Below are 112,261 nucleotides of genomic sequence, written 5' to 3' on the forward strand. Positions count from 1 at the left end.
TGGGTGATCCGGCTGAATCATTGCACGCTCCCGCGTGTCCCCTCATTTCGCCTCCGGGCTGATCGGGCCGGGACAGACACGCTCCCAGCGTGGCTGTCCCTCTCGCGGACGTCCTGTCCGCTCACCCGGCCCTGCGGCTCCATTCGGCAATGATTTTTACGCCCCCACCTCCTCTGCAAACTTGTAGGTATGTAAGGAAATAGTAGGGGCCTTCCCTGGGCTATCCTGTCCGCTTACCCAGCCTTGCGGCTTCGTTCGGCAATGATTTTTACGCCCCCACCTCCTCTGCAAGCCTTTAAGTATGTAAGGAAATGGTAGGGGTGATTCGTTTCGCTGAGCGTGCATCTGCTCAGCCTTGCGTCTCCGCTTGGAAGGGATTTTTACGCCCTCTTCTGCAAAATTTTTTAGGAGGTGAGGAAAGAGTAGATGGGAACTCTTTTTGCTGAACGTGCATCTGCTCAGCCCTGCGGCTCCGCCTGGCGGGGATGTTTACGCTCCCTCTGCAAACCTGCGGGTATGTAAGATGACTGGGGTAAAGGCTTTCCGTTGGTCGAGCCTTTCTTTTTCCCCTGCGCGGGGAATGGCAGAGGAAAAATATCAGTGAGAAAAATGACGGGCGGCGGGGTCAGGGGGCGGTATTGCCTTTTTGCAGCCAGAGGCCGTTGATGCCCTGGACGTAGTCGCCGGGGCGGGCGCGGTCTACCAGCTTCTGGCCGGCCAGACGGGCGACGCTCTCTGCCGGTACCCGGTTCTCCTCGGCGATCGCGCGGTAACGGTCGCGGCGCGCCTGGTTGATCCTGTCAGCCAGCGCGGCGGCTTCCGGGTCGGGCTTCACCACCGCCACATAACCGCTGAGCGTCTCCCCTAACCGCCCCTGCGTGCGGGCCTCGTCCAGCGTCAGGGCGTTGGCAACCGCGCTGATACCCAGCACGCTGAAGGCCAGCACCAGCCCCAATATCGTCTTGCGTATCCTCATCAATGCTCCTCAGAACAGATCGCTTTGGCTCTTCAGCAGATCTTCCACATCCTTGTCCACCTTGATGTGAATCTCATGCTCAATTTTAACATTCATGTTAATCGTGATGGGCTGCGACGGCGTCGCCAGCTCAATGCGCGGCACGCAGCCGGCCAGCAGCAGCAGGGGCAGCAGGCCGGTCAGCGCGCGCACGGGGGAAAACATCATGGTTGCGTCCTCGCAGGTTGGGAGAGCCTCTCAGAAAGCCACTCCTGCACATTGTCGCCAAAGCGCAAACTGCGCCACAGCTGGAATACGTTCTCCTGATGCTGATAGTTCAGGATGATATTGCGCCGCTGGGTCTCGCCCGGGCTGACGCCGTCAATCTTCGCCGCCAGCGTCAGCCCGCCCAGGTTGTCCAGGCTGACTTCGGCCGACGTGCGGCTGATCTCCAGATAGCGCAGCCAGTCTACCACCAGCCGGTTGGTCAGGTTGCCTTCCGCCAGTGCCTGCGCCATCTCCGGTGCCAGCCGCAGCGTCAGCAGGCCGTGGTTGCGTACCCAGCCCCCTTTCACCAGCCAGTGCGGGTTGTCCAGCCAGAGCGGCAGCTCCCCGTCCACCTTGCCGGACATGGCGAACTGCTTGGGCTTCAGCGCCGTGAACACCTCGCTTAAGTCCACCTGATCCAGCTTCAGCACCGCCGCCTGATGCTGCGGCAGCCGCAGCGCCGACAAACTCACATGGCCGCCCAGCATATCCACGCCGACGTTGCTCAGCGTCAGCGGCAGGTGCTCGCTGTAGGGATAATTCCCCTGCAGATCGGCGGTGATGTTCTTCATCGCCACCAGATTGCGCAACAGACCGATGCGCAGCGACACCGGCTGCTGTGCGCCAAACTGCCAGCGGTGGTTATCCAGCCGGTACGGCAGGATGAAATCCACCCCGCTCACCTCGCCATCCTTCAGCCAGGCACCGCCCTGCTGCACCACCCAGTGGCCGCCCGCCACCAGCCCCTGCTCCCGCGCGGCGGAGAACGCCGTCTGGGCGCGGAAACGCCCGTCGCGCAGCGTGATTTTCAGCGCCGGGTCCAGCAGCGGCTGGAAAGCGGTCAGCGGCTGATCCGGCCACCACCCTTCACCGCGCAGCCGCTCGCCGTCCCAGCGTCCGCGCAGGGCGATCGGCCCAATCGGCGGCGCGGCCAGGCTGCCGCGCCACAGGAAAGCCGCCGGTGACGTGCCCTTGACCTGCAACGCCAGCAACGTCGGCGGCAGATACCCGCCATTGCCCAGCCCGATGCGCTCTGCCGCCAGCGTCACTCCCCCTTTCAGCGCCTCCGGCTCCGCCCCGGACGGGCGCTGCCAGACCAGCGGTTCGCTCAGCGTCAGGCGCGGTTTGTCCACCGTCATCAGCCCGTAATGCAGCTGGTTAAACCCGGTGGACAGCGTTGACACCGTCAGCCGTGCGGCGTCCCAGCGCCCTTTGCCGGTCATGTCCCAGCGCGCCTGTAACGGCGGCAGGGTACCGTTGCCCCAGAAGTTGTACTGCCAGTGGCCGCGATCCGGCCAGAAATCCTGCGCTTTACCGTCGAGGTGCAGCTTCACTGCGCCCCAGTAGCGGTCAGTCAGCCGCACAATCGCCTGTAACGGGCCGTTGATGCCCGCAGGTGACAGGGTCACGCCCGCCAGCGGCCAGCGCGCCTCTTCCAGCCGCTGCTGATCCGCCAGGTTGCCCCACGCCCGCAGCAGCGCGCCGCTGCGCAAGGTCAGCGCCGGGCTGAGCAGCGGCCCGTGCAGCCAGGCCGGGAGCGACGCAGTAAACGACAGGCGTTCGGCGTTGGCCTGCCCGGTAAGCTGGAGGTGCAGGTCGCTCTCCGTCAGCCCGATGCTGCCCGGCCCGGCAGAGAGCACCACGTTGGCGCGGCCGTTGTGGCCGCGGGTCAGCATGTTCGCCCTGCCTTCCAGCGTGGCGCGGGTGAAGTGGCTGTCCCAGTCACGCAGGGTCAGGCTCAGCCCGCCTGCCAGCGGCTGGGAGGCATAGGGCCAGCGCCAGCGGCCGTCCCGGATTGCCAGGGACGTGGCGGAGAGTTGCCACGGCAGGCGCAACAGCGGCTCCGGGTCATCTTTTGCACCGGCCACCAGCGTGCCCTGCGCGCCCTGCCAGGCCAGCGTCACCGTCAGCGGGGCCGCGATGCCTGCCAGCGTCAGGTGCGCCTGAAGATCGCCCTGTTGCGGCAGGCTGCCCGCCGCCGCCGGCAGTGTCACCCGCCCGGCCAGCGTCAGCGGTTCGGCCATGCCCGCCAGCGTCACGGCGAATTGGGAGAGGGTGAGCTGCTGGCGGCGGTCGAGAGAGGCCGCCAGCGCCAGCGCGGGTGCGCCGGTGGCAGTGCGCCCGGCGCTGAGATAGTGGAGCTGCTGGCCCGCCGCGCCGCTGCTGAAGGTCAGCCGCCCGGCATAGGGCTGCCACGGGGCGAGGCTGAACTGGTTGATGGTCACGTCCAGCCCCGGCAGGCGCTGTTGCCACGCCGCCAGGGAGAGCGGCGCGCCGCCCGGCTTACCGGCGGGCAACCGGCTCAGGCAGGCGCTGTCGAGCGTCAGGCGGCCGGCGGTCAGCACCCAGCGCCGGTGGCGGAATTCAAGGCGGGCGCGGCTGCTGTCGGCCAGCCTGCATGCCCCGGCGGAGAAGGTCATCGGCGGCAGTTGCAGGCCGTGGCGGGTCAGGCGCAGCGGGCCTGCCAGCGTCAGCTGGGTGCCCTCAGGCAGCCAGAACCGGGCCACCGTCGGCAGCCAGCCCGGCAGCGTCAGCCAGCCGGTGCCGAGCGCCAGCACCACGCCCGGCAGGCCAATCCCCAGCGCTTTCCATCCTTTTCTCATTAACCGTCCTGTTTTTCCCAAAAACGCTGCAAGATACCATACTTAACGCTATTCATCCGCCACCGGTGGGCGCACCGCCCGCTGCCGGGGAAAAACCGGTGGCCTTACATGCCGTTACCGTTGGTGGCGGCCCTTGCCTTCTGTTACGTTGAACTCAGGCTTTTTACGGAGAACGATTATGAAAATGGCGATATACAGTACCAAACATTATGACCGTAAATATCTGGAACTGGTAAATCAGCAGTTTAATTTCGAATTAGAGTTTTTTGATTTCTTGCTGACCCCGGCCACTGCCAAAAACGCCGTCGGCTGCGACGCCGTCTGCCTGTTTGTGAACGACGACGGTGGCCGGGAGGTGCTGGAGGAGTTTGCGGCGCTGGGGGTGAAGATTCTGGCGCTGCGCTGCGCCGGGTTCAATAACGTCGATCTGGACGCCGCCAAAGAGCTGGGCATCCAGGTGGTGCGGGTGCCGGCCTATTCGCCCGAGGCGGTGGCCGAGCACACCGTGGGGCTGATGATGACCCTCAACCGCCGCATTCACCGCGCCTACCAGCGCACCCGCGATGCCAACTTCGCGCTGGATGGGCTGATCGGCTTCAATATGCATAACCGCACCGCCGGGGTGATCGGCACCGGCAAAATCGGCCTGGCGACCCTGCGCATCCTGAAGGGGTTCGGCATGAAGCTGCTGGCCTTTGACCCCTATCCGTCGCCGCAGGCGCTGGAGCTGGGCGCGGAGTATGTTGACCTGAACACCCTCTATGCCCGCTCAGACGTGATTACCCTGCACTGCCCGCTGACGCCGGAGAACCACCACCTGCTGAATGCCGAGGCGTTCCGTAAGATGAAAGACGGGGTGATGGTGATTAACACCAGCCGCGGCGGCCTGATTGACTCCACCGCCGCCATTGAGGCGCTGAAACAGCAGAAGATCGGCGCGCTGGGGATGGACGTCTATGAAAACGAGCGCGGCCTGTTCTTTGAGGACAAATCCAACGACGTGATCCAGGATGATGTCTTCCGCCGGTTATCCGCCTGCCACAATGTGCTGTTTACCGGCCACCAGGCGTTTCTGACGGAAGAGGCGCTGACCAGCATTGCCGAGGTGACGTTGCAGAACGTCAGCCAGCTCACCCGCGGCGAGCCCTGCCCCAACCTGCTGACGGCGTAAGGCCGTTGCCCGGCTGCTCAGCCGGCCGGGCAGGCCCCGCGCATCAGCGCCCACTCTTCGCACTGTTTGCCGTCAGGTAACTGGCACATGCCGATGGTGCTGCCGTCGAGCTGGCGCGCCAGTGCCAGCGTGCCGCCGACCAGCCCGCAGTTGGCCGAGGCCGGGTTAGCCCGGTTCAGGTTGTGGGAGGGGTTGACGCTGGTCGCCTGCTGTACCGGCTCATCCTCATAGCGTTCGTCGTCATCATGGCTGCTGCACGCGGCCAGTAAAAAAAGGCTGCCTGCAACCACTAACCCGGCGGTTAATTTCATCGGCCTGCTCCTGCTCGTCATCGGTAGGAAAAAAGGAATGGGCGACGGCGTTAAAAGAAGAGAGGGGCCTGCCCAGCGCTATTTTTAGCGTTAATTACGGGGCGAGTAAATATCGGAACGGGTAATACCGCGGAATAATTAAATTGCGCTGATGTATTAATTTGATTTATTGCCGGAAGCCGGGGGTTGCCGGAAAAAACGGCTATGCCGCAACATTTTTAAGATCAACCGGTTAGCAAAGCCGATGTGGCGGTAAGGAATGTCTGAAAACCGGTGCCGGCCAAGCAGGCCATTTTTTCGCGCAGCCTGCGCCGGGCGGGCATTGTGGTAACATTTTATGTCTGCCAACTAAGCCGCTGCCCCGCCACCGCTTCTTTTGCTGTTGCGGTTATTATCCTTTTTTATATAGTTTCCCGGCTAAGCAATTAGCATCCACTGTTTTTTTCAGTTAACGCTGACTGATTTTCTGCCGGCAAACCTAACCCTTTTGCCGGTTTTTTTTACCCCCGCCCCGCGGCTGCCCTTTCCCATCGATAAATTCCCGGCACAAATAGCGCGGCACTGAATATATTCCCCTTTTATTACCCCTGCCATCAGGCTGCCGGGTTTAGCGGCCTGCCGGCGCAACGCGCGCTGCCTGAAAGGGTTTTAGTGTGCCGGCGCTGTTGCCTGGCCGGGTGACAGGGGGTAAATTTAAAGTATGTTGTAATTAATAATAGGCGAACGAACCGATGCCCCGCCACTTTCCGGTACCGCAGCAAAAAACCCGCTGGCATTCGCGGCCGCAATCCGTACCATACAGCGCATTACTGACAGCAGGCTTCCCCTCTGCGGGGCTGGCGCGATAACAATGCAAGAGAACGACGTGGTTAATCAAAAAGAGCAATACAACCTCAATAAGCTGCAAAAGCGTTTGCGCCGCAATGTCGGCCAGGCGATTGCGGACTTCAATATGATTGAGGAAGGCGACCGCATCATGGTCTGCCTTTCCGGCGGCAAAGACAGCTACACCATGCTGGATATTCTGCTGAACCTGAAGCAAAGCGCGCCGATCAACTTCTCGCTGGTGGCGGTGAACCTCGACCAGAAGCAGCCCGGTTTCCCGGAGCATATTCTGCCCGCCTACCTCGATGAACTGGGCGTGGAGTATAAGATTGTCGAAGAGAATACCTACGGCATCGTCAAAGAGAAGATCCCGGAAGGCAAAACCACCTGCTCGCTCTGCTCCCGTCTGCGCCGCGGCATTCTTTACCGTACCGCCACCGAGCTGGGCTGCACCAAGATCGCGCTGGGCCACCACCGGGATGACATGCTGCAGACGCTGTTCCTCAACATGTTCTACGGCGGCAAGCTGAAAGGGATGCCGCCGAAGCTGATGAGCGATGACGGCAAACATGTGGTGATCCGCCCGCTGGCCTACTGCCGCGAGAAAGACATCGAACGCTTCTCCGAGGCGCGCGGGTTCCCGATCATCCCGTGCAACCTCTGCGGTTCCCAGCCGAACCTGCAGCGCGCGGTGATCAAAGAGATGCTACGTGACTGGGACAAAAAATACCCCGGCCGCATCGAAACCATGTTCAGCGCCATGCAGAACGTGGTGCCGTCGCACCTGGCGGACCACAACCTGTTTGATTTCCGCGCCATCCGCCACGGCAGCGCGGTGGTTGACGGCGGTGACCTCGCCTTTGACCGTGAAGAGCTGCCGTTGCAGCCGGTGGGCTGGCAGCCGGAAGAGAATGATGAGCCGGTCATGGCCGAACGCCTGAACGTGCTGGAAATCAAATAACCGCCTGTTCCGGCAAACAGAAAAGCGCACCCTGGTGCGCTTTTTTTTATGGCAGAAACCCCGGTGAGGGAAAGAGAGGGGCCGGAAAAGAGGCAAAAAAAAGCCGGTCTGAAGGACCGGCGGGTATGAATCAATATGTGCTATGCAGTAATTCTAAACATAAGAAATAAGACAATTATGGAGCGCAACGCCCATCGCTTGACGTTGCATTCACCTGCGACAGGGATAATGCGCCCTTTTGCCGTGAGAAATCTTGATTTCGCTCAATATCATCTGCATTTCCTGCCATAACGCAGAAGGCTAGAGCCATTTCCGGCGTTTCAGCCACCAGGCTACCCCGACCACCAGCACCACCAGCGACAGGCAGAACGTAGCGAAACCGTAGCGCCACTCCCCGCCGGGGATGCCGCCGAGGTTGACGCCGAACAGGCCGGTCAGGAAAGTGGTGGGCAAAAACACCATCGCCAGCAGCGACATGGTATAGGTGCGCCGGTTCATCGCATCCGCCAGCTGGCTGGCGATCTCATCGGTGAGCACCGCGGTACGGGCGATGCTGGCGTCGAGGTCGTCAAGGCCGCGCCCGAGGCGGTCGGCGATCTCCTGCATCCGGCGGCGGTCGTCCTCGCTCATCCACGGCAGGCGTTCACTCGCCAGCCGGGTAAAGACATCCCGCTGTGGGGCCATGTAGCGGCGTAAGACAATCAGCTGCTTGCGCAGCAGCGCCATCTGCCCGCGCTCGGGGATCTGCTGGTCCAGCAGCCCATCTTCCATGTCGATGATCTTGTCATGCAGATCCTCAATAAACTCGCTGGCGTGGGCCGTCAGGGCGTCACACAGCTCAATCAGCCAGGTGCCGCTGTTGACCGGGCCGCTGCCCTGTTGCAGATCGTTGAGCACATCGTCAATGGAATAGACCTTGCGGTGCCGGGTAGTGACGATCAGTTTGTCCGTGATGTAGACGCGGATGGTCACCAGCTGGTCAGGCCGTGAATTGGCGTTGAAGTTGATGGTGCGCAGGGTAATCAGGGTGCCGTCGCCCATGCGGCTGACGCGCGGGCGCATACTGTCACCGCCCAGCGCATCACGCACGGAATCCGGCAGCAGCGGCGTGGTGCTGAGCCACTCCCCGCTGGCGGGCAGCGCATAATCCAGGTGGATCCAGCAGGGTTTTTCACTGGTCACGTCACTGGATGGGTCGATGGCGGTGGCCCCGCCCTTGCCGTCCAGCTGGTAGGCATAGATCGCATCGGGGATCTGAAGTTGTTTGCCGCTGATTACATCCACTCGTTCACCTGCATCAAAAATCGTACCGGCGGCCTTGTGCCGCCGGTTTTTGCCCCATTCTAGCGTTAAGGGGTTGAGGATCAAGGCCATGGGCCGCTAAGAAGTATGACTGACTGTTTACGCGGCCTGCCCCCGGTCAGTGTTTGAGGAGATAGAGGGTGTGGCTGTAGGCCACGTCCTCCGGGTTGGTAATCGGGTAGCCTTTCACCCAGGGTTTAATCAGGCGGCCATTGGTGTATTGGTAGATCGGCGCAATCGGTGCCTGTTCCGCAATCATCTGCTCCGCCTGATTGTAGTCCGCATTGCGGGCGTTGGCGTCGGTCTGGCGGCTGGCGGCAGCCAGCAGCCGGTCATAGGCCGGGTCGCTGAATTTGGCGATGTTGCCGGTATGGCTGGACGTCAGCAGGCTGAGGAAGGTCGAGGCCTCGTTGTAATCACCCACCCAGGAGGCGCGCACCACGTCGAAATCGCCGCTGTTACGGCTGTCGATGTAGGCTTTCCACTCCTGGTTCACCAGTTTCACCTCCACGCCCAGCGTTTTCTTCCACATTGAGGCCACGGCGATGGCGATCTTCTGGTGGTTCTCTGAGCTGTTGTAGAGCAGCGAGAGGCGCAGCGGTTTGCCGGGGCCGTAGCCCGCCGCAGCCAGCAGCGCTTTGGCCTGCGCATCCAGCTCCGCCTGGCTGTGCTGCTGCGCCAGCACCGGGTCGGCATGGAAACCGGCAGTGACATCCGGCGTGAAGTGCCAGGCCGGTTTTTCGCCGGTGCCGAGCACCTTCTCCGCGATAATGCGGCGGTCAATGGCGTAGGAGAGCGCCCGGCGTACCCGGGCGTCGTTGGTCGGCGCGCGGCGGGTGTTGAAGGCGTAGTAGTAGGTGCCGAGCTGGTCAGGGGTATAGACCTGTCCCGGGATATCTTTCAGCAGCTTCTGATACATGTTTTTCGGGAAAGACTCAGTGATGTCGATGTCCCCCGCCAGGTAGCGCTTGGTGGCATTGGACTCCTGATTAATCGGCACCAGCGTCACTCTGGTCAGCACCGTGTGGGCGTGGTCCCAGTAGTGGGGGTTGGGCACCAGCACCAGCTTCTCATTGACCACCCGCTGTTGCAGCGTAAACGCGCCGTTGCCCACCAGGTTGCCGGTTTTGGTCCAGTCGTCACCATACTTCTCCACCGTGGCCTGGTGCACCGGGAACAGGCTGAAGTTCGCCAGCAGGCTGATGAAATAGGGCACCGGGCGGCTCAGCCGGATGCTCAGCGTGTGCGCATCCACCGCCGTCACCCCGAGCTTCTCCGGCGGCAGCGTACCGGCGATGATGGCGTCGGCGTTCTCCAGCCCTGCCAGCCCGGCAAACCAGGCTGACGGGGAGTGGTTGGCCGGGTTGACCAGCCGCCGCCAGCTATAGACGAAGTCTTGCGCGGTGACCGGGTCACCGTTTGACCAGCGCGCCGTTTTGCGCAGGGTCAGCGTCCAGTGCTGGTTATCCTGCGTCTCCCAGCGTTCCGCCACCCCCGGGATCACCTTGCCCTGGGCATCCTGGTTGACCAGCCCCTCGAACAGATCCCGCGCCACCTGCGCTTCCGGCAGGCCCACCGCTTTGATCGGGTCGAGCGACGCCGGTTCATCCTTGATATGGCGCACAATCTCCTGCTGTGCGGCCAGCGCAGTACCGGGCGGCACCACGGCCGCCCCGGCGGTGGGCAGCATTGCCGTCAACAGCGCCGCGGCGCTCAGGCGGACGTAAAGGTTACGGGTCGGCATCACTATCACTCCGTTTAATCAGCTGATTTGTCTGGTCTCTGTGTTGTATCACTCCTTGTTGTGCCGCAGAACACCTATTGCCCCGTTGAGGTCACGAAAACGTAACTTTTTCGCCCCGGCGTGCCGGTTCCGGGGGGTTGCCGTAAGAAAAGGCTGTTACCGGCGTGGAAACAGGCGTAAATAGGGAAGACACCCTTTCTGGAGAAATAACACCATGACGTCATTACGTTTGCGCAGTGAACGCGGGCCGCTGACGCCGGCCGGGGTGGAGTATGGCCGCTCGGCACTGGGCGCGCCGCTGCTCTGGTTCCCGGCCAGCCACAGTACCCCGGAGACCGGCCTGATCCTGGCGGGCACCCACGGCGATGAAACGGCGGCGGTGGTGGCGCTCTCGTGCGCCCTGCGCTCCCTGCTGCCGGAGCAGCAGCGCCACCATGTGATCCTGGCGGCCAACCCGGACGGCTGCCAGCTTGGGCTGTGTGCCAATGCCAACGGCGTGGATCTGAACCGAAATTTCCCGACAGAGAACTGGAAACCGGGGGAGACGCACTACCGCTGGAACAGCTATGCCACGGAGCGCGATGTGGTGCTGAGCAGCGGCAGCGCGCCCGGCTCCGAACCGGAGACGCAGGCGCTCTGCGCGCTGATTGAGACGCTGGCCCCGCGCTGGGTGGTGTCGCTGCATGAGCCGCTGGCCTGCATCGAAGACCCGGACAGCACCGCGCTGGCGGAGTGGCTCTCCCACGCCTTTGACCTGCCGATGGTCGCCAGCGTCGGCTACCCGACGCCCGGCTCTTTCGGCAACTGGTGTATTGAACGCGCCCTGCCCTGCATCACGGTGGAGCTGCCGCCCATCTCCGCCGACGAGGCGAGCGAGCGTTACCTCCCGGCGCTGATTGGCCTGCTGCGCCACGACTGAGGCTCAGGCGAGGTCGATGCTGCCGCAGTGAAAGGTCAGCGGCGGCTCTGCGTCGGTGGCGAGCCAGGTCGGCCCGTCGAGGTCCACAAAACGCGCCCCGGCCGCCAGCGGCAGCGCCGCCCGGATGGCGCGCGACGTACAGAGCATACAGCCGAGCATAATCTCCAGCCCCTGCGCACGGGCCGCCGCAGCCAGCTCCAGCGCGGCGGTCAGCCCGCCGGTTTTATCCAGTTTGATATTCACCAGCTGGTAGCGCCCGGCCAGCGCCGGCAAATCGTCCGTGGTGTGGCAGCTCTCATCGGCGCAGATCGGCAGCGGGTGGATGAAATTCGCCAGCGCCCCGTCTTTCCCGGCGGGCAGCGGCTGCTCCAGCATCAGCACCCCGAGGTCTGCCAGCAGCTGGCAGCGCGCGGCCAGCCCCTCCGGCTGCCAGGACTCGTTGGCATCCACAATCAGTGAGAGTTTCGGCACCGCCGCGCGGATCGCCACCAGCCGCTCGGCAATCAGGTGGTCGTCGAGCTTGATTTTCAGCAGGGTCGCGCCGCACTCCTGCAACGCCCGCGCCGCGCCCGCCATCTCCTCCGGCGAACCGAGGCTCACGGTCTGCGCCATGCTGATGGCCGGCAACGGCGCAATGCCGGTGCGCTGCCAGAGGCTCTCCCCCTGCCGGGCGCACTCCAGGCTCCAGAGCGCCGAATCCAGCGCGTTGCGCGCTGCCCCCGGCGGCAACAGCTGCTGCAACGCCTGCCGGTCTGCGCCGCGTTCAATCTCCGTGACCACCCCGGCGATCTGGGCCATCACCGAGGCGACGCTTTCGCCATAGCGCGGGTAAGGCGTGCATTCCCCCACCCCGTGCCACCCTTGCTGCTCAATTTCCACCACCACCACCTGCGCATCGTTACGGCTGCCGCGGGCGATCACAAAGGCCGTATGCAACGGCCAGCTTTCAGGGTAATAACGCAGGGTTCTCATAGCGGCTCCGGTCTCAACATCTTGTTTTAAGTATGGATAACAAATCAGGATAGACAATTTATTAGAAAAGTTTATATACCCAATGCCCAGGCGATGGCATACACTGAGGGCCGGTGTTAAATACTTGTAAAAGGATGGTAGCATGACACAAACAGTACATTTTCAGGGCAACCCGGTCCCCGTTTCCGGCAGCCTGCCGCAGCCGGGTGAACAGGCCAAAAGCTTTACGCTGGTCGCCAAGGATCTGTCCGATGTCGCACTGAGCAACTTTGCCGGGAAGCGCAAAGTGCTGAATATTTTCCCAAGCATTGATACCGGCGTCTGCGCGGCCTCAGTGCGCAAGTTCAACCAGCTGGCGAGCAGCCTGGACAATACCGTGGTGCTTTGCATCTCGTCTGACCTGCCGTTTGCCCAGTCCCGCTTCTGCGGTGCCGAGGGGCTGAGCAACGTGGTGACCCTCTCCACCCTGCGCGGCGAGAGCTTCAAACAGGCTTACGGCGTTGCCATCACCGAAGGCCCGCTGGGCGGGCTGACGGCGCGTGCCGTGGTGGTGCTGGATGAGGATGACCGCGTGATCTACAGCCAGCTGGTGGATGAGATCACCACCGAGCCGAACTACGATCAGGTGTTGTCTATCCTGCGCTAAGGGCCTGCTCTAAAAACCCGGCCTGAAAAAAAAGACAGAAGGGAAACCTTCTGTCTTTTTTATTACTCGTCTGCCGCGCCGGGCTTTTTGCCGCTCAGCCCATACTCGCGCAGCTTGTTGGCGATGGCGGTATGGGAGACGCCGAGCCGCTTCGCCAGCTTGCGGGTGCTGGGGTAAGAGCGGTAGAGCCGCGTCAGCACCGAGCGCTCAAAGCGTTTGCTGATGTCATCCAGCGAGCCGTTCAGCGCCTCTTCGGTGATCGCCAGATCGGTTTCAAACTCCGGCAGCGCAATATCCTGCGGCCGCAGCTCATGCCCCTCCAGCTGCGTCAGGGCGCGGTAGATGGCGTTCTTGAGCTGGCGCACGTTGCCCGGCCAGCCATAGTGCGTCAGGAAGCTGGCCAGCCCGGCCGCCAGTTTCGGCCGTGCCACCCCCTGTTCATCGGCAAAGCGCGCCACAAACAGCTCCGTCAGCGGCATGATGTCTGCCGGGCGCTCGCGCAGCGGCGGCAGGGTCAGCGTCAGCACGTTCAGCCGGTAGTAGAGGTCTTCGCGGAAAGCGCCGCGCTGCACCAGCTCCACCAGGTTCTTCTGCGTGGCGCAGATCACGCGCACATCCACATGCACCTCATGCTCCTCGCCCACCCGGCGGAAGGTGCCGTCATTCAGGAAACGCAGCAGCTTGATCTGCATCCGCGGGGACATCTCGCCAATCTCATCCAGCAGCACGGTGCCGCCGTTGGCCTGCTCGAAGAAGCCTTTTTTGCCTTCCAGCGCATTCGGGTACGCCCCGGCGGCGTAGCCAAACAGCTCGCTTTCGACCACGTCATCCGGCAGTGAGGCGCAGTTCAGGCCGAGGAACGGCTGCTTGCCGCGCGGGCTGCGCAGGTGGCAGGCGCGGGCCAGCAGATCTTTGCCGGTGCCGGTGTCGCCCATGATCAGCAGCGGCGCGTCGAGCATCGCCAGCTTGCGCGCCTGATCCAGCACCTGGCGCATCTTCGGGCTGACGGCGACAATATGGCCGAATTCGCTGTCATCGTTGACGGCCAGATCCTGCAACTGCCGCCCCATGCGGGCGGTGGATTTCAGCATCACCACCGCGCCGACGGCGGCATTGTGGCGGTTTTCGTCATCGAGGTAGATCGGCGTAATGTCCAGCAGGAAATCCTGGTTGCGGATCACCACCCGCTCCGCCTGCGGCTGGGCACGCTCCTGCTCCAGCCAGCGGCTGAAGTTGAAACCGCCGATCAGGCTGCCGGCGGTGTGGTTGCGGATTTTGTCCTCGTCCAGCCCGAACAGCGCCAGCGCCGCCGGGTTGGCCTGCTCTACTTTGCCGCGCATGTCGATGGAGAACACCGGTTCCGGCATCGACTCCAGCAGCGCACGCAGGGCGCGGTGTTCGCGCTCAGACGGCAGGTAAGAGACGGTGCGCACATCCGTGACACCGGCAATCCGGCGGATTTCCGCCATCAGGGCGCGGAAGGTGTCAAAGTCGAGCTGGGCGAAATTGAGGTAGATACGCCCGATCGGCGCAATCTCAATGCCCTGTAAATCAATGCTGCGCAATACCAGCAGGTCAAGCAGCTCCCGGGTCAGGCCCAGGCGATCTTCACAAAAGACTTCCAAACGCATCAGTTAACCTTTCAGCAGGTTGCGAATCACTTTTTGCATCATACTCCTTCGCCCCAGCGGGAAAAAGTTATCTGTCACAAAAAGTTGACACAATCTGCGATTTCTCTCGACAAACTCCTCTTCAGAAGCCTTTTTACGCTATTTCAGGCGGTAAGTTGAGCATAATCCGCTATGAAAAATGGCGGCAGAGAATTCAAGGCGCAGACTCTGCGGCGGTCAGCGGTACTTTCCAGCTGTCACGCCGGTGATACGCTGCACAACACTCTGCTCATCCGGGGCATAAACAGGCGGCCTGACCCCGGCGGCACGGCGGGTGATCATCGCCTGCCAATCTGCTACCATTCGGCCACTTTTTACTTCCAGACGACACCGACTATGAAGTTTATCTCGTTCAACATCAACGGGCTGCGCGCCCGCCCCCACCAGCTTGAAGCCCTGATCCAGCAGCACCAGCCGGATGTGATCGGCCTTCAGGAGACCAAAGTCCATGACGACATGTTTCCGCTGGACGAGGTGAGCCGCCACGGTTACCACGTGTTTTACCACGGCCAGAAAGGCCACTACGGCGTGGCGCTGCTGACGCGTGACGCCCCGCTGGCGGTGCGGCGCGGCTTCCCGACGGATGATGAAGAGGCGCAGCGCCGCATCATCATGGCCGATTTCCAGACCCCGAAAGGGGTGCTGACGGTGATCAACGGCTACTTCCCGCAGGGCGAGAGCCGCGACCACCCGACCAAATTCCCGGCCAAGGAGAAATTCTACCGCGACCTGCAAAGCTACCTGGAGCAGCAGCTGACGCGTGACAACCCGGTGCTGGTGATGGGCGACATGAACATCAGCCCCACCGACCTCGACATCGGCATCGGCGAGGAGAGCCGCAAGCGCTGGCTGCGCACCGGCAAATGCTCGTTCCTGCCGGAAGAGCGCGAATGGCTGGCACGCCTGCACGGCTGGGGGCTGGTGGACACCTTCCGCGCCGCCAACCCGGAAGTGAACGACCGCTTCTCCTGGTTCGATTACCGGTCACGCGGCTTTGATGAAAACCGCGGCCTGCGCATCGACCTGGTGCTGGCCAACGCGCCGCTGGCGGAATGCTGCACGGCCACCGGCATCGATTACGACATCCGCGCCATGGAGAAGCCCTCTGACCACGCCCCGGTCTGGGCCACCTTTGACCTCTGACTGCCCTTTTGCCCCGCAGCCGCGGGGCATGACCGGAGAACATCATGCATACCCTTGATGTGGTCGCCGCGATTATTGAGCGCGACGGCCTGATCCTGCTGGCGCAGCGGGATAACTCGCGCGATCAGGCCGGGCTGTGGGAGTTCCCCGGCGGCAAGGTTGAGGCGGGTGAGAGCCAGCCGCAGGCGCTGGCGCGTGAGCTGGCAGAAGAGCTGGGGATTGTGGCGGAGATTGGGGAGTACGTCGCCAGCCAGCGCTGGGCGCACGGCGGGCGGCTGATCCGCCTTCATGCCTGGCGGGTGCCGCAGTTCCGGGGCGACCTGCGCCCGACCTGCCACCAGGCGCTGGCCTGGGTGACGCCAGAGGCCGCCGCCGGTTACGCGCTGCCGCCGGCCGACCTGCCGCTGCTGGCCGCCTACCGGGCGCAGCGCGGCTGAGCATGGCAGGCCGCTGAAGATCGCGCGCAGCGGAGGTTGCGCGCGGTTTGCGGCTGAGAATTATTTCACCCGCAGCCAGATCAGGTCATTGGTGCCCACGACCTGCGGGTCGCGCGTACACTGCATGGTGCCGCCATCGACTTTCAGCAACGCCCCTTCTGAGTAGTTCTCATTCTGGTAGATGCAGCAGCGGCTGCAGGGCGGCGTGCGGCTGCTGCCTGCCCCGCCCCAGCCATCCAGCGAGACCATCGCGTCCACATTGTTGCCGGTCTGCGGTTCCGGCACCGGCTCGTGCATCCGGTGGGCCTGCGCCGGCAGCGCCAGCAGGGCACCGGCGACGATACAGAGCGCCAGGCAGTGGCGGCTGAAGTTTCTCATGTTCTCTCCTTGGGTTTGGCGGATTTCGCCGTCCGCCGCTTGCGCGCCTTCCCGGCGGACGGCGCCGGTGAGAGGCCGCGGAACGCCGGGGAGGCGCCGTTCTGTTTTGCCTGCTGGATCAGTTCCTGCAACGCAGACTCCAGCGGCTGCATAAACTCCTGGTAACGGCAGCTCTTCTCGCTGATTTTGGTCAGCGTCGCCTCCCAGTTGGCGGTCATGTCCGGCCGCGCGGCGATGTCCGGCAGCGAGTGGATCAGCGCCCGCCCGGTCTCCGTGGCGTGGATGTTGCGTCCCTTCTTGACCAGAAACGCGCGCTTGAACAGCAGCTCAATGATCCCGGCACGGGTCGCCTCGGTGCCCAGCCCGTCGGTGGCGCGCAGGATCTTCTTGAGGTTCTTGTCCTGCACAAAACGCGCGATGCCGGTCATGGCGGAGAGCAGGGTCGCGTCGGTGAACGGCCGCGGCGGCTGGGTCTGGCGCTCTACCACTTCGCCGCGCTCGCACAGCAGCGCATCCCCTTTTGCCACCACCGGCAGCGGGGTGCCCTCGTTCTCGTCGTCCCGCTCTTTCGCCCCCAGCAGCGCCCGCCAGCCCGCCTCGGCCAGGAAACGCGCCTTGGCGATAAAGTTGCCGCCCGCGATCTCCAGCTCAATCACGCATTTGCGGTAGACTGCATCGGGGCAGAACTGCATCAGGTACTGGCGCGCCACCAGGCTGTAGACCCGGCTCTCATCCTGGCTCAGCGACACGGCGCTGCTGCGCGCAGTCGGGATGATGGCGTGGTGAGCATCCACCTTTTTGTCATCCCAGCAGCGGTTGCGGCGGTTGCTGTCCACCGCCGGTTGCGGCAACAGCTCCGCCGCGTGGACGCCGATCGCTTTCAGTACCGCCTGGCGGCCGGAGAAGTGCTCCTCAGGCAGGTATCGGCAATCTGAGCGCGGGTACGTAATCAATTTGTGCGTTTCGTACAACCGCTGGCAGGCGTCAAGCACCGACTGGGCGCTCATGCCGAAGCGGCGCGCCGCCTCAATCTGCAGGGTGGAGAGCGAGAACGGCAGCGGCGCGGTCTCCGGCTCCCGTTTGTCGCTGTAGCCGGTGACGTTTGCCGGCTGGCCGCCGATGCGCTTCACCACATGCTCCGCCAGCGGCCGGTGCAGTAGCCGCCCCTCTTCATCCTGATAGGGTTCACAGGCATCACTGGGCTGCCACAGGGCGGTAAAGCGCTCGTCGGCCGGGGTCACCACATGGGCTTTGACCTCAAAGAAATCTTTCGGCACGAAATGCTCGATCTCTTCATCGCGCCGTACCACCAGCCCGAGCACCGGGGTCTGTACCCGGCCCACCGACAGCACGCCGTCATACCCGGCGTTGCGCCCCAGCAGCGTGTAGGCGCGGGTCATGTTGATGCCGTAGAGCCAGTCAGCGCGCGAGCGGGCCAGCGCCGAGACGCAGAGCGGCACGAACTCCTGGTTATCGCGCAGCCGCTCCACCGCCCGCGTCACCGCCTGCGGGTTGAGGTCGTTGATCAGGCAGCGGCGCACCGCCCGGCGCTTGTCCGGGGCCAGCGCCAGGTAGTCGAGCACTTCATCCACCAGCAGTTGCCCTTCGCGGTCCGGGTCACCGGCGTGGATCACTTCGTCCGCCTGTTTCAGCAGCCCTTTGATCACGTTGAGCTGCTTGCTCACCGAGGGGCGCGGCTGCAACAGCCACTTCTGCGGGATGATCGGCAAATCCGCCAGCGACCAGCGTGCGTAGCGGCCGTCATAGGCGTCAGGCTGCGCCTGCTCCAGCAGGTGGCCGACGCACCAGGTCACCACCTGATCGTTGCCGCAGGCGATATAGCCGTCACCGCGGCGGTGCGGCTTCGGCAGGACATCAGCAATGGCGCGCGCCAGGCTGGGTTTTTCAGCAATAAACAGCCGCATCAGGCACCTGCGGCTCGGCAGGATGAGGCCGGTAACGGCAGCATCAGGGCAGACGGGATCATTGAAGCTCCTTCAGGATCGATACTTTGCCGTTATGTTAACGGCTGTCAGGCGGGTTGGTAAGGGGCAAGCAGGACGTGCGGGAGAGGTCGCTCATTTCGCCAGCGGAAACCCCCGGTTATCGGAGTCGTTACCGCCGGCGACAGCGCGGGCAGGATCAGAAATAGCTGACGAACAGGCTGCTGTCCGGGGCGATCACCTGCGTGGCCGATTTCAGCTGCGGGGTGCCGAGGTAGAGGAACCCGACGATCTCATCCTCCTCCTCACAGCCAAAGGCGGCGCGCACGCCCTCATCTTCCGTCCAGGGGCCGGAGCGCCAGATGCCGTTGAAGCCCTGCGCCAGCGCGGCCATCTGCATCGCCTGCACGGCGCAGCCCGCGGAAACCACCTGTTCCCATTTCGGCACTTTCGGGCTCTCTTTACAGTGGGCCACCACGGTGATGATCATCGGCGCGCGGAACGGTGCCTGGGTCGCTTTCTCGATCCCTTTCTCATCCTGGTTGTCGGCCACGGCCGCGGCACGCAGCACCTGGCTGAAGCGGCTCAGGCCATCATTTTCCACAATCACGAAACGCCAGGGTTGCAGCGCCCCGTGGTCCGGCGCACGCAGCCCGGCTTTGATAATGTTCTCCAGCACTTCACCGGCCGGGGCCGGGGCCGCCAGCCGTGACGCCGAGCGGCGGTTCAACAGCAGATCTAAAGCATCCATGGGTTTCTCCTGATAACCATTTGCAGGGGTGTCACGTTAACATAGGTTATAAGCGTGTTACCACCGGTCACCGGTTTGCCCCACCGCTGCAACAGTCTGTGGCGATTTAAAGCTGACTTTTCTCCGGCGGGTCATTAGGATAGCAACACTTTTTCCCCTTTTTGGAGTTCCCATGCGCACATTGTGGCGAATTATCGCCGGTTTCTTCAGGTGGACCTGGCGCCTGCTCAATTTTATCCGGGAATGCATCCTGAACCTGTTCCTGCTGCTGCTGATTGTGGTGGCGGTGGGCATCTATTTCCAGCTCCAGCCGAAACCGGCGGAAACCACTGCCAAAGGCGCGCTGCTGGTTGACCTCAGCGGCACGGTGGTGGACAAGCCGTCCGTCAATAACAAGCTGCGCCAGTGGGGGCGTGAGCTGCTCGGCTCCAGCAGCAGCCGGTTGCAGGAGAACTCCCTGTTTGACCTGGTAGAGACGCTGCGCCGCGCCAAAACGGACAGCAACATCACCGGTATTGTGCTGTCACTGAACGATTTCACCGGCACTGACCAGACCTCGCTGAACTACATCGGCAAGGCGTTGCAGGAGTTCCGCGATGCCGGCAAGCCGATCTACGCCGTGGGCGACAGCTACAACCAGACGCAGTACTACCTGGCGAGCTACGCCACCAAAATCTTCCTGTCGCCGCAGGGCACCGTGGACCTGCACGGCTTTGCCACCAACACGCTCTACTATAAAACGCTGCTGGAGAAGCTGAAGGTCTCGACCCACATCTTCCGCGTCGGCACCTATAAATCCGCCGTGGAACCGATGATCCGTGATGACATGTCCCCCGCGGCGCGCGAGGCGGACAGCCGCTGGGTCGGTGGGCTGTGGCAGAACTACCTGAACACCGTGGCGGCCAACCGCCGCCTGACGCCGGAGCAGCTGTTCCCCGGCGCGCCAGGGGTCTTGCAGGGGTTACAGGCGGTCAACGGTGACACCGCTGACTACGCGCTGAAAAACAAACTGGTGGATGCGCTGGCGACCCGCCCGCAGGTGGAGGCCGAGCTGAGCAAAACCTTCGGCTGGAACAAGCAGGACAACGACTTCAACTCCGTCAGCATCTATGACTACACACCGGCCGCCAAACCGGCCAACCCGAACCCGCAGATTGCGGTGATCTTCGCCAACGGCGCGATCATTGACGGGCCGGAAGAGCCGGGCTCGGTCGGCGGTGACACCACGGCTGCGCAGATCCGCCAGGCGCGCCTCGATCCGAAAATCAAAGCGATTGTGTTGCGCGTCAACAGCCCCGGCGGCAGCGTCTCCGCCTCGGAGGTGATCCGTGAGGAGCTGGCGGCCGTGCGCGCGGCGGGCAAACCGGTGGTGGTGTCGATGGGCGGCATGGCCGCCTCGGGCGGCTACTGGATCTCGACCCCTGCCAACTACATCGTCGCCAGCCCCAGCACCCTCACCGGCTCTATCGGCATTTTCGGCGTGGTCAACACCTATGAGAACTCGCTGGACAGCATCGGCGTGCACACCGACGGCGTGGCGACCTCCCCGCTGGCTGACCTGGCGGTGACCAAGGCGCTGCCGCCGGAGTTCGCGCAGATGATGCAACTGAACATCGAGAACGGCTACCGCACCTTCCTGGGGCTGGTGGCGCAGTCACGCCACAAAACGCCGGAACAGATTGACCAGATCGCCCAGGGCCATGTCTGGCTCGGCCTGGATGCCAAAAACAACGGGCTGGTGGATGAGCTGGGCGATTTCGATGACGCGGTGAAGAAAGCCGCTGAACTGGCGAAACTGCCTGCCTGGCAGCTGAACTGGTTTGTGGAAGACCCCAGCGTCAGCGATCTGCTGTTCTCCCAGATGAGCGCCTCGGTGCAGGCGGCGCTGCCGGAGGCGTTGCAGGCGTGGATCCCTGCCCCGCTGACGCGGCTGGCAGAGGCGATGAAGGATCAGCCGGGCCTATCCGGCACCCTGAACGACCCGCAAAACCGTTATGCGCTCTGCCTGACCTGCGGCGAGGCGAAATAACCGTTTCCACTGCCGGAGCCCGGGCAACCGGGCTTTTTTTCACCGCCGGGCACCCTATACTTTGGTTCATTCCCGTAAGCGTAATAAAGATTACCCTATGAAAAAAAAATCGATCTACGTCGCCTATACCGGCGGCACCATCGGCATGCAGCGCTCTGAGCAGGGCTACATCCCGGTTTCCGGCCACCTGCAGCGCCTGCTGGCCACGATGCCGGAGTTCCACCGCCCGGAGATGCCGGATTTCACCATTCAGGAGTATGCGCCGCTGATGGACTCCTCCGATATGACGCCGGAAGACTGGCAGCATATCGCTGACGACATCCGCGCCCATTACGATGAGTATGACGGCTTCGTGATCCTGCACGGCACCGACACCATGGCGTTCACTGCCTCGGCCCTCTCCTTTATGCTGGAGAACCTCGACAAGCCGGTGATCGTCACCGGGTCGCAGATCCCGCTGGAGGCGCTGCGCTCCGACGGCCAGCCCAACCTGCTGAACTCGCTCTACCTGGCGGCCAACTACCCGGTGAAAGAGGTCTGCCTGTTCTTCAATAACAAACTCTACCGCGGCAACCGCACCACCAAGGCGCACGCGGACGGCTTCGACGCGTTCGCCTCGCCGAACCTGCCGCCGCTGCTGGAAGCGGGCATCCATATCCGCCGCCTGCCGACGCCGTCGCTGCCGGTGCCGACCTCCCCGCTGGTGGTACACCGCATCACGCCGCAGCCGGTGGGCGTGCTGACGCTCTACCCGGGCATCTCCAGCGAAGTGGTCGGCAACTTCCTGCGCCAGCCGGTAAAAGCGCTGATCCTGCGCTCTTACGGCGTCGGGAATGCGCCGCAGAAACCAGCCCTGCTGGAGGAGCTGCGCCAGGCCTCTGAGCGCGGCATCGTGGTGGTCAACCTGACCCAGTGCATCTCCGGCCGCGTCAATATGGGCGGCTACGCTACCGGCAATGCGCTGGCCCTGGCCGGGGTGATCAGCGGTTTTGATATGACGCTGGAAGCCGCGCTGACCAAGCTGCACTTCCTGCTGAGCCAGCCGCTGACCGCTGATGAAATCCGCCTGCAGATGCAGCAGAACCTGCGCGGCGAACTTACCGATACGCCGTAATTCCCCGCCGGGGCCGCGGCTGCCCCGGCCCTTTTCCGTGTACTGAATCACCAGGGAGCGCCCATGAGTACCGCACTGTTGCTGATTGACCTACAAAATGACTTCTGCCCCGGCGGCGCGCTGGCCGTTGCTGAAGGCGATCAGGTGATCGCCGTGGCGAACCAGGCCATTGCCGTCTGCCGCCGCCGCGGCTGGCCGGTGGTGGCGAGCCAGGACTGGCACCCGGCCGCCCACCGCAGTTTTGCCGTGAATTCCGGCCAGACGCCGGGCACGCTGGGTGAGCTGAACGGGCTGCCGCAGGTGTGGTGGCCGGTACACTGCGTGCAGGATCAGCCGGGCGCGGCGTTCCACCCGGATCTGGCGCTAGACGGCATCGATGAGGTGTTCCGCAAGGGGCAGAACCCGGACATCGACAGCTACAGCGCCTTTTTCGACAATGGCCGCCGCACCGAAACCGAACTCGACAGCTGGCTGAAGGGGCGCGGCATCACCTCGCTGGTGGTGATGGGGCTGGCCACGGATTACTGCGTGAAATACAGCGTGCTGGATGCGCTGGCGCTGGGTTACACCACCTCGGTGATCACGGAAGGGTGCCGCGGGGTAAACTTGCAGGACGATGACAGCCTGGCAGCCTTTGAGGAGATGCAGCAGCACGGCGCGCACCTGATTGCGCTGAAGACGTTTGAGATGGGTGCGCACTGAGCCGCCGGGCACGCTGTCACCCCACCCTGCCCGCGATCAAAAAAGCGCGCCCCTAAGGAGCGCGCTTTTTTATGTCAGCCCGTTTCAGCACCTGATTGGTTACTGGGGCTTCAGGGTCACCAGCGGGGAGGTGATGCCGAATTCCTGCTTCAGCTCCTGCTTGCTTTTCATCACCATCTGGCCCTGGGTGTTGATGGTCATATGCTGCGCGTCATGGTTATGGCGCGCCTGATAGAGCATGACCGCCTGTAAACTATGCGCTTTTTGCGCTTCCGTCAGCGCCACGCCGTCCGGCCATTTCCCCAGCTCTACCGCCTGAACCAGACGCTGGTAAATTTCCGGGGTCATTACCGCAATCAGCTCATCTATTTCCACAAGATTATTCCTCTTTTTGCCGCGCCAATGAATAATTTGCTGAATCGATTCCATTAGCCGAATCTATCAATTAACCTGCGGTTTTTTCGCCGTTTTCGCCGTCAATAAAGCTCAGTGAGGCAGAATTGACACAATAGCGCTCGCCGGTCGGCTGCGGGCCGTCCGGGAATACGTGGCCGAGGTGGGCGTCACACTGGGCACAGCGGATCTCAATCCGGTGCATATTGTGCGAATAATCATCAATGTATTTTATTGAATCATCCCGTACCGGCTCATAAAAACTGGGCCAGCCACAGCCGGAATCGTATTTGGAATCGGAGTAGAACAGCGGGGCATTGCAGCACAGGCAGTGGTAAATACCCTCGCGTTTATTATGCAGCAGTTTGCCGGTATAGGGGGCCTCGGTGCCGCGCTCCTGGGTGACGTAGCGCTGTATCTCGTTGAGTTGCACAGGATTTTCTGCCCGTTCAGTCTCTTTCGTCATGATGTGGGGTCTCGCGTTGGCGACGTTACAAAAGAAATAACGTTTAATAATAACAAAAAATTAACAACCATGCGGAATTTTTTGGCCTAAACTGGATGGCATAAGCGCCACGTCTTGCCATTGTGTGATACCGATCACATATATAGCAGCGGCGGGGTTTAGACAGGGGATCACCACCCCCATGTGACCAGAGAGACGGCTGAAAACGGAATGGGTAATAAGCGTGCAATTGGGGTTGGCAGCTTTGACTTATAGCAACAATTGACACGATTCCGCTTGACGCTTGATAAGGTTTTTGTAATTTTACAACCAACCTTTTATTCACTAACAAATAGCTGGTGGAATATATGACTATCAAAGTAGGTATCAACGGTTTTGGCCGTATCGGCCGCATTGTTTTCCGTGCTGCTCAAGAGCGTTCTGATGTTGAGATCGTCGCAATCAACGACCTGTTGGATGCAGAGTACATGGCTTACATGCTGAAGTATGACTCTACTCATGGTCGTTTCAACGGGACTGTTGACGTTAAAGACGGTCACCTGGTTGTGAACGGCAAAACCATTCGTTGTACCTCTGAAAAAGATCCGGCTAACCTGAAGTGGGACGAAGTCAACGTCGACGTGGTGGCTGAAGCGACCGGTATCTTCCTGACTGACGAAACCGCGCGTAAACACATCACTGCCGGTGCCAAGAAAGTCGTTCTGACCGGCCCGTCCAAAGACAACACCCCGATGTTCGTGATGGGCGTGAACCACAAGTCTTACGAAGGTCAGGACATCGTCTCCAACGCCTCCTGCACCACCAACTGCCTGGCACCGCTGGCAAAAGTGATCAACGACAACTTCGGTATCGTTGAAGCGCTGATGACCACCGTTCACGCGACCACCGCGACCCAGAAAACCGTTGACGGCCCGTCCCACAAAGACTGGCGCGGCGGCCGCGGCGCATCCCAGAACATCATCCCGTCCTCTACCGGCGCTGCTAAAGCAGTCGGTAAAGTGATCCCTGAGCTGAACGGCAAACTGACCGGTATGGCGTTCCGCGTACCGACCACCAACGTTTCCGTGGTTGACCTGACTGCCCGTCTGGAAAAACCGGCGACCTACCAGCAGATCTGTGACGCGATCAAAGCGGCTGCAGAAGGCGAGCTGAAAGGCGTTCTGGGTTACACCGAAGACGAAGTGGTTTCCACTGACTTCAACGGCGAAAAACTGACTTCCGTGTTCGACGCGAAAGCCGGTATCGCCCTGAATGACAACTTTGTGAAACTGGTTTCCTGGTACGACAACGAAACCGGCTACTCCAACAAAGTTCTGGACCTGATTGCCCACATCTCCAAATAAGTGCGCATCAGAGCAGAGTAAGAAAAGGCGACGCTGAGTCGCCTTTTTTATTGGGTGCAGTTTCTACACCGGGCATTTTTCCTGTTAAGAAGGCCACGATCATGAATCAGAACATTTTTACCCTTCCCGTTACACAGCAGATCACCCCTGCCCTGAGCGAGCGCCAGATCGGCCAGCTGCCGGTCATTGTGGTGGATCACCCGGCCTGTCGCGCCGCCATCACCTTACAGGGTGCGCACCTGCTGGCCTGGCAGCCGTCGGGCGAGCAGCCGGTCATCTGGCTCAGCGGCAATACCGCCTATGATCCGGGCACCGCTATCCGTGGCGGCGTACCGATCTGCTGGCCGTGGTTCGGCCCGGCGGGCACGCCGTCGCACGGTTTCGCACGGAATATCCCCTGGGAGTTAACCGATCATTCAGAAAATGAGGAAGGCGTCACTCTGACCTTCACCCTTACCGACAACCCGCAGACCCAGGCGCTCTGGCCGCACGCCTTTACCCTGGTAGCGCGCTTTACGCTGGGGGCGGAGTGCCATATTGAGCTGGCGTCCACCGGCGACTTTACCACCACCGCCGCGCTGCACAGCTACTTCCAGATTGGTGACATCGACACCATCGCCGTACGCGGGCTGGGCAGCCACTACGTGGATAAAGTGCTGGACGGTGCCGAAGGCGAGCATCAGGGTGACCTGGTATTTACCGGCCGCACCGACCGCGTCTACACCCAGCCGCAGGCGGTCAGCACCATCGTTGACCCGGCCCTGCAACGCGAGATTGAGGTGGAGCACCACCACCACAGCGATGTGATCGCCTGGAACCCGGGCGTGGCGCTCTCCACCAGCATGGGCGACATGACCGACGATGGCTACAAAACCATGGTCTGCGTCGAGACCGGCTGCGTCAGCACACCGCAGGTCAGCAAACCGGGTGCACCGGCGCGGCTGGCGACCACCCTGCGGGTACGCGCCCTGAACCGCGCATAACCTGTTTGCCTGCTTGAAAAAAAGGAGCCGTCCGGCTCCTTTTTTATGTTACCGCGACGATGTCACACAATATCCAGCGGCTGTTTGCGCGCCGGCGGCGGGAAGGCCTGGTCGAGCGCCAGCAGGTCATCATTGGAGAGGGTCAGGGTCAGCGCCCGCGCATTCTGTGCCACATGCTGCGGCTGCACCGCTTTAGGAATGGCGATCACCTGCCCGCTGCGGATCACCCAGGCCAGCGCGATTTCCGCATTGCTGACGCCATGCTCCGTCGCCAGCCGGGAGAGGGTCGGCTCTTCCAGCAGCTGATGGCGCAATTTACCGGCCTGCGCCAGCGGGCAGTAAGCCATCACCGGCACTGCATGCGCCCGGCACCACGGCAGTAAGTCATACTCAATCCCGCGGGAAGCAGCGTGGTACAGCACCTGATTGGTCTGGCACTGGTCACCGCCGGGCAGTTGCCATAACTCTTCCATGTCCGCGGTATCCAGATTTGAGACGCCCCAGCGCGCAATTTTGCCGCTGCGTTGCAGCTTCTCCATCGCCTCAATGGTCTCATCCAGCCCGAAGCCACCGCGCCAGTGCAACAGGTAGAGGTCGATCTGCTCCGTCGCCAGCCGTTGCAGGCTGTTTTCACAGGCGGTGATGGCCTTTTTCCCGCCCGCATGGTGCGGGTAGACTTTCGAGACCAGAAACACCTGGTCGCGCCGCCCGGCGATCGCTTCCCCCACCACCTGCTCTGCCCCGCCATCGGCATACATCTCTGCGGTGTCAATCAGCGTCATGCCCGCGTCCAGCCCCTGTTGCAGGGCGCGTACCTCGGCAGCACGCTGAGACGGGTTCTCGCCCATAAACCAGGTGCCCTGCCCGATGGCCGGCAGCCGGGTGCCGTCGGGAAGTAAAACGTGGTCGGCCATAGTCTCTCCTCCATTTTCCGCTTAACTGCCCGGCCACCGCCCGCGGCCGGGGAAACATGAAGCGTAGCAATAAAAAACGGGGCCTGCGCCCCGTTTGTGTCACTGCTGCCTCAGGGCATCAGAAGGTATAGGTTGCCCCGGCCCAGAGCACCCCGGTCCAGGATTTGTCGACCATCGGGCTCTCTTTCACCTCGTCTGAAAGGCGGACATAGCGCGCCATGGCAAAGGCGTTCCATTGCGGTGCAAACTGGTAGCTGGCGGCGAGTTCAGCATACGGCGCAACGCTGTCATCCGGGTGGTAGCTGTCGAGGCCGCTGCGGCGCGCTTCCGCATTGCTGACACCGTAGTAGTAGTTGTTCTGGTTTTTGCTGTTCCAGGTCACGCCCAGCGCCGGGGTCAGGCTCCAGTTATCCTGGTGCAGGCGGTAGAGGTAGGCGACGTCCCCCACCAGCCCGTTGCTGTTGTCCAGCACGTCGCCGGAGAACAGGGTACGGATGCTGCCCCACTCTGCGTTATAGGTGTAACCCAGCCCGGCCATCACGGTGCTGCGGCGCTTGTTCAGGCGCTTCATCTCGTCGTTGTCACTGTCACCCGGTGAGAAGTGCAGCGGCGAATAGAAGGCGTTCAGCGTGAGCTGGTGGGTATCATCTTTCCACAGGTAGTAGCCGGCCATCAGGCTGCGGAAGAAGAAATTCTCCCCTTCGTAGTTGATGACCGGCACCGGGGTGACGCGGTCCTGCTTGCTGCGGTAGGGGTCCGGGCTGACCAGCGCGCCTGCGCCGACGGAGAAGGTACCGGCTGTCGCCATCTGGCTGATCAAGAGGCCGGACATCAGGGGTAACAAGGCTAAACGGGAAATTTTCACACTTTATCCATTAATGTTGTCAATAAATCCTTGGGGATTCTAAGACAAACTGAATGAGTGTGCGAATGTATGATGCCACTAATGCCGTAATGGAGAAAAAAAGAGGGGAATTTCCGGCCTGAAACGGGGCAGAGGCGCTGTCATCAGGATGTCACCCGGCAGTTATAGGCTACCCCGTACCGGTAAACCGGTGACACAGAGAAAGGTTTGTGCGTGCAGCCCTTGTGCCGCTTGGCTTGCCCCCGGTCAAACGCAACGCTGACCTAAGGAGAATCCTAAACGCGGGGGTGGCAAACCGGGTGTGATGGGTGCCGCTAAACGCGCGTCCCGGCAAAAATTTACGCACTGGAGAATCTTTCACTTGGTCAGCGTATTTCCATAAATAAGGCGGTTATGCCGGAGCTATCCTCTGTGAACCTGACAAATTGCAGGTTTAGTGACCATTTTTTGCTGATTTAATCAGCAACCCGCCTACTTTCTCGCCAGAATCACCACTTGCTCTTTAGCCGATAGCCGTCCATAACAATAAGGTAAGAGTTTCATTATTTTACTCAAAAAAGAGAAGCTCTTAATTTTTGTTCCCAACCAAAACAACAGGACGGGCATCGCTATGAACATATTTGACCACTACCGTCAGCGCTATGAAGCTGCCAAGGACGAAGAGTTCACACTGCAGGAATTTCTTACTATCTGCCGGCAAGATCGCAGTGCTTATGCCAACGCGGCGGAACGCCTGCTCATGGCCATCGGTGAACCCGTCATGGTGGACACCGCGCTTGAGTCACGCTTATCCCGCCTGTTCTCCAACCGTGTGATCGCCCGCTATCCGGCCTTTGAAGAGTTCTACGGCATGGAAGAGGCGATTGAGCAGATCGTCTCTTACCTCAAACATGCCGCACAGGGCCTGGAAGAGAAGAAACAGATCCTCTACTTACTGGGGCCGGTGGGTGGCGGTAAATCGTCACTGGCTGAGCGCCTCAAAGCGTTGATGCAACGGGTTCCCATTTATGCGCTCAGCGCCAATGGCGAGCGCAGCCCGGTCAACGACCATCCCCTGTGCCTGTTCAACCCGCAGGAAGATGCCAATATTCTGGAAAAAGAGTACAACATCCCGACCCGCTACCTCGGCACCATCATGTCGCCGTGGGCCGCGAAGCGCCTGCATGAGTTTGGCGGCGATATTACCAAATTCAAAGTGGTGAAAGTCTGGCCCTCTATTCTGGAGCAGATCGCCATCGCCAAGACCGAGCCGGGTGATGAGAATAACCAGGACATCTCCGCGCTGGTGGGGAAAGTGGACATCCGCAAACTGGAAAACCACGCCCAGAACGACCCCGACGCCTACGGGTACTCCGGTGCGCTCTGCCGCGCCAACCAAGGCATCATGGAGTTCGTCGAGATGTTCAAAGCGCCGATCAAGGTGCTGCACCCGTTGCTGACCGCCACCCAGGAGGGGAACTACAACGGTACAGAGGGGATCTCTGCCCTGCCGTTCAACGGCATTATTCTGGCGCACTCCAATGAATCGGAGTGGGTGCAGTTCCGCAACAACAAGAACAACGAAGCCTTCCTCGACCGCGTCTACATCGTCAAGGTGCCTTACTGCCTGCGCGTGTCAGAAGAGATCAAGATCTACGACAAGCTGCTTAACCACAGTGAGCTGACCCACGCGCCTTGCGCGCCGGGCACCCTGGAGACGCTGGCGCGCTTCTCTATCCTGTCACGCCTGAAAGAGCCGGAAAACTCCAGCCTCTACTCCAAGATGCGCGTCTATGACGGCGAAAGCCTGAAAGACACCGATCCGAAAGCCAAGTCCTACCAGGAGTACCGCGACTACGCCGGGGTGGATGAGGGCATGAACGGTCTTTCGACCCGTTTCGCCTTTAAGATCCTCTCGCGGGTGTTCAACTTTGACCACGCGGAAGTGGCGGCCAACCCGGTGCACCTGTTCTATGTGCTGGAGCAGCAGATCGAGCGCGAGCAGTTCCCGCAGGATCAGTCCGAGAAGTATCTGGAGCACCTGAAAGGTTACCTGATCCCGAAATACGCGGAGTTCATCGGCAAAGAGATCCAGACGGCCTACCTCGAGTCCTACTCTGAGTACGGCCAGAACATCTTCGACCGCTACGTGACCTACGCCGACTTCTGGATTCAGGATCAGGAGTACCGCGACCCGGATACCGGCCAGCTGTTTGACCGTGAGTCGCTGAACGCGGAACTGGAGAAGATCGAGAAACCGGCCGGGATCAGTAACCCGAAAGACTTCCGTAATGAGATCGTCAACTTTGTGCTGCGCGCCCGCGCCAACAACAGCGGCCGCAACCCGAACTGGACCAGTTATGAGAAGTTACGCACGGTGATCGAGAAAAAAATGTTCTCCAACACCGAAGAGTTGCTGCCGGTAATCTCGTTCAACGCCAAAACCTCGACCGACGAGCAGAAAAAACACGACGACTTTGTCGACCGCATGATGGAGAAAGGCTATACGCGCAAACAGGTGCGCCTGCTGTGCGAATGGTATCTGCGGGTCAGGAAATCGTCATAACCGCAGCGCCGCTGCAACACCGCGGGCAGGGCAACGTCGTTTGGGGGAGATATGGGCTACTTTATTGACCGACGGCTGAACGGCAAGAACAAAAGCATGGTGAACCGCCAGCGCTTTTTACGCCGCTATAAGTCGCAAATCAAACAGTCGATTGCTGAAGCCATCAACAAGCGTTCGGTAACCGATGTGGAGAGTGGGGAGTCCGTCTCGATCCCCACGGATGATATCAACGAACCGATGTTCCACCAGGGGCGCGGCGGCCGCCGCCACCGTGTCCACCCGGGGAACGATCACTTTGTGCAGAATGACCGGATCGAGCGCCCGCAGGGAGGCGCGGGCGGCAGCGGCAGCGGCCAGGGCAATGCCAGCCAGGACGGCGAAGGCCAGGATGAGTTCGTGTTCCAGATCTCCAAAGATGAGTACCTCGATCTGCTGTTTGAGGATCTGGCGCTGCCGAACCTGAAGAAAAATCAGTACAAGCAGCTCAACGAATTCAAAACCCACCGCGCGGGCTTCACCTCGAACGGGGTGCCCGCCAACATCAGCGTGGTGCGATCGCTCCAGAACTCCCTGGCGCGCCGCACCGCCATGACGGCCGGCAAACGGCGTGAGCTGAAAGCGCTGGAGGCTGACCTCACCGAGCTGGAAAACCAGGAGCCGGTACAGCTGCTGGAGGAGGAGCGGCTGCGCAGGGAGATTGCGGAGCTGCGCCAGAAGATCGAGCGGGTGCCGTTTATCGACACCTTCGACCTGCGTTACAAGAACTACGAGAAACGGCCGGAGCCTTCCAGCCAGGCAGTGATGTTCTGCCTGATGGACGTCTCCGGGTCGATGGATCAGGCCACCAAGGATATGGCGAAACGCTTCTATATCCTGCTCTATCTGTTCCTGAGCCGGACCTATAAAAACGTGGATGTGGTCTACATCCGCCACCATACCCAGGCCAAAGAGGTGGATGAACAGGAGTTCTTCTACTCGCAGGAGACCGGCGGCACCATCGTCTCCAGCGCCCTGAAACTGATGGATGACGTGGTCAAAGAGCGCTACGACCCGGCACAGTGGAATATCTATGCGGCACAGGCCTCGGATGGGGACAACTGGGCCGACGACTCCCCGCTCTGCCATGAACTGCTGGCGAAAAAGATATTGCCGATGGTGCGTTATTACAGCTATATCGAAATAACCCGCCGCGCCCACCAGACGTTATGGCGGGAATATGAGGCGTTGCAGGCGAAGTTTGATAATTTTGCCATGCAGCATATCCGTGAACAGTCCGATATTTACCCGGTGTTCCGCGAATTGTTCCACCGCCAGACAGTCGATAATTAATTTTTTCCGCCCGGCCAACGGGTTACTGATTAAAAACCGGCGTACAGACGCCGGTTTTTTTATTATGCAGCCAGGGAAACCGGCGAAAAAAAACCGCCGGCAACGCGCGGCGGTTTTGCCCTGTTTCGCGGGGAATTACAGGCTGTAGACCAGCGACACGGTGGTGGTGGTGTCGGTTTTTTCCGGCGCGCTGGACGGCGGCTGGGTGTTATAGGTGACGTTATACGCCAGCTTCAGGCCGAAGGATTTGTTGATCGCCACATTCAGCGCCGTTTCGGAGTTGAAGGTGGTTTCGTCGTTCGCCAGCACGGAGAGCGCCTGGGTGAACTTGGCGTTGTCTGAGATCTGGTAGTCATAGGTCAGTGCGCCGTAGGCCAGGGCGCGGGTCTGGTTGCCGCCCTGCTGGAACTCATCATGGCGCACGCCCGGACCGGCTTCCATACGCAGGGTATGCACCGGGCCGTTCAGGATCTGGCGGCCGTAACCCAGGGTCGCGACGCTGCGGGAGCGGTAGCCGTTGTAACGGTCGCTCAGCCAGCTCGCCTGGCCGAACAGGTAGTTGTCAGCAGAGAGGTTGTAACGGGTACGGCCGCCGATCTGATACTTCTCCGAGGAGCGCTCATCATTGGAGGAGGCGTTGCGCGCCGAGCCCCAGAGGCTGTAGGCGGTTTCCGGGTGGAACCAGGTCATGGTGGTGTCCGCGCTCAGCACGGAGTTTTTGGTGTTGCCGGTCTGGGCGCTGTAGCCCGCCTGCACGTTGCCTTCAAAGCTCTTTTTCGCGGTGGAGGGATCGTCCAGCGCCGTAAAGAGTGTGTTGTCCGCAAAGCTGTTAACGCTGAACAGTGTGGCACCACACACTAAGGCGTAGCGTGGTAATGCACGTAAAACCCGACTGGCAATCATGTCTTCCCCAATAAATAACGGCAGTATCAAAATATAATCGCAGGCCCGGCCTGCGCGGCGCGTATTTTCAAATTTTCGCCCCGATAAAGTCAATGGCGGAATATAGCGCAGATTAGACCGAATAATCTAAGCCGCGGTTCTTTTTAGATTAATCTTAATTATGCCGCCCGCCTTACAGGAAATTTGACTTAATTTTTACACCTCCCGCTCTTGACTGGTTAAATAAGCACCACATTTTGCCGCGCTTATTTTCTGCGTTTGCTTTTTTGGCCAGGTTATTTCCCGGTGAGCCACCTGGAAGATCGCGGTTTTCCGCTGCGGCGGCGCGCACGGTGCAATGCCCCCACGATTTCTCTGAGAATCCCGGTTAAGCCGGGCTGATGGCCTATAGTTAATGGTTGCATCATCTGAAGGTCATCCGAAAGCGCACCGATAAGCGCCTTGCCCGAGAGGAGTATTGCTCAATGTCGAAAATGAAAGGTCATCAGACAACCCTGAAAACTGCGTCCCACCCCGCCCCGGCCACTGACGGCAACGCGGCGAAACCCGGCCTGGGGGATCTCGCCCCGGCAGATAACTCCCACCAGCCCTCCCCCACGCCGACCCCGCCGGGCCAGGAGCCGACCGCCCCCGGCAGCCTGAAAAGCCCGGATACTCACAACGCCAAGCTCGACGCGCTGGAGATCCACCGCAAACAAGGGGAGCAGCAGCCGCTGACCACCAACCACGGCACCAAAATTGCCAACGATCAGAACTCCCTGCGCGCCGGTGTGCGTGGCCCGACGCTGCTGGAAGATTTCATCATGCGGGAGAAGATCACCCATTTTGACCATGAGCGCATCCCGGAGCGCATCGTCCATGCGCGCGGCTCGGCGGCGCACGGCTACTTCCAGTGCTACCGGTCAATGAGTGACGTCACCAAAGCGGCCTTTTTGCAGGACCCGGCGAAACAGACCCCGGTCTATGTGCGCTTCTCTACGGTACAGGGCTCACGCGGCTCGGCGGACACCGTGCGCGACATCCGCGGCTTCGCCACCAAGTTTTACACCGACGAGGGCAACTACGACCTGGTCGGCAACAACACCCCGGTGTTCTTTATCCAGGACGCCCACAAATTCCCCGATTTCGTCCATGCGGTGAAACCGGAGCCGCACAACGAGATGCCGCAGGGTGCCAGCGCCCACGACACCTTCTGGGACTACGTCTCGCTCCAGCCGGAGACGCTGCACAACGTCTTCTGGGCGATGTCCGACCGCGGCATCCCACGCAGCTACCGCACCATGGAGGGGTTCGGCATCCACACCTTCCGTTTTATCAACGCCGAAGGGAAATCGACCTTTGTGCGTTTCCACTGGAAGCCGCTGGCGGGCAAGGCGTCGCTGCTGTGGGATGAGGCGCAGAAGCTGGCCGGGAAAGACAGTGATTTCCACCGCCGCGACCTGTGGGAGTCGATCGAGGCCGGGGATTACCCCGAGTATGAGCTGGGCGTGCAGCTGATCCCGGAAGAGGATGAGTTCAAGTTCGATTTTGACCTGCTGGACGCGACCAAACTGATCCCCGAGGCGCTGGTGCCGGTGGAGATCATCGGCAAGATGGTGCTGAACCGCAACCCGGACAACTTCCACGCCGAAACCGAACAGGTGGCCTTCCACCCCGGCCATGTGGTGCCGGGCATCGACTTCACCAACGACCCGCTGTTACAAGGGCGGCTCTTCTCCTACACCGACACCCAGATCAGCCGCCTGGGCGGGCCGAACTTCCATGAGATCCCGATTAACCGGCCGGTCTGCCCTTACCATAACTTCCAGCGTGACGGCATGCACCGGATGGACATCGACACCAACCCCGCCAGTTACGAACCGAACTCCATCAACAACAACTGGCCGCGCGAAACGCCCCCGGCCGCGTCGGGCGGCGGGTTTGAAAGCCACTATGAGCGCATTGACGGCCATAAAGTGCGCGAGCGCAGCGAATCCTTTGCCGATTACTACTCCCAGCCGCGCCTGTTCTGGCTGAGCCAGACGCCGGTGGAGCAGGAGCACATTATCGGGGCATTCTCGTTTGAGCTGAGCAAAGTGGGCCGCCGCTACATCCGTGAGCGGGTGGTGGATCTGCTGGCGCGGGTGGACATCAACCTCGCAGAGGAGGTGGGTGAAAACCTCGGCTTCCGCCTGCCGGATGACGCCAAAAAATACCCGCTGCCGCACAGCGTCAACGGCCTGCAAAAAGATGAGACCCTGAGCCTGTATGCCACCGGCGACGGTGTGCTGAAGGGCCGCTGTGTGGCGGTGATGCTGAGTGACGGCGTCCACGCCGCCGATGTGCTGGAGATCCTCCAGGCGCTGAAAGCGGAGGGCGTCCACCCGAAACTGCTGGCGCGCCACATGGGTGAGGTGCTGGCGGATGACGGCTCCTCGGTGCCGGTGGACGGCACCTTCAACAATACGCCGTCGGTGACGGTGGATGCGGTGCTGGTGCCGAACGGCAACATCGACTCGCTGCTGCTGGACGGCGACGCCCGCCACTTCCTGCTGGAGGCGTATAAGCATCTGAAGGTGATCGGCCTGAGCGGCGACGCCGCCCGCATCAAACCGCTGCTCGGCATCGATGACAGCGCCACCGAAGAGGGTATCGCCGAGGGGGCGAAAGCCGAAGGGGTCATGCTGCAAACCTTCCTGGATGCGCTGGAGCAGCACCGCATCTGGTCACGCAGCGACAAAGCGGCCGCCGTACCGGCCTGATGTTTTTCCGGGGAGGCGCGCCCTCCCCGCCTGTTTTCTTAAGGAGGAACCATGAGCGAACAAACCCTGCCCAAGCAGCACCAGGACCAGCAACCCGGCCGTGAGGCACCGATGGAGCCGAAGCCGCTCTATGACGACCCGGACTACCGCGCCGGCGGCAAGCTGAAGGAGAAAGTGGCGCTGGTCACCGGCGGCGACAGCGGCATCGGCCGTGCCGTGACCATCGCCTATGCCAAAGAGGGGGCGAAGGTGGCGATCGTCTACCTGGAAGAGGATGAGGACGCGCGCGAAACCCAGCGGCTGGCCGCCCAGTATGGCCCGGAGCCGCTGCTGATCCGCGGTGACCTGGGCGATCAGGCGTTTGCTACGGAGGCCGTGGAGCAGACCGCCGCCCACTTCGGCGGGCTGGACGTGCTGGTCAATATCGCCGGCGAGCAGCACCCGCAAGAGACGCCGGAAGAGATTAGCGCAGAACAGCTGGAGAAAACCTTTCGCACTAACTTTTTCTCGATGGTCTATCTGGTGCAGGCGGCACTTAAGCACCTGCCGGAAGACGGGGCGATCATCAACACCACCTCCATCACCGCCTACCGCGGCAACCCGACGCTGATCGACTACTCCTCCACCAAAGGGGCGATCACCGCCTTTACCCGCTCGCTCTCCACCAACCTGCTGGAGCGCGGCATCCGCGTTAATGCCGTGGCACCCGGCCCGATCTGGACGCCGCTTATCCCCTCGACGTTCGATGAGGATCACGTTTCGAAATTCGGCCTGGAGACACCGATGAAGCGCCCCGGCCAGCCCTCTGAACTGGCAGCGGCCTATGTCTACCTCGCCTGTAAAGACGCCTCTTACGTCAGCGGCCAGACCATCCATATCAACGGCGGCGTCGTGATTAACGGCTGACAAACGGTTCACGGCCGATCGCCGCAGGCATAAAAAAAGCCGGGCCACCCAGGTGCCCGGCTTTTTAATGTGCGCAGTTACGGGATGCGGTTTTTCAGGGCGTCGTTCTGTTTGTCCTCGTCGCGCTCGCGCTCGGCCAGCGCCTCAAAGGCGGTGGCGGTCGCCGGGTCAAACAGCGAGAGCGTCTCGATCTGGTTGAGCATAATCACCTTGCGGAAATAGAGCGCGGAGATCGGCTCTGAGTCCGGCAGGATGCCGTGCTGCTGGTAGTAGCTGGCGTAGTTGTGCTCCACCCGCATCTTCTGGGTCTCCGGGTCGCGGTAGCCGCTGACCATCGGGATCAGCACCACGTTGTCAGTGGAGCCGCTTTCGCAGCGCAGGGTATGCACCATGCCGATGTAGACGCGGCGCGAACGCAGCGTGACGAATACCATATCGCCCTGGTCCATACACTGATAGAGCAGCCCTTCCACGCCGTTGGAGCGGGTCAGCTGCTGGTAGAGGCTTTTGCGCCCTGCCGGGTCAAGCTGCATGCTGCGCGACCAGGAGGTGCAGGAGAGGCAGAGCATCACCGACACCGCCAGCATAATCACCACCGGCGCCTGGATGCCGAGGAAGCTCCACATGATAAAGTCACGTTGCAGCTGGAGATCGTGCCCGATGATCCACGGGAACTGGTTCATCAGCCCCGAGAAGCCCCACAGCAGCAGGTAGACGATGGCGATCACCAGCAGCCCCTGCAACACGAAGATGCAGCCGTACAGCGCCACCACAAAGTAGACGTCCCAGCCGAAGGTGCGTTTGAGTTTAAAACGTGAGGAGACATCGCGGGTGGTGTACCAGTAGCCGCACACCATCAAGACCATAAAAATTGCCGTTGCCATCAGTGCGCACCCTCCCCACAACCGGCGCGGGCCGGTGAGTCAGGTAGCGCGGGTAACACTCGCTGCATAGATCCTCCTTGTTGTCATGATCGGCCCCGTGGCGGGGCGGGCCGGCGTCGCACCCTGGGTATGACGCCGCAAACCGGCTGGGGTTGCGCCGGAATAGTCTGGAAATGGCCGCCCCAGACGGGTGTGACCCGGTTAAGCATAGTTAACACTCTGGATAAACGACCTATTTTCTGTACACGGCGCGTCCGTTTACCCGCTTCCCCTGCGATCGCGCCTTGTCCTTTCGCGCGCCGCGGGGTAGTTTTATTTCCGGGATAAATGATTTTATGCCTAGAATTAACAGAAACATCCGCAGTTAACCGGCATTCAGGAGGAGTGGTCATGGCATTGCAACAACAGATTATTGAAGCCCTCAAGGTAAAACCACAGATTGACGCGCAGGAGGAGATCCGCCGCAGCGTTGACTTCCTGAAAGAATATCTTCAGGCTAACCCGGCGCTGAGAACACTGGTGCTGGGCATCAGCGGCGGCCAGGACTCCACCCTGACCGGCAAACTCAGCCAGATGGCGATCACCGAACTGCGCGAAGAGACCGGGGACGAGAGCTATGAGTTCATCGGCGTGCGCCTGCCTTACGGCAACCAGGCCGATGAGGCGGACTGCCAGGACGCCCTCGCCTTTATCCAGCCGAACCGCGTGCTGACGGTCAACATCAAGGAGTCGGTGGTGGCCAGCGAAGCGGCCCTGCGCAACGCCGGGATTGAGCTGTCGGACTTTGTGAAAGGCAATGAGAAAGCGCGTGAGCGCATGAAGGCGCAATACAGCATCGCCGGCATGACCCGCGGGCTGGTGGTGGGCACCGACCACGCCGCCGAGGCGGTCACCGGTTTCTACACCAAGTACGGCGACGGCGGCACCGACATCAACCCGATCTTCCGCCTCAACAAGCGCCAGGGCAAGGCGCTGCTGGCGGCGCTGGGCTGCCCGGAGCACCTCTACAAGAAAGTGCCGACCGCCGACCTGGAAGAGGATCGCCCCGGCCTGCCGGATGAGGTGGCGCTGGGCGTCACTTATGAGATGATTGACGATTACCTGGAAGGCAAACAGGTTGACCCGAAGGTCGCGGAGATTATCGAACGCTGGTACACCCGTACCGAGCATAAACGTCAGCTGCCGGTCACGGTCTTTGACGATTTCTGGAAAACCACATAACACCACCGGCTCTGCCCCGCCCTGTGAACGACGCGCCGCCTGCCCTGCGGCGCGTTTCTTTTGCGGGCCGGGCACCGCCGTCATGAGGATATGACATTCACACTATGCAAAAATTTTTACTGCTTCTGCTCTCTATTGTTCTGCTTGGCCCGCTGGGCATCGATCTCTACCTGCCGACTATCCCGGCGATTGCCGCCGGGCTGGGCAGCCCGCAGGCGGTGATCCAGTCCACGATTTCGCTGTTTATCTTGGTGCTGGGTGCCGGGCAGCTGGTGGCCGGGCCGCTGGTGGATAACTATGGCCGTAAGCCGGTGGCGCTGGCGGGCATTATTCTCTATTTGCTGGGGGCGGTGCTGGCGGCGCTCTCCGTCAGCCCGGCGATGTTTATCGCCTCGCGGCTGGTGCAGGGGCTGGCGGTCTGCTGCACCGCCGTGGTGGCCTTCAGCGGCATCCGCGACCGGATGAACGGGGAAGAGGCCGCCCGCGCCTTCGGCTTCCTGAACGGCACGCTGAACATCGTTCCGGCGATGGCCCCGCTGCTCGGCGGGCTGCTGGCAGAGGCCTTTGGCTGGCGCGCGCCGTTCTGGTTCCTGGCGGGCTATGCCGCCGTGGTCTTTGCGGTGATCGCCACGCTGCTGCCGGAAACCCGCCCGGCCGACACCCAGCCGGTGCGCAGCCTGCCGTTGCGGCAGTATGGCGCGATCCTGCGTGACGCCCGTTTCCGTACGTTCAGCCTGGTGAATGCCGGGGCGATGGGCATGGCGCTGACTTACGTCTCCCTCGCCCCCACGGTGCTGATGGGCACCGGCGGGCTGTCGCCGCTGCACTTCTCGCTGGCCTTCGGTGCCAACGGCTTCTGGATCCTGTTTGTCAGCTTCTTTGCCAACCGGGTGATCCACAAACTCGGCCGCCCGGTCTGCCTGGCGGTGGGCAGCGGGCTGATGCTGCTGGGCGCGCTGGGGCTGCTGGCAGGCGTGCTGCTGTTGCCGCAGGCGGTGCAGCCGCAGTGGTGGGTCTATATGCTGCCGGTAGCCGCGGCCTGTGCCGGGCTGGCGTTTATGATGGGCCCGGCCACCAGCTACGCGCTGGAGCCGTACGGCAACGAGGCCGGGGTCGCCTCGGCGCTGGTCGGTTTTGTGCAGATGGCGGGCGGCTCGGTGCTTGGGCTGGCGGCGATGGCGCTGCCGCTCTCACCCAAGCTGTCGCTGGCGGTGATGATGCTGGCAGGCTGTTTGCTGGCGCTGCGTGCGCGCCTGCTGAGCAAGCAACTGCGCGGGACGCTGACCTCCCTGGACGTTAACGCCGCGACGAAAAAAACCTCGCCCGGCAACGATCTGTAACCCCCCCCCCACCCGGCGGGTGCCGTGCTACCCCTGGTAGCGGAACGGCACCCGCGCCGTCACCGCTGTCAGCAGTTCATACCCCAATGTCCCGGCGGCCGCGGCCACCTCATCCACCGGCAGTTGCGCCCCCCACAGCTCCACCGGGGTGCCGATCTGCGCCTCCGGGCAGGGGGTGAGATCCACGGCCAGCATATCCATCGACACCCGGCCCAGCGTGCGGGTCATCACCCCGCCCACACACACCGGCGTGCCGGTAGGCGCGTGGCGCGGGTAGCCGTCGGCGTAGCCGCAGGCCACCACGCCCATGCGCTGGGCACCGCTGGCCGTGTAGGTCGCGCCATAACCCACCCGGTCCCCGGCCTGTAACTGCTGGAGGCCGATGATCTCACTGGTCAGGCTCATGCCTGCGCGCAGCCCCACGGGGGCGATGTCCTGCGCCACACCGCTCGGCGATGCGCCATACAGAATAATACCCGGCCGCACCGCCGCATGGTGGGTGTGCGGGTGCCAGAGGGTGGCGGCGGAGTTGGCGAGGCAGCGCGGCAGCGCCACCTCCGCGCCCACCTGCTCAATTACGGCAACCTGTTCGTCGACCCCTTCCGGGCCGTCCGCCACCGCAAAATGGCTCATCAGCGTCAGCGCCCCCACCTGCGGCAGCGCCGCCAGCCGTTGCCGGGCGGCGGCGATCTGCGCCGGCGGGAACCCCAGGCGGTTCATGCCGCTGTTGAGTTTCAGGTAAACATCAATCGGCGCATCCAGTCGCGCCCGGGCCAGCGCCTCAATCTGCCAGGCGCTGTGCACGGCGGTAGTGAGCCGGTAGTGGTCCAGCAGCGGCAGATCGTTGGCGTGGAAAAACCCCTCCAGCAGCAAAACCGGCCCCTGCCAGCCCGCCTCGCGCAGGGTAATCGCCTCTTCGTAGTTGAGCAGCGCATAGCCGTCCGCCTGGTCAAACGCCTGCCACATCCGGCTGAGGCCGTGGCCGTAGGCATTGGCTTTGACCACCGCCCAGAGGTGGGCCGAGGGCGCGCGGCGGCGTACCACGGAGAGGTTGTGGCGCAGGGCATCAAGGTGCACGGTGGCAGTAATCGGACGTGGCATGGCAAAGCTCCCGGTTAACAGGGCGGGTTAAGAGAAAAGAAGATCCGGCGTGCGGGGCACACCCCGCACGGCATGGCGGCGGCTCAGCTCACCGGGTGGATGCGCGCCCGGCCGGGCGGGTTGCTGGGCGCAAAGCCCTGCTGGTAGCGCGCCACCGAGAGATCCTCGCACGGGATCGCCGGAGTGACGCCGGAGATAATGTCCGCCAGCAGCTGGCCGGAGCCGCAGGCCATGGTCCAGCCGAGCGTGCCGTGGCCGGTATTGAGGTAGAGGTTTTTCAGCGGCGTTTTGCCCACCACCGGCGTGCCGTCCGGCGTCATCGGCCGCAGGCCGGTCCAGAAGGTCGCCTGCTCGACGTTGCCGCCGTGCGGGTAGAGATCTTTCACCACCATCTCCAGGGTTTCGCGCCGTGCGCGCGCCAGCCCGGTATTAAAGCCGACAATCTCTGCCATGCCGCCGACGCGGATGCGGTTATCAAACCGGGTAATAGCGATTTTGTAGGTCTCATCCAGCACCGTGGAGTATGGCGCGCCGGCCGGGTCGGTGATCGGGATGGTGAGCGAATAGCCTTTCAGCGGGTAGACCGGGATCGACACCAGCCCGTCGAGCAGCGCCGTGGAGTAGGAGCCAAAGGCCACCACATAGCTGTCGGCGGTCAGGGTTTCATTGCCGCACTGCACGCCGCGCACCGTGTTGCCCTCCACCAGCAGGCGATCCACGCTGCGGTTAAACAGGAAGGTCACCCCCGCCTGCTTCGCCATCTCCGCCAGCTGCCGGGTAAAGAGCTGGCAGTCGCCGGTTTCATCGTTCGGCAGGCGCAGGCCGCCGGTGAGTTTGTGCGCCACCGTGGCCAGTGCCGGTTCCATGCTGGCGAGCTGGGCGGACTCCAGCAACTGGTAGGGCACCCCCGCTTCCTGCAACACCGCGATATCCTTGGCGGCGTTCTCATACTGCTGGGCGGTGCGGAACAGCTGCAGCGTGCCGCCCTGCCGCCCCTCGTAGCGGATGCCGGTATCCTGGCGCAGCGCCTTGAGGCAGTCGCGGCTGTACTCCGACAGGCGCACCATGCGGCCTTTGTTGGTCTGGTAGTGGCGCATGTCGCAGTTACGCAGCATCTGCCACATCCAGCGCAGCTGGAAGCTGCTGCCGTCCAGGCGGATGGCCAGCGGCGCATGGCGCTGGAACATCCACTTCACTGCCTTGAGCGGCACGCCGGGGGCTGCCCAGGGTGCGGCATACCCAGGGGAGATCTGGCCGGCGTTCCCGGCACTGGTCTCTTCCGCCGGGCCGGGCTGGCGATCGACCACCGTGACCTCATGCCCCGCCTTCGCCAGATACCAGGCGCTGGCCACGCCTACCACGCCACTTCCTAATACCAACACTCGCATAGCGCACCCCACCTCAACGCGTTAAAAGCACAATCTTCTGTTAACGTTAAATTAACTCAACAGAAATGACCTTCCAACAATATCCGCAATAGTCGTGATAATTTTCACAATTATTTATCCTTTATCCCCCCGGCTTTTTCAATAGGCCCAATCAAATAGCGATAAGATCCCGCGGAATGCCCATTCAGGCAGGAAAATGCCTGCTTTTTGACAGCAATGACAGCATTGCATTCACGCGGTGTATCCGCCTCCCCCGCTTTCGCTTTTGCCGCAGATCGTGCTGACCTGCGCGGCGTTAATCAGCGGGAAATCCTGTTGCCGGGGCCTCTTCCCGGCGGCAGCGCCCCGGCTGCTCTCTGACGCCCCCGGTCAAGGGCGGAGAATAGGCTCCGCCCCGGCCGGCTGCGGCCTCTTGCGGTAGCTGATGCCGCCTTAACGCCCTGCTTTTGCACGGCAATCCGCCTTTTCCTTGCGGGTTTCGCGGCCGGAGGCCTGCCCGATGCATAAAGTTTGAGCTACGATTGATAGGAGGCCGGAACGATCAGGCCTGACAACAATGAGGGTGCGCTGATGACGATGACGCAAGAGCAGATTAAACAGGAACGCCTGAGTGATGGCCCGGACTGGACATTCGAGCTGTTACAGACTTATCTGGAGCAGATTGACCGGGTCGCCAAACACTACCGGCTGGATACCTATCCGCATCAGATTGAGGTAATCACCTCCGAACAGATGATGGATGCCTACTCCAGTATCGGGATGCCCATCAACTATACCCACTGGTCGTTCGGCAAAAAATTCATCGAGACCGAACAGCGCTATAAACATGGCCAACAGGGGCTGGCGTATGAGATCGTGATTAACTCCGACCCGTGCATCGCCTACCTGATGGAAGAGAACACCATGACCATGCAGGCCCTGGTGATGGCCCACGCCTGCTACGGCCACAACTCCTTCTTCAAGAACAACTACCTGTTCCGCAGCTGGACCGACGCCAGCTCCATCGTCGATTACCTGCTGTTTGCCCGCCACTACATCACGGAGTGCGAAGAGCGTTACGGCGCGGTCGAGGTGGAGAAGCTGCTCGACTCCTGCCACGCGCTGATGAACTACGGCGTGGACCGCTATAAACGGCCGCAGAAGGTGTCGTTGCAGGAGGAGCGCGCCCGGCAGAAAAGCCGCGAGGAGTACCTGCAAAGCCAGGTGAACTCGCTGTGGAAAACCCTGCCGCGCCGCGAGCGCGAGGAGATCCCGGAAGTGGCGCGCCGCTTCCCCGCGGAGCCGCAGGAGAACCTGCTCTACTTTATGGAGAAGAACGCCCCGCTGCTGGAGCCGTGGCAACGTGAGGTGCTGCGCATCGTGCGCAAGATCAGCCAGTACTTCTACCCGCAGAAACAGACGCAGGTGATGAACGAAGGCTGGGCGACCTTCTGGCACTACACCATCCTCAACCATATGTATGACGAGGGGCTGGTCACGGAACGCTTTATGCTGGAGTTCCTGCACAGCCACACCAACGTGGTCTACCAGCCGCCCTACAACAGCCCCTACTACAGCGGCATTAACCCCTATGCGCTGGGCTTCGCCATGTTCCAGGACATCAAGCGCATCTGCCAGAACCCCACCGACGAGGATCGCTACTGGTTCCCGGACATCGCCGGGTCGGACTGGCTCGACACGCTGCACTTCGCCATGCGTGACTTCAAGGATGAGAGCTTTATCAGTCAGTTCCTTTCGCCGAAAGTGATGCGTGACTTCCGTCTGTTTACTGTGCTGGATGACGACCACAACAACTTCCTGGAGATCTCGGCGATCCACAACGAAGAGGGCTACCGCGCCATCCGCCAGGAGCTGTCGGCGCAGTATAACCTCAGCAACCATGAGCCGAATATCCAGGTCTGGAACGTCGACCTGCGCGGTGACCGCTCGCTGACGCTGCGCTACATCCCGCATGAGCGCGCGCCGCTGGACAAGAGCCGCCGTGAGGTGATGAAGCATATCCACCGCCTCTGGGGGTTTGACGTCTACATGGAGCAGAAAGCCGATGACGGCAGCATTGAGCTGCTGGAACGCTGCCCGCCGCGTACCACGCCGCTGTAACGCTGTCTCATCCCTGAAACACCGGCATAAAAAAAGGCACCCTGAGGGTGCCTTTTTCCTGCGCGGGCGCATGGCCCTAGCGGCGGGTTTCGGTGGTCAGCGTGCTGGGCATGGTGCCTTGCATACTGTGCCAGATCGCTCCGCTCTCTTTACCGTAGCTGCGCACGCACTCCATCACCTGATCGTAGAGTTTGTCTTTGCTCAGCTCCGCCAGCCGCGCATAGAACGCCAGCGCCAGTTTGCGCGCGTCCGGGTTGGAGAAGTAGTAGCGGCCGACGCGCATATAGAGCCCGCGCAGCCCGTTCAGGATCAGGCCGTAAATCGGGTTGCCGGAGGCGAACGCCAGGCCGCGGAAAATGCCGTAGTCCAGCTCGCTGAAGGCGTCAGCCTGATCGTCCACCGACCCGGCCTGCGCCAGGATCTCCAGCGCCTTCTCCGGGTGCTGGCGCACTGCGGTGCGGATAAAGATTGACGCGATGTTGGTGCGCACCGCCAGCAGGTTGTCGATCAGCTGCGGGACGCTGTCATGATCCAGCCGTGCCAACGTTTCCAGGATGTTCAGCCCCGAGGTTTCCCAGAAATTGTTCACCCGGGTCGGTTTGCCGTGCTGGATGGTCAGCCAGCCATCGCGGGCCAGCCGTTGCAGGACTTCACGCAGCGTGGTGCGGGTGACGCCGATCAACTCTGATAACTCACGCTCCGCGGGCAAAATAGAGCCAGGGGGGAAGCGATTATTCCAGATACTTTCGATAATGTACTCTTCCGCGAAACCGGCAGGACTTTGCGCCTTAATAACCATGTGTTTAACGTTCCGTAGCGACGAATGTAAGCCATAAAATTCAGCTCATCATACCAGACGTCGTAAACAGGATATAGCACCAAAAGCTAACATTCCGGCAACCTGCACCCTGATTGCCCGATTTTGTGCGGCCAGGCACGGCACACACCCGCGTTTGTTTTTTTACGCCATCGGCGGTTCGCACTTTCGTCTGTCTCCCCGGCTTTTTACGCATATTTGCTTTGGGGTGGCTGGCAGCGCGGCAGAATTGGTTTACACTGCCGCTCAGGCATTTACTGCAGGGATAATCACGATATGTTGCAATTTCTTAACCAATGCTCACGCGGGCGCGGTGCCTGGTTACTGCTGGCGCTGACGGCGCTGGCCCTGGAGCTGGCGGCGCTCTATTTTCAGCATGTGATGCTGCTGAAGCCGTGCGTCATGTGCATTTATGAACGCTGCGCCCTGCTGGGCGTCTTCTTCGCCGGCGTGGTGGGCGCGCTGGCCCCGGCCACGCCGCTGCGCTATGTGGCGATCCTCGGCTGGATTTACAGCGCCTGGGAGGGCGTGCGCCTCTCCTGGGAACACACCATGATCCAGCTCCACCCCTCCCCGTTCACCACCTGCGATTTTGCCGCCCGCTTCCCAGGCTGGCTGCCGCTGGACAAATGGGTGCCGGGGATGTTTGTGGCCACCGGTGACTGCGCGGAAAAGCAGTGGGAATTCCTGTCACTCGGCATGCCGCAATGGCTGGTGGTGATTTGCGGGGCTTACCTGCTGGTGGCGCTGCTGGTGCTGCTGGCCCAGTGGTTCCCGGCGCGCAAACGTGACTTGTTTGGCCGCTGAGCGCCAAAACCCGCGGTTAACGGCACCTCAGGGGTGCCGTTTTTTTTGCCCCGGCGGCCGGCGGCCGGCGGCGCAGCACAGCCGCGGCAAGGCGGCTATTAAATCAATAGGGTAAACCGATTTACTTCACAGGCAGGACTGTGAGATTCTATGCCCAGACAGCAAAAAAACGTGATGTCTGCACCACACCAGGTAATACAAAAAGAGCAGTAACATAAAAAATGACCCGCCTATGAGCGGGTTTTTATTTTGCTTTTCCCGCCTTGCCCCCTTTCTCCTGCCTTTCCCTGTAAAACACGTGGATTTTTCCTAAAAATATTTTATTTTCAAATAGTTATTGATTTAAATATCACTTCCGTTACTATTTCGCGGTGATTATTACCCCCCTTTGATAATCACGCTATAGGAGCCTCTTGTAGCGGAGAATTTCCGGCCCGCCCTCTGGGCGGGTTTTTTTTGAGACTTCTGCCAGTTTCAATCGCCCGGCAAGCTGACTACTATCAAGGGGTGGGCGCAGATCCACTTTAATGATCGGTACTATCCCTACGCCCGCTCTCCGTTGTGGGCTTTTTTTCGCCTGCCTTTTGCAGGGCTATTGCCCTGAATACTCCGCCTTAACGTAAATTACTCTCCTTGTCTGCAAAGCTTTATAAACAAAGAGTTAACAAACAAAAATAAACACCATTCTGCCGCAAATTTTCCTCACGCTTTTGCCTGCCCGCGCCGATACCAGCCTGTCACCTGTAAGGTTGACGCCATGAACTGTACGCAGGGCGGGTGTAGAAAGGATGCGTTTGTGTCCGGAAGGCGCCGCCCCCCTGCGGGTATCCCAGAGAGCAGACGCCGTAACCGGTAAGGATATGCTCTCTTTTTTGCGCTTTACTGAAATAGGTAACACCATGGGCACTATGCCGACACCCCACACCCGCTCTGACTTTTTCGGCTCGCTGCTGTCCGCAGGGCGAAGCCGTCCGGCCAGCGGGGTCTTTGATTGCGGCGCGTTACCCGCCTCACTCAGTACACTGGGCCTGCCCAATAAGGGCGGCCTGTTAATGACCTTCACCCCGCCGGGCGCGGATTTCGCCCGCGTCAATGCCGCCTGGCAGCGGCTGGCCTCCCCCAACCGCACCGTGCTGGCGCTCTCCTCCTATGGCGCGCTGGGCAACCAGCGGCAAGGCTCGACCTATTGCGACCAGAACAGCCGCCAGGGCAGCTGGCTGTGGCTGCCGCAGAGCCTGATCGCCCGCCATGAGGTGCACGTGGTGGATCTGCACGCCCGCCCCGGCACCACCGCCCAGCAACGGGTCACCGCCATCCGCAGCGAGCTGGATCGCCTGCGCGTTTCCATGCCGCTCTCGGCTGACCGGACGTTCGCGATGGTCTACTGCGACGGCCTCTCCGCCTCAGAAGGCTTCCTGATGCAGGCCTGGTACGCCTGCGGCCGCTTCCCTTGCCTGGCAATTGGCGGCTCGGCCGGGGGCTCGCTGGAGTTTGACGGTACTTATATCGGCACCGGCGGCGCCGTGTTGCAGGGCAAAGCGGTGATTGTGTTCTGCCAGATTGCTGCGGGGAAATCGTTCGCGCCGTTCAAAAGCCAGAACTTTGAGCCGACCACCCAGAGCTGGCTGGTGGCGCAGGCTGACCCGGTGGCGCGCACCCTCACCTCGGTGTTTGATGCCCACGGCCGCCCGCAGCCGATCATGGAGGCGCTGGCCGCCCATTTGCGCTGCGCGCCCCATCAGGTCAGCGAGCGTCTCACCGGGCTGACGTTTGCCGTGAAGGTCGACAATGAATATTTCATCCGTTCTGTCGCCACCTTCCAGCCGGACCACCTCACTTTCTTCTGCGATCTGGAGTTTGGTGACCGGCTCTACCTGCTGAAAGCCACGGATTTCAAAGCCACCACCCGGCGCGACTGGCAGGCGTTTGTCTCCCAGTACGGCAAACCCTCGGCCATGTTGCTTAACGACTGCATTTTGCGGCGGGTCGGTAACACCGCCGAGCTGCCGGGCGCGCGCTTTTTCGAGGGCGTGCCGGCGGCCGGGTTCTCCAGCTTTGGTGAGATCCTCGGGGTGCCGATCAACCAGACGCTCTCGGCGCTGGTGTTCTTCGATCATCAGGTCAATGCCATGACCCGCTTCCCGATTGAGTACGCCAACTATGCCGCGCACTACACCCAGCGCGCCCTGCGCCGCTGGGAGGCGCTGCACAGCATCCAGTCGAACGTGATTGGCCGGGTGGTGGAGTATCAGCACGGGCTGGCCCCGCTGATGACCACGCTGCCGCAGCTTGAGCACGCCACCGTCAGCCAGAGCGAAACGCTGTCCCTGGCGGAGAGCAGCATCCGCGCCATCAGTGAGGCGGCGATTGAGAGCCGGGAGGCGCAAGGCCGGCTGGAGAGCGGGCTGACGGAGCTGGAACAGATCTCCGCCGGGATCACCACCATTACCGGCGGCATCAGTACCATCGCGTTCCAGACCAACCTGCTGGCCCTGAACGCCGCCGTGGAAGCGGCGCGCGCCGGTGAAGCGGGCCGCGGCTTCGCGGTGGTGGCCGGGGAGGTGCGGCGGCTGGCGCAGTCGGCCAAAGAGCAGGCGGACGCCACCCGCAAACACATCAATGAAGCGGTGGTGACCATCTCCCGCATCCGTGCCGTGGCGACCACCACGGTCACCACCACGCAGGAGATGGCTGACCAGAGTATTTCCGCCGCTGACCGGATCGCGGCCATGAGTGCCGACACCGGCCAGGAGCGCAATAACATCTCAGCCAACCTGGGGCAGCTGAAAGCGCTGGCCGACGGCATGGATGCGATGGATGATGCCGTCACCCAACTGACCCAGCTGCAAAAACTGGCCTCTGGTTGACCGCCCTTTCCGGGGTTTCCTTCCAAAACCGCCTTCGGGCGGTTTTTTTATTGCCTGCGTATGACTGCCCCGCGGCGGTTTTATCCCTGACGATTTATGTCAGCATAACTCAATGATTTTATTCTTTTTTATTGCTGGCCGCATACTCTTAACCCGGATGTTTATCAAATCATATATTCGATTGAAACCATAAATATCAGGCATATACTGCCGGTCTACCCAACAAGAGGTATTAATTATGTTAAGAGATCACCTGCAATTACAAGAAAGCGACACCCTGGAGAAGATCGATTACGTACGCCTGGCGAACCAGGGCCAGGAGGAGATCACCGTTTATCAGATCACTGACCGGCACGGCGTCATCAAAGGCAAGGTGTCGGTGTTTGACAAGCTGAATACCCGTCGCTCCTACCCGGCAGACTGCCGGATTACCCAGCATGATGCACAGGGCCGCGTGGTGGTCGATACGTTAACGGCGTCGTGGTGAAACGGGGAAAAGTGCCGAGGTAAAAAGAAAGGTCATACAGCAGGCTGAACACCCCGCCCAGCGGGCGGGGTTCGCCGGTTGGCGCAGGCGTACGTCAGTTTTGCAGTTGGTAATCCAGCGTGATCTCAGCGCTGATCAACTGGGAAACCGGGCAACCCGCTTTGGCTTTATTGATGATTTTATCAAAGGTCTCTTTTTCGATACCCGGCAGTTTTACCGTGCTGGTCAACGCCACTTTAGTGATGGCATAGCCGCCGCCGACCTTATCCAGTGACACGTCAGCCGTGGTATCAATACTTTCCGGCGTATAGCCCTCCTCGCCCAGCATCAGCGACAGCGCCATTGAGAAGCAGGCGGAATGTGCCGCGCCGATCAGCTCTTCCGGGTTGGTCCCGGCTTTGCCCTCAAACCGGGTATTAAACCCGTAGGGCTGCTGGTTCAGCGCGCCGCTCTCGGTAGAGATGTACCCCTTACCCTGTTTGATATCGCCTTCCCAGTGTGCCTGACCTTTTTTATGAATTGTCATCGTTATCCTCCGGTATATGACAGACAGTATGTGTACATCAATGATAAGTATAGTTAATTGCCCGGAGGTTACCGGCAGGAAGGCAAAAAAAGGGCCGCGGCACCCGGTTTTCCCCGCGCAGGCCGCGGCTGGCCTGCTTTCAGCCAGGCCCGTGGGAATGCAACAAGATATAACGCGCGGGCTGCAGCGGCGTTTTTTCGCGGCTGTCATCTGTTTGTCATGCGCCACGCCTATTCTGCCGCAGCGCTATGGCGCCTCGTCTAATTATAAAATGATGATAGCAACCACCTGACCGGTCTTCGCGCCGGTTTTTTTTATGCCTGCCCGCGCCGGGCGTATAAAAAAGGCCACGCAACCGCGTGGCCTGAGGGCAGTAAAAGGGTGCCGTTATACCGGCTGGTCCGGCGGCAGTGAGGTGCCGATCTGCTCCTGCTGCGCACCGGAGCCCGGGCGGGCGTTGCCCAGCACCGGCTCGTCACCCAGCAGCTCCGGCTCCTGTTTGGCCGTAAACTGGCCGCGGCCGTCATACGAAGGCCCCTGGCTCCAGCGCCCTTCCGGCAGCGGTTTGTCCAGCGAGGTGTTGAGGCAGTAGTAAGAGTGCTCGGTCGCCTCCCCGTCCGGCGGGAAGCTGTTCGGGATCGGCAGCGACGCGCCGATGCCGCCCATCTCCTCAATCACCGCCAGCCACTGCTGCTGGTGCATGGTGTCGCGCGCAATCAGGAAGGAGAGGAAATCTTTCATCCCTTTGTCTTCCGTCAGGTTGTAGAGCCGGGTTGCCAGCACCCGCCCGGTCGCCTCGGCGGTGACGTTGGCCAGCATGTCCGCCGCCACATTGCCGGACGCGTAGATATGGCTCATATCAAACGCCATACCATTGGCGTTAACCGGCATCGCTGCCAGCCCGGAAGAGAGAATATGGCGTGGGTTCATCCCGCCTAGAATCGCGTTGACCACCGGGTCCTTGGCAGAGGCCTCCTGGTAGGAGAGCGGCGCGCCTTCAAGATTTAATGCGACAGCGTAACCGAGCATCTCGATATGCGCTAACTCCTCGGTTGCTGTCGAAATCAATAAATCTTTGATTCTGGCGTCGCCGCGGGCACCCATCGCCTGGAAGAAATATTGCATCGCCACACGGATTTCGCCTTCCACCCCGCCAATCGCCTGTTGCAACAGCATGGCAAACTCAGGATCTGGTTTTTCTACACGTACCGGATATTGCAGTTTCGATGAATGATGAAACATACCCACCTCCTCTCGTTGCGTTGATGAAATGCTGCACAACAAGCATGGGAGGGGTTATGAGAAAACGCAAAAAGAAAAGAGAAAGATTCTCATTTAGTTTAGATAGGTGCCTCTATCCCCTTATTATTCAAGGAGAAGTGGAGAAGCGAGGAAATTTCCCTGCCGGGTGGTCGCCAGGTGGGCGCTTCCCCAAAACGCGGCTGAGGGGAAGAAAGGTCGTTACCGCTAATGAATCATCCGGCGGCTCATTAACGGTAACTTCATGCCTGAATAGCGTGATATTACAACACGGCATTAAACAGAATAAAGGCACCCACACCCCAGGAAATAAGCGTGGTGATCCAGAATGCGGCGCCGCTTTCCCCGGCTACCCCCTTTACCACCTGGTAAATTACCGCAGAGGAGATAAGCCAGGAGACGATGGCTGTCACTAAAAAACTTGTCATAAGCCCTCCTGATAAGTAACCAACGCATTAATAGAGTAGCAATGCTAATGCACTCAGCAATATAAAAAACATCATTATTTCACCCTATTTATCCGTGATGTTTTACAGGCAAGCTCTTTTATCTTTTATGTTATAAAAAATAGCGGCAACCGCGAGGGAATAGATGAATTAGAGTGGTGATAAATGCGTTGTAAAAAAGGATGAGACACCCTGCTTCAGGTAGAGCCGGAAGAGAAAAAACCCGCCGCAGCGGGTTATCAGACACCGGCCCAGGACACGCTTATTTTTCTTCCTTAAGATGGTCACCTCTTTTTTTCGCCGTGGTCACCATGGTGAACGGATAAACATTTGGGGTTTTAGAGAGCATATAAATCAGCGTCTCTTGATTCTCCACCATTTGTTTCAGCAATTCGATATGCTGATTAGCCCTTACCGCCGCCCGGATCAGGTAAAAGACCACGCAAAAAATGGCAGCCCATGAAAGTAAACTCAAGAACCCATTTCCACTCATAATACCCCCTGCTTATATAAGACAACCTGATGATAGCAAGTGGGTGGGCTGATGCTATTGTTGGCGCATCACAGCATCACACTTTCCCTTTATGATATTTTTTATGGCTGCCCCGCCGCGCCCGGCCAGGGTTCAGAAACGAATCTGGACACTCAATACGGTGATCACCGGCAGAATCACCCCGGCCCTCAGGCCGATATAACGGTTAACGTCATATTTGACGCCATGATAGATATAGGGTGCAAAACCCAGCCCCGTTACCTTTTGAATATCGTGATAAGCCCCGGAATCCCCGCAATGGGAGAATGTTTTCGCAAAGAACTCGCCGGCATAGAGATAGATGCCCTCAAATGTCCACTGGTTGCGCGCTGCCCACTTTTTATCCACGCCGAGCAGCACGCAGCGGTCGCCTTCGCTGTTGATCATGGTACCGGCGTAGAGGCTGTAGTCTGAGTCGCTGTCCATCCGCCGTTCAACGGCAATCAGCTTGTTTTTGAAGAACTGCTCATAGCGGTCTGCGGGCGCAAACGCGTGGTACACAAAGGAAGCAGTATGAATAGAGTAGAGATCCAGATCGTCGGCCTGGGGGGCCGATAGCGGGCAAAACACAGCGGCTATGGCGATAAGCCCGGCAAGCGTGTATTTCATTGTCACGTCTTCCTTTCCCAGCAATAACGGTATGGTGATGCTGTTCATTCCGTGCCGGTTCAAGCCCCGGCCTCTGAATTACCAGCGCTTTTTCAGAATTCATGGCTAATTTCCATCGCTTAGCCCTACCCGTAATGCGCATACGATAATAGGGTGACGTTTTCTGGTTAACAAGCGGTTAATTTTCGTTTACCGAGGCAGGCCCCATAAAAAAGACTGCCGGGGCAGCCTTTTGCATCAGGGGGTGCAGAATCGCCAGGGAAAGAGGGGAGCATGTCTCCTCTCATTAATAAGGCAGCGAGATATAGTGGCGGCCCAGCGCCGAAAGTTCGCCGTCACCCTCAAATAAGCGCTGGAAATAGGGATCGGGATTTACCCGCCCGGTGAACCAGGCATAGCGGAAGACATCTTCCCGGCGTTCGCACAGTGCCACCATTTCGCTCATCTGGGTTTTCTGTTTCTCCAGCGAGTCAATTTGCGCCCCATCCTGCTGGCTATGGGCATTCGCAAACTCCGTTACCCAGAAGGGCTTGCCAAACCGGGCGAGCAGATCAAGCTGGCCCGCCAGCCCGTAGTCGTACCAGTGGAAGCCGAGGAAGTCGATCTGCGGTGCGTTGCCCTGATTGGCCGCCGCATAGGCGGCAATAAACGCATCCATCCAGTCAGCCGGGGCCTGATAACCCGGCATGGTGCCCCAGGTAAGTTGCGGCCCAACAATACTCACGCCGGCCTGCCGGGCGATATTCTCAAATCTGGGCCAGAGTCCGGCCGCGCGTTCCGGCTCTGTGTAAGCCTGCCCACCAATAGTTGGCTCATTCAGCACCAGCATATATTTTATGCCGGGGTTCGCCTTAAAAAAGCGTAATACCGAGGCTTCATGGAAATTTTCATTCCACAGCATCGGAATATAGTCCACGCCGCGGCCGGCAGAAAGGGAATACGGCAGGCCCGCATTGGGTGCCGCTCCCCAGTTGTAATACCAGGAGATGCCGTCTGCAATTGCATCGAGGTCGTTAACCGTTGAGAGATCGTAAGCAATGCCGCGCTTAATACTTTTAGACACCATAATCTGTCTCCTCCGGAAAATAGCCCGGGGTCATCGTCGCAAGGCGCGCTGATAATCTCCCCCAGGTGCCGTGAGATTATTTTTCCGGGGCGGAGGTAACCCCTACTCTTTTTTGATCTTTAATTATCACCTTCAGGTTCCGTCTGCGCCTCTGTTATCTCATCGTTATCATTTATTCTGATTAACGCTTTTCAATAAATTGCAGAGAAAATAAAAAAGGCCGCCATAAGGCCGCCTTTACTGATAAAACCCATTAATGCGCGGAATATATCCGCGCCCATGCAGGACAGCTTAACGCGCCCAGCTCGGTTTATTCAGGATATGATCCTGCCAGTCCACCACCTCGCTTTCACGCACGGCAATATTGCGCACGGAGATGCGCTCGCCATGCATGGCGGATTTGGAGCCGGTCAGCAGCGGGTGCCACGGCAGCAGCCCCTTGCCCTCGCCCACCAGGCGGTAAGCGCAGGTCGGCGGCAGCCAGTCGAAAGTGGTGAGGTTTTCACGCGTCAGTTTGATGCAATCTTCTTCCAGGGAGAAACGCCGGTCGTAGTTGCGGCACTGGCAGGATTTAATATTGAGCTGGTTGCACGCCACATTGGTGAAATAGATCTCGTCCGTGTCTTCATCAATCAGCTTGTGCAGGCAGCACTGCCCGCAGCCGTCACACAACGATTCCCATTCGTCATCCGACATCTCAGACAAGGTTTTTTGCTGCCAAAAGGGAAGTTGGGACATATGCGATACCTGATAAGTAAAAAGACGCAGCCTGTATAGACCTTTTACCCGGCAGATGCAAGTTTTCCGCCCGGCAACCGGGCGGAGGCGGGTCACAGCACGCGGGTGGTCAGCGCCTGGCCGTTCAGGGAGATCTCCAGCGTGTCGCCGTTGCGCATCGGCCCCACCCCTTCCGGCGTGCCGGTCAGGATAATGTCACCCGGGCGCAGGGTGAAGAATTTGCTCATGTAGCTGATAAGCGGCAGGATCGGGGTGATCATATCCGCGGTGGTGCCGTCCTGGCGGGTTTCGCCGTTTACCCTGAGCGTCAGCCGTGCCTGTTGCGGGTCACCAAATTCGGCAACCGGGATAAACCCGGACACCGGGCAGGAGCCGTCAAACCCTTTGGCTTTCTCCCACGGCTGACCCGCCTTCTTGAAGTCTGCCTGCAGATCGCGCAGCGTCAGATCCAGGGCGACGCCATAACCGGCGATGGCGTTGGCAACCCGCTCCTCACCGGCCTGCTTCAGCGGCGAACCGATCAGCACCGCCAGCTCCACTTCATGATGCACCGAACCAAAATCTCCGGGGATCGACAGCGGTTGCCGCAGGTCACACAACGCGGTTTCCGGTTTGATAAACAGCACCGGCTCGGCCGAGACCTGGTTACCCATCTCCTTGATATGTTTCGCATAGTTACTGCCAACACAGACGACTTTACTGACCGGGTAGTCCAGCAGGCAACCCTGCCAGTCACGATGTTGATACATGCCCTTCTCCTGCGTGAATGCGTTCATGATGAGGCCCGCACGGCAACTGTGCGGGCTGTTGCGGATTTACCCGGCCACCCCGTCAGCCATCATGCCGATGCTGATGGCGAAGTAGTACGAGCGGTTCCAGTGCATAATGGTGCGGAAATTATCGTACACCATAAACGCCCGGCCCTGCAGGTCATCCGGTGTGATAATCCAGGCGCGGGTCGCCGCGCCCGGCAACGCTTTCGCATCCGCCGGGGTGACGCCGAGCTGCTGCCACTGCGCCACGCTTTTGGCCTGGCTGGTTTTTGTTCCGGCCAGATCGGCACTGAAGCCCGCAGGCAGACGCACCTCCTGGCCCCAGCCTTCACCCGGCTTCCACCCTTCGGTGGCCAGGTAGTTGGCGGCCGAGGCGAACACATCCGCCGGGTTAGTCCAGATGTCGATGCGGCCGTCGCCGTCGCCGTCCGCCCCGTAATTCAGGAACGAGGTCGGCATAAACTGCGACTGCCCCATCGCCCCGGCCCAGGAGCCTTTCATCTGGTCCGCTGCAATGTGCCCCTGCTGGATAATTTTCAGCGCCGCCATCAGCTCTTTGGTAAAGAAGGCCTCACGCCGCCCCTCAAAGGCCAGGGTGGCGAGGGCGGAGATCACATCCTCTTTGCCCTGGATTTTGCCGAAACTGCTCTCCATGCCCCACAGCGCCACAATATATTGCGGCTGAACGCCGTAACGCTGCGCGGCCGCATCCACCTGCGCCTGGTGGTCACGGTACTGGGTTTTGCCCTGGGCAATTTTCCAGGCAGGCAGCACGCGGGTGAGGTAATCATCCAGCGTGACCTTCTTCTCTAACTGGTTGCGGTCAGATTTGATTACCCGGTCAACAAAATGGATGTTGGCAAAGGCGCTGCTGAGGGTCGCGTCACTGATGCCCTGCGCGCGCGCCTGCTGCTTCAGCTGCTCCACATAGGCCGGGAACTCAGCCGGGTCACGCCCCTGGGCCGCCAGCGTGGTCTGCCCTGCCGGTTTGGCGGACAGCATCCCGCCGCCGGGGGCCGCTGCCTGTGCCGCAGGCGGCGCGGGCGGCGCGGCCTGGTTCTTGCCGGCGCACCCTGCCAGGGCCAGCGCGCCAATCAGCGCGGCCACCGCTCTCTGTTTCATACCGTTCATCCTTTTATATCCACCAGATCCTTCAGGATAGACCAGCGCCGGCGTGGCGGAAATGCGCGGCGCAGAATCATTCAATGCGTCACCGTTCACATTTTCCGCAGAAATTACCCTGCAACCCGCCTGTTGCGCATTATTCCGGCTTATTATCCAGAGGCTGTTTCAATAATGATTCAACCGGCGGCGGGATCTGCAAATAATAGCCCTGACTGGTCAATGCCTCGCGGACTTTATCAATATCGGCATTGGCTAATTTTTGACGATTTGCCAGATTGACGGTCATCGCAAACTGGGGTTGGCCGAAACTTTTCAGCAACTCCTCCGGCACACGGGAGAAATCGTCTCTTTTTTCGATGTAAAGATAAGTTTGGTCGCGTTTTGAACTTCTATAAATCATGCAAAGCATTTTTTTAACTCTTTTTAATGGGGGCGGTGTCTTGCCTAGATATACCGGTGACTATAACATGCTTAGCGTACATCGGAATATCGCCCCCCGGGTGCTGTTCCGGGGATTTATGTTGCTGAAACTGAGTCAGGATAGATGTCACAATCGCCCATTGAGCTAAAAGGCAGCAGTTTTACCCTGTCGGTGGTTCACTTACACCATTCGCAACCTGAGGTTATTCGTCAGGCGCTACAGGATAAAGTCGATCAGGCCCCGGCTTTCCTCAAGGACGCCCCTGTGGTCATCAACGTGGCCTCCCTGAGCGGTGAGGTTAACTGGAGAGAGATTCAACAGGCTGTTGCTTCCGCAGGCCTTCGTGTTGTCGGCATCAGCGGATGTAAAGATGAGCGGTTAAAACGCGCCATCACGCGTGCCGGGCTGCCGTTGCTGAATGAAGGCAAGGGTCAGAAAGCCACCCCGCCCCCGGCCCCCGCGGTGCCGGAGAGTGTGCCGGCGGCCAAGACGCGCATCATCAACACCCCTGTCCGTTCCGGGCAACAGATTTATGCACGTAACAGCGATCTTATCGTCACCAGCAGCGTCAGCGCCGGGGCGGAACTTATCGCTGACGGTAATATCCATGTTTATGGAATGATGCGCGGCCGTGCGCTGGCAGGTGCCTCCGGCGACGCGCAATGCCAGATTTTCTGCACGCATCTGAGTGCTGAGCTCGTGTCGATTGCCGGGCAGTACTGGCTGAGTGACCAGATCCCGCCGGAATATGCCGGCCAGGCGGCGCGCCTCAGCCTGATAGAGAACGTGTTAACCATACAACCTTTAAACTAAGCCCTTTTACAAGGAATCTTTTCATGGCACGCATTATTGTTGTTACATCGGGTAAAGGGGGCGTTGGCAAGACTACATCAAGCGCGGCCATTGCTACCGGCTTAGCCCAGAAAGGGAAAAAGACCGTTGTCATCGACTTCGACATCGGGCTGCGTAATCTTGATTTGATCATGGGGTGTGAGCGCCGCGTGGTCTACGATTTTGTCAATGTTATCCAGGGCGATGCGACCCTGAACCAGGCGCTGATCAAAGACAAGCGCACCGAACAGCTCTACATCCTGCCCGCCTCACAGACCCGTGACAAAGATGCCCTGACCCGGGAAGGCGTGGAAAAAATCCTTAACGACCTGGTGGCAATGGATTTTGAGTTCATCATCTGTGACTCCCCGGCCGGGATCGAAACCGGTGCGCTGATGGCGCTCTACTTCGCCGATGAGGCGATCATCACCACCAACCCGGAAGTCTCCTCGGTGCGCGACTCCGACCGCATTCTGGGCATCCTCTCCTCCAAATCCCGCCGTGCCGAACAGGGCCAGGGGCCGATCAAGGAGCACCTGCTGCTGACGCGCTATAACCCGGGCCGGGTTAACCGCGGTGACATGCTGAGCATGGAAGATGTGCTGGAGATCCTGCGTATTCCGCTGGTGGGCGTGATTCCGGAAGATCAGTCGGTGCTGCGCGCCTCCAACCAGGGCGAGCCGGTAATCCTCGACCAGGAATCGGACGCCGGCAAAGCCTATGATGACACCGTGGCGCGCCTGCTGGGCGAGGAGCGTCCTTTCCGTTTCGTTGAAGAAGAGAAGAAGGGCTTCCTGAAACGCCTTTTTGGGGGATAAACCATGGCATTGTTAGACTTTTTTCTGTCCCGCAAAAAATCAACAGCCAATATAGCCAAGGAACGGCTGCAAATCATCGTCGCTGAACGCCGCCGCGGGGACTCTGAGCCCCCGTATTTGCCGGATCTGAAGCGCGATATTCTGGCGGTGATTTGCAAATATATCCAAATCGACCCCGAGATGCTTCACGTGCAGTTTGAACAGAAAGGGGACGATATTTCAGTTCTGGAACTTAACGTAACCTTACCGGATACAGAAGAACCGCCGAAATGATCGTCTCGGGTTAATCTCCCCCTGTGTCGGCACAGGGGGGATTGTTTTCTCCGTTACGCGTTTTTTATCACTGTACAGGCATCCAGTTAATAACGCGATAACGTTACAGCTTCCCTTAATAATGCGGCGGCACCCATTAAGACTTATCCCAAATACGCTGGCATCCTGCTGCGTTATTCTTAACTTTGCCGCCCATCTTTATTACGCCCTATTATCTTCCCGATCTTTTTTCAGCGGCCAAAACGTTTCCTTACCTTTCAGCCGGCTTATTATCAGAATTCGTTTAATACTGCGGTTAATTTTTCAGCCAATAAGGTGCCGCGCCAGCCGGACATTAATTCAGGCTGGTTATCGCCCTGCTTTAATCCCCAATGCCAATTCAGCAACTGGTTAATTTGCCGGCGCGAGGCGATCAGCTCAACGCTCAGGCCGCTGCTTTCACTGACTTCCTGAATCACCGCTTTCAGCTCTTTAAAGGCGCGCTTATAGCCCGGCTGGTCAATCAGGTTGGCGACCGGCGGCGGCAGCGCCTCTTCCGGCACGGCATTGCCCTCTTCTACCAGCGCCAGCAGCGTCCGGCCGTGGTAGCGGATCTCCGGGCCGCTCAGCCCCAGGGTGTCCAGCTCTGCCAGTGAGGTCGGCTGGTAACGCGCCACCTGCCACAGGTTCTCTTCCCGCACCACAAAGTTCACCGCCAGGTCACGCTGGCGTGCCTGTTGCAGCCGCCAGGCGGCCAGTTTTTGCAGGCAGGCGAGCTGGCGGGTGCGTAGTTGCCAGGCGTTGCCGATCTCACGGTAAGCCAGTTCCGGGGCCAGCACGTCGCTGCGGCGGCGGCAGAGTGCACGGCACTCATCCAGCGCCGCCTCCAGCCAGCCGGCTTCTTGCGCCTCCTGCTCCAGGCGAAGCGCCATCGGCAGCAGGTAGAACACATCCGCTGCCGCGTAATCACACTGGCGGCTGCTGAGCGGGCGCGCCAGCCAGTCGGTGCGTGATTCGCTCTTGTCCAGCTCCACCTCCATGTACTCTGCCACCAGCTTGGCAAAGCCGCAGGAGAGCGGGCGCCCGGTAAAGGCTGCCAGGATCTGGGTGTCAATCATTGGCGTCGGCAGTGCGTTGAAGGCGTTCAGGAACACCTCCAGATCTTCACTGCCGGCGTGCAGGAACTTGATCACCTGGTCATCCAGCAGCAGGTCGCGGAAGGGTTGCCACTCGGTAATGGTCAGCGGGTCAATCAGGGAGAGCCGCTCGCCGTCGAACAGCTGGATCAGCCCCAGTTGCGGGTAGTAAGTGCGGGTACGGACAAACTCTGTGTCCAGGGCGATGCGCGAATGCTGACGGGCGTGAAGGCACACTTCTTCCAGCTCAGGATTGGTGGTGATCAACTGATAATTCAAAACGTCACTCTCTTACGGCTAAAGGATGATACGTGACAACGCCGGCACAGGCCGGCGTTGTAAGATGGATGGCAAGCCCGGTCAGGCAGCGGCATCCTGCCGGGCTTTCAGATGTTCGTCGCGCAGGGCGCGACGCAGGATCTTGCCGACATTCGATTTCGGCAGCTCGTCACGGAACTCAATAATTCTCGGCACTTTATAGCCGGTCAGGTGGCGGCGGCAGTGGGCCTGCAGCTCCTCCTGCGTCAGGGACGGGTCTTTGCGGACCACACAGACTTTGACCGCTTCCCCCGAGGATTCGCTGGGCACGCCGATGGCCGCGGCCTCCAGCACTTTCGGGTGCTGCATCAGCACCTCTTCAATCTCATTCGGGTAAACATTAAACCCGGAAACCAGGATCATATCTTTTTTGCGATCCACAATCCGCAAAAAGCCCTGCTCGTCCACTGTAACGATATCGCCGGTCGAGAGCCAGCCCTCTTTCAGCACCTCCTCTGTGGCATCCGGCCGTTGCCAGTAGCCGGGCATCACCTGCGGCCCGCGGATCAGCAGTTCGCCCGGCTCGCCGGGGGGGACGTCGCGCCCCTGGTCATCCACCAGCCGGATATCGGTCGAGGGCACCGGCAGGCCGATGCTGCCGGTATAGTGTTGCGTATCATAGGGGTTACCGGTCACCAGCGGGGCGCACTCTGTCAGGCCGTAGCCCTCCAGCAGGTGCTTGCCGGTGAGCTGCTCCCACTTCTCCGCCACCGCCCGCTGCACCGCCATGCCGCCGCCCACTGAAAGGCGCAGGGTGGAAAAGTCCAGCGTGCGGAATTCCGCATTGTTGAGCAGCGCGTTATAAAGCGTATTGACGCCGGTCAGCGCGGTAAACGGGTATTTCGCCAGCTCTTTGACCAGCCCGCCGATGTCGCGCGGGTTGGTGATCAGCAGGTTGCTGCCGCCCAGTTCAATAAACAGCAAGCAGTTCACCGTCAGGGCAAAAATATGGTAAAGCGGCAGCGCCGTTACCACCAGTTCATGCCCGGCGCGCAGCAGCGGCGAATAGGCGGCTTTGGTCTGCTCCAGGTTGGCCTGCATATTGCGGTGGGTCAGCATCGCCCCTTTCGCCACCCCGGTGGTGCCGCCGGTATATTGCAGGAACGCCAGATCGTCGTTGGTGATGTCCGGTTTGATGTAGGTGAGGCCACGGCCGCGTTGCAGGGCGGTACGGAAAGAGACGGCATCCGGCAGGTGGTATTTCGGCACCAGCCGCTTGATATATTTCACCACGAAGTTGACCAGCGTGCCTTTGGCGGCCGAGAGCTGGTCGCCCAGCCGGGTGAGGATCACATGGCGCACCTGGGTGTTGTAGACCACTTTTTCCAGCGTGTGGGCAAAGTTGGAAACGATCACGATGGCACTGGCACCGCTGTCATTGAGCTGGTGCTCCAGCTCGCGCGGCGTATAGAGCGGGTTGACGTTGACCACCACCATCCCGGCCCGCAGCACACCAAACAGGGCGATGGGGTATTGCAGCAGGTTGGGCATCATCAGGGCGACGCGGTCACCCTTTTTCAGTTTCAGCTCATGTTGCAGGTACGCCGCAAAGGCCCGGCTGCGCTCCTCAAGTTTGCGGAAGGTCATCACCTCCCCCATATTGATAAATGCCGGCTGGTCGGCGTAGCGCAACGCCGCGTTTTCGAACATCTCAATCAATGAACCATAGCGATCCGGGTCAATCTCGGCCGGAACGTCAGAGGGATACCGTGTTAGCCAAACCTTTTCCAAGGTATTACTCCTGAATCATTATTTGTCGTCATGTTTGCCGATCTGAATCGTCGGTTTAACAATATTTTAACTCAGCTTACCAGTTAGTTTTTAAACAATTTCCAGGTTGCGAACCGGGTCACTAATTTGCTGAGGCCCCGACGGGGCAAAAAAATAAGGCGGCTTACGCCGCCTGAAATATCATGATTATTCAGTGACTACTGTCTGCACCTGGGCCGGTGCCGGGGAGTACCAGCCGCCGCCACCGTAGAAGCCCGGCCCCCAGCCGGGGCCGCCCCAGCCCGGGCCACCCCAGCCCCACGGGCCGGTTGGGCCGGGCGGCATGACTACCTGCTGTTGCAGCCGCCAGCGCTTGTAGCTGTTGGCGTTCATGACCACGAAGGTGTAGTCGGTCTCGCCGATTTTACCGCGCTCAGCGCCGGTAATCGGCCCCACTACCGTCACCAGTTGCCCGCGCAGGTCAACCGGGTCGACAAAGCCGTTGATGTACGCCACCAGCCGCCCGGTGGAGCGCTCGCCCAGTATCGGGCGGGCCACGGAATCAAGCGGCACGGCCGCAATCTCCAGCCGGGTACGGTTTTTCTCATTGCTCATATTGACCACGGAGCCGCCGAAGCGCGCCTCCTGCCCCACATAGAGCTGGGGCGCACTCTGAACGGCCGCCAGGTTCTGCTGCGGCGTGGCAGTGGTTCCTTTGATCACCTCCGGCACGGTGGCACACCCTGTCAGAGACAGGATGGCCGCGCTGAGGATGCCGGCAACAATATGGCGTTTCGCACCAATCCGGTGTTTCTCAACAATTCGGTTTTTCGCAATAACAGGGCTTTTCAAAGACGGCTTACGCATACCTGCTCTCCGGGTTGAATCTGACACTTTGACCACATCACCGGGTATAAGTTGCCGTGCCTTAGCGGCCGGGAAGTTTTTTCCAGGTCACTTCATTGCGCAGATAGACCGGTTCAGCCTGGTCGACCGCCACGGTACGCTTCGCAGACCAGGCATCCAGGGCCGGCGGCAGCATATCCTCAGCATGGGGCAGCAGCATGTCGCCATCGTTCAGCGTTAATAATGTGCCTGCCACCAGATCAGGATAGCTTGTCCAGCCGGTTCCGGCTGTGGCCCAGTGCCCGGAAAGCGATTGTGCGCGGGCCAGCACCTGTTCCGGCGTGAGCACCGCTTCACTCGCTTCGCCCTGCCAGCTGCCCTGTGCCGTGCGGCTGTACTCGCCCCAGTAGACCTCGCCCATGCGCGCGTCAATGGCGGTCAGCACGCGGGTGGCCCCGGTGCGGCGGAACGCGCCCTGCGCCATCGTCTGCAGGGTGGAGACGCCGATCATCGGCAGGTCTGCGCCCAGCGCCAGCCCCTGCGCAATGCCGATGCCGATGCGTACGCCGGTAAAGCTGCCCGGCCCGCGGCCAAAGGCCAGGGCATCAAGCTGGGAGAGGGTCAGCCCGGCCTCGGCCAGGATCTGCTCCACCAGCGGCAGGATACGCTGCGTGTGCTCGCGCGGGCAGAGTTCAAAATGGGCGAGGGTTTCGCCGTGGTTCCAGAGCGCGACGGAACAGGCTTCCGTGGCGGTATCAATGGCTAAAATTCGCGTGGACATGCCAACCTCAGGCAGGAAAGATGGGTTTTCATTAAGGGCGCGCATGATAGCACAGGGCAGCGGCTATTGCTGCCCCGCGCCCCGGCGCAGGAAGGCAGCGGCTTCACCCAGGTCACGGGTGCGCGGCGTCGGCGGCAGGCTGTTGAGGAAGACCGCGCCGTAAGGGCGCATCACCAGCCGGTTGTCGCAGATCACCAGCACGCCGCGGTCATCCGTGTCACGGATCAGGCGGCCTACCCCCTGTTTCAGGGTGATCACCGCTTCCGGCAACTGCACATCGGCGAACGGGTCACCGCCGCGCAGGCGGCAATCCTCAATCCGCGCCTTGAGCAGCGGGTCGTCCGGCGCAGTAAACGGCAGCTTGTCGATGATCACCAGCGACAGCGCATCCCCGCGCACATCCACCCCTTCCCAGAAACTGCTGGTGGCCACCAGCAGCGCATTGCCGGCGGCGATAAACTGCGCCAGCAACTGGCCTTTGCTGGTTTCGCCCTGCACCAGCACCGGCAGCGTCATGCTGGCACGAAACTCCTCCGCCAGTTGCCGCAGCATCTGGTGTGAGGTGCAGAGGAAGAAGCAGCGCCCGCCGTTGGCCTCAATCAGCGGTTTCAGCATCCGCGCCAACTGGCGGCCGCCGCCGGGCTGGTTTGGCTCCGGCAGGAAGCGCGGCACGCAGAGCAGCGCCTGCCGGGCGTAGTCGAACGGGCTGGCGAGCAGCAGGGATTTTGCGTTCTCCAGCCCCAGCCGGTCGGTAAAGTGCGCCAGTTTGTCATCCACCGACAGGGTCGCCGAGGTGAAAATCCAGCTGCCCGGTTTCTCTTTCATCACTTCGGTGAATTTGTCACTCACCGACAGCGGCGTCAGCGCCAGGATGAAATGGCGCGAGGTGCACTCGAACCAGTAACTGAAGCCCGGCAGCGCCGTCTCCTTCAGCCGTTTCAGCCGCGCGCGGTAGAGGGTGGCGCGCTCAAAGGCGGCATCCAGCAGCGCGGAGCGCCCCAGTGACAGCTTCACCACGTCGTAACAGAGCTCCAGCGCATCATCAAGCCGCACCAGTGACCGTTGCAGCTGCGCATCCTGCAACGCCTCGCGCAGGTTGCCGCGGTAGCCCGGTTCTCCCAGCGCCAGGCGGAAATCCTGCGCGCTCTGCGCCAGCCGGTCGGCGCTTTTCTGCAACTGCGCCGAGTCCCGCACTTCAGTGCGGTAGGCGATGGTGATGTCTTTCGCCAGGTCGAGCAGCTGGCGGCTGGAGAGCTGCTGGCCGAAATACTGGCTGGCGATGTCCGGGATCTGGTGCGCTTCGTCGAAGATCATCACATCCGCCGCCGGGATCAGTTCACCGAAACCGCCCTCTTTCACCACCATATCCGCCATAAACAGGTGGTGGTTCACCACCACCACGTCGGCGTCCATCGCCCGGCGGCGCGCCTTGACCACGAAACACTCTTTGTAGAGCGGGCAGTCGCTGCCGAGGCAGTTGTCATTGGTGCTGGTGACCAGCGGCCAGACCATACTGTCTTCCGCCACGCCGCTGCAGTTGCTGATGTCGCCGTCACTGGTTTCAGACGCCCAGCGCCGCAGCTGCACCAGTTCGGCCAGCGCCGAGTTGGCCAGCTCGCCGCCCGCCAGCGTCTGCTGTTCCAGCCGCTCGAGGCAGAGGTAGTTGGCGCGCCCTTTGAGCAGCGCCAGCTTGCCGGTGTAGTCCAGCGCTTTCGCCACTGTCGGCAGGTCACGGCTGTAGAGCTGGTCCTGCAGGGCTTTTGACCCGGTGGAGATGATCACTTTGCGGTTGGCGCGCAGGGCCGGGGCGAGGTAGGCGTAGGTCTTGCCGGTGCCGGTACCGGCCTCTACCACCAGCGGCTGCTGGGCGGCAATGGCACCGGCCACGGCGGCAGCCATCTGTTGCTGGGGTTCACGGGGTTTAAAACCAGGGATATGTTGCGCCAGGGCGCCATCAGGGGCGAAATCGTCGGTCACACTGCCTCTCAGCCGGAAAAAATCAGCGCTGATTATGCCAATCCTTCCCGCCCGCTACCACACCCATCTTTGCGCAGGCTGTGGTACGCTTAGGCCGCCGCCGGGATGTGACCCGGCATCCCCTTGATAAAACAGCCAAAGGAGCTGCCCATGACCATCGAGCGTTACCTGCCGGAACACCGGATGTCCGAAGCGACCATTTTCAACGACACTATCTACTACACCAGCGTGCCGGAAAACCTGGACGCGGATGCCGAAGCGCAAACCGCCAACGCGCTGGCGACCATCGACGCGGTGCTCACCACCCTGGGGTCGGACAAGAGCCGCATTCTGGACGCGACCATTTTCCTGGTGGAGAAGAGTGATTTCGCCGCCATGAACCGCGCCTGGGACGCCTGGGTCTCCCCCGGCAATGCGCCGGTGCGCTGCACGGTGCAGGCGGGGCTGATGAACCCCGGCTACAAAGTGGAGATCAAGGTGATCGCCGCGCGCTGAGCCACAGCCGTTACGCCGCCATAAAAAAAGCCATCCCAGAGGATGGCTTTTTACTAACAGTGCGTGGATCAGCTGCGGGCACCGGCTACCGCGTCACGGGCAAGTTCCGTGATGCGGCCATAGTCACCCTGCGCCAGCGCATCAGCCGGCACCAGCCAGGAGCCGCCGATGCAGAGCACGCTTTTCAGCGCCAGGTAGTCACGGTAGTTGTTTGGCGTGATGCCGCCGGTCGGGCAGAAACGCACCTGCGGGAACGGCCCGGCAATCGCCTGCAGCGCTTTCACGCCGCCGTTGGCTTCCGCCGGGAAAAACTTGAACTCACGCAGGCCATAATCCATCCCCAGCATCAGTTCAGACACGGTGCTGATCCCCGGGATAAGCGGGATCGGGCCGTCGGTGGCCGCCTTGAGCAGCGGTGCCGTCAGGCCGGGGCTGATGGCGAACTGCGCCCCGGCGCTGATCACCTCATCGAGCTGCTGCGGGTTAATCACCGTCCCGGCACCGATAATCGCCTCCGGCACCTCGCGGGCAATCGCCCGGATCGCTTCCAGGGCGCACTCGGTGCGCAGGGTCACTTCCAGCACCTTCACACCGCCCGCCACCAGCGCTTTCGCCAGCGGCACCGCATGCTCCAGCTCATTGATCACAATGACCGGAACCACCGGGCCTGAGGTGAGGATCTGTTCCGCGCTGACTTTCCAGTTTTTCATCCGTTTAACTCCATCTATGCCGTACCGGCATCGGTTGATATATGGCGCGCCCCTGCCACAGGGACCTGTCAGCACGCTGACAAGTGTCCGACCGCACCTTGTGCCATACAAACTTCCCTACTGCGCAATACTGGCCGGTGCCGCGGCACCGGGTACTGAATACTGTTGGTCAGGCCGTCCAGTAGACGTCCACCGGCGTCTGTTGCTGGTGCAGGATCGCCCGCACCGGCATCTCATTGACATCCTCACCCTGCATCGCCTGTTCATACAGCTCGCGTTTGGCCTCACCCACCAGATGCAGATAGATGTGGCGGCTGCTGAGCAGCACCGGCAGGCTCAACGTCAGCCGCGCCAGCGGCGCGGTCACCGGTGACATGGCAAAACAGCGCCGCCCGGAGTCCATCGCCAGCGCCGCGGGCAGGTTGGCCGCCCCGGGGAACAGCGAGGCGGTGTGCCCGTCCGCGCCCATCCCCAGGATCAGCACATCCGCCGGCCACGGCACCAGCGCCAGCGCCGCTTCCGTGACCTCCGCGCCCTCTTCCGGCGTGGTGCTGCTGTTTTTCAGGCCGATGAAGGTGGCGGCCGTGGCCGGGCCGGTCAACAGCGCCCGGCGTACCAGGCGTTCGTTGCTCAGCGCGTCGTGCGTGTCGACCCAGCGCTCATCCGCCAGGGTGATCACCACCTTCTCCCACGCCAGCGGCTGCTGGGCCAGCTGTTCAAACAGCCCGAGCGGCGTCCGCCCGCCGGAGACCACCAGGGTGGCATGGCCCCTCGCCGCGATCCCCTGACGCAAACTGTCGGCAACCTTTCGTGCAAAACTCTGGTTCAGCGTCAGTGCGCTGGGAAACTCGGCGAAATGTGCCATACCCTGCCCCTTATTACTCAAACTCGTTCCAGGAACGGCCGTCGCGGGTAATCATCGCCACGGAGGCCACCGGGCCCCAGGTGCCGGACTGGTACGGCTTCGGCGCTTCATTGTCCGCAGACCAGGCCTGCATGATGGAGTCGACCCATTTCCACGCCTCTTCCACCTCATCACGGCGCACGAACAGCGCCTGGATGCCGCGCATCGCTTCAAGCAGCAGACGCTCGTAGGCATCCGCGATGTGTTGCTGGTGGAAGGTCTCGGAGAAGCTCAGGTCGAGTTTGGTGGTCTGCAGGCGGTGCTTGTGCTCCAGCCCCGGCACCTTGTTCAGCACCTGAATGTCGATGCCCTCGTCCGGTTGCAGGCGGATGGTGAGCTTGTTCTGCGGCAACTGCTGGTAAGAGTCACGGAACAGGTTCAGCGCCGGGTTCTTGAAGTAGACCACCACTTCAGAGCATTTGGTCGGCAGGCGTTTACCGGTACGCAGGTAGAACGGCACCCCGGCCCACTGCCAGTTGTCGATGTCCACGCGGATCGAGACGAAGGTTTCGGTGTTGCTGCTTTTGTTCGCCCCCTCTTCTTCCAGGTAGCCCGGCACTTTTTTGCCCTGCACGAACCCGGCGGTGTACTGGCCGCGCACCGTGGTTTCACGCACGTTGCTCTGGTCGATGCGGCGCAGCGAGCGCAGCACTTTGACTTTCTCGTCACGGATGCGGTCGGTGGTCAGGTCCGCCGGCGGTGACATGGCGATCATGGTCAGGATTTGCAGCAGGTGGTTCTGGATCATGTCGCGCATCTGGCCGGCTTTGTCGAAGTAACCCCAGCGGCCTTCGATGCCCACCTCTTCCGCCACGGTGATCTGCACGTGGTCGATGGTGCGGTTGTCCCAGTTGGTGGCAAACAGGGAGTTGGCGAAACGCAGCGCCAGCAGGTTCAGTACCGTCTCTTTGCCGAGGTAGTGGTCGATGCGGTAGACCTGGGATTCGTTAAAGAACTCTGCCACCTGATCGTTGATCACGCGGGAGGATTCCAGATCCGTGCCCAGCGGTTTTTCCATCACCACGCGCGCCGGATCTTTGTTCAGGCCGGCTTCACCCAGGCCGCGGCAGATGGCGCCAAAGGTGTTTGGCGGCATGGCGAAATAGTTGATGGTGACGCGGTTTTCCTGGTCCAGCATCTTGCCGAGGTTGGCGAAGTGCTCACTGTCGTTGACGTCCAGGTTACAGAAGTCGAGGCGCGCGCTCAGGGTTTCCCACAGCGTGTCGTCCAGCTTCTCTTTCATGAAAGTGGTCAGCGCTTCCTTCACGACCTTGATGTAGGCCGCTTTGTCCCAGTCTGCACGCCCGACGCCGATGATTTTGGTGTCCGGGTGGATGTGGCCGGCTTTTTCGAGCTGATAGAGCGAGGGCAGCAATTTGCGGCGGGCCAAATCGCCTTTCGCGCCGAAAATAACCAGGTCACATGCCTGGGCTGTAGAGGTTACCGCCATGTTCTTCTCCTCATTGCAGGATATTTGTAATTTTCTTACATGAATAATGTACTCTGTTTAGCCGCGACCCGTAAACCCGGATCTAAAGCCTTAATAAACGTCCAGAAATTACACCCGGCAACCCTGTGGAAAAAGACTGACCCATTTCTCGCGCCTATGATGTAATTTTCTGACGTTTTTGACACCCGTTTACCATTATGAAAGTTAGACACAGTTCAAATTCTGGTGAAAAAAGAGGAAATTATCCTTTCCGGCCGGTGCCAACCCCTTTCGGGTCGTTGTATATTTTCATTAAACCGGCATTGATTTCTCCTTTGATTGAAATCGACAAAACCCATGAGTGATAGTTAACGAATGAATACGCTGGACATTATCCAGACGCATCTGGAGATCCTGAGCAAGTCGGAGCGGAAAGTGGCGGAAGTGATCCTGGCCTCGCCCCAGACCGCCATCCACTCCAGCATCGCCACGCTGGCCCGCCTGGCGGACGTCAGCGAACCCACCGTAAACCGCTTCTGCCGCCGGCTCAATACCAAGGGCTTTCCCGATTTCAAACTCCACCTGGCTCAAAGTCTGGCTAATGGAACGCCATACGTAAACCGCAATGTGGATGAGGCAGACAGCGTGGCGGCCTACACCGATAAAATTTTTGAATCGGTGATGGCGAATCTTGACCACGTCAAAACCACGCTGGATATCACCGCCATCAACCGCGCCGTGGATCTGCTGACCCAGGCGAAGAAGATCTCCTTTTTCGGCCTCGGGGCCTCTGCGGCCGTGGCCCACGACGCGATGAACAAATTTTTCCGGTTTAATATCCCGGTGGTCTACTTCGATGACATCGTGATGCAGCGCATGAGCTGCATGAACTCCAGCGAGGGCGACGTGGTGGTGCTGATCTCCCACACCGGGCGCACCAAAAACCTGGTGGAGCTGGCGCATATCGCCCGGGAGAACGATGCCACGGTGATCGCCCTCACCTCCCGCGACACGCCGCTGGCGCAGGAAGCGACGCTGCCGCTGCTGCTGGATGTGCCGGAAGACACCGACGTTTACATGCCGATGATCTCCCGCATCGCCCAGCTGACACTGATTGATGTGCTGGCGACCGGTTTTACTCTGCGCCGCGGGGCTAAATTCCGTGATAACCTGAAGCGTGTTAAAGAAGCGTTAAAAGAGTCCCGGTTCGACAAAGGCACCGCCGCCCCGCGCGAGCACAACCCGGACTAAGGCCACCGCACGAATGATCCAGACCGGTGCCGTGCCCCGCTGATAATGGGGCTGACGCCTGTGCGCGGCCCGGCAGGCCCCTGTTTCACCCGGATGAAACACTTTTGTCGTAAAATTACAGTTACTGCATTGTTTGGTTACCCTTTTCCCGGGAAAACCCATGCCTTACCAGTCAACGGAGTTATACATGTCCAGACGGCTCAGAAGAACCAAGATTGTAACCACACTGGGGCCGGCTACCGACCGCGACAATAATCTGGAAAAAATTATTGCTGCAGGTGCCAACGTAGTCCGCCTGAATTTCTCCCACGGCAGTGCCGAAGACCAGATGCTGCGCGCCAACAAAGTGCGTGAGATCTCAGCCCGGCTGGGCCGCCATGTTGCCATCCTCGGGGATCTGCAGGGGCCGAAAATCCGCGTATCCACCTTCCGCGAGGGCAAGGTGTTCCTGAATGTCGGTGACCGTTTCCTGCTGGACGCCAACCTGGCGAAAGGCGAAGGGGACAAAGAGCGCGTCGGCATTGACTACAAAGGGCTGCCGGGTGATGTGGTGCCGGGCGACATCCTGCTGCTGGACGACGGCCGCGTGCAGCTGAAAGTGCTGGAAGTTCAGGGCATGAAAGTCTTTACCGAGGTCACGGTCGGCGGCCCGCTCTCCAATAACAAAGGCATCAACAAGCTGGGCGGCGGCCTGTCGGCAGAGGCGCTGACGGAAAAAGACAAAGCGGACATCGTCACCGCCGCCAAAATCGGCGTCGACTACCTCGCCATCTCCTTCCCGCGTACCGGTGAAGACCTGCACTACGCCCGCCGCCTGGCGCGTGACGCCGGTTGCCATGCCAAAATCGTCTCCAAAGTGGAGCGCGCCGAAGCCGTCGCCAGTGAGGCCGCGATGGATGACATCATCCTCGCCTCTGACGTGGTGATGGTGGCGCGCGGCGATCTGGGCGTTGAGATCGGTGACCCGGAGCTGGTTGGCATCCAGAAGAAGCTGATCCGCCGCGCCCGTACCCTGAACCGCGCGGTAATCACCGCCACGCAGATGATGGAGTCGATGATCACCAACCCGATGCCGACCCGCGCCGAAGTGATGGACGTCGCCAACGCCGTGCTCGACGGCACCGATGCGGTGATGCTGTCAGCCGAGACGGCAGCCGGCCAGTACCCGGCGGAGACCGTGGCGGCGATGGCGCGCGTCTGCCTGGGTGCGGAGAAGATCCCCAGCATTAATGTCTCCAAACACCGGCTGGATGTGCAGTTCGACAACATTGAGGAGGCGATCGCCATGTCCTCCATGTATGCCGCCAACCACCTGAAGGGCGTTACGGCGCTGATCGCCATGACGGAGTCGGGCCGCACGGCGTTGATGATGTCCCGCATCAGCTCTGGTCTGCCGATCTTCGCCATGTCACGCCACGAGCATACGCTAAACCTCACCGCCCTTTACCGTGGGGTAACGCCGGTCTATTTCGACAGCAATAACGACGGCGTGGCCGCCGCGCACGACGCCGTGACCCTGCTGCGCGACAAAGGCTACCTGCTCTCCGGCGATCTGGTGATCGTGACCCAGGGTGATGTGATGAGCACCACCGGCACCACCAACACCAGCCGCGTGCTGCGGGTAGAGTAACGTCTCTGCGTTTTCTCAGCCGGCCTTGCGCCGGCTTTTTATTGCCCCTGTTATTTCCCGGTTATTTCCCCCACCCAAAAATAATGCCTGCATTATTATCCGTACCGCTTTTACGCCTATTTTCCGGTAAACCGGATTACCTTAAAAATCACCTTATCATTATTATTAATTCCCTCATTGAACCACTAAGAAATATGACGCGTTTAAAAACACTTTTATTAAAAATAAGCAGACATTTCTTATTCCACGATCAATAAAGCAGCATCTACACCTGCTAAAAAAGTGACACAGATCACATTTCTTAGTCCACTTCTCCACAATGTCTGCCTTTTTCTAACTGATAACTTGAATGATAATGATTTGCATTTATAATGCTTCGCAACGGTTAAATGTTTGTTACCTCTTACTCAGTGAGGCTTTACCTACTGATTAAATTATAAAAAATTTCCAACGCCAACTGATCGCCCTGCGACCTTCCGCGCACCATCCGGAGGCAGCGGCGCGCAAACACGCCAGAACTGGACTTTTTTCTCTCTTTTTTGGGGCGGCACCCGCACGCCCCTGAAATAAAACAGGGCTCTATTATGTTTGACATGAATCCCGCTGCTGCCAGCGATGAAAACTGTAAAAAACCCCGCACGGCGGCCTCCTTTCTTTTTAATCAGCACACCACTCAGGAGTGGCAACAGCAAATAACGCAGGCGACCTCCCTGGTCACCGGGCATATTAACGGCGCGGAGAAACCTTTCAGCGGAATATTGCCCTCTGAGCTGGTGGAAGAATTTACCCGCGTTGATCTGCACCAGCCGCTGGGGAGCGCGGAAGCGGCGCTGGCCGAGCTGGAAACCCTCTACCTGCGTGACGCCGTCTACTTCCATCACCCGAAATACCTGGCGCACCTCAACTGCCCGCTGGTATTGCCTGCTCTGCTGGGGGAGTCGATCCTCTCCAGCATCAACTCCTCGGTGGATACCTGGGACCAGAGCGCCGGCGGCACGCTGATTGAACAGAAAGTGATTGACTGGACGCTGGACCAGATCGGTCTCGGCCCGGAGGCGGACGGCATCTTCACCAGCGGCGGCACCCAGTCCAACCTGATGGCGATGCTGCTGGCGCGTGACAGCCACTGCAAACGCACCCACCCCGGCCACAGCATCAAATACCAGGGCCTGCCGGCGGACGCGACCCGCTGGCGTATCTTCAGCTCCGGCGTCAGCCACTTCAGCATCCAGAAATCGGCCGCGCTGCTGGGGCTGGGCTACAACGCCGTGGTGCCGGTAGCGAGCGATGACCGCTTCCGCATGGACCCGCGCGCGCTGGACCAGGCCATTGAGCAGTGCCTGGCCGAGGGCAACATTCCGCTGGCCGTGGTCGCCACCGCCGGCACCACCGATTTCGGCAGCATCGACCCGCTGAACGCGATTGCCGCAGTCTGCCGCCGCCACCAGGTCTGGATGCATGTGGACGCCGCCTACGGCTGCGGGCTGCTGGTCTCCCAGCGCTTTTCCGACCGGATTGACGGCATCTGCCACGCGGACTCCGTGACCGTGGATTACCACAAATCCTTCTTCCAGCCGGTCAGCTGCGGCGCGTTCTTCGTGCGTGACCACCAGCACCTTGAGCATGTGACCTGCCATGCCGACTACCTCAACCCGCTGAGCGCCAAGCTGGAAGGCACGCCGAACCTGGTGAACAAAAGCATCCAGACCACCAAGCGCTTCGATGCGCTGAAGATGTGGCTGACGCTGCGCATCATGGGTGAACAGAAGCTGGGCGAGGCGTTCGACACCCTGCTGGACCGCACCGCAGAGACGCACCTGAAACTGGCCGCCCATCCGCACATCGATGTGCTGCACCAGCCGCAGCTCAGCACCCAGGTGTTCCGCTTTGTGCCGCGCCAGTCGCTGGCCGCCGAGGTGATTGATGAGATCAACGCCAATATCCGCAAAGCGATTTTCCGCTCCGGCAACGCCGTGGTGGCGGGCACCAAAGTGGATAACCGCCAGTACCTGAAATTCACCCTGCTCAACCCGGCCACTACCCTGGCTGACGTTGAAGAAGTGATCGACCTGATTGTGCATTACGGCAAGGAACTGACCGCCCAGCACCTCTCCCTGATGGCTACCGAGTAACTATTATGTCCAGCAAAATTTATGACTTTATCGCCGTCGGCATCGGCCCGTTCAACCTGGGGCTGGCCTGCCTGACGGCACCGGTTGAGCAACTCGACGGGCTGTTCGTCGACCAGAACCCCGGCTTTGACTGGCACACCGGCATGATGCTGGAGAGCGCAATGCTTCAGACCCCCTTCATGGCCGACCTGGTGACGCTGGCAGACCCGACCAGCCCCTACAGCTTCCTGAACTACCTGAAGCAGCAGGGCAAGCTCTACTCGTTCTACATCCGCGAAAACTTCTTCATGATGCGCAAGGAGTTTAACCAGTACTGCCAATGGGCCAGCGAGCGGCTGACCAACCTGCGCTTCAACACCCGCGTGGAGCACGTCAGCCATGATGCGGCGCTGAACTGTTACCGGGTGCGCACCCGCGACACCCGCAGCGGCGAGCGCACCGAGCTGCTGGCGCGCCGGCTGGTGCTGGGCACCGGCCCGTCCCCGTGGCTGCCGCCCTGTGCTGAAAAACTGGGCGACAAAGTCCACCACTCCAGCGCCTACCTGCCGAACAAAGAGGCGATGCAGCAGAGCCGCTCTATCACGGTGCTGGGCAGCGGCCAGAGTGCGGCGGAGATCTTCTATGACCTGCTGGGCGACATCGATAAACATGATTACCAGCTGAACTGGATCACCCGCGCGCCGCGCTTCTACCCGCTGGAGTACAGCAAGCTGACGCTGGAGATGACCTCGCCGGAGTATATCGACTACTTCCACGCCCTGCCGATGGCCAAGCGTGACCAGCTCAACCGCGAGCAGAAGGGGCTGTACAAAGGCATCAACAGCAGCCTGATCAACGACATCTACGATCTGATGTACATCAAACGGCTGGATGGGCCGCTGAACGTCAACCTCTACACCCACTCTGCGCTGACGGATCTCCAGTGGCGCAGCAGCGGTGAGCTGGAGCTGTCGCTGATGCAGCAGGAGCAGCAGGTGGCCTACCGCCACCGCACCGAGTCCCTGATCCTCGCCACCGGCTACGCCTACCGCCAGCCCGACTTCCTGGAGGGGATCAGTGACCGTATCAACCGGGATGAAAAAGGCCGCTTTGCCGTTAACCGCAACTACAGCATCGACGACCGCAACGAAATCTTCGTGCAGAACGCAGAGCTGCATACCCACGGCTTCGTCACGCCGGACCTCGGCATGGCCTGCTACCGCAACAGCACGCTGATCCGCGAAATGGTCGGCCGGGAGATCTACCCGGTGGAGAAGGCGATCGCCTTCCAGACCTTCTGCTCCCACAAAATCGGAGGCCAGTGATGGGTAACTCCATGTCCGCCCCCCTGTTCCGCTGCGCCCGCCCTGCCGGGGAGTTCAGCCTGCGCCCGCTGCGCCTGCCGGAGGATGCCGCCCTGCTGCACCGCTGGATGACCCAGCCCTACGCCCGTTTCTGGGGCATGCTCGACAGCACCCTGGACGAAGTACACCGCTTCTATCATGACCTGACGCGCGATAACCCGCAGGCGGCGCTGATCGGTGAACTCGCCGGCGAGCCGGTGTTCCTGATGGAGTTTTACCGCGCCCAGGAGGATGAGATTGGCCGCCACTACCCGGCCCAGCCGGACGACTACGGCATGCACCTGCTGCTCGCCCCGGCCGACCAGCCGCTGCCGGGCTTCAGCTGGCAGGTCTTTACCACCGTGATGGACTACATGTTCAGCCTGCCGCAGGTGGCGCGGGTGGTGGTGGAGCCGGATGTGCGCAATGAGAAGATCCACCGCCTGAACAAGCGGGCCGGGTTTGCCTACCAGCACACCGTCACCCTGTCGACCAAAACCGCCTGGCTGGCGTTTTGCCGGCGCGAGAATTACCCGGGCTACGATGCCCCGGCCGCCGATTTTCCCGATGTACAGGAGCAGACTGCCATGACTACCCCCGCTACCGACCCGCGCGAAGCGGCTTTGCAGGCCGGTAAACACCTTGAGCCGCAGCGCTGGGCGCAGGCCAACGCCCTGCTGCTGCGCAAAGCGATCTCGGAGTTCGCCCATGAACGGCTGATCGCCCCTGAGCTGCTGGAGACGGAACAGGGCTGGGGCCACTACCGCCTGCCGGTACCGCACTCCGAAGTGGAGTACCGGTTCCGCGCGACATTATTGCCGCTCAATGACTGGCTGATCGACCTGCCCTCCCTGGCCCGGCTGGAGAACCTGTCGCCGGTGCCGTTGGACGCCCTGCAATTCATCATTGAATTCAGCGAACAGCTCGGCATCACGCAGGAACTGCTGCCGACCTACATGGAAGAGATCACCAGCACGCTGGCCGGCAGCGCCTTTAAAATGGCGCGCAACGCCCCGGATGCCGCCGCCCTGACCCACGCCGGTTTCCAGACGGTGGAAACCACCATGAGCGAGGGCCACCCCTGCTTTATCGCCAATAACGGCCGCATCGGCTTCGATGCCGGTGACTATCTGCACTACGCGCCGGAAGCCGCCTCGCCGGTGGCGCTGATCTGGGTGGCGGTGCATGACAGCAAAGCGACTTTCGCCAGCATCAGCGGCCTCTCCTATGCGCAACTGATGCGCGAGGAGCTGGGCGACGCGCAGGTCACGGCCTTTACGGAGCAGCTGCGCCAGCGCGGTGTGGACCCGGCGCGCTACTTCTTTATGCCGGTTCACCCCTGGCAGTGGCAGAACAAGCTGCTGACGGTGTTCGCGCCGGACATCGCCGCCCAGTCGCTGATCTACCTCGGCACCGGCGACGATCACTACCTGGCGCAGCAGTCGATCCGTACCTTCTTCAACGTCAGCCAGCCCAAAAAGCGCTATGTGAAAACCGCGCTCTCTATCCTGAACATGGGCTTTATGCGCGGCCTGTCACCCTATTACATGGCGACCACGCCCGGCATCAACGAGTGGCTGGCGGAGCTGGTGGACGGGGACACCTACCTGCAATCCTGCGGGTTCGGCATCCTGCGTGAAGTGGCCTCTATCGGTTACCGCAACAGCTACTTTGAGTCGGCGATCAAAGCGGACAGCCCCTACAAAAAGATGTTTGCCGCCCTGTGGCGTGACAACCCGGCCACCCACCTGCCGGAGAACCACCGCCTGATGACCATGGCTGCGCTGCTGCATGTGGATGACGCCGGGCACGGCGTGCTGCCGGCGATGATTGCCGACTCCGGCCTCAGCGCCACTGACTGGCTGTCGCGCTACCTGCGCTGCTACCTGGCACCGCTGGTGCACTGCTTCTACACCTACGATCTGGTGTTTATGCCGCACGGCGAGAACCTGATCCTGCAATTCGAGCGCAATATCCCGGTACGCGCCTGGATGAAGGACATCGCCGAAGAGATTGCGGTGATGAACCCGGATGCCAACCTGCCGGAAAAAGCGAAACGGGTCGCCGTTGAGGTGCCGGAGCCGCTGAAACTGCTGTCGATCTTTACCGACGTGTTTGACTGCTTCTTCCGCTTTATGGCGCGTATCCTGCGTCAGGAGCGTACCCTGGCCGAAGATCAGTTCTGGCAGACCGTGGCGCAGACCATCGCGGAATACCAGCAGCAACACCCGGAGATGGCCGCCAAATTCGCCCGTTACGATCTGTTCGCGGAGGAGTTTGCCCACTCCTGCCTGAACCGCCTGCAACTGGCCAACAACAAACAGATGATCAACCTGGCGGACCCGGCGCAGAACCTGAAGTTTGCCGGCACCCTGAAGAACCCGATCGCGGCCTTCCGCCCCTGATCGCAGGTTTTCATACAACAACAATGATGCGCGGCCTTCGGGCCGCGCTTTTTCCGTTGCAAGATTGACTGGATGACACCATGACCACCCCCTTTACCCCGGCCGTGACCCTGACCCGCCGGCACCTGCTGTTTCCCCTCTCCCTGGTGCTGTTCGAATTCGCCACCTACATCGCCCACGATATGATCCAGCCCGGCATGTTGCAGGTGGTGAGTGATTTCAGCGCCGGCAGTGACTGGGTCTCGACCTCACTGACCGCCTACCTGCTGGGCGGCATGACGCTGCAATGGCTGCTCGGCCCGCTCTCTGACCGCCTTGGGCGGCGGCCGGTGCTGCTGGCAGGCGTGGCGCTGTTTGTTACCACCTGCCTGCTGACGCTGTGGGTCAGCACCATTCAGCAGTTCATCCTGATGCGTTTCCTCCAGGGCATCAGCCTCTGCTTTATCGGCGCGGTGGGCTACGCCGCCATTCAGGAGGCGTACTCGGAGACACTGAGCATCAAGATGATGGCGCTGATGGCGAACGTGGCACTGATTGCCCCGCTGCTGGGGCCGGTGGCGGGCGCGGCCTTTATCCATGTTGCACCGTGGAAAGCGATGTTCGCGCTGTTTGCGCTGCTGGCGGCCTTCTCCCTGTGGGGGCTGTGGCGTGCCATGCCGGAGACGGCGGGCGGCGGCGGGCGCTTCTCGGCCTCCCGGTTACTGGCGGATTACCGGCAGGTATTCAGCAACCGGCGTCTGGTCGGCGGCTCACTGGCGATCGGCTTCTCCGCCCTGCCGCTGCTGGCCTGGGTGGCGCAGTCACCGGTGATCCTGATTCAGGATGGCGGCATGACGCCGCTGCAGTATGGGCTGGCGCAGGTGCCGATTTTTGTCTCATTGATTATCGGCAACCTGCTGCTCAGCCGCCTCAGCGGCCGGGTCACCATTGAGCGGCCGCTGTGGCTGGGTGTCTGGCCGGTTATGCTGGGTCTGGCGATTGCGGCCGCCGCGGCGCTGGCTGACCCGCACCAGTGGCTGTTCAGCGTGGTTGGCCTGAGCCTCTACGCCTTCGGCACCGGACTGATTAACGCCGGACTTTACCGCCTGACGCTGTTTGCCAGCCCGATCGGCAAAGGCACCGTGGCGGCGGCGGTGGGGTTGATTACGCTGGCGATGTACGCCGGGGGCATTGAAGTGGCGAAACAGCTCTATACCACCTGGGGCAACGGCGCCTTCTCCCTCTGGAACCTGCTGGCGGGCGGTTTATGGCTGCTGCTGATGACCCGCTTCCTGCGGACGCGGCCCGCTCAGGCCTGACCGCCGCGGCAGAGAAATAAAAAAACCGGCGCCTGATGTGCGCCGGTTTTTTATTGTGCCCTGTTTGCTGAGGCTTGCCGCTTAACGTTTCTTTTTCGGGTAAAGCTCGTTCCGGCTGTAAGGCTCTTTCTCGCCGGGGCGGCGGGTCTTCAGCAGCTTCAGGATCCAGGTGTACTGCTCCGGGTTCGGCCGCACCACGTTCTCCACTTCTTCGTTCATCCGGCGGGCGATGTACGGGTCATCGGCGTCGGCCAGGTCGTCCATCGGCGGGCGGATGTGGATGTCGAGGCGGCTTTCCGCCGCGTTATAGACCGGGAACAGCGGCACAATCGAGGCACGGCAGACTTTCATCAGCCGCCCGACCGCCGGCAGCGTGGCCTTGTAGGTGGCGAAGAAATCCACGAATTCACTGTGTTCCGCGCCGTGGTCCTGGTCCGGCAGGTAGTAGCCCCAGAAGCCTTTACGCACCGAGCTGATAAATGGCTTGATGCCGTCGTTGCGCGCATGGAGTTTCCCCCCGAAGCGCAACCGCACACTGTTCCACAAATAGTCCACCAGCGGGTTGCTCTGATTGTGGAACATGCCGGCCACCGGCTTGCCTTCTGCCGCCAGCAGCATCGCCGGAATATCGATGGCCCAGCCGTGCGGCACCAGCAGGATGATGTTTTTACCTTCGGCGTGCAGGCGGTCCAGCACCTCGCGGCCGTGCCAGTGGATACGATCCTGCACCCTGGCCGGGGTACGGCAGGCGACTTCCGCCATCAGCACCATCGATTGCGGCGCGGTGGCGAACATCTGGTCAATAATCTGTTCACGTTCCGCTTCAGACAACTCAGGCATGCAATAGAGCAGGTTGATCTGGGCACGGCGGCGGGCGCTGCGGGCATATTTACCGGCCAGCTTGCCGATTTTGCCCAGTAACGGGTCACGGACGCGCGGCGGCACATAACCCAGCGCCGCCATTACCCCGGTGCCCAGCCAGACGCCCCAGTAACGCGGATGGTAAAACGCTTTCTGGAACTGCGGAATGAACTCCGCGGTCGATTTATTCTCTGTTTGCATGCGAAAACTCAATGTCTTTTCAATCGGCTAATGATAATTGCGGTGAGAATTTTTGCAATCTACCTTCGCGACATCAAAAAGGCCCCGCGCCGCCGGCACGATCACCGGCAGGCGAAATGAAATTGTGAAAGCCGCAGGGTGAAATGCCTGCGGCAAATGAAATGGCGGTTAATCCAGCTGCAACTGCGGGATCACCTCTTTGGCGGTGGCTAGGTAATCCGTACGATCCTTGCCGCTCAGCCCTTCAGAGCGCGGCAGCTTGGCGTAGAGGGGGTTCACCGCCTGCTGGTTAATCCAGATTTCATAATGCAGGTGCGGGCCGGTGGAGCGGCCGGTGTTGCCGGAGAGCGCAATGCGGTCACCGCGTTTCACTTTCTGGCCCGGTTTCACCAGGATTTTGCGCAGGTGCATGTAGCGGGTCATGTACTGGCGGCCGTGGCGGATGGCCACGTAGTTGCCTGCCCCGCCGCTGCGTTTGGCGACCACCACTTCACCGTCACCCACTGCCAGCACCGGGGTGCCGACCGGCATGGCGAAATCCACCCCTTTGTGCGGTGCGATGCGGCCGGTCACCGGGTTGGTGCGGCGCGGGTTGAAGTTGGAGGAGACGCGGAACTGTTTCACCGTCGGGAAACGCATAAAGCCGCGCGCCAGGCCGGAACCCTGGCGATCGTAGAATTTGCCGTCCTCGGCGCGGATGGCGTAGTAATCTTTGCCGCCGCTGCGCATCCGGACGCCAAGCAGCTGGCTCTGTTCGCTTTTGCCCTCGAAATTCTCCCGGGACATCAGCACCGCGAACTGGTCGCCTTTACGCAGCTTTTTGAAATCGAGCTGCCATTGCAGCGCTTTGGTCACCGCGCTGATGTCGCTGCTGCTCAGGCCGGCGGCGCGGGCGCTGCCGACAAAGCTGCCGTCCAGGCGGCCGGTGATGACGCTGTTCTGCCACTCGCCCTGCTGGGTCTGAACCGAGGCTTTGAACCCGGTGGGGGTGCGGTCGTAGGTGCGGGTTTCGCGGCGGGACATCTCCCAGGTGAGGCGTTGCAGATCGCCGTCATTGGTGAGCGTCCAGGAGAGCTGCTGGCCCACTTTCAGGTTACGCAGCTCGCTGTTCTGCTGGGCCAGCACCGAGATGTCAGCCATCTCGATGCCGTACTGGGTGAGGATACTGCTGAGGGTGTCGCCGGTCGAGACCACGTACTCATGCACGCCCTGCTCGCCTTCGACTTTTTCATCAATTTCATCCTGCGGGATGTCATCTTCCGGGGCGGGCTGGTCAATCGGCTCGCTGGCTTCCGGCAGCAGGGAGCGGAGCTGTTCGGCATCCAGCTCCACATTCCGCACGATCGGGTTCTGCTCAGGGTGGTAAACAAAAGGCCGCCAGACAGCGACGGCCAGTGTAACAACAGTAAGCGACCCCAGCATAACCCGGTGGGGACGCGGTAAGTTGTTGTATGCCAAGGCAATAGCGCGGGCTAGTTGCTGCACGTGATGTTATCCTCTGATTTTACTTCAGGCAGCTCACGTACTGGTTGGCTATCTGTGACAGGAACGTCATGTAGCTCGTTTTCCCCAGTGGCAGCCCGGTGCCAAGCGGATCAAGGGTGCCCATCCGGACACCGGTCCCTTGCGCAACGGCTGCAATGACGGCTGGCCTGAATTGTGGTTCAGCGAAAACGCAGACCGCTTTACGCTCAACCAGCTCTGTTCGAATGTGATGTAAACGCTGCGCGCCGGGCTGTATTTCCGGGTTGACCGTGAAGTACCCCAACGGGCTCAGGCCAAACTGTTTTTCGAAGTACGTGTACGCATCATGAAAAACGAAATACCCCTTGTTTTGCGCAGGCGTCAGCATAGTAGCAATATTTTGCTGGCTTTGCGCGAGGTTAAGCTCGAAGTCGCGCAGATTCGCGTCTAATTTGTCCTTATTTTGCGGCATGAGTTCCATTAATTTGTCATGAATTGCAACAGCCGCCTGTTTTGCAATCGCCGGAGAGAGCCAGAGGTGCATATTGTATTCACCATGATGGTGATCTTCGTCATGGTCATGCGCATGATTTTCTGCTGCTTCTCCCGCGTGATCCGCCGCTTCTTCGCCATGCTCATCATGATCGTGCTCACCGCGCAATAACAGCGGTTTTACTGTCGGCAACGCCGCCAGGGACAACTGCCGCTCTGCCGGTTGCTGGGCCAGGGATTTGGTCATAAAGGCTTCCATCTCCGGGCCTACCCAGACCACCAGATCGGCCTTTTTGATGCGCAGCACATCGGTCGGCCGCAGCGCATAATCGTGCTCGGACGCGCCATCCGGCAGCAGTACTTCCGTGGGGGTGACGCCATCTGCAATAGCCGCGGCAATAAAGCCCAGCGGGCGCACGGAAGTGACCACCGCCGCCTCAGCACTGTGCAGAGAAGCAGCAACCGTCATGGCTGCACCAAAAAGGGCACACGGCAGCCAGCGCTTTTTTTGTATCATAATGAGTTATCTCGTCGTTTTATTTTGTGAAACGTAATATTATAACATTCGAATTTTACTGCAAGACGTAATCACTATGTCCACATTAGTCACCCTGGAGAACGTGTCGGTGCGCTTCGGCAACCGGCGGGTTCTCTCTGACATCTCGCTCGCGCTGCAACCGGGGCGGATATTGACCCTGCTCGGCCCGAACGGGGCCGGAAAATCGACGCTGGTTCGCGTGGTGCTCGGCCTGATCGCCCCGGACAGCGGCACGCTGACGCAGCAGCCCGGCCTGCGCATCGGTTATGTGCCGCAGAAACTGCACCTGGATGCCACGCTGCCGCTCACCGTCAGCCGCTTTATGCGCCTGAAACCGGGGGTGAAAAAGGCGGATATTCTGCCTGCCCTCCAACGGGTAAAGGCGGCCCACCTGCAACACCAGCCGATGCAGAAGCTCTCCGGCGGGGAAACCCAGCGGGTGCTGCTGGCGCGGGCGCTGCTCAACCGGCCGCAACTGCTGGTACTGGACGAGCCGACGCAAGGGGTTGACGTCAATGGCCAGCTGGCGCTGTATGATCTCATCGACCAGTTGCGCAAAGAGCTGGGCTGCGCGGTGCTGATGGTCTCCCATGACCTGCACCTGGTGATGGCGAAAACCGATGATGTGCTCTGCCTCAACCAGCACATCTGCTGCTCCGGCACGCCGGAAGTGGTGTCGATGCACCCGGAATTTATCGCCATGTTCGGCAACCACGGCGCGCAACAGCTGGCGATCTACCGCCACCACCATAACCACCGCCACGATTTACAGGGCCGTATCGTGCTGAAAAGCCAGACAGCCCCGCACCCAGGGAAACGTGAAGCATGATTGAACTGCTGTTACCCGGCTGGCTGGCCGGGGTATTGCTGGCGGCTGCGGCCGGGCCGCTCGGCTCGTTCGTGGTGTGGCGGCGCATGTCCTATTTCGGCGATACGCTGGCCCACGCCTCGCTGCTGGGCGTGGCCTTTGGCCTGCTGTTCAACGTGAACCCGTTTTATGCGGTGATCGCCGTGACGCTGGTGCTGGCGCTGGCGCTGGTCTGGCTGGAGCGCAAACCGCACCTGGCGGTGGACACCCTGCTCGGCATCCTGGCGCACAGCGCGCTGTCGCTGGGGCTGGTGGTGGTCAGTCTGATGTCCAACGTCCGGGTCGATCTGATGGCCTACCTGTTCGGTGACCTGCTCTCGGTGACGCTGAGCGACATCTGGATGATTGGTGCCGGTGTGGTGGTGGTGCTGGCGGTGCTGTGCTGGCAGTGGCGCGCCCTGCTCTCGATGACCATCAGCCCGGAGCTGGCGCATGTGGACGGCGTTAACCTGCAACGGGTGCGGATTGTGCTGATGCTGGTGACGGCGCTGACCATCGGGCTGGCGATGAAATTCGTCGGGGCGCTGATTATCACCTCGCTGCTGATTATCCCGGCTGCCACGGCGCGCCGTTTTGCCCGCACGCCGGAGCAGATGGCGGCGGTGGCAATGGGCGTCGGGGTGCTGGCCGTGACCGGCGGCCTGGCTTTCTCCGCAGTGTATGACACGCCAGCCGGGCCGTCGGTGGTGCTCTGCGCCGCCCTGCTGTTCCTGCTGAGCCTGAACAAAAAGCAGCCCGCCTGACCGGCGGCACGTCATTGATAACCGATGTGAAAAAGGAGCCTGGCGGCTCCTTTTTTTATTATTTCACTTTTCCCGTTTACTCCGGGCGGTCTATCCCGAAGTGGCGGTACGCATGGAGGGTGGCGATGCGGCCGCGCGGCGTGCGCTGGATAAAGCCCTGCTGGATCAGGAACGGCTCCAGCACATCCTCGATGGTTTCCCGCTCTTCACCGATGGCCGCCGCCAGGTTATCCAGCCCGACCGGGCCGCCGGTAAACTTATCGATGATCGCCAGCAGCAGCTTGCGGTCCATGAAGTCAAAGCCTTCCGCATCCACATCCAGCATGTCCAGCGCCTTGTTGGCGACGTTGCCGTCAATGTTGCCGTCGGAGCGCACTTCGGCAAAGTCCCGCACCCGGCGCAGCAGGCGGTTGGCGATACGCGGGGTGCCGCGGGCGCGGCGGGCGATCTGGTGCGCGCCCTCGTCTGACAGCGACAGCCCCAGGCAATTGGCGCTGCGGCCGACGATGTGCTGCAAATCCGCCACCTGATAGAACTCCAGCCGCTGCACAATGCCGAAGCGGTCACGCAGCGGCGAGGTCAGGGAGCCGGCGCGGGTGGTGGCCCCGACCAGCGTAAAGGGCGGCAGATCCAGCTTGATGGAGCGTGCGGCCGGGCCTTCGCCGATCATGATGTCGAGCTGGTAATCCTCCATCGCCGGGTAGAGCACCTCCTCGACCGCCGGGGAGAGCCGGTGAATTTCATCAATAAACAGCACGTCGTGCGGCTCAAGGTTGGTGAGCATCGCCGCCAGATCGCCCGCTTTTTCCAGCACCGGGCCGGAGGTGGTGCGCAGGTTCACGCCCATCTCGTTGGCCACGATATTGGCCAGCGTGGTTTTGCCCAGCCCCGGCGGGCCGAAAATCAGCAGGTGATCCAGGGCATCGCCGCGCTGGCGCGCCGCCTGGATGAAGATCTCCATCTGCTCGCGCACGTGGGGCTGGCCCACATATTCATTGAGCAGTTTGGGGCGGATGGCCCGGTCAATAATCTCTTCTTCATTGATCACAGCGGAGGAGATCAGACGATCGGCTTCAATCATGGTTTACCTCACAGCGCGGCGCGCAGGGCGTCACGGATCAATGTTTCGCAATCAGCACCCGGTTTGGCGGCTTTGCTGACCAGGCGGCTCGCTTCCTGCGGCTTGTAACCCAGCGCCACCAGCGCCGAGACCGCCTCGGACTCCGCATCCGCTTCCTGGCGCGCCTCTTCCGCCTGCGGCAGCGTGATGTCGCTGACGCTGTTGAACAGATCGCCGTTCAGCCCCTTGAAGCGGTCTTTCATCTCCACCACCAGCCGTTCGGCGGTTTTCTTGCCCACGCCCGGCAGTTTCACCAGCGCGGTGATCTCCTCTTTCTCCACCGCGCGCACAAACTGCTGCGCCGACATGCCGGAGAGGATCGCCAGCGCCAGCTTCGGCCCGACGCCGTTGACCTTAATCAGCTCGCGGAACAGCGCCCGCTCCTGCTTGTCATTAAAGCCGTAAAGCAACTGGGCATCTTCGCGCACGATAAACTGGGTGAAGAGGATGGCTTCCTGCCCCAGCTCCGGCAACTCGTAGAAACAGGTCATCGGCATATGCACTTCATACCCTACGCCCTGCGTTTCCAGCAGCACCAGCGGTGGCTGCTTCTCCAGAATAACTCCCCTGAGACGACCGATCACACTCTTCCCCTTCGCAAAAATGCCTGCCGCCGCGCCCGGTTTGCCGGGCATGGCGCAGAGCCGGAATAACTAACTGCGCTGTTTATAACATAAAAAAGGCTGGATGAATATCCAGCCTGTGGTCAGCGTAACCTGCCGCGCGCCAGCTGAAGCCTGTCGCTGCTCATCTTAAGCGCATTCTGGCTCAGATGGCAGTGGGTAATGGCGATCGCCAGCGCATCCGCGGCATCGGCCTGCGGGTTGGCGGGCAGCTTGAGCAGCGAGCGCACCATATGCTGCACCTGGCTTTTTTCCGCTGCCCCGGTGCCGACCACCGTCTGCTTCACCTGCCGCGCGGCATACTCAAACACCGGCAGATCATGGTTGACGGCCGCGACAATCGCCACGCCGCGCGCCTGGCCGAGCTTCAGCGCCGAGTCGGCGTTTTTCGCCATAAAGACCTGTTCTATTGCGAAAAAATCGGGCTGGAACTGGGTGATGATTTCACAGACCCCCGCGTAGATAAGCTTCAGGCGGCCGGGCAGATCGTCCACCTTGGTGCGGATACAGCCGCTGCCGAGGTAGCTGAGCTGGCGGCCCTGCTGGCGGATAACGCCATAGCCGGTAATGCGTGAACCGGGATCGATACCCAGAATAATGGCCATAAATGTGGGGTCGCCCTGTCGGGGTGCGGCTGCACCCGGCTTAAAAAAAGATGCCGGACAAGCGTCCGGCATCGGGTCGTGCTGCGGGCGGGCGGTCGCTTACAGCGTCGCGGCCACTTCGTCGGAAATTTCACCGTTATGGTAAACTTCCTGCACGTCGTCACAATCTTCGAGCATGTCGATCAGGCGCAGCAGCTTCGGCGCGGTCTCGGCATCCATGTCCGCTTTGGTGGACGGAATCATTGAGACTTCAGCCGCCTCGGCTTTGAAACCGGCCGCTTCCAGCGCGTCACGCACCTCGCCCAGGCTCTCCCAGGCGGTGAAGACATCAATCGCGCCGTCATCGTAACCGACGATATCTTCTGCGCCCGCTTCCAGGGCCGCTTCCATCACGGTGTCTTCATCCAGACCCGGTGCGAAGGAGATCACCCCTTTGCGGGTAAAGAGATAGGCCACGGAGCCATCGGTGCCGAGGTTGCCGCCGCTCTTGGTAAAGGCGTGGCGCACTTCGGACACGGTACGGTTGCGGTTGTCGCTCAGGCACTCCACCATCACGGCAGTGCCGCCGGGGCCGTAGCCCTCATAGACGATGGTTTCCATGTTGCTGTCATCTTCACCGCCCACGCCGCGCGCAATCGCGCGGTTCAGCGTGTCACGGGTCATGTTGTTGGACAGCGCCTTATCGATGGCGGCGCGCAGGCGTGGGTTGGACGCCGGGTCGCCCCCGCCCAGTTTGGCCGCTGTCACCAGCTCACGGATGATCTTGGTGAAGATTTTACCGCGTTTGGCATCCTGTGCCGCTTTGCGGTGTTTTGTGTTGGCCCATTTACTGTGACCTGCCATAAGCATCTCCAAATAGTCTGTTCAGACTGAATAATTAACAAACTCTTCTATTGCCTGCCGGTTGCTCCACGACTTGGTCAGGGCAGCCGCCTCAGGGGCGGCCAGCCACCGGTAGGCATGGTGTTCCGTAATCACCACCTCACGCTGCGCAGGCAGCGCCAGGCAGAACCAGTGCTCCTGATTACGGGTCACCCCAGGGGCATAGCGGTGGCGCAGGTGCGGGAAGATTTCGAACTCGATGCAGCGCCGGCAATCCACCAGCGGCAGGTTCTCCCCGGCAATATCGATGCCGGTTTCCTCCAGCACTTCGCGCTGCGCGGTATGCAGCGGCGGTTCGCCCTCTTCCAGGCTGCCGGTCACCGACTGCCAGAAACCGGGGTCGTCCCGCCGCTGAAGCATCAGCACCCGGCCGGTAGACTGGGCGTAGATCACCACCAGCACCGACTCAGGGCGCTTATAGCCCATCAGGCGTTCTCTGCGCTGTCATTGCCCTTCTTCACCACGCTGATCGCCAGCTCCTGCAGCGACGCCGGGTTGGCGAAGCTCGGCGCTTCCGTCATCAGACAGGCAGCCGCGGTGGTTTTCGGGAAGGCAATCACGTCACGGATGTTGTCCGTGCCGGTCAGCAGCATCACCAGACGGTCAAGGCCAAAGGCCAGACCGGCGTGCGGCGGTGTGCCGTATTTCAGCGCATCCAGCAGGAAGCCGAACTTCTCGCGCTGCTCATGCTCGTTGATGCCCAGAATGCTGAACACCGTCTGCTGCATTTCGCTGCGGTGGATACGCACGGAACCGCCGCCCACTTCGTAGCCGTTCAGCACCATGTCATAGGCGTTGGCGATAGCGGCGGTCGGGTCCGCTTTCAGCGCGTCCGGCGTCATGTCACGCGGCGCGGTGAACGGGTGGTGCATCGCGGCCAGGCCGCCTTCCCCGTCCTCTTCGAACATCGGGAAGTCCACCACCCACAGCGGCGCCCAGGTGCCTTCGCGGGTCAGCTTCAGGTCACGGCCCAGTTTCAGGCGCAGTGCACCCAGGGCATCGGTCACCACTTTGGCGCTGTCTGCGCCGAAGAACAGCATGTCGCCGTCGGTCGCGCCGGTGCGTTCCAGCAGGGCAGCCAGCACCTCTTCGCTGAGGAACTTGGCTACCGGGCTCTGCACGCCTTCCAGCCCTTTCGCTGCCTCATTGACTTTAATATAAGCCAGCCCTTTCGCGCCGTAGATCTCAATGAATTTGCCGTATTCGTCAATCTGTTTACGGCTCAGCTGGGCACCGCCCGGCACACGCAGGGCCGCCACACGGCCTTTGGCGTCGTTGGCCGGGCCGGAGAAGACTTTGAACTCGACATTTTTCAGCAGGTCGGCCACGTCCACCAGCTCCAGCGGGTTACGCAGGTCCGGCTTGTCAGAGCCGAAACGGCGCATCGCTTCGGCGAAGGTCATGATCGGGAACGCGCCCAGATCCACCCCTTTCACCTCCAGCCAGAGGTTGCGCACCATCTTCTCCATCAGTTCGCGCACCTGTTCTGCGCTCAGGAAAGAGGTTTCCACGTCGATCTGGGTGAATTCCGGCTGGCGGTCAGCGCGCAGGTCTTCATCACGGAAGCACTTCACGATCTGGTAGTAGCGGTCGAAGCCGGACATCATCAGCAGCTGCTTGAACAGCTGCGGGGATTGCGGCAGCGCATAGAATTTGCCCTTGTGCACGCGGCTCGGCACCAGGTAGTCACGCGCGCCTTCCGGCGTCGCTTTGGTCAGCATCGGCGTTTCGATGTCGAGGAAGCCGTGGTCATCCATAAAGCGGCGCACGAAGCTGGTGATTTTGGCGCGCGCTTTCAGGCGGTCAGCCATCTCCGGGCGGCGCAGGTCGAGGTAGCGGTACTTGAGGCGCTGCTCTTCGCTGTTCACCTGGTTGGAGTCGAGCGGCAGCGGCTCAGCGCGGTTGATGATGTTGAGGCTGTGGGCAAACACTTCCACCCCGCCGGTCGCCATCTCTTTGTTAACCTGGCTCTCCGGGCGGGCGCGCACGGTGCCGGTTACCTGGATGCAGAACTCATTACGCAGTTCTGAGGCCTGGGCGAAGGCGGCCTGGTGGTCCGGGTCGAAGAAGACCTGAACGATCCCTTCACGGTCGCGCATATCAATAAAGATCAAGCCACCCAAATCGCGACGGCGGTTTACCCAACCACACAAGGTCACTTCCTGGCCCACATGGGACAGATTCAGCTGTCCGCAATATTCAGTACGCATAACGATATCCTTTAACTCAGCCGGGGGAACGGCGGAACCGTGCTCCGCCGGTGCTGCTGTTTTTAATGTGCTGTTACTTCTCTGCGGCGCCCTTGCCGGTGTTGCTGCCGCCTGGTTTGAAGTCAGTGGCGTACCAGCCGGTGCCTTTCAGCTGAAAGCCGGCCGCAGAGATGAGTTTGGTCAATGTCGGTTTGCCACAGGCCGGGCACTCGGTCAGCGGTGCTGCAGACACCTTCTGCAACTTTTCTAACCGGTGATCACAGGTCTGGCATGCATATTCGTAAATCGGCATCGCGTTATAGTGTCATAGCTGGTGAAAAAAGGCGGACATTATAAAGGAATTTCAGGCATCCGATAAGAGCGAACCCGGGGTCCGGCTGCGACAAAATCGCGTGCAGGCGGTTGTCGCCACACATCATTTAACAAATTTGTTCGCCTGAACCGCCCCCCTTTCACCGGGCAGTAGCATAAACTCGTGGCGGCCGGTTGTATAGCAACCCCAGGCGCAGTACCGGCGCGGTTGCCGGGGCTGTTTTGTCCCCTTCTTTTCAGGAGTCCTCCGATGCTCACATTACCCTCTTCTTCCACGGCCCTGGTGCTTATCGATTTGCAGAAAGGCATCCTGCCGTTTGCCGGCGGGCCGCACAGCGCCCAACAGGTGGTGGACAACGCTGCCCGGCTGGCCGCGCGCTTCCGCCAACAGGGGCTGCCGGTGATTCTGGTGCGGGTCGGCTGGTCGGCGGATTTTGCCGAGGCGCTGAAGCAGCCGGTGGACCAGCCCGCCCCGGCCGGTACGCTGCCTGCCGACTGGTGGGAGTTCGCCCCGGAACTGGCGGTGGCAGAGAGTGACACCCTCATCACCAAGCGCCAGTGGGGCGCATTCTACGGCACCGATCTTGACCTGCAACTGCGCCGCCGCGGCATTGATACGATTGTGCTGGCAGGCATCTCCACCAATATCGGCGTGGAGTCCACCGCCCGCAGCGCCTGGGAACAGGGCTATAATCAGGTGATTGTGGAAGATGCGTGCAGCGCCCATAACGCCGACCAGCATAACGGCAGCATGAACGTGATCTTCCCGCGCATCGGCCGGGTGCGTTCCACGGACGAGGTGCTTGCCGCCCTGCCGGCGTGATGCCCTGCCCGGCCTGACCCTGCGCCGCCTCTGGGCGGCGCTTCAGATCAAGGACCCTGCATGTATATCGGATTGCCGCAGTGGCAGCATACCGCCTGGCACCGCATCGGCCTGCATACCCTGGCCGACTATAGCCGCTACTTCAACTGCGTTGAGGGCAACACCACCTTTTACGCCCTGCCGAGTGCGGACACCGTGCTGCGCTGGCGTGACATGACCGGCGACGGTTTCCGCTTCTGTTTTAAATTCCCCGCCACCATCAGCCACCAGGCAGCCTTGCGCGACTGTGAGCCGCTGGTGAGTGAGTTTTTCCACACCCTCTCGCCGCTGGAGACGCGCCTCGGCCAGCTCTGGCTGCAACTGCCCGCGGCGTTCGGCCCGCAGGGGCTGCCTGCGCTGTGGCGTTTTCTGGATGCGCTGCCTGCCGGGTTCAGTTACGGCGTGGAGGTGCGCCACCCCGCCTTCTTCAGCAAAGGCGCGGAGGAGCGGCAGCTGAACCAGGGGCTGGCGCAGCGCGGCATCAACCGGGTCATGCTGGACAGCCGCCCGGTGCACCATGCCGACCCGGCCAATGCCGCCGTGCGCGATGCCCAGCGCAAGAAGCCGCAGCTGCCGGTCCATGCGCTCTGCACCGCCGGCCGGCCCATCGTGCGCTTTATCGGCGGCGACAAGCTGGAGGATAACCTGGCCTGGTTTACCCCCTGGTTCAGCAAGCTGGCCGACTGGCAGACGAGCCACCCGCCGTTTCTGTTTATTCACACGCCGGATTGCAGCGACGCCCCGCAGCAGGCGCAGAAGATCTGGCAACGGCTGCAACAGCAGGTGCCCGGCGTCGGCCCCGCGCCGGACTGGCCGGAGCAGGCGGCCCTGTTCTGACGGCGCGGGCGGGTGTCAACCCCGGCGGACAGCCCCCCCTTTGCTTTCAGCGTTTTCCGCAAGACAGGCCCGGCGTGCGCGCGTATTATCCGTGCGCAAAACAGATAGATCGGTGGAGTGAACATGGTTAGCGCGCTGTATGTGGTGCTGGGCGCATTGTTGCTGATTAAATTGTCCGTGGATGTGGTGAGGCTGCGGATGCAGTACCGGGTCGCCTATGGCGACGGCGGGTTTTACGAGTTGCAGACTGCCATCCGGGTGCATGGGAACGCGGTGGAGTACATCCCCATCGCCGCGCTGCTGCTGGTGATGATGGAGATGAACGGGGCGGACATCTGGATGGTGCACCTGTGCGGCATCATGCTGCTGTGCGGCCGCCTGCTCCATTATGTGGGGCTGAAACAGCGTGAGTTCCGCTGGCGGCGCAGCGGCATGGCGGCGACCTATGTCTCGCTGCTGCTGATGGTGGCGGCCAACCTCTACTACCTGCCCTGGGGCCAGATCCTGACCCTGCGTTAAGACGCAAATCGCGGTTTATGCCGCCGGCAGCATGATTTCCGGCGGTTATCTGTTAGAATACGCCCCCTCATTTTTCGATCAGACACAGCGCTATGCCAAACCGCGATACTCTTTTTTCTGCGCCGATTGCCAAGCTGGGCGACTGGACCTTCGACGAGCGCGTCGCCGAAGTCTTCCCGGACATGATCCAGCGTTCCGTGCCGGGCTACTCCAACATCATCTCCATGATCGGTATGCTGGCCGGCCGCTTTGTCCGCCCCGGCAGCCAGGTGTATGACCTCGGCTGCTCACTGGGGGCCGCTACCCTCTCCATGCGCCGCAATATTGAGGTGCCCGGCTGCCGCATCATCGCCGTGGACAATTCGCCGGCGATGGTCGAGCGCTGCCGCCGCCACATCGACGCCTTCCGCGCCGAGACGCCGGTTGAGGTGATTGAGGCGGATATCCGTGACGTCCCTATCGAAAACGCCTCGCTGGTGGTGCTGAACTTTACCCTGCAGTTCCTCAAGCCGGATGACCGCCAGCAGCTGCTGGACACCATCTGCCGCGGGTTGCGGCCGGGCGGCGCGCTGGTGCTGTCGGAGAAGTTCAGCTTTGAGGATGGCGACATCGGCGAGCTGTTGTTCAATATGCACCACGACTTCAAACGCGCCAACGGCTACAGCGAGCTGGAGATCAGCCAGAAACGCAGCATGCTGGAGGATGTGATGCTGACCGACTCTGTGGAAACCCACAAAGCGCGGCTGCACCAGGCGGGCTTTGACCATGTGGAGACCTGGTTCCAGTGCTTCAACTTCGGCTCGCTGCTGGCGCTGAAAGCGGGGGAACAGGCATGATTGAGTTCGGCGATTTCTACCGCCTGATTGCCAGCGGCCCGCTCAGCCACTGGCTCAACACCCTGCCCGCCCAGCTCACCGCCTGGCAGCAGGAGTCCCTGCACGGCAAGTTCCGCCAGTGGTTCAACGCCGTTGACCGCCTGCCGCTGCTGACGCCGGAACGCCTGGATCTGCTGCACAGCGTGCGCGCCGAGATGGCCGCCCCGCTGCCAGAAGGGCAGAAAGCGGGGATGGAAAACCTGCTGCGGAACCTGATGCCGTGGCGCAAAGGGCCGTTCTCGCTCTACGGCATCGACATCGACACCGAATGGCGCTCTGACTGGAAATGGGAGCGGGTGCTGCCGCACATCTCCCCGCTGGCCGGGCGCACCATTCTGGATGTCGGCTGCGGCAGCGGCTACCACATGTGGCGGATGGTCGGGGCCGGGGCGCAGCTCGTGGTGGGTATCGACCCGATGCAGCTGTTCCTGTGCCAGTTTGAGGCGGTGCGCAAGCTGCTGGGCGGTGACCAGCGCGCGCACCTGCTGCCGCTCGGCATTGAGCAGCTGCCGGAGCTGGCGGCCTTCGACACTGTGTTCTCGATGGGCGTGCTCTACCACCGCCGCTCCCCGCTCGATCATCTCTATCAGCTGAAAAACCAGCTGGTGAGCGGCGGCGAGCTGGTGCTGGAGACGCTGGTGATCGAAGGCGACAGCCAGCAGGTGCTGGTGCCCGGCGACCGCTACGCCCAGATGCGCAACGTCTACTTTATCCCGTCGGCGGCGGCGCTGGAGGGGTGGCTGGCGAAATGCGGTTTTGTGGACATCCGGCTGGCGGACCTCTCCGTCACCAGCCTGGAGGAGCAGCGCCGCACCGGCTGGATGACCAGCGAATCCCTGGCGGAGTTCCTCGACCCAGCCGACCGCAGCAAAACCGTAGAGGGCTACCCGGCCCCGCGGCGCGCTGTGCTGGTCGCCCGCAAACCCTGATCGCCTGGCGAAAAAAAGCCCCGACAAGATGACGGGGCTTGGTACACGCGCAGTACACGCAAAAGGTCTTGCGACCCGGTAATGGCTCCGGCCTCCTGCCCGCCGCCTCAGGCGGTACGCGGCAGGGGGCCGTCATTACAGAGTGCACTTTTCATTGTCGCCACCACGTCTGCATCCACGCAGTAACGGCTGAACTCATCAAACTCCAGATCGGTGCACAGGGTGACGCCCGCTTTACGGTGGCGCACCGGTGACGGCACATTACTGCCGGCCGAGCTGTGCACCTCACGGATGCCGATATCGATAAATTTGTGCAGGTTAGTCAGGCGGATACCGCCACCGGCCATGATCTCCGGCCCCTGGGTCTGCTGCACCAGTTCGCGCAGCAGGGTCAGCCCCAGCTCTGCGCTTTGTTGTTGCCCAGAGGTTAAAATGCGCGCAACACCGAGTTGCGTCAACTCTTCTAATGCCACCGAGGGGTTCAGGCACATGTCAAAGGCGCGGTGGAAGGTCACCTCCATGTTGTCGCAGAGGCGCATAATCTGCCGCATGCGCACCATGTCGATATGCCCTTCTGCGTCCAGCACCCCGATCACCACCCCCGGGAACCCCATGTCACGTATACAGGCGACATCATTTTTCATCGCGCTGAACGACGCGTTGTCATAACAGAAATCGCCCCCGCGCGGGCGCACAATCGGATGCACCGGAATCGACAACGCCTCCCGCGCCATCACCAGCGTGCCGTAGCTGGGCGTCAACCCGCCTTCCGGCTGGCTGGCGCAAAGCTCGATGCGATCCGCACCTGCGCGTTCAGCCTCCAGTGCGCAGGCCAGGCTATAGCAGCATATTTCCAGTTTCGTCATTACTTCTCCCCTTATTCGGACCCCATGCTATAACCCCGGAAACAGGGCCGGGCGCTGAACAGTCCGGCCGGTCAACATTGCGGCTTGTGATGGATAACAGGTGTCGCGTAGGCTGGGTGTCTCCTTTTCAGCCCGGCGTAACGTAATAACTATGGCATTCAATTTCGATTTACGAGTCGATCGTAGTCACAGCGATAGCACTAAATGGCATAAATACCGCGATCGGGACGTGATCCCGCTCTGGGTAGCGGACACCGATTTCCTTTCCCCCCCGGCGGTGATTGAGGCGCTTCAGCAGCGGGTGGCGCACGGGGTATTCGGTTACGGCACGCCGCCGCCGGAACTGACCGGGCTGATTGTGGAACGGATGCGCAGCCGCTACCAGTGGGCGATCCGCCCGGAGTGGATTGTCTACCTGCCGGGGCTGGTGTGCGGGCTGAACCTGGCGATGCGCGCCTTTACTGAGCCGCATCAGGCCGCCATTATCCCGACGCCGCTCTACCCGCCGTTTGCCGAGGCGGCAAACTACGCCGGGCGGCACGTTTATTCCGCCCCGCTGCACGACGAGGGCAATCGCCTGCGCCTGGATCTCACGGCGGCAGAACCTGCGCTCAACGGCGATCAGGCGCTGCTGTTCCTCTGCAACCCGCATAACCCCGGCGGCACGGTCTACCGTCGCGACGAGCTGGAACAGCAGCACGCGTTTGCGCAGCGCCACGATCTGGTGGTCTGTTCCGATGAGATCCACTGCGACCTGATTCTGGAACCCGGCTGCCGCCATATCCCCTTCGCCTCACTGAATCCGGATGCGGAGCAGCGCACCCTCACCCTGATGGCACCGTCCAAAACCTTTAACCTCGCCGGGCTGGGGGCATCGTTTGCGATCATTGCCAACCCGGCCCTGCGGCACCGGTTTAAACAGCAGCGGCGGGGGGTGGTGCCCCATGTGGATATTCTGGCGTATGTGGCGGCCACTGCCGCTTACCGTGATGGGGAAGCGTGGCTGGCCGCGCAGCTGGATTACCTGCGGGACAACCGGGATCTCGTGATGGCGCGCATCAACGCCCTGCCCGGCCTGCGGATGCTGCCGCTGGAGGCGACCTATCTGGCGTGGATTGATGCTTCTGCCCTGCCGGTGGAAAGCCCCTACCACTTCTTTCTGGCCGCCGGGGTGGGCCTCACGGACGGCGCCGGGTTCGGCGACGCCCGTTTTGTACGGCTCAATTTCGGCTGCCCGCGCGCCCTGCTCGATGAGGCGCTGACGCGGATTGAGCGCGCGGTGGCGGCGCTTTAGGCCTGCTCGCTGGCCACGATCTCACGCAGGGTATGCGGGTGGAATTTGATCGTGACCGAGCCGTCACTGATGGCCAGCGTCGGGTTAGGCAGCCGCTCATTCTCGCCCTGCGGTGAGCTGTATTTCAGCTTGATGCCGGGTGCCAGCAGCGCCTCGTCTGACAGGCAGGTCAGCGCCCGCGCATAGAGGGTTTCCGGGTCGCCCGGCAGCACCAGTTCGACATGTTCCCAGCCTTCATGCGGGTAGCGCCGCTCGCCTGGGTAAGGCAGCTCCACCAGATCGATCTGCCATGAGCACACCCGTAACGGTTCGGCCAGGTCAAACAGGCAGATAGGCCGCCCGTTGATCGTAGTTTCAGAGAGCAGGCTCCCGCACTGCTCAAACCCGCGCCGCCAGCGTTCGGCGGTCGCGACCTGATGGCAGCGTACAGAGATGTGGTCAGCCGGGAACTGCGGCAGGTCCAGCTGCAATTTTTGCGCAAAGGTTTCGAGCGCCAGCTCAAAACGGCTCAGGTCAGCCACTAGATCGTCCAGTTCCGTGATTCCCGCTAACGGTGAGGAGGGCATGTTTTTCTCTCGCTATTCATGATCATAAAGCCCTAATTTACATGGCCGCCCGCCCCGGTGCCAGCCGCATGCCCCCTTTTCACCGGAAACGCCGGTCCCTCCTCTTCCCGGCGGCCCCGGCCTGTACCAAATGGGCCAAAATTTTGCTTTACCGCCCCGCTTTACTTAAGGTAAATTTCTTAAGTGAAATTTCACTTTTATGGCAAATGAAATCATACAAACCCAAGGAAATATAAGGGAAATTTATAAGGATATTCAGACTCCATTTCACACACAGTCATAGAAAACCAGCCTTTTGCCTCTGCACGATTTTATTTTTGGTTATTAAATAGGGATATAAAAAACATGTTGTTACTGGTCGCTTCTGTTTCGCTGGTCGTTGTTGCCTTGTTTGCCCTTTACCGGCACATCAGACTGATTAAAAAATCTCAGCCTCTTCCCGGCCGTAAGGCGCTGAGGCATTAATCTTTTATCTATTTTGTTTACCCCTTTCTCCACTTTAATTTAGCTATTGTTAACATTCCTGCCCCCTGTTCCTGCGCGGCCCTGACCTGCTTCCGGCAGGCAAGCCGGCCGCGTCCGCCCTGCTGACTGCCCGCAAGGCATACTGACGTCCCCTTCCGGATAGGATATAATGGCCGTTTGCTTAACGCCTTGCCGGCACAGCGTTATTTCTGTGCGTTTACAGCAGGCGTCCCTTGATCTCAGGCGGGCCGCGACGACCCAGGCCCCCACCAGCAATAAAGGTAACCCGGTGAATATACAGGCACTTCTTTCCGAAAAAATCAGCCAGGCGCTGATGGCCGCAGGCGCACCCGCAGAGAGCGAAGCGCAGGTGCGTCAGTCAGCCAAGGCCCAGTTTGGTGACTATCAGGCTAACGGTGTTATGTCCGTTGCGAAAAAGCTTGGCATGCCGCCCCGACAACTGGCGGAAAAAGTGGTAGAGGCGCTGGACCTGAGCGGCATCGTCAGCAAGGTTGAGATCGCCGGGCCGGGCTTTATCAACCTGTTCCTGGAGAAATCCTGGGTTGCGGCCCAGGTTGACCACGCCCTGCGCGCACCGAAGCTGGGTATCACCCCGGTCACCCCGCAGACCATCGTGGTGGACTACTCTGCGCCTAACGTGGCAAAAGAGATGCACGTCGGCCACCTGCGCTCCACCATCATTGGTGATGCATCCGTGCGTACCCTGGAGTTCCTGGGGCATAACGTCATCCGTGCCAACCACGTCGGTGACTGGGGCACCCAGTTCGGGATGCTGATCGCCTATCTGGAGAAGATGCAGAACGAGCACGCCGCCGAGATGGAGCTCTCTGACCTGGAGCAGTTCTACCGCGAAGCCAAACAGCACTACGATGAAGACCCGGCGTTTGCCGAGCGCGCCCGCGCCTATGTGGTGAAGCTGCAAGGCGGCGACGAGTACTGCCGCCGGATGTGGCGCAAGCTGGTGGATGTCACCATGGCGCAGAACCAGATCACCTACGACCGCCTGAACGTGACCCTGACCGAGCGCGATGTGATGGGCGAAAGCCTCTACAACTCGATGCTGCCGGGCATCGTGGCTGACCTGAAAGACAAAGGGCTGGCGGTGGAGAGCGAAGGCGCGACCGTGGTGTTCCTGGACGAGTTCAAGAACAAAGAGGGCGAGCCGATGGGGGTCATCATCCAGAAAAAGGATGGCGGCTACCTCTACACCACCACAGACATCGCCTGTGCCAAATACCGCTACGAAACGCTGGGCGCTGACCGCGTGCTTTACTACATCGACTCCCGCCAGCACCAGCACCTGATGATGGCGTGGTCCATCGTGCGCAAAGCCGGTTACGTGCCGGACTCCGTGCCGCTGGAGCACCACATGTTCGGCATGATGCTCGGCAAGGACGGCAAACCGTTCAAAACCCGCTCCGGCGGCACGGTGAAGCTCTCCGATCTGCTGGATGAGGCGATTGAGCGCGCGGGCAAGCTGATTAAAGAGAAAAACCCCGACCTCAGCGAAGAGGATCTGAAGCAACTGGTGAACGCCGTAGGCATCGGCGCGGTGAAATATGCGGACCTTTCCAAGAGCCGCACCACCGACTACATCTTCGACTGGGACAACATGCTGGCCTTCGAAGGCAACACCGCCCCGTACATGCAGTACGCTTACAGCCGCGTGGCGTCCATCTTCAAACGTGCGGCCATTGAGCCGGCCAGCCTGCAGGCGCAGCCGCTGGTACTGAATGAAGAGCGTGAAATCACGCTGGCGACCCGCCTGCTGCAGTTCGAAGAGGTGCTGACCACCGTGGCCCGTGAAGGCACGCCGCACGTGATGTGTTCTTACCTCTACGATCTGGCGGGCCTCTTCTCCGGCTTCTACGAGCACTGCCCGATCCTCAGCGCCGAAAGCGATGAGATCCGCAACAGCCGCCTGAAGCTGGCCCTGCTGACCCAGCAGACGCTGAAAACCGGCCTCGATACCCTGGGCATCGAGACCGTCGAGCGCATGTAACGCTGCCATGTAATGCTGCGTGATCAACAAAAAGGGCGACAGTGAATGTCGCCCTTTTTTTATGCCCTGATTTGCCCGGTCAGACGGTGCGGCGGGCGAAGTCGCGCAGGCGGAAGCCGAGCAGCGCCAGCACGCCGAAATAGGCCACCACCCCGGCCACCACCACCACCGCCAGCCGCAGCAGGCGCAGCGGCATCGCGCCGGTTGACCACGCCGGCATCAGCCACATCACGCCCACCAGCACCGCCGACATCACCACCACCGCCGCCAGCAGTTTCAGCAGGAACGGCGTCCAGCCCGGCTGCGGCTGGAAGATCTTCTGCTTACGCAGCTGCCAGTAGAGCAGCGCGGCGTTGAGGCAGGCGGCCAGGCCGATCGACAGCGACAGCCCGGCATGTTTCAGCGGGCCGATAAAGGCCAGGTTCATCACCTGGGTCATCACCAGGGTAATGATGGCGATTTTGACCGGGGTTTTGATGTCCTGACGCGAGTAGAAACCCGGTGCCAGCACCTTCACCACAATCAGCCCCATCAGCCCCACGGAGTAAGCCACCAGCGCGCGCTGGGTCATCGCTGCGTCAAAGGCGCTGAATTTGCCGTACTGGAACAGCGCCACCGTCAGCGGTTTGGCCAGGATCCCCAGCGCCACGGCGCTCGGCAGTGCCAGCAGGAAGCAGAGGCGCAGCCCCCAGTCCATCAGGCGGGAATACTCGTCATGGTTGCCGCTGGCAAAGCTTTTCGCCAGCGACGGCAGCAGGATAGTGCCGAGCGCCACGCCCAGCACGCCGGACGGGAACTCCATCAGCCGGTCAGCGTAGTACATCCAGGAGACGGAACCGGAAGCGAGGAACGAGGCGAAAATGGTGTTGATGATCAGCGAAATCTGGCTGACCGACACCCCCAGGATCGCCGGGCCCATCTGGCGCATCACCCGCCATACCCCGGCATCTTTCAAGTTCAGGCGCGGCAGCACCAGCATCCCGATCTTGCGCAGGTGCGGCAGCTGGTAGCCGAGTTGCAGCACCCCGCCCGCCACCACCGCCCAGGCCAGCGCCATCACCGGTGGGTGGAAATAAGGGGCGGCGAACAGCGCAAAGCCGATCATGCTGACATTCAGGAACGTCGGCGCAAACGCCGGGATCGAGAAACGGTTCCAGGTGTTCAGGATCGCCCCGACCAGCGAGGCCAGGGAAATCAGCAGGATATAGGGAAAGGTCACCCGCAGCAGCGCCGAGGTCAGGGCAAACTTATCCGCGGTGTCGGCAAAGCCGGGTGCCGTCACGAAGATCACCCAGGGGGCGGCCAGCATCCCGGCTACCGTGACCAGCGCCAGCGCCAGCGTCAACAGCCCGGAGACGTAGGCGATAAAGGTGCGGGTCGCCTCGTCACCCTGCTGGCTTTTATACTCTGCCAGAATCGGCACAAATGCCTGGGAGAACGCCCCCTCGGCAAAGATGCGGCGCAACAGGTTGGGCAGTTTAAAGGCCACGAAGAAGGCATCCGTTGCCATGCCTGCCCCGAATACCCGCGCCACGATGGCATCACGCGCGAATCCCAGCACGCGCGAGAACATGGTCATCGAACTGACGGCAGCTAATGATTTAAGTAGGTTCATCTCTGTTTTTCTGTAGTGCAGCCCAAACAATAACGCCTGCAAATGCAGGCGTCAGGGGTGGGCCGCCAGGCTCATGGTGCGCCTAGTCTACGTATCCGGCGCGTAATAGCCAGAGCCAGTTGTTACTGCCGGTTACTCCGGCAGCCCGCCCTCATACAGCAGCTGCTCAATCACCTGCTGGGCGTAAAGTGCCTGATCGCCCGAGGTTTCCGGCGCGGTCTGGTTACTGACGCACTCAATGAAGTGCCGCACCGCGCCGTCAAACCCGCGCTGCACCAGCACGCTCTGCCAGCCCGGCACCGGCCGTTCAGTCAACAGGCCGCCCTGCTCCTGCACCCAGTGGCGCATCTCATCGAGCTGGTAGACCGCGCCGTCACAGATCGCCTGCACCCGTTCGCGCTGGCTGCCGGCCCGGCGGTGCATACTGGTGGTGACCAGGGTGTCGCCGCAGAGGAAGTGGTGTTCCGCATAAAGCATCTGCCCCTGCGGGTTACAGCGCAGGCTGCCGCCCTCCAGCGTGGCATCACAGCCGGTGAGCCAGAGCGCAGTGTCGATCACATGCAAGTAGTCATCCAGCAGCGTGAAGCGCGCATCGTGCGGGCCGACGCTGTCACTGCGGTGTTTGTCCATGCGGATCGAGGTGGGCTGCTGCATCTCGCTGCGTAACTGCCGGTAGAGCGGCGAGAAGCGGCGGTTGAAGCCGACCATCAGCGCCTTGCCGTTGTCCCGGGCGATCTCCACCAGATGCTCCGCCTGCTCCAGCGTTTCCGCCAGCGGCTTATCCACGTAGACATGCACCCCGCGGTTCAGCAGGTCGCTCACCACATGGAAATGGCTGGCGGTGCTGCTGTGCACAAATACCGCGTCACACTGCGCGGCCAGTTCATCGAGCCGCGTGAAAAGCGGCATCCGGTAGGCGTCACAGATGCCCTGCGCCTTTTGCTGGTTGGGCGAAAACCCACCCACCAGCGCCCAGCCCCCGGCGTTGCCCAGCACCGGCAAATACGCTTTCTGGGCGATGTCGCCCAGCCCTACCACACCCACACGCACGCTTGTCATGGTCTGCTCCGTTAGTCGCCCAGCCGGGCCAACAGGATTTCAAGGCGTTGTTGTAATTCAGCCACCTGGGTTTCCAGCCCGGCGACGCGGGCCTCCAGCGGGCCATGCTCAACACTTTCGGCCACGTCCGTGGCCGCCGGGTCAGCGGGCGCATCCACCGCACCACTGAACAGGTGCATATAGCGCTGCTCACGCTTGCCCGGCTCGCGCGCCAGGCGCACCACAAAGGGGCCGTCTTCACGCGTCTCCAGCCCGCTGAGCACCTGCTCGGTTTCGCTGACGTCACTGAACTCATAGAGCCGGGCGGCGCGGGTGCGCAACTCGCCGGCGGTCTGCGGCCCGCGCAGCAGTAAGGTGGTCACCAGCGCCACCTCCGGCGGGGAAAATTTCAGGTTCCCGAATTCAGAATTGCAAAACCGGTGTTCATACTTCAGGGTGCGGCTGCCGCTGACGCTGCGGATCAGGTGCTTTTTCACCAGCAGGTCCAGCGCCTGCTGCACGGCGCTTTCACTCAGCTCCAGCACCGGGTCACGGTTGGTTTTCTGGTTGCAGGCAGTGGCCAGGCCATTTAATGACAGCGGGTACTGCTCCGGCGTGGTGACCTGCTTCTCCATCAGGCAGCCGATCACCCGCGCCTCTTCAACACTCAACGGATGTTTCATCGTTTTCCTTTAACGTGGCGGCACCCAGTCATGCCAGGTCAGCGCCGTCAAAATATGGTCCTGCCACTTGCCGTTAATCAGCAGGTAGTCTTTGGCATAGCCTTCGCGTTCAAACCCCAGCCGCGCCAGCAGATCGCCGCTGCGCTGGTTGTGGGGCATATAGTTCGCCATGATGCGGTGCATCCGCTGCTGGCGCTGCATATAGCGGATGGCCGACTGTAACGCCTCAAACATCAGCCCCTGCCCCTGCCACTTCTCCCCCAGCGAATAGCCGAGGAAGCAGGCGTGGAAAGAGCCGCGCAGCACATTGCTGAAGTTGGCGACCCCCACAATTTCCCGTTCGTCCGGGTCGAGCAGGATAAAGTAGTAGGCGTTGCCCTGTTTTTGCAGGTCGGCAATCAGCCCCAGCCGCGCCTGCCAGCCCGAGGGGTGGCAGTGGGTTTCATCCCTGACCGGCTCCCAGGGCCTGAGAAATGCCCGGTTTTCGGCGTAATACTCCGCCAGCCGGTGGGCATCCCGCTCATGAACCAGCCTGACGACCAGCCGGTCAGTGGTCAGGCGTACCTTTGGTGATGCCGAGCGATAGCCAAACATCCATTCCCTCCGCTCTCTGGACAGGTCGATAAATCATCTTTATGGCGCTGCCGCCGGGGCCACCTGCCGGGATTGCCGGCGCTTATCACCGAGCATAGACCACCCCACGGCGGCGCGCTGACAGGCAGCGCCGGGACGCGGCACCGCTCATGAAATTTACCCGCATTTTTACCGTTCGTTAACCGCCTGACGATAAAAAAATATTATCTATCCGCCACCTGTCTAACCTCCGCGTTCCGGTTCAGAATAGAGACCCGCTTTTCTCTTCCGCCCTGCGGCCTGCCGGGCGCGGTTTAACAGGATGTGTCATGTCACTGGTTTCACAGGCAAGGAGCTTGGGCAAATATTTCCTGCTGATGGATAATTTGCTGGTGGTGCTCGGTTTTTTCGTGGTGTTCCCGCTTATCTCTATCCGGTTCGTCGATCAGCTCGGCTGGGCCGCGCTGGCGGTGGGCATTGCGCTGGGGCTGCGGCAGTTCGTCCAGCAGGGTCTGGGGATCTTCGGCGGCGCGATTGCTGACCGCTTTGGTGCCAAGCCGATGATTGTGCTCGGGATGCTGATGCGCGCCGCCGGGTTTGCCGCGATGGCGGAAGCCGCCGAGCCGTGGCAGCTCTGGCTGGCCTGCGTGCTCTCGGCCCTGGGCGGCACACTGTTTGACCCGCCACGTACCGCGCTGGTGATCAAGCTGACCCGCCCGCATGAGCGCAGCCGCTTCTACTCGTTGCTGATGATGCAGGACAGCGCCGGGGCGGTGGTGGGCGCGCTGCTCGGCAGCTGGCTGTTGCAGTACGATTTCCGGCTGGTCTGCTGGGTGGGCGCGGTGATTTTTATGCTGGCCGCTGCCTGGAACGCCTGGCTGTTGCCCGCCTACCGCATCTCCACCGTACGCGCGCCAATGCGTGACGGGCTGGCGCGGGTGATGCGCGACCGCCGCTTCGTGACCTATGTGCTGACGCTGACCGGTTACTACATGCTGGCGGTGCAGGTGATGCTGATGCTGCCGATCATGGTCAATGTGCTGGCCGGCACCCCGGCGGCGGTGAAATGGATGTACGCGATCGAGGCCTGCCTCTCCCTGACGCTGCTCTACCCGGTGGCGCGCTGGAGTGAAAAACGGTTCCGGCTGGAGCAGCGGCTGATGGCCGGGCTGTTGCTGATGACGCTCAGCCTGCTGCCGGTAGGCATCATCCACAGCCTGCCGGGGCTGTTTGCGCTGATCTGCCTGTTTTACTTCGGTTCGATTATCGCAGAACCGGCGCGGGAGACGCTGGGGGCATCGCTGGCCGACGCCCGTGCGCGCGGCAGTTACATGGGCTTCAGCCGCCTGGGCCTTGCCCTCGGCGGGGCGCTCGGTTACACCGGCGGCGGCTGGATGTATGACACCGGCCAGGCATCCGGCCTGCCGGCACTGCCCTGGCTGCTGCTGGGGGGTGTGGGGGCGGTAACCTTACTGGCACTCTACTGGCAATTTAACCAGCGCCGCATTGAGCCGGCGATGCTCAGCGGTAACTAGCTGATTTACAATGACGCTTTTTCATCCCCTCTGCCCGGCATCTGCCGGGCGGTTTGATCTCCGGGCATTCCTTACCCATACTTTCTTTTCGCACATGCGGGCGTGCCCCCGGCCGGGTTCCGGCCGCCGGCCCGTGATGGCAAACCTGAAGGAGTATGAAAATATGAAACTCTATGTCTATGAACATTGTCCTTTTTGCGTGAAAGCACGCATGATTTTCGGCCTGAAAAATGTGCCGGTAGAGATCAGTGTTCTGGCCAATGATGATGAGCAGAAGCCGATCTCGATGGTCGGCAAAAAAATGGTGCCGATTCTGCAGACTGAAACAGGCGGTTTCATGCCGGAGAGCATGGACATTGTGCACTATATCGATAAAAAGTATGGCGAGCCGCTGATCACCGGCAGCACCAACCCGGCGATTGCCGCCTGGCTGCGCCACGTCAATGAGTACACCTCCCGCCTGCTGCTGCCGCGTTTTGCCCGCGCCAATTTTGAAGAGTTCGCCACCCCGGAAGCGCGCCGCTACTTCGTGAACAAAAAAGAGGCCACCCTCGGCAGCTTTGAAGAGCACCTGCAGCACTCCCCCGGCCTGATCAAGAAGATCACCCAGGATCTGCACGATCTGGACAAGCTGATCGTGGAGCCGAATGCCGTCAACGGCGAGCTGTCAGAGGATGATTTCAGCCTCTTCCCGCTGCTGCGTTCGCTGACTATCGTCAACGGTATCACTTTCCCGACCCGCGTCGCGGAGTACCGTGACAACATGGCGAAACAGACCCAGGTTAACCTGCTGAGCAGCGTCGCCCAGTGATCCTGCCGCCGCCGGGCTGACCGGCGGCACTTGCCCCCCTTCCAGCCGCCGCGCCAGGGAACTCCTGCCTTATTCTGCCGTCAAAGAGGGCGCCTGCTTGCCGGCCCGGCAAGGGGGGAGATTTTTTGGCTCACGAGGAAAAAGATGAGAACGCGTTTTTTAGGGGCTGCGGCCCTGATTTTTGCCGGTCTGCTTACCGGCTGTAACCAACTGACGCAGTACACGCTCAGTGAACAGGACGTCAACCAGTACCTGCAAAAACATAATCAGTTTGAGAAACAGATCGGTGTGCCGGGGCTGGTGGAAGCGCGCATTGTGCTGACGAAGCTCAACAGCGAGATCGGCCGCAGCCAGCCGGACCGCGTGACGCTCAAAGGCCATGCGGCGATCAGCATCACCTCCCTGCTCGGCCCGCAACAGGCGGAGATGGACCTGACCATGGAAGCCCGGCCGGAATTCGACAACGAGAAAAAAGCAGTCTATCTCAGGGACCTGCAGCTTACCGGCTCCGAGGTGCAGCCGCCTAAAATGCAGGGGGTGATGAACACGCTCGATCCCTACCTGAACCAGGCGCTGAAAAGCTACTTTGACCAGCGCCCGGCCTATGTGCTGAGCGCTGACCGCAGCAAAGGCGAAGCGCTGGCGATGCGTCTGGCCAAAGGCCTGGAAGTGAAACCGGGTGAACTGGTGATCCCCTTTACCCAGTAGCCCAGAGTCCGGCAATAAAATCCGGCAATAAAAAACGCGCCCTGACGGCGCGTTTTTTATTGGTCACTGCTCCGGGTTAATACGTACGGCCCGTTTTACGCATCGTCGGCTTCGTCATCGTCACCGGCTTCTGCTTCTGCCAGTTCATCACGCATTGCCTGAATCGCCTCCCGGCTCAGCAGCGCCAGCGTGCGGTAGAACGGGGTTTGCGCGTGCGCCTCGACTTTCCCCAGGAAACGCCCGCACCACGGCATCAGGAAATCATCAAACAGCGCGATCTGCGCCTGCACTTCATCCTCCTGCGACTGATCTTCCAGCCATGACGCCGCCAGCAACAGCGCGCCGATGTGGTCGGTGGGGGCATCGCTCAGCGGCATCCCGCGCTGTTGCAGGAACGGGCGCACAGCGGCATCGGTGATGGCGGCGTCATAGTCATGGGCATAGGCGGACACCGCCGCGTCACTGCCGAACAGTGCCTGATAGTCTGCCGTGACGGCCGGAAGATCGGCGACGCTCTGCTGCCAACGGGCCAGCAGCTCCTCCTGCTCCAGCGGCCAGTGCTGGGCCAGCTTACCGTCGCGGATCAGCGTCAGCAGCGGCGCGACCAGCGGATCCTGCGGCGAGCGGTTAAACAGCGTACCCAGTACGCGGCAGACAATTGAAAACTCATTCATCGGGTGTTACCTGTAAAGCGAAAAATTGGCGAGACGATGTCACAGATCCGCGCGTTCTGCAATCGCCGGGCGTCCCTCCCTGATTCTCTTTTTCTCGTCTGCGCCCTGTACGCCCGGGCGATATTTGTTAAAGTATTTAACATCATTGATAATGTTTTACCCTGCCCCGGCGGAAAGGAGTCCAGATGTCCACCTTTACGATTATCGCGATCCCCAACCTGATTTTTGCGGTTGTTATGTTGATCCTGGCCGCGACGAAGAAGCAGACAACCTTTTACATCGTCGGCGGGGTCTTTATGATATCCGCGCTGGTCAATGGTGTTATTGGGGTAAGCCTGCACTGACAGGCGGAATAAGCAGAAGAAGTGTGTCTTCTTACTCATGCCGTTCAGAGGCTTTCGAAATAGAGGAACGCTGTGAGTAACGCCTTTTCATCAGAAGGAGCAACCAGATTGATGCCTGTCTCTTTCTCAACCCTTTCCAGTAACGCTTCCCGGTTAGTGCCCAGCCTGTTTGCCACATGGTTCAGGCAGCTTCGGGCATGAGATGCACGATGAGGAAGCGGCAAGGTCTGGTCTAATACTTTTTTGCGTGAAGAAGCGTGAGACATATTTACCCTTTGAATCTCAAGCCCGTTCCCGGCGTGCCGATAACAGACAGGACGTTTTTAAAAAAGCACACTGCAAGGAGCCGGAATGCAGTCAGAAGCACCGTGGGATGGCGAGGTACGCGCTTTACCTAAAGTTTATATTGGCACTGTCCTGGGGATGATAGATAAAAAAGAGATGAAAGGAGTGCGGTTCGGGTTAACGGGCAAAGGCGTCCACCCTAATTACCAGCTTGTTTATCTCGATGACACCACCCAGGCGATGAACGGGCAAAACCATAAAAAATTCCGGGCGCTGAAAGAGTTTGAAGAAGGCAATATCTCCCGGATCTATACCAAAGATGAGCTGTCAGCCATTTTTTGGGGTTAACCTTATCAAGCTGCTCAGAACCGCCCAACCGGGCGGTTTTTCATTTGCGCGATCGTTATCCGTTAAAACCGGAACTTAACGCGTGAAGTCACTGTTGCAGTGGCACCGCTCTGCAACAAAATCCACTCACCATCAATAACCGCGTTCCCGGTCTACCTGGCCGCTGGGCGTGCCGCCCTGCTCGATGGCGCGGATATTGGCGGCGATCTGGTCCATCGCCTGCGACGGCAAGGTCACGGCGGCGATGTGCGGCGTCACCGTGACGCGCGGGTGTGACCAGAACGGGTGCATTCTGGCCAGCGGCTCATCGGCGAACACATCCAGCGCGGCAGCGGCGACCTGCCCCTGCTCCAGCGCGGTGAGCAGATCGCCCTCTTTCAGGTGCGCGCCGCGTGCGGCGTTGATCAGGTACGCCTGCGAGGCGAGCTGTTTCATCAGCGCCAGATCCAGAATGCCCACCGTCTCCGGCGTGTTCGGCAGCAGGTTTACCAGCAGCCGGGTCTCGTGCAGGAACGCAGGCAGGTTCTCACGGCCATGGAAACTCTCTACGCCCGCGATCTGTTTCGGGCTGCGGCTCCAGCAGCGCACCGTAAACCCAAGTGCCACCAGCGCCTGCGCTACCTGTTGCCCCAGCACCCCGGCACCCATAATGCCGATGGTGAAGCGCTCCTGCCGGTGCGGCTTCAGCGGCTGCCACTGTTTCTGCTGCTGCTGGAGCTGGTACTCGTCCATGCGGCGGAAAAAGCGCAGCACGTAAGCCAGCACATACTCCCGCATCTGCTGCGCCATGCCGGTATCCTCCAGCCGCAGCAGCGGCACGCCCGCCGGGAGTGTGCCCGGTGCCTGCCGCTCCTGCGCCAGAATCGCATCCACGCCCGCGCCCAGGGCAAATATCCCCTTCAGCCCGCTGCGGTTTGCCAGCATCTCACGCGGCGGCTGCCACACCAGCGCATAGTCGGCCGGGGCGTCGTCCCCCGGTTGCCAGACGCGCACCTGCGCCTGCGGCAGGCGTTGCGCCAGCCCGTTTACCCAGCTCTCGGGGTTAAAAGTCGGATGATAAAAAAGGATGTTCATACTTGGGTCTCCTGATGTTATTCCATGTCCGTGGGTGCGCGCCGGGCAACGCGATGTGTCGCGGTGCCGCGCAAAACCGCCCCGCCAGGTGGCGGGACGGCCGTCAGGCCGGGGTACGGCGGATCAGCTTACGCAGCAGCGGCATCAGCAGCAGTAATACCGCGCCGGTCGCCACCGCGCCCCAGCCCAGGGCAGTGAAAATGCTGCCGTAGCCGGGGTTGGTCAGCAGCGGCGTGCTGCCGCTGTTTTGCGGCATCAGCCCGGAGATATACCCGGCCAGCACCGAGGCGACGCCGGTCACCATCATCCAGCAGCCCATCATAATGCCCTGATAGCGTGCCGGGGCGAGCTTGCCGATCATCGCGTAGCCGATCGGGGAGATCAGCAGCTCCCCGAGGCTCTGTAACACATAGCTGATCACAATCCATTTAAACGCCACCAGCCCGTCCGTGCCCGCCAGGGCGATGCCGGCCGGCAGCACCAGCATACCCAGCCCGATGCAGAACAGCGAGGCGGAGAACTGCATCGGGATGTCGATGCGCCAGCCGCGCAGGCGCATCCGGCTGAACAGCCAGGCCATCAGCGGGCCGCCGACCACAATCACCACGGTGTTGATGTTCTGTACCCACTGCGGGGCGACGCGCAGGCCATAGACATTCAGGTCGATGTTGTTTTCGGTAAACAGCATCAGGCCCATCGGGGCCAGCTGGTAAATCATCCAGAACACCAGCGACCCCAGCGCCAGCAGCAGGTAGGCCACCATCCGGCGGCGCTCCTCGCGGTGCGGGTGGCGCAGCGTCACCACGGCCAGCGCCAGGAAGATCAGCGCGCCCAGCGTCACCACAAAGTAGCCGCTGAAGCCTGCGTGGGTCAGCAGTACGCGGATCAGCGGCACCAGCAGCAGCAGGATCGCCACCCCGATCACCATATTCAGGCGGAACCGCCCGCGGGATGCCTCATTCAGCGGCGTGTTGACATCTTTCAGGATGCGCCAGCGCAGCAGGGTAATCACAATCGCCAGCAGGTTGCCGAAGGTGGCAAACAGGAACAGCGCGCGGTAGTTTTCGCTCAGCTGGAAATAACCGGCCACGGCAAAGCCGATAAAGAAGCCGAGGTTCATCCCGGCGTAGTTCCAGAGGAACGCCGACTCACGCCGCTCATCTTCCGGGCGGAAGCGCTGGGTCAGCATCATGTTCAGGCAGGTAACGTTCAGCCCGCTGCCGGTAAGGAACATCGCCAGCCCCCAGTAAAGCCCGCTGACGCCGGCGGTGGCGATCAGCCAGCAGCCGATCACCTGTAACACCATGCCGAGCACAAACAGGTTGCGGTTACTGAGGTAGCGCCCGCCGAGATAGCCGCCGAACATGTGCAGGCCATAGTTAAAGGCACCGAAAACGCCCATCATGGCGTTGGCGCTGCCCTCACTGAAGCCGAGTTTTTTGGTGGCGTAGAGTACCAGCGTGGAGTAGAGCACGGCGAAGCCGAGCGTGGCGAAGATCTGGATGAAGAACAGTGTCCCGGCACCGGCCGGGATGTGGTGCCCGGTTTGCGGTGTGGCAGATGTGTGGCTCATAAAACCTCTGTATTCCTTAAAACGAGTGCAACCCGGCTTCAGGCGGCGCGCTGCCCTGCCCGCCGTACCCGGTTTATTTTATCCCCGGCGGTGCCGGGCATTTTTTCTATTTAGCGTCACGTGCCGCCGGAATACCAGCTTTATTAGCGTGCTATTGATTGTTTAGTCATTATTTACGCCGTTTAATGCCTATTTATGCAAAGCGGGCCGTGAGTTTGCCGAAAGGTGCGAAAAAATGCGCAGCCCAGGGAGGCGTGTGGCGGTATGTGAGCAGAGTTACGCCATAAATTGTTTTTTAAAACAACAGATTGCTGAAAGTTTAACTAAACGGTAAAAACCTGAAAAAAGGCGCTTGACCCATTGCACCGACCTCCCTATAGTAGCGCCCCGTTGAGACGCGAAAGCGACGAGACGACAATATGGTGAGGTGTCCGAGTGGCTGAAGGAGCACGCCTGGAAAGTGTGTATACGTGAAAACGTATCGAGGGTTCGAATCCCTCCCTCACCGCCATATTCAAAAGCAGAAGGCCCCGATGAAAATCGGGGCCTTCTGCTTTTGGCCGGTAAAATCTGCCCCCTGCCCTTATCCCGGCCCGTCGCCGAGTTGATCCAGCTGCATAATCCGGCTGCACATCACCTGGTTTTTGCCGTTACGCTTGGCCTGATAGAGCGCATCATCCGCCATTTCCACCGCTTTGCTCATCATCATGCCCGGCAGGTAGATAGCCGCGCCCACAGAGACCGTCACCGAGAGACTGGCCCCTTCGGCCAGCGGCAACACGCTGGCCGACATCGCCTGCCGGATGCGCTCCGCCGTCTCTACAATCGGCGCGGTATTGTGGCGCTCGGTAATCACCATAAACTCCTCGCCCCCGTAACGCCCGACGAAATCCGCACTGTCGACGCTCTGCATCAGCACCTCGCTCAGCTGGGCCAGCAGCTGATCCCCCACCAGATGCCCATAGGTATCATTTACCCGTTTAAAATTATCGATATCGATCAGCAACACCCCGCCCGGCTTCTGGTGCGCCTGAAGTGACGCCAGTTTGTAGTCGATACTGGTGCGGTTATTCAGCCGCGTCAGGCTGTCGAGGGTGGCGCGGTCGCGCAAAGAGAAGTAAGCGTAAATATGCCGCTCGGCAAAATTCAGCGCATGGTAACAGATGGCGAGGCAGCCGGTGACGGCACACTGGTAGAGCAGCACATCATACCAGGGCACCTGCAACGGCTGGCTGTAGGCCAGCGCCATCCGGTAGAGGGCGATCAGGATAATGGCGCGGTAAAACAGCCGGTGAGTTTTATGCTGCCAGACGCGCAACAGCAGCAGCGGCACCAGCACCGACGCAATCAGCAGGTTATCCAACGAAAGCGGTCCGGCCAGCGCCATATTGACCAGAAAACTGGTAATCCCGCTCAGCCAGCCGCCGAAAAAGGTCGCCAGGATAATCGGGATCATCTCGAAACTGAAAAAGAGATGGGGGGACACCTCAAACCGGTCTGGGGCCAGGTAATAGAGCGCCAGCCCGGAGAGCAACCCGAAGGCGACCCGTTTCCACGCTTCGCTTTGCCAGGAGAACGCGGACTGGCTGCTCAGGGCAAAATAACTCAGGGACAGTGTCGCGTAGGTCACGCAAATGTCGGCATACAGCGCCGGGTAGGATAAAAACTGCTGCATGATGATCGCCTCTCCCTCTGCACAGGGTGCCGCACGGCCAGCCGGCCCGTGATACCCGCTATTTCAAGCCATTACCTCACTATAGTTGAACCGGGCGGGCGTGATGCCTGCCGCGCCGGGGGTGTGAGGTTCCCGACACTTTTATGCATAACTATCATCGCCGCTTATTATAGCCGGAGGAATTAT

Annotated in this window: 105 protein-coding genes and 1 tRNA gene; 46 read left to right on the forward strand and 60 right to left on the reverse strand. The window is 60.8% G+C overall.

The window, feature by feature from the left end; translation table 11 throughout:
- Positions 1-625: 625 nt before the first annotated feature.
- Genes CYR32_RS02320 through CYR32_RS02330 form a run of 3 tightly spaced genes read right to left on the reverse strand, consistent with a single transcriptional unit; the run spans position 626 to position 3,825 of the window.
- Positions 626-976, reverse strand: a complete 351-nt coding sequence (locus tag CYR32_RS02320) for a YdbL family probable chaperone protein (protein WP_101822168.1) — start codon at positions 974-976, stop codon at positions 626-628.
- A 9-nt stretch (positions 977-985) separates the two neighbouring features.
- Positions 986-1,180, reverse strand: coding sequence for a YnbE family lipoprotein (locus CYR32_RS02325; protein ID WP_101822938.1), 195 nt, complete (start codon positions 1,178-1,180; stop codon positions 986-988).
- Positions 1,180-3,825: a YdbH family protein gene (locus CYR32_RS02330; protein WP_101822170.1), complete on the reverse strand. Its 2,646-nt coding sequence runs from the start codon at positions 3,823-3,825 to the stop codon at positions 1,180-1,182. Before CYR32_RS02330 ends, CYR32_RS02325 begins: the two co-directional genes overlap by 1 nt.
- 178 nt (positions 3,826-4,003) lie before the next feature.
- Between CYR32_RS02330 and CYR32_RS02335 the strand changes: the two genes are divergently transcribed.
- On the forward strand, positions 4,004-4,996 hold the full coding sequence (locus tag CYR32_RS02335) for a 2-hydroxyacid dehydrogenase (RefSeq protein ID WP_101822172.1): 993 nt from the start codon (positions 4,004-4,006) through the stop codon (positions 4,994-4,996).
- Positions 4,997-5,013: 17 nt separating this feature from the next.
- On the opposite strand, the gene CYR32_RS02340 is transcribed toward CYR32_RS02335, so the two are convergent.
- Entirely contained in the window at positions 5,014-5,307 is a 294-nt protein-coding gene (locus CYR32_RS02340) for a putative hemolysin (protein ID WP_101822174.1), read from the reverse strand.
- Positions 5,308-6,157: 850 nt separating this feature from the next.
- On the opposite strand from CYR32_RS02340, the gene ttcA reads away from it, so the two are divergent.
- A complete protein-coding gene (gene ttcA / locus CYR32_RS02345; protein WP_101822176.1) occupies positions 6,158-7,093 on the forward strand; it encodes a tRNA 2-thiocytidine(32) synthetase TtcA in 936 nt (311 codons plus the stop codon).
- A 300-nt stretch (positions 7,094-7,393) separates the two neighbouring features.
- Here the strand turns inward: ttcA and zntB are convergent, their stop codons facing one another.
- Together zntB and CYR32_RS02355 are read right to left on the reverse strand one after the other, a co-directional pair.
- The gene (gene zntB, locus CYR32_RS02350) at positions 7,394-8,377 is read right to left on the reverse strand and encodes a zinc transporter ZntB (RefSeq protein WP_101822178.1); all 984 of its coding nucleotides are present in this window, start codon (positions 8,375-8,377) and stop codon (positions 7,394-7,396) included.
- Positions 8,378-8,513: 136 nt separating this feature from the next.
- Positions 8,514-10,139: a peptide ABC transporter substrate-binding protein gene (locus CYR32_RS02355; RefSeq protein WP_101822180.1), complete on the reverse strand. Its 1,626-nt coding sequence runs from the start codon at positions 10,137-10,139 to the stop codon at positions 8,514-8,516.
- Positions 10,140-10,353: 214 nt separating this feature from the next.
- Between CYR32_RS02355 and mpaA the strand changes: the two genes are divergently transcribed.
- Positions 10,354-11,058: a murein tripeptide amidase MpaA gene (mpaA, locus tag CYR32_RS02360; RefSeq protein ID WP_101822182.1), complete on the forward strand. Its 705-nt coding sequence runs from the start codon at positions 10,354-10,356 to the stop codon at positions 11,056-11,058.
- 3 nt (positions 11,059-11,061) lie between these two features.
- Here mpaA and ycjG read toward each other — a convergent pair whose 3' ends face one another.
- A complete protein-coding gene (gene ycjG, locus CYR32_RS02365) occupies positions 11,062-12,030 on the reverse strand; it encodes an L-Ala-D/L-Glu epimerase (RefSeq protein WP_101822184.1) in 969 nt (322 codons plus the stop codon).
- Between the two features lie 142 nt (positions 12,031-12,172).
- Between ycjG and tpx the strand changes: the two genes are divergently transcribed.
- Positions 12,173-12,676, forward strand: coding sequence for a thiol peroxidase (gene tpx, locus CYR32_RS02370; protein WP_101822186.1), 504 nt, complete (start codon positions 12,173-12,175; stop codon positions 12,674-12,676).
- Positions 12,677-12,738: 62 nt separating this feature from the next.
- Here the strand turns inward: tpx and tyrR are convergent, their stop codons facing one another.
- Complete coding sequence (gene tyrR / locus CYR32_RS02375) at positions 12,739-14,307, reverse strand: transcriptional regulator TyrR (protein ID WP_101822188.1); 1,569 nt, start codon at positions 14,305-14,307, stop codon at positions 12,739-12,741.
- A gap of 216 nt (positions 14,308-14,523) precedes the next feature.
- On the reverse strand, positions 14,524-14,649 hold the full coding sequence (locus CYR32_RS21955; RefSeq protein WP_277621930.1) for a hypothetical protein: 126 nt from the start codon (positions 14,647-14,649) through the stop codon (positions 14,524-14,526).
- 33 nt (positions 14,650-14,682) lie between these two features.
- Here CYR32_RS21955 and xthA point away from each other — a divergent pair, with 33 nt between their 5' ends.
- Both xthA and CYR32_RS02385 read left to right on the forward strand, forming a co-directional pair.
- Complete coding sequence (xthA, locus tag CYR32_RS02380; protein WP_101822190.1) at positions 14,683-15,489, forward strand: exodeoxyribonuclease III; 807 nt, start codon at positions 14,683-14,685, stop codon at positions 15,487-15,489.
- A 44-nt stretch (positions 15,490-15,533) separates the two neighbouring features.
- Positions 15,534-15,926 (forward strand): pyrimidine (deoxy)nucleoside triphosphate diphosphatase, encoded by a 393-nt coding sequence (locus CYR32_RS02385; protein WP_101822192.1) that lies wholly within the window; start codon positions 15,534-15,536, stop codon positions 15,924-15,926.
- Positions 15,927-15,986: 60 nt separating this feature from the next.
- Here CYR32_RS02385 and CYR32_RS02390 read toward each other — a convergent pair whose 3' ends face one another.
- The 3 genes from CYR32_RS02390 to CYR32_RS02400 form a co-directional block, all read right to left on the reverse strand.
- Complete coding sequence (locus CYR32_RS02390) at positions 15,987-16,304, reverse strand: DUF1496 domain-containing protein (protein ID WP_241523736.1); 318 nt, start codon at positions 16,302-16,304, stop codon at positions 15,987-15,989.
- Positions 16,301-18,229, reverse strand: a complete 1,929-nt coding sequence (locus tag CYR32_RS02395) for a DNA topoisomerase III (protein ID WP_101822194.1) — start codon at positions 18,227-18,229, stop codon at positions 16,301-16,303. The genes CYR32_RS02390 and CYR32_RS02395 overlap by 4 nt, the downstream gene beginning before the upstream one ends.
- 217 nt (positions 18,230-18,446) lie before the next feature.
- The gene (locus CYR32_RS02400) at positions 18,447-18,998 is read right to left on the reverse strand and encodes an NAD(P)H nitroreductase (RefSeq protein WP_101822197.1); all 552 of its coding nucleotides are present in this window, start codon (positions 18,996-18,998) and stop codon (positions 18,447-18,449) included.
- Positions 18,999-19,170: 172 nt separating this feature from the next.
- On the opposite strand from CYR32_RS02400, the gene sppA reads away from it, so the two are divergent.
- The 3 genes from sppA (at position 19,171) to pncA (ending at position 22,843) form a co-directional block, all read left to right on the forward strand.
- On the forward strand, positions 19,171-21,027 hold the full coding sequence (sppA, locus tag CYR32_RS02405; protein WP_101822199.1) for a signal peptide peptidase SppA: 1,857 nt from the start codon (positions 19,171-19,173) through the stop codon (positions 21,025-21,027).
- A 97-nt stretch (positions 21,028-21,124) separates the two neighbouring features.
- Complete coding sequence (ansA, locus tag CYR32_RS02410) at positions 21,125-22,141, forward strand: asparaginase (protein ID WP_101822201.1); 1,017 nt, start codon at positions 21,125-21,127, stop codon at positions 22,139-22,141.
- Between the two features lie 63 nt (positions 22,142-22,204).
- Positions 22,205-22,843 (forward strand): bifunctional nicotinamidase/pyrazinamidase, encoded by a 639-nt coding sequence (gene pncA / locus CYR32_RS02415; protein WP_101822203.1) that lies wholly within the window; start codon positions 22,205-22,207, stop codon positions 22,841-22,843.
- Between the two features lie 99 nt (positions 22,844-22,942).
- Here pncA and CYR32_RS02420 read toward each other — a convergent pair whose 3' ends face one another.
- Together CYR32_RS02420 and msrB are read right to left on the reverse strand one after the other, a co-directional pair.
- On the reverse strand, positions 22,943-23,218 hold the full coding sequence (locus tag CYR32_RS02420) for a YeaC family protein (RefSeq protein ID WP_101822205.1): 276 nt from the start codon (positions 23,216-23,218) through the stop codon (positions 22,943-22,945).
- Positions 23,219-23,288: 70 nt separating this feature from the next.
- Positions 23,289-23,702, reverse strand: a complete 414-nt coding sequence (gene msrB, locus CYR32_RS02425; protein ID WP_101822207.1) for a peptide-methionine (R)-S-oxide reductase MsrB — start codon at positions 23,700-23,702, stop codon at positions 23,289-23,291.
- Between the two features lie 347 nt (positions 23,703-24,049).
- Here msrB and gapA point away from each other — a divergent pair, with 347 nt between their 5' ends.
- A complete protein-coding gene (gene gapA / locus CYR32_RS02430; RefSeq protein WP_165698167.1) occupies positions 24,050-25,045 on the forward strand; it encodes a glyceraldehyde-3-phosphate dehydrogenase in 996 nt (331 codons plus the stop codon).
- A gap of 101 nt (positions 25,046-25,146) precedes the next feature.
- Positions 25,147-26,028 (forward strand): D-hexose-6-phosphate mutarotase, encoded by an 882-nt coding sequence (locus CYR32_RS02435; protein WP_101822211.1) that lies wholly within the window; start codon positions 25,147-25,149, stop codon positions 26,026-26,028.
- A gap of 62 nt (positions 26,029-26,090) precedes the next feature.
- Here CYR32_RS02435 and CYR32_RS02440 read toward each other — a convergent pair whose 3' ends face one another.
- On the reverse strand, positions 26,091-26,942 hold the full coding sequence (locus CYR32_RS02440; protein ID WP_101822213.1) for an aldo/keto reductase: 852 nt from the start codon (positions 26,940-26,942) through the stop codon (positions 26,091-26,093).
- A gap of 118 nt (positions 26,943-27,060) precedes the next feature.
- Positions 27,061-27,774 (reverse strand): MipA/OmpV family protein, encoded by a 714-nt coding sequence (locus tag CYR32_RS02445; protein WP_101822942.1) that lies wholly within the window; start codon positions 27,772-27,774, stop codon positions 27,061-27,063.
- A gap of 643 nt (positions 27,775-28,417) precedes the next feature.
- On the opposite strand from CYR32_RS02445, the gene yeaG reads away from it, so the two are divergent.
- Entirely contained in the window at positions 28,418-30,352 is a 1,935-nt protein-coding gene (gene yeaG / locus CYR32_RS02450) for a protein kinase YeaG (protein ID WP_072929876.1), read from the forward strand.
- 51 nt (positions 30,353-30,403) lie between these two features.
- Entirely contained in the window at positions 30,404-31,681 is a 1,278-nt protein-coding gene (locus CYR32_RS02455) for a YeaH/YhbH family protein (protein ID WP_101822215.1), read from the forward strand.
- 135 nt (positions 31,682-31,816) lie between these two features.
- On the opposite strand, the gene CYR32_RS02460 is transcribed toward CYR32_RS02455, so the two are convergent.
- Positions 31,817-32,584 (reverse strand): DUF481 domain-containing protein, encoded by a 768-nt coding sequence (locus CYR32_RS02460; protein ID WP_101822217.1) that lies wholly within the window; start codon positions 32,582-32,584, stop codon positions 31,817-31,819.
- Between the two features lie 464 nt (positions 32,585-33,048).
- On the opposite strand from CYR32_RS02460, the gene katE reads away from it, so the two are divergent.
- The gene (gene katE, locus CYR32_RS02465) at positions 33,049-35,325 is read left to right on the forward strand and encodes a catalase HPII (protein ID WP_101822219.1); all 2,277 of its coding nucleotides are present in this window, start codon (positions 33,049-33,051) and stop codon (positions 35,323-35,325) included.
- 51 nt (positions 35,326-35,376) lie between these two features.
- On the forward strand, positions 35,377-36,231 hold the full coding sequence (locus CYR32_RS02470; protein ID WP_101822221.1) for an SDR family oxidoreductase: 855 nt from the start codon (positions 35,377-35,379) through the stop codon (positions 36,229-36,231).
- 77 nt (positions 36,232-36,308) lie between these two features.
- Here the strand turns inward: CYR32_RS02470 and CYR32_RS02475 are convergent, their stop codons facing one another.
- Positions 36,309-37,115, reverse strand: a complete 807-nt coding sequence (locus CYR32_RS02475) for a hypothetical protein (protein WP_101822223.1) — start codon at positions 37,113-37,115, stop codon at positions 36,309-36,311.
- 390 nt (positions 37,116-37,505) lie between these two features.
- Here CYR32_RS02475 and nadE point away from each other — a divergent pair, with 390 nt between their 5' ends.
- Both nadE and CYR32_RS02485 read left to right on the forward strand, forming a co-directional pair.
- Positions 37,506-38,336, forward strand: coding sequence for an ammonia-dependent NAD(+) synthetase (gene nadE / locus CYR32_RS02480; protein WP_101822225.1), 831 nt, complete (start codon positions 37,506-37,508; stop codon positions 38,334-38,336).
- 104 nt (positions 38,337-38,440) lie between these two features.
- Complete coding sequence (locus CYR32_RS02485) at positions 38,441-39,676, forward strand: multidrug effflux MFS transporter (protein ID WP_101822227.1); 1,236 nt, start codon at positions 38,441-38,443, stop codon at positions 39,674-39,676.
- 27 nt (positions 39,677-39,703) lie between these two features.
- Here the strand turns inward: CYR32_RS02485 and dadX are convergent, their stop codons facing one another.
- Complete coding sequence (gene dadX / locus CYR32_RS02490) at positions 39,704-40,777, reverse strand: catabolic alanine racemase DadX (RefSeq protein ID WP_101822229.1); 1,074 nt, start codon at positions 40,775-40,777, stop codon at positions 39,704-39,706.
- Between the two features lie 83 nt (positions 40,778-40,860).
- A complete protein-coding gene (locus tag CYR32_RS02495; protein WP_101822232.1) occupies positions 40,861-42,165 on the reverse strand; it encodes a D-amino acid dehydrogenase in 1,305 nt (434 codons plus the stop codon).
- 570 nt (positions 42,166-42,735) lie between these two features.
- Between CYR32_RS02495 and CYR32_RS02500 the strand changes: the two genes are divergently transcribed.
- Positions 42,736-44,265: a SpoVR family protein gene (locus CYR32_RS02500; protein WP_146000660.1), complete on the forward strand. Its 1,530-nt coding sequence runs from the start codon at positions 42,736-42,738 to the stop codon at positions 44,263-44,265.
- 76 nt (positions 44,266-44,341) lie between these two features.
- Here the strand turns inward: CYR32_RS02500 and fadR are convergent, their stop codons facing one another.
- The gene (fadR, locus tag CYR32_RS02505) at positions 44,342-45,064 is read right to left on the reverse strand and encodes a fatty acid metabolism transcriptional regulator FadR (RefSeq protein ID WP_101822236.1); all 723 of its coding nucleotides are present in this window, start codon (positions 45,062-45,064) and stop codon (positions 44,342-44,344) included.
- Positions 45,065-45,358: 294 nt separating this feature from the next.
- Between fadR and dsbB the strand changes: the two genes are divergently transcribed.
- The 3 genes from dsbB to CYR32_RS02520 all read left to right on the forward strand — a co-directional run bounded on the left by dsbB (position 45,359) and on the right by CYR32_RS02520 (position 49,243).
- Positions 45,359-45,889, forward strand: coding sequence for a disulfide bond formation protein DsbB (dsbB, locus tag CYR32_RS02510; RefSeq protein WP_101822238.1), 531 nt, complete (start codon positions 45,359-45,361; stop codon positions 45,887-45,889).
- A 908-nt stretch (positions 45,890-46,797) separates the two neighbouring features.
- On the forward strand, positions 46,798-48,756 hold the full coding sequence (locus tag CYR32_RS02515; RefSeq protein ID WP_101822944.1) for a methyl-accepting chemotaxis protein: 1,959 nt from the start codon (positions 46,798-46,800) through the stop codon (positions 48,754-48,756).
- 238 nt (positions 48,757-48,994) lie between these two features.
- Positions 48,995-49,243 carry a hypothetical protein gene (locus CYR32_RS02520; protein WP_101822240.1) on the forward strand — a complete coding sequence of 83 codons (249 nt, stop codon included), beginning with the start codon at positions 48,995-48,997 and terminating at the stop codon, positions 49,241-49,243.
- A gap of 94 nt (positions 49,244-49,337) precedes the next feature.
- Here the strand turns inward: CYR32_RS02520 and CYR32_RS02525 are convergent, their stop codons facing one another.
- The 10 genes from CYR32_RS02525 to CYR32_RS02565 all read right to left on the reverse strand — a co-directional run bounded on the left by CYR32_RS02525 (position 49,338) and on the right by CYR32_RS02565 (position 56,727).
- On the reverse strand, positions 49,338-49,769 hold the full coding sequence (locus tag CYR32_RS02525; RefSeq protein WP_101816643.1) for an OsmC family protein: 432 nt from the start codon (positions 49,767-49,769) through the stop codon (positions 49,338-49,340).
- A gap of 387 nt (positions 49,770-50,156) precedes the next feature.
- Positions 50,157-51,011 (reverse strand): manganese catalase family protein, encoded by an 855-nt coding sequence (locus tag CYR32_RS02530; RefSeq protein ID WP_101822242.1) that lies wholly within the window; start codon positions 51,009-51,011, stop codon positions 50,157-50,159.
- 281 nt (positions 51,012-51,292) lie between these two features.
- Positions 51,293-51,457 carry a hypothetical protein gene (locus CYR32_RS21625; protein WP_165698168.1) on the reverse strand — a complete coding sequence of 55 codons (165 nt, stop codon included), beginning with the start codon at positions 51,455-51,457 and terminating at the stop codon, positions 51,293-51,295.
- A 280-nt stretch (positions 51,458-51,737) separates the two neighbouring features.
- Complete coding sequence (locus CYR32_RS02535; RefSeq protein ID WP_101822244.1) at positions 51,738-51,968, reverse strand: YebO family protein; 231 nt, start codon at positions 51,966-51,968, stop codon at positions 51,738-51,740.
- Positions 51,969-52,100: 132 nt separating this feature from the next.
- Entirely contained in the window at positions 52,101-52,616 is a 516-nt protein-coding gene (locus CYR32_RS02540) for a hypothetical protein (RefSeq protein ID WP_241523737.1), read from the reverse strand.
- A 286-nt stretch (positions 52,617-52,902) separates the two neighbouring features.
- Entirely contained in the window at positions 52,903-53,682 is a 780-nt protein-coding gene (locus tag CYR32_RS02545; RefSeq protein WP_101822248.1) for a glycosyl hydrolase, read from the reverse strand.
- Between the two features lie 291 nt (positions 53,683-53,973).
- On the reverse strand, positions 53,974-54,420 hold the full coding sequence (locus tag CYR32_RS02550) for a YcgN family cysteine cluster protein (protein ID WP_101822250.1): 447 nt from the start codon (positions 54,418-54,420) through the stop codon (positions 53,974-53,976).
- 92 nt (positions 54,421-54,512) lie between these two features.
- Positions 54,513-55,169, reverse strand: a complete 657-nt coding sequence (locus CYR32_RS02555; protein ID WP_101822253.1) for a fumarylacetoacetate hydrolase family protein — start codon at positions 55,167-55,169, stop codon at positions 54,513-54,515.
- Between the two features lie 66 nt (positions 55,170-55,235).
- Positions 55,236-56,315 carry a lytic murein transglycosylase gene (locus CYR32_RS02560; protein ID WP_101822255.1) on the reverse strand — a complete coding sequence of 360 codons (1,080 nt, stop codon included), beginning with the start codon at positions 56,313-56,315 and terminating at the stop codon, positions 55,236-55,238.
- Positions 56,316-56,454: 139 nt separating this feature from the next.
- Positions 56,455-56,727: a YcgL domain-containing protein gene (locus tag CYR32_RS02565; RefSeq protein ID WP_101822258.1), complete on the reverse strand. Its 273-nt coding sequence runs from the start codon at positions 56,725-56,727 to the stop codon at positions 56,455-56,457.
- Positions 56,728-56,862: 135 nt separating this feature from the next.
- Here CYR32_RS02565 and minC point away from each other — a divergent pair, with 135 nt between their 5' ends.
- The 3 genes from minC to minE are packed head-to-tail and all read left to right on the forward strand — an operon-like array spanning position 56,863 to position 58,661.
- On the forward strand, positions 56,863-57,552 hold the full coding sequence (minC, locus tag CYR32_RS02570; RefSeq protein ID WP_101822260.1) for a septum site-determining protein MinC: 690 nt from the start codon (positions 56,863-56,865) through the stop codon (positions 57,550-57,552).
- Between the two features lie 23 nt (positions 57,553-57,575).
- The gene (gene minD, locus CYR32_RS02575; protein WP_072930027.1) at positions 57,576-58,388 is read left to right on the forward strand and encodes a septum site-determining protein MinD; all 813 of its coding nucleotides are present in this window, start codon (positions 57,576-57,578) and stop codon (positions 58,386-58,388) included.
- Positions 58,389-58,391: 3 nt separating this feature from the next.
- Positions 58,392-58,661, forward strand: a complete 270-nt coding sequence (gene minE / locus CYR32_RS02580) for a cell division topological specificity factor MinE (RefSeq protein ID WP_072930029.1) — start codon at positions 58,392-58,394, stop codon at positions 58,659-58,661.
- A 272-nt stretch (positions 58,662-58,933) separates the two neighbouring features.
- Here the strand turns inward: minE and rnd are convergent, their stop codons facing one another.
- From rnd to CYR32_RS02605, 5 genes are all read right to left on the reverse strand, one after another.
- Positions 58,934-60,055 carry a ribonuclease D gene (rnd, locus tag CYR32_RS02585; RefSeq protein ID WP_101822262.1) on the reverse strand — a complete coding sequence of 374 codons (1,122 nt, stop codon included), beginning with the start codon at positions 60,053-60,055 and terminating at the stop codon, positions 58,934-58,936.
- Between the two features lie 81 nt (positions 60,056-60,136).
- Positions 60,137-61,825: a long-chain-fatty-acid--CoA ligase FadD gene (fadD, locus tag CYR32_RS02590; protein WP_101822264.1), complete on the reverse strand. Its 1,689-nt coding sequence runs from the start codon at positions 61,823-61,825 to the stop codon at positions 60,137-60,139.
- Between the two features lie 186 nt (positions 61,826-62,011).
- A complete protein-coding gene (locus CYR32_RS02595) occupies positions 62,012-62,608 on the reverse strand; it encodes a Slp family lipoprotein (protein ID WP_175578801.1) in 597 nt (198 codons plus the stop codon).
- A 124-nt stretch (positions 62,609-62,732) separates the two neighbouring features.
- The gene (tsaB, locus tag CYR32_RS02600) at positions 62,733-63,431 is read right to left on the reverse strand and encodes a tRNA (adenosine(37)-N6)-threonylcarbamoyltransferase complex dimerization subunit type 1 TsaB (protein ID WP_101822269.1); all 699 of its coding nucleotides are present in this window, start codon (positions 63,429-63,431) and stop codon (positions 62,733-62,735) included.
- 63 nt (positions 63,432-63,494) lie between these two features.
- Positions 63,495-65,408, reverse strand: coding sequence for a DNA repair helicase YoaA (locus CYR32_RS02605; RefSeq protein WP_101822272.1), 1,914 nt, complete (start codon positions 65,406-65,408; stop codon positions 63,495-63,497).
- A gap of 150 nt (positions 65,409-65,558) precedes the next feature.
- Between CYR32_RS02605 and CYR32_RS02610 the strand changes: the two genes are divergently transcribed.
- A complete protein-coding gene (locus tag CYR32_RS02610; RefSeq protein ID WP_101822274.1) occupies positions 65,559-65,903 on the forward strand; it encodes a RidA family protein in 345 nt (114 codons plus the stop codon).
- Between the two features lie 68 nt (positions 65,904-65,971).
- Here the strand turns inward: CYR32_RS02610 and CYR32_RS02615 are convergent, their stop codons facing one another.
- From CYR32_RS02615 to zwf, 3 genes are all read right to left on the reverse strand, one after another.
- A complete protein-coding gene (locus tag CYR32_RS02615) occupies positions 65,972-66,613 on the reverse strand; it encodes a bifunctional 4-hydroxy-2-oxoglutarate aldolase/2-dehydro-3-deoxy-phosphogluconate aldolase (RefSeq protein WP_101822277.1) in 642 nt (213 codons plus the stop codon).
- Positions 66,614-66,782: 169 nt separating this feature from the next.
- Positions 66,783-67,478 (reverse strand): 6-phosphogluconolactonase, encoded by a 696-nt coding sequence (pgl, locus tag CYR32_RS02620; RefSeq protein WP_101822279.1) that lies wholly within the window; start codon positions 67,476-67,478, stop codon positions 66,783-66,785.
- Positions 67,479-67,491: 13 nt separating this feature from the next.
- Positions 67,492-68,967 carry a glucose-6-phosphate dehydrogenase gene (zwf, locus tag CYR32_RS02625; protein ID WP_101816623.1) on the reverse strand — a complete coding sequence of 492 codons (1,476 nt, stop codon included), beginning with the start codon at positions 68,965-68,967 and terminating at the stop codon, positions 67,492-67,494.
- Positions 68,968-69,321: 354 nt separating this feature from the next.
- On the opposite strand from zwf, the gene CYR32_RS02630 reads away from it, so the two are divergent.
- The 6 genes from CYR32_RS02630 (at position 69,322) to CYR32_RS02655 (ending at position 78,984) form a co-directional block, all read left to right on the forward strand.
- The gene (locus tag CYR32_RS02630) at positions 69,322-70,197 is read left to right on the forward strand and encodes a MurR/RpiR family transcriptional regulator (RefSeq protein ID WP_101822281.1); all 876 of its coding nucleotides are present in this window, start codon (positions 69,322-69,324) and stop codon (positions 70,195-70,197) included.
- Positions 70,198-70,384: 187 nt separating this feature from the next.
- Positions 70,385-71,827, forward strand: a complete 1,443-nt coding sequence (gene pyk / locus CYR32_RS02635) for a pyruvate kinase (protein WP_101822284.1) — start codon at positions 70,385-70,387, stop codon at positions 71,825-71,827.
- A gap of 593 nt (positions 71,828-72,420) precedes the next feature.
- On the forward strand, positions 72,421-73,959 hold the full coding sequence (locus CYR32_RS02640) for a pyridoxal phosphate-dependent decarboxylase family protein (RefSeq protein WP_241523746.1): 1,539 nt from the start codon (positions 72,421-72,423) through the stop codon (positions 73,957-73,959).
- A gap of 5 nt (positions 73,960-73,964) precedes the next feature.
- On the forward strand, positions 73,965-75,263 hold the full coding sequence (locus CYR32_RS02645) for a lysine N(6)-hydroxylase/L-ornithine N(5)-oxygenase family protein (RefSeq protein WP_101822290.1): 1,299 nt from the start codon (positions 73,965-73,967) through the stop codon (positions 75,261-75,263).
- An 11-nt stretch (positions 75,264-75,274) separates the two neighbouring features.
- Entirely contained in the window at positions 75,275-77,686 is a 2,412-nt protein-coding gene (locus tag CYR32_RS02650) for a GNAT family N-acetyltransferase (RefSeq protein WP_277621931.1), read from the forward strand.
- Positions 77,687-77,766: 80 nt separating this feature from the next.
- Positions 77,767-78,984, forward strand: coding sequence for an MFS transporter (locus CYR32_RS02655; protein ID WP_101822294.1), 1,218 nt, complete (start codon positions 77,767-77,769; stop codon positions 78,982-78,984).
- An 81-nt stretch (positions 78,985-79,065) separates the two neighbouring features.
- On the opposite strand, the gene lpxM is transcribed toward CYR32_RS02655, so the two are convergent.
- The 3 genes from lpxM to znuA all read right to left on the reverse strand — a co-directional run bounded on the left by lpxM (position 79,066) and on the right by znuA (position 82,519).
- A complete protein-coding gene (gene lpxM, locus CYR32_RS02660) occupies positions 79,066-80,046 on the reverse strand; it encodes a lauroyl-Kdo(2)-lipid IV(A) myristoyltransferase (RefSeq protein ID WP_101822297.1) in 981 nt (326 codons plus the stop codon).
- A 168-nt stretch (positions 80,047-80,214) separates the two neighbouring features.
- Entirely contained in the window at positions 80,215-81,531 is a 1,317-nt protein-coding gene (gene mepM / locus CYR32_RS02665) for a murein DD-endopeptidase MepM (protein WP_101822300.1), read from the reverse strand.
- Between the two features lie 19 nt (positions 81,532-81,550).
- Complete coding sequence (gene znuA / locus CYR32_RS02670; protein WP_101822303.1) at positions 81,551-82,519, reverse strand: zinc ABC transporter substrate-binding protein ZnuA; 969 nt, start codon at positions 82,517-82,519, stop codon at positions 81,551-81,553.
- Positions 82,520-82,595: 76 nt separating this feature from the next.
- Between znuA and znuC the strand changes: the two genes are divergently transcribed.
- Both znuC and znuB read left to right on the forward strand, forming a co-directional pair.
- On the forward strand, positions 82,596-83,369 hold the full coding sequence (znuC, locus tag CYR32_RS02675) for a zinc ABC transporter ATP-binding protein ZnuC (protein ID WP_101822306.1): 774 nt from the start codon (positions 82,596-82,598) through the stop codon (positions 83,367-83,369).
- Entirely contained in the window at positions 83,366-84,151 is a 786-nt protein-coding gene (znuB, locus tag CYR32_RS02680; protein ID WP_101822308.1) for a zinc ABC transporter permease subunit ZnuB, read from the forward strand. Before znuC ends, znuB begins: the two co-directional genes overlap by 4 nt.
- A gap of 76 nt (positions 84,152-84,227) precedes the next feature.
- On the opposite strand, the gene ruvB is transcribed toward znuB, so the two are convergent.
- The 7 genes from ruvB to CYR32_RS02715 form a co-directional block, all read right to left on the reverse strand.
- Positions 84,228-85,232 (reverse strand): Holliday junction branch migration DNA helicase RuvB, encoded by a 1,005-nt coding sequence (gene ruvB / locus CYR32_RS02685; RefSeq protein WP_101822310.1) that lies wholly within the window; start codon positions 85,230-85,232, stop codon positions 84,228-84,230.
- Positions 85,233-85,240: 8 nt separating this feature from the next.
- Positions 85,241-85,855 carry a Holliday junction branch migration protein RuvA gene (ruvA, locus tag CYR32_RS02690; protein ID WP_101822947.1) on the reverse strand — a complete coding sequence of 205 codons (615 nt, stop codon included), beginning with the start codon at positions 85,853-85,855 and terminating at the stop codon, positions 85,241-85,243.
- A gap of 122 nt (positions 85,856-85,977) precedes the next feature.
- Positions 85,978-86,499: a crossover junction endodeoxyribonuclease RuvC gene (ruvC, locus tag CYR32_RS02695; protein WP_072931073.1), complete on the reverse strand. Its 522-nt coding sequence runs from the start codon at positions 86,497-86,499 to the stop codon at positions 85,978-85,980.
- Between the two features lie 99 nt (positions 86,500-86,598).
- Entirely contained in the window at positions 86,599-87,342 is a 744-nt protein-coding gene (locus CYR32_RS02700; RefSeq protein WP_101822313.1) for a YebC/PmpR family DNA-binding transcriptional regulator, read from the reverse strand.
- A gap of 21 nt (positions 87,343-87,363) precedes the next feature.
- Complete coding sequence (nudB, locus tag CYR32_RS02705) at positions 87,364-87,807, reverse strand: dihydroneopterin triphosphate diphosphatase (RefSeq protein WP_101822315.1); 444 nt, start codon at positions 87,805-87,807, stop codon at positions 87,364-87,366.
- Positions 87,807-89,591, reverse strand: coding sequence for an aspartate--tRNA ligase (gene aspS, locus CYR32_RS02710; RefSeq protein ID WP_101822317.1), 1,785 nt, complete (start codon positions 89,589-89,591; stop codon positions 87,807-87,809). The genes nudB and aspS overlap by 1 nt, the downstream gene beginning before the upstream one ends.
- A 73-nt stretch (positions 89,592-89,664) precedes the next feature.
- The gene (locus CYR32_RS02715; protein ID WP_101822322.1) at positions 89,665-89,883 is read right to left on the reverse strand and encodes an FmdB family zinc ribbon protein; all 219 of its coding nucleotides are present in this window, start codon (positions 89,881-89,883) and stop codon (positions 89,665-89,667) included.
- A 270-nt stretch (positions 89,884-90,153) separates the two neighbouring features.
- Here CYR32_RS02715 and CYR32_RS02720 point away from each other — a divergent pair, with 270 nt between their 5' ends.
- The 5 genes from CYR32_RS02720 to cmoB all read left to right on the forward strand — a co-directional run bounded on the left by CYR32_RS02720 (position 90,154) and on the right by cmoB (position 93,925).
- Positions 90,154-90,726 carry a hydrolase gene (locus CYR32_RS02720; RefSeq protein ID WP_101822324.1) on the forward strand — a complete coding sequence of 191 codons (573 nt, stop codon included), beginning with the start codon at positions 90,154-90,156 and terminating at the stop codon, positions 90,724-90,726.
- 60 nt (positions 90,727-90,786) lie between these two features.
- On the forward strand, positions 90,787-91,602 hold the full coding sequence (locus CYR32_RS02725; RefSeq protein ID WP_101822327.1) for a DUF72 domain-containing protein: 816 nt from the start codon (positions 90,787-90,789) through the stop codon (positions 91,600-91,602).
- 123 nt (positions 91,603-91,725) lie between these two features.
- Positions 91,726-92,121 (forward strand): MAPEG family protein, encoded by a 396-nt coding sequence (locus CYR32_RS02730; protein WP_101822329.1) that lies wholly within the window; start codon positions 91,726-91,728, stop codon positions 92,119-92,121.
- Positions 92,122-92,213: 92 nt separating this feature from the next.
- Positions 92,214-92,957, forward strand: a complete 744-nt coding sequence (gene cmoA, locus CYR32_RS02735; RefSeq protein WP_101822332.1) for a carboxy-S-adenosyl-L-methionine synthase CmoA — start codon at positions 92,214-92,216, stop codon at positions 92,955-92,957.
- Positions 92,954-93,925: a tRNA 5-methoxyuridine(34)/uridine 5-oxyacetic acid(34) synthase CmoB gene (cmoB, locus tag CYR32_RS02740; protein WP_101822334.1), complete on the forward strand. Its 972-nt coding sequence runs from the start codon at positions 92,954-92,956 to the stop codon at positions 93,923-93,925. Before cmoA ends, cmoB begins: the two co-directional genes overlap by 4 nt.
- Before the next feature lie 107 nt (positions 93,926-94,032).
- Here cmoB and cutC read toward each other — a convergent pair whose 3' ends face one another.
- Entirely contained in the window at positions 94,033-94,791 is a 759-nt protein-coding gene (gene cutC / locus CYR32_RS02745; protein WP_101822336.1) for a copper homeostasis protein CutC, read from the reverse strand.
- A gap of 151 nt (positions 94,792-94,942) precedes the next feature.
- On the opposite strand from cutC, the gene CYR32_RS02750 reads away from it, so the two are divergent.
- Positions 94,943-96,085 carry a MalY/PatB family protein gene (locus tag CYR32_RS02750; protein ID WP_101822339.1) on the forward strand — a complete coding sequence of 381 codons (1,143 nt, stop codon included), beginning with the start codon at positions 94,943-94,945 and terminating at the stop codon, positions 96,083-96,085.
- Here CYR32_RS02750 and CYR32_RS02755 read toward each other — a convergent pair.
- Positions 96,082-96,651 (reverse strand): VOC family protein, encoded by a 570-nt coding sequence (locus tag CYR32_RS02755; RefSeq protein ID WP_101822342.1) that lies wholly within the window; start codon positions 96,649-96,651, stop codon positions 96,082-96,084. The genes CYR32_RS02750 and CYR32_RS02755 overlap by 4 nt on opposite strands.
- 754 nt (positions 96,652-97,405) lie before the next feature.
- On the opposite strand from CYR32_RS02755, the gene argS reads away from it, so the two are divergent.
- Entirely contained in the window at positions 97,406-99,139 is a 1,734-nt protein-coding gene (gene argS, locus CYR32_RS02760; protein ID WP_101822949.1) for an arginine--tRNA ligase, read from the forward strand.
- 79 nt (positions 99,140-99,218) lie between these two features.
- Here argS and murJ read toward each other — a convergent pair whose 3' ends face one another.
- The 4 genes from murJ to rimJ form a co-directional block, all read right to left on the reverse strand.
- The gene (gene murJ / locus CYR32_RS02765; protein ID WP_101822345.1) at positions 99,219-100,754 is read right to left on the reverse strand and encodes a murein biosynthesis integral membrane protein MurJ; all 1,536 of its coding nucleotides are present in this window, start codon (positions 100,752-100,754) and stop codon (positions 99,219-99,221) included.
- A 132-nt stretch (positions 100,755-100,886) separates the two neighbouring features.
- A complete protein-coding gene (locus CYR32_RS02770; RefSeq protein WP_101822348.1) occupies positions 100,887-101,813 on the reverse strand; it encodes a Gfo/Idh/MocA family protein in 927 nt (308 codons plus the stop codon).
- Positions 101,814-101,824: 11 nt separating this feature from the next.
- Positions 101,825-102,475 carry a DUF480 domain-containing protein gene (locus tag CYR32_RS02775; protein WP_101822351.1) on the reverse strand — a complete coding sequence of 217 codons (651 nt, stop codon included), beginning with the start codon at positions 102,473-102,475 and terminating at the stop codon, positions 101,825-101,827.
- Between the two features lie 9 nt (positions 102,476-102,484).
- Positions 102,485-103,069, reverse strand: coding sequence for a ribosomal protein S5-alanine N-acetyltransferase (rimJ, locus tag CYR32_RS02780; RefSeq protein ID WP_101822353.1), 585 nt, complete (start codon positions 103,067-103,069; stop codon positions 102,485-102,487).
- A gap of 308 nt (positions 103,070-103,377) precedes the next feature.
- Between rimJ and mdtH the strand changes: the two genes are divergently transcribed.
- From mdtH to CYR32_RS02795, 3 genes are all read left to right on the forward strand, one after another.
- Entirely contained in the window at positions 103,378-104,583 is a 1,206-nt protein-coding gene (gene mdtH, locus CYR32_RS02785; protein WP_101822356.1) for a multidrug efflux MFS transporter MdtH, read from the forward strand.
- Between the two features lie 163 nt (positions 104,584-104,746).
- On the forward strand, positions 104,747-105,394 hold the full coding sequence (gene grxB, locus CYR32_RS02790; RefSeq protein ID WP_101822358.1) for a glutaredoxin 2: 648 nt from the start codon (positions 104,747-104,749) through the stop codon (positions 105,392-105,394).
- Positions 105,395-105,538: 144 nt separating this feature from the next.
- Positions 105,539-106,102 carry a lipoprotein gene (locus tag CYR32_RS02795; protein WP_101822361.1) on the forward strand — a complete coding sequence of 188 codons (564 nt, stop codon included), beginning with the start codon at positions 105,539-105,541 and terminating at the stop codon, positions 106,100-106,102.
- Positions 106,103-106,197: 95 nt separating this feature from the next.
- On the opposite strand, the gene CYR32_RS02800 is transcribed toward CYR32_RS02795, so the two are convergent.
- A complete protein-coding gene (locus CYR32_RS02800) occupies positions 106,198-106,776 on the reverse strand; it encodes a TorD/DmsD family molecular chaperone (protein WP_101822364.1) in 579 nt (192 codons plus the stop codon).
- 185 nt (positions 106,777-106,961) lie between these two features.
- On the opposite strand from CYR32_RS02800, the gene CYR32_RS21630 reads away from it, so the two are divergent.
- A complete protein-coding gene (locus CYR32_RS21630; RefSeq protein WP_165698169.1) occupies positions 106,962-107,120 on the forward strand; it encodes a hypothetical protein in 159 nt (52 codons plus the stop codon).
- A 44-nt stretch (positions 107,121-107,164) separates the two neighbouring features.
- On the opposite strand, the gene CYR32_RS02805 is transcribed toward CYR32_RS21630, so the two are convergent.
- Positions 107,165-107,386: a hypothetical protein gene (locus CYR32_RS02805; protein WP_101822367.1), complete on the reverse strand. Its 222-nt coding sequence runs from the start codon at positions 107,384-107,386 to the stop codon at positions 107,165-107,167.
- A gap of 85 nt (positions 107,387-107,471) precedes the next feature.
- On the opposite strand from CYR32_RS02805, the gene CYR32_RS02810 reads away from it, so the two are divergent.
- The gene (locus CYR32_RS02810) at positions 107,472-107,753 is read left to right on the forward strand and encodes a hypothetical protein (RefSeq protein ID WP_101822370.1); all 282 of its coding nucleotides are present in this window, start codon (positions 107,472-107,474) and stop codon (positions 107,751-107,753) included.
- 132 nt (positions 107,754-107,885) lie between these two features.
- Here the strand turns inward: CYR32_RS02810 and ghrA are convergent, their stop codons facing one another.
- Together ghrA and CYR32_RS02820 are read right to left on the reverse strand one after the other, a co-directional pair.
- On the reverse strand, positions 107,886-108,827 hold the full coding sequence (gene ghrA / locus CYR32_RS02815; protein WP_101822373.1) for a glyoxylate/hydroxypyruvate reductase GhrA: 942 nt from the start codon (positions 108,825-108,827) through the stop codon (positions 107,886-107,888).
- Between the two features lie 103 nt (positions 108,828-108,930).
- Positions 108,931-110,400: a peptide MFS transporter gene (locus CYR32_RS02820; RefSeq protein WP_101822376.1), complete on the reverse strand. Its 1,470-nt coding sequence runs from the start codon at positions 110,398-110,400 to the stop codon at positions 108,931-108,933.
- A 421-nt stretch (positions 110,401-110,821) separates the two neighbouring features.
- Here CYR32_RS02820 and CYR32_RS02825 point away from each other — a divergent pair.
- A tRNA-Ser gene (locus CYR32_RS02825) sits at positions 110,822-110,911 on the forward strand.
- 72 nt (positions 110,912-110,983) lie between these two features.
- Here CYR32_RS02825 and CYR32_RS02830 read toward each other — a convergent pair.
- Positions 110,984-112,075: a GGDEF domain-containing protein gene (locus tag CYR32_RS02830; RefSeq protein WP_101822379.1), complete on the reverse strand. Its 1,092-nt coding sequence runs from the start codon at positions 112,073-112,075 to the stop codon at positions 110,984-110,986.
- Between the last annotated feature and the right edge of the window lie 186 nt (positions 112,076-112,261).

Source organism: Chimaeribacter coloradensis (genome assembly GCF_002858715.1).
Lineage (GTDB): Bacteria > Pseudomonadota > Gammaproteobacteria > Enterobacterales > Enterobacteriaceae > Chimaeribacter > Chimaeribacter coloradensis.

What these genes read in the sequence shown, in the direction of transcription:
- CYR32_RS02320 (WP_101822168.1), bottom strand. Translation starts at nt 976, where the DNA reads ATGAGGATACGCAAGACGATATTGGGGCTGGTGCTGGCCTTCAGCGTG.
- CYR32_RS02325 (WP_101822938.1), bottom strand. Translation starts at nt 1,180, where the DNA reads ATGTTTTCCCCCGTGCGCGCGCTGACCGGCCTGCTGCCCCTGCTGCTG.
- CYR32_RS02330 (WP_101822170.1), bottom strand. Translation starts at nt 3,825, where the DNA reads ATGAGAAAAGGATGGAAAGCGCTGGGGATTGGCCTGCCGGGCGTGGTG.
- CYR32_RS02335 (WP_101822172.1), top strand. Translation starts at nt 4,004, where the DNA reads ATGAAAATGGCGATATACAGTACCAAACATTATGACCGTAAATATCTG.
- CYR32_RS02340 (WP_101822174.1), bottom strand. Translation starts at nt 5,307, where the DNA reads ATGAAATTAACCGCCGGGTTAGTGGTTGCAGGCAGCCTTTTTTTACTG.
- ttcA (WP_101822176.1), top strand. Translation starts at nt 6,158, where the DNA reads ATGCAAGAGAACGACGTGGTTAATCAAAAAGAGCAATACAACCTCAAT.
- CYR32_RS02355 (WP_101822180.1), bottom strand. Translation starts at nt 10,139, where the DNA reads ATGCCGACCCGTAACCTTTACGTCCGCCTGAGCGCCGCGGCGCTGTTG.
- mpaA (WP_101822182.1), top strand. Translation starts at nt 10,354, where the DNA reads ATGACGTCATTACGTTTGCGCAGTGAACGCGGGCCGCTGACGCCGGCC.
- ycjG (WP_101822184.1), bottom strand. Translation starts at nt 12,030, where the DNA reads ATGAGAACCCTGCGTTATTACCCTGAAAGCTGGCCGTTGCATACGGCC.
- tpx (WP_101822186.1), top strand. Translation starts at nt 12,173, where the DNA reads ATGACACAAACAGTACATTTTCAGGGCAACCCGGTCCCCGTTTCCGGC.
- tyrR (WP_101822188.1), bottom strand. Translation starts at nt 14,307, where the DNA reads ATGCGTTTGGAAGTCTTTTGTGAAGATCGCCTGGGCCTGACCCGGGAG.
- CYR32_RS21955 (WP_277621930.1), bottom strand. Translation starts at nt 14,649, where the DNA reads ATGGTAGCAGATTGGCAGGCGATGATCACCCGCCGTGCCGCCGGGGTC.
- xthA (WP_101822190.1), top strand. Translation starts at nt 14,683, where the DNA reads ATGAAGTTTATCTCGTTCAACATCAACGGGCTGCGCGCCCGCCCCCAC.
- CYR32_RS02385 (WP_101822192.1), top strand. Translation starts at nt 15,534, where the DNA reads ATGCATACCCTTGATGTGGTCGCCGCGATTATTGAGCGCGACGGCCTG.
- CYR32_RS02390 (WP_241523736.1), bottom strand. Translation starts at nt 16,304, where the DNA reads ATGAGAAACTTCAGCCGCCACTGCCTGGCGCTCTGTATCGTCGCCGGT.
- CYR32_RS02395 (WP_101822194.1), bottom strand. Translation starts at nt 18,229, where the DNA reads ATGCGGCTGTTTATTGCTGAAAAACCCAGCCTGGCGCGCGCCATTGCT.
- CYR32_RS02400 (WP_101822197.1), bottom strand. Translation starts at nt 18,998, where the DNA reads ATGGATGCTTTAGATCTGCTGTTGAACCGCCGCTCGGCGTCACGGCTG.
- sppA (WP_101822199.1), top strand. Translation starts at nt 19,171, where the DNA reads ATGCGCACATTGTGGCGAATTATCGCCGGTTTCTTCAGGTGGACCTGG.
- ansA (WP_101822201.1), top strand. Translation starts at nt 21,125, where the DNA reads ATGAAAAAAAAATCGATCTACGTCGCCTATACCGGCGGCACCATCGGC.
- pncA (WP_101822203.1), top strand. Translation starts at nt 22,205, where the DNA reads ATGAGTACCGCACTGTTGCTGATTGACCTACAAAATGACTTCTGCCCC.
- msrB (WP_101822207.1), bottom strand. Translation starts at nt 23,702, where the DNA reads ATGACGAAAGAGACTGAACGGGCAGAAAATCCTGTGCAACTCAACGAG.
- gapA (WP_165698167.1), top strand. Translation starts at nt 24,050, where the DNA reads ATGACTATCAAAGTAGGTATCAACGGTTTTGGCCGTATCGGCCGCATT.
- CYR32_RS02435 (WP_101822211.1), top strand. Translation starts at nt 25,147, where the DNA reads ATGAATCAGAACATTTTTACCCTTCCCGTTACACAGCAGATCACCCCT.
- CYR32_RS02440 (WP_101822213.1), bottom strand. Translation starts at nt 26,942, where the DNA reads ATGGCCGACCACGTTTTACTTCCCGACGGCACCCGGCTGCCGGCCATC.
- CYR32_RS02445 (WP_101822942.1), bottom strand. Translation starts at nt 27,774, where the DNA reads ATGTCCGGCCTCTTGATCAGCCAGATGGCGACAGCCGGTACCTTCTCC.
- yeaG (WP_072929876.1), top strand. Translation starts at nt 28,418, where the DNA reads ATGAACATATTTGACCACTACCGTCAGCGCTATGAAGCTGCCAAGGAC.
- CYR32_RS02455 (WP_101822215.1), top strand. Translation starts at nt 30,404, where the DNA reads ATGGGCTACTTTATTGACCGACGGCTGAACGGCAAGAACAAAAGCATG.
- CYR32_RS02460 (WP_101822217.1), bottom strand. Translation starts at nt 32,584, where the DNA reads ATGATTGCCAGTCGGGTTTTACGTGCATTACCACGCTACGCCTTAGTG.
- katE (WP_101822219.1), top strand. Translation starts at nt 33,049, where the DNA reads ATGTCGAAAATGAAAGGTCATCAGACAACCCTGAAAACTGCGTCCCAC.
- CYR32_RS02470 (WP_101822221.1), top strand. Translation starts at nt 35,377, where the DNA reads ATGAGCGAACAAACCCTGCCCAAGCAGCACCAGGACCAGCAACCCGGC.
- CYR32_RS02475 (WP_101822223.1), bottom strand. Translation starts at nt 37,115, where the DNA reads ATGGCAACGGCAATTTTTATGGTCTTGATGGTGTGCGGCTACTGGTAC.
- nadE (WP_101822225.1), top strand. Translation starts at nt 37,506, where the DNA reads ATGGCATTGCAACAACAGATTATTGAAGCCCTCAAGGTAAAACCACAG.
- CYR32_RS02485 (WP_101822227.1), top strand. Translation starts at nt 38,441, where the DNA reads ATGCAAAAATTTTTACTGCTTCTGCTCTCTATTGTTCTGCTTGGCCCG.
- dadX (WP_101822229.1), bottom strand. Translation starts at nt 40,777, where the DNA reads ATGCCACGTCCGATTACTGCCACCGTGCACCTTGATGCCCTGCGCCAC.
- CYR32_RS02495 (WP_101822232.1), bottom strand. Translation starts at nt 42,165, where the DNA reads ATGCGAGTGTTGGTATTAGGAAGTGGCGTGGTAGGCGTGGCCAGCGCC.
- CYR32_RS02500 (WP_146000660.1), top strand. Translation starts at nt 42,736, where the DNA reads ATGACGATGACGCAAGAGCAGATTAAACAGGAACGCCTGAGTGATGGC.
- fadR (WP_101822236.1), bottom strand. Translation starts at nt 45,064, where the DNA reads ATGGTTATTAAGGCGCAAAGTCCTGCCGGTTTCGCGGAAGAGTACATT.
- dsbB (WP_101822238.1), top strand. Translation starts at nt 45,359, where the DNA reads ATGTTGCAATTTCTTAACCAATGCTCACGCGGGCGCGGTGCCTGGTTA.
- CYR32_RS02515 (WP_101822944.1), top strand. Translation starts at nt 46,798, where the DNA reads ATGCCGACACCCCACACCCGCTCTGACTTTTTCGGCTCGCTGCTGTCC.
- CYR32_RS02520 (WP_101822240.1), top strand. Translation starts at nt 48,995, where the DNA reads ATGTTAAGAGATCACCTGCAATTACAAGAAAGCGACACCCTGGAGAAG.
- CYR32_RS02525 (WP_101816643.1), bottom strand. Translation starts at nt 49,769, where the DNA reads ATGACAATTCATAAAAAAGGTCAGGCACACTGGGAAGGCGATATCAAA.
- CYR32_RS02530 (WP_101822242.1), bottom strand. Translation starts at nt 51,011, where the DNA reads ATGTTTCATCATTCATCGAAACTGCAATATCCGGTACGTGTAGAAAAA.
- CYR32_RS21625 (WP_165698168.1), bottom strand. Translation starts at nt 51,457, where the DNA reads ATGACAAGTTTTTTAGTGACAGCCATCGTCTCCTGGCTTATCTCCTCT.
- CYR32_RS02535 (WP_101822244.1), bottom strand. Translation starts at nt 51,968, where the DNA reads ATGAGTGGAAATGGGTTCTTGAGTTTACTTTCATGGGCTGCCATTTTT.
- CYR32_RS02540 (WP_241523737.1), bottom strand. Translation starts at nt 52,616, where the DNA reads ATGAAATACACGCTTGCCGGGCTTATCGCCATAGCCGCTGTGTTTTGC.
- CYR32_RS02545 (WP_101822248.1), bottom strand. Translation starts at nt 53,682, where the DNA reads ATGGTGTCTAAAAGTATTAAGCGCGGCATTGCTTACGATCTCTCAACG.
- CYR32_RS02550 (WP_101822250.1), bottom strand. Translation starts at nt 54,420, where the DNA reads ATGTCCCAACTTCCCTTTTGGCAGCAAAAAACCTTGTCTGAGATGTCG.
- CYR32_RS02555 (WP_101822253.1), bottom strand. Translation starts at nt 55,169, where the DNA reads ATGTATCAACATCGTGACTGGCAGGGTTGCCTGCTGGACTACCCGGTC.
- CYR32_RS02560 (WP_101822255.1), bottom strand. Translation starts at nt 56,315, where the DNA reads ATGAAACAGAGAGCGGTGGCCGCGCTGATTGGCGCGCTGGCCCTGGCA.
- CYR32_RS02565 (WP_101822258.1), bottom strand. Translation starts at nt 56,727, where the DNA reads ATGCTTTGCATGATTTATAGAAGTTCAAAACGCGACCAAACTTATCTT.
- minC (WP_101822260.1), top strand. Translation starts at nt 56,863, where the DNA reads ATGTCACAATCGCCCATTGAGCTAAAAGGCAGCAGTTTTACCCTGTCG.
- minD (WP_072930027.1), top strand. Translation starts at nt 57,576, where the DNA reads ATGGCACGCATTATTGTTGTTACATCGGGTAAAGGGGGCGTTGGCAAG.
- minE (WP_072930029.1), top strand. Translation starts at nt 58,392, where the DNA reads ATGGCATTGTTAGACTTTTTTCTGTCCCGCAAAAAATCAACAGCCAAT.
- tsaB (WP_101822269.1), bottom strand. Translation starts at nt 63,431, where the DNA reads ATGTCCACGCGAATTTTAGCCATTGATACCGCCACGGAAGCCTGTTCC.
- CYR32_RS02610 (WP_101822274.1), top strand. Translation starts at nt 65,559, where the DNA reads ATGACCATCGAGCGTTACCTGCCGGAACACCGGATGTCCGAAGCGACC.
- CYR32_RS02615 (WP_101822277.1), bottom strand. Translation starts at nt 66,613, where the DNA reads ATGAAAAACTGGAAAGTCAGCGCGGAACAGATCCTCACCTCAGGCCCG.
- pgl (WP_101822279.1), bottom strand. Translation starts at nt 67,478, where the DNA reads ATGGCACATTTCGCCGAGTTTCCCAGCGCACTGACGCTGAACCAGAGT.
- zwf (WP_101816623.1), bottom strand. Translation starts at nt 68,967, where the DNA reads ATGGCGGTAACCTCTACAGCCCAGGCATGTGACCTGGTTATTTTCGGC.
- CYR32_RS02630 (WP_101822281.1), top strand. Translation starts at nt 69,322, where the DNA reads ATGAATACGCTGGACATTATCCAGACGCATCTGGAGATCCTGAGCAAG.
- pyk (WP_101822284.1), top strand. Translation starts at nt 70,385, where the DNA reads ATGTCCAGACGGCTCAGAAGAACCAAGATTGTAACCACACTGGGGCCG.
- CYR32_RS02640 (WP_241523746.1), top strand. Translation starts at nt 72,421, where the DNA reads ATGAATCCCGCTGCTGCCAGCGATGAAAACTGTAAAAAACCCCGCACG.
- CYR32_RS02645 (WP_101822290.1), top strand. Translation starts at nt 73,965, where the DNA reads ATGTCCAGCAAAATTTATGACTTTATCGCCGTCGGCATCGGCCCGTTC.
- CYR32_RS02650 (WP_277621931.1), top strand. Translation starts at nt 75,275, where the DNA reads ATGTCCGCCCCCCTGTTCCGCTGCGCCCGCCCTGCCGGGGAGTTCAGC.
- CYR32_RS02655 (WP_101822294.1), top strand. Translation starts at nt 77,767, where the DNA reads ATGACCACCCCCTTTACCCCGGCCGTGACCCTGACCCGCCGGCACCTG.
- lpxM (WP_101822297.1), bottom strand. Translation starts at nt 80,046, where the DNA reads ATGCAAACAGAGAATAAATCGACCGCGGAGTTCATTCCGCAGTTCCAG.
- znuA (WP_101822303.1), bottom strand. Translation starts at nt 82,519, where the DNA reads ATGATACAAAAAAAGCGCTGGCTGCCGTGTGCCCTTTTTGGTGCAGCC.
- znuC (WP_101822306.1), top strand. Translation starts at nt 82,596, where the DNA reads ATGTCCACATTAGTCACCCTGGAGAACGTGTCGGTGCGCTTCGGCAAC.
- znuB (WP_101822308.1), top strand. Translation starts at nt 83,366, where the DNA reads ATGATTGAACTGCTGTTACCCGGCTGGCTGGCCGGGGTATTGCTGGCG.
- ruvB (WP_101822310.1), bottom strand. Translation starts at nt 85,232, where the DNA reads ATGATTGAAGCCGATCGTCTGATCTCCTCCGCTGTGATCAATGAAGAA.
- ruvC (WP_072931073.1), bottom strand. Translation starts at nt 86,499, where the DNA reads ATGGCCATTATTCTGGGTATCGATCCCGGTTCACGCATTACCGGCTAT.
- CYR32_RS02700 (WP_101822313.1), bottom strand. Translation starts at nt 87,342, where the DNA reads ATGGCAGGTCACAGTAAATGGGCCAACACAAAACACCGCAAAGCGGCA.
- nudB (WP_101822315.1), bottom strand. Translation starts at nt 87,807, where the DNA reads ATGGGCTATAAGCGCCCTGAGTCGGTGCTGGTGGTGATCTACGCCCAG.
- aspS (WP_101822317.1), bottom strand. Translation starts at nt 89,591, where the DNA reads ATGCGTACTGAATATTGCGGACAGCTGAATCTGTCCCATGTGGGCCAG.
- CYR32_RS02715 (WP_101822322.1), bottom strand. Translation starts at nt 89,883, where the DNA reads ATGCCGATTTACGAATATGCATGCCAGACCTGTGATCACCGGTTAGAA.
- CYR32_RS02720 (WP_101822324.1), top strand. Translation starts at nt 90,154, where the DNA reads ATGCTCACATTACCCTCTTCTTCCACGGCCCTGGTGCTTATCGATTTG.
- CYR32_RS02725 (WP_101822327.1), top strand. Translation starts at nt 90,787, where the DNA reads ATGTATATCGGATTGCCGCAGTGGCAGCATACCGCCTGGCACCGCATC.
- CYR32_RS02730 (WP_101822329.1), top strand. Translation starts at nt 91,726, where the DNA reads ATGGTTAGCGCGCTGTATGTGGTGCTGGGCGCATTGTTGCTGATTAAA.
- cmoA (WP_101822332.1), top strand. Translation starts at nt 92,214, where the DNA reads ATGCCAAACCGCGATACTCTTTTTTCTGCGCCGATTGCCAAGCTGGGC.
- cmoB (WP_101822334.1), top strand. Translation starts at nt 92,954, where the DNA reads ATGATTGAGTTCGGCGATTTCTACCGCCTGATTGCCAGCGGCCCGCTC.
- cutC (WP_101822336.1), bottom strand. Translation starts at nt 94,791, where the DNA reads ATGACGAAACTGGAAATATGCTGCTATAGCCTGGCCTGCGCACTGGAG.
- CYR32_RS02750 (WP_101822339.1), top strand. Translation starts at nt 94,943, where the DNA reads ATGGCATTCAATTTCGATTTACGAGTCGATCGTAGTCACAGCGATAGC.
- CYR32_RS02755 (WP_101822342.1), bottom strand. Translation starts at nt 96,651, where the DNA reads ATGCCCTCCTCACCGTTAGCGGGAATCACGGAACTGGACGATCTAGTG.
- murJ (WP_101822345.1), bottom strand. Translation starts at nt 100,754, where the DNA reads ATGAACCTACTTAAATCATTAGCTGCCGTCAGTTCGATGACCATGTTC.
- CYR32_RS02770 (WP_101822348.1), bottom strand. Translation starts at nt 101,813, where the DNA reads ATGACAAGCGTGCGTGTGGGTGTGGTAGGGCTGGGCGACATCGCCCAG.
- CYR32_RS02775 (WP_101822351.1), bottom strand. Translation starts at nt 102,475, where the DNA reads ATGAAACATCCGTTGAGTGTTGAAGAGGCGCGGGTGATCGGCTGCCTG.
- rimJ (WP_101822353.1), bottom strand. Translation starts at nt 103,069, where the DNA reads ATGTTTGGCTATCGCTCGGCATCACCAAAGGTACGCCTGACCACTGAC.
- mdtH (WP_101822356.1), top strand. Translation starts at nt 103,378, where the DNA reads ATGTCACTGGTTTCACAGGCAAGGAGCTTGGGCAAATATTTCCTGCTG.
- grxB (WP_101822358.1), top strand. Translation starts at nt 104,747, where the DNA reads ATGAAACTCTATGTCTATGAACATTGTCCTTTTTGCGTGAAAGCACGC.
- CYR32_RS02795 (WP_101822361.1), top strand. Translation starts at nt 105,539, where the DNA reads ATGAGAACGCGTTTTTTAGGGGCTGCGGCCCTGATTTTTGCCGGTCTG.
- CYR32_RS02800 (WP_101822364.1), bottom strand. Translation starts at nt 106,776, where the DNA reads ATGAATGAGTTTTCAATTGTCTGCCGCGTACTGGGTACGCTGTTTAAC.
- CYR32_RS21630 (WP_165698169.1), top strand. Translation starts at nt 106,962, where the DNA reads ATGTCCACCTTTACGATTATCGCGATCCCCAACCTGATTTTTGCGGTT.
- CYR32_RS02805 (WP_101822367.1), bottom strand. Translation starts at nt 107,386, where the DNA reads ATGTCTCACGCTTCTTCACGCAAAAAAGTATTAGACCAGACCTTGCCG.
- CYR32_RS02810 (WP_101822370.1), top strand. Translation starts at nt 107,472, where the DNA reads ATGCAGTCAGAAGCACCGTGGGATGGCGAGGTACGCGCTTTACCTAAA.
- ghrA (WP_101822373.1), bottom strand. Translation starts at nt 108,827, where the DNA reads ATGAACATCCTTTTTTATCATCCGACTTTTAACCCCGAGAGCTGGGTA.
- CYR32_RS02820 (WP_101822376.1), bottom strand. Translation starts at nt 110,400, where the DNA reads ATGAGCCACACATCTGCCACACCGCAAACCGGGCACCACATCCCGGCC.
- CYR32_RS02830 (WP_101822379.1), bottom strand. Translation starts at nt 112,075, where the DNA reads ATGCAGCAGTTTTTATCCTACCCGGCGCTGTATGCCGACATTTGCGTG.